Here is an 84,341-nt window from a genome sequence, read left to right as displayed (position 1 = left end):
CCGGCGCGTACCGCGGGCACGGTCGTCAAGGACGAGGGCGAGGGCGGCAAGCAGCTCGCCACCTTCCTCGCCGACCAGAAGTTCATCTGAGCCCCCGCCCGTCAGCGCATCCAACGATCGATCAGGAGCAACGAATCATGGCTGAGATCCTGGTTCTGGTGGACCACGCCGAGGGCGTGGTCCGCAAGCCGGCCCTCGAACTGCTGACCCTGGCCCGCCGGATCGGCGAGCCGTCCGCGGTGGTCCTGGGCGCCGGCGCCGCGGCCGCCGACATCGCCGCCAAGGCCGCCGAGTTCGGCGCCGCCAAGGTGTACGTCGCGGACGGCGCCGAGTTCGCCGACCAGCTGGTCGTCCCCAAGGTGGACGCCCTGGCCCAGATCGCCAAGGCGAACGACGTGGCCGCCGTCCTGGTGACCTCCTCCGGCGAGGGCAAGGAGGTCGCCGCCCGCGTCGCGCTGCGCCTCGGCTCCGGCATCATCACCGACGCCGTCGACCTGGAGGCCGGCGACGGCGGTCCGGTCGCCACCCAGTCGGTGTTCGCCGCGTCCTTCCAGGTGAAGTCCAAGGTCACCAAGGGCGCGCCGGTCATCACGGTCAAGCCGAACGCCGTCGCCCCGGAGGCCGCCGCGGCCGCCGGCGCGGTGGAGAACGTGTCGGTGGAGTTCACCGGCAATGCCGCCAAGGTCACCTCGCGCACCCCGCGCGTCTCGACCGGCCGTCCCGAGCTGACCGAGGCCGCGATCGTGGTCTCCGGCGGCCGCGGTGTCGGTGCCGCCGAGGGCTTCGGCGTGGTCGAGGAGCTCGCCGACGCGCTGGGCGCGGCCGTCGGTGCCTCGCGTGCCGCCGTCGACGCCGGCTGGTACCCGCACAGCTCGCAGGTCGGCCAGACCGGCAAGCAGGTCTCCCCGCAGCTCTACATCGCGGCGGGCATCTCCGGTGCCATCCAGCACCGGGCCGGCATGCAGACCTCGAAGACCATCGTGGCCGTCAACAAGGACCCCGAGGCCCCGATCTTCGAACTGGTCGACTACGGCGTGGTCGGCGACCTCTTCGCGGTGCTGCCGCAGCTCACCACCGAGGTGAAGGCCCGCAAGGGCTGATCCCGCGGGTAGGGCCCGTCGAGGACGGGCTCCGAGACTGGAGGGCGTGGTACCGGGTGCTCGGTGCCGCGCCCTCCATCGCGTCGTGCCCCGGGCGGCGGGGAGCGGCGCGCCGGCCCGTAGAGTCGGCCGGACGGTGCCCGGGCGCGGGAGCCCGCGGCGCGACCGGTGCGAGGACGAGGGCGAGGACGGAAGCATGGCACTGCTGACGGCACTTCAGGGTGGCCACGGCGACGCGGCGGACGCGCTGCGGATCGACGGCCGGGCGCTCTCCCGGGAGGAGCTGCTGGGCGCGGCGACCGCGGTGGCCGACCGGGTGGCCGGGGCCCCCGCGCTCGCGGTGCTCGCCCGGCCCACCGTGGAGACGGTGGTCGCCGTGGTCGGCGGGCTGCTGGCGGGCGTCCCGGTGGTGCCGCTGCCGCCCGACTCGGGCCCCAAGGAGCGCGAGCACATCCTGCGCGACTCGGGCGCGGCGCTGCTGGCGCACGCCGCCGGGGAGGCCGCGCCCGACGGCGCGTCGGTGGCGGCCCTGCCCGTGGACACCGCCGAGCGCTCGGCGACCGGGTACGCCGAGCCGGCCGCCGGCGCGACCGGCTTCGTGCTCTACACCTCGGGCACCACCGGCGCGCCTAAGGGCGCGGTGATCCGGCGGGAGGCGATCGCCGCCGACCTGGACGCCCTCGCCGCCGCCTGGCAGTGGACGGCCGAGGACACCCTCGTCCACGGCCTGCCGCTGTTCCACGTGCACGGGCTGCTGCTCGGCGTGCTGGGCGCCCTGCGCACCGGCAGCCGGCTGGTGCACACCGGCCGGCCCACCCCGGAGGGGTACGCGGCGGCGGGCGGGAGCTTGTACTTCGGCGTGCCCACCGTGTGGTCCCGGCTGGCGGCGGACCGCGAGGCCGCCGGGCGGCTGGCCTCCGCCCGGCTGCTGGTCTCCGGCAGCGCGCCGCTGCCGGTGCCGGTGTTCGAGCGGTTGGCGGCGCTCACCGGGCACGCCCCGATCGAGCGCTACGGGATGACCGAGTCGCTGATCACGGTCAGCACCCGGGCCGACGGCGAGCGGCGGCCCGGCAGCGTCGGGCTGCCGGTGGAGGGGGTGCGCACCCGGCTGGTCGGCGAGGACGGCGAGCCGGTCCGGTACGACGGGGAGAGCGTCGGTGAGCTGCAGGTCGCCGGACCCACCCTGTTCAGCGGCTACCTCAACCGGCCGGACGCCGACGCCGAGGCCTGGACGGCGGACGGCTGGTTCCGCACCGGGGACGTCGCGGTGATCGGGGCGGACGGCTTCCACCGGATCGTCGGCCGCGCCTCGGTGGACCTGATCAAGAGCGGCGGCTACCGGATCGGCGCCGGCGAGGTGGAGGCCGCGCTGCGCGACCACCCGGCGGTCGCCGACGCGGCGGTGGTCGGCGCGCCGGACGAGGACCTCGGACAGGCGATCGTCGCCTACGTCGTCCCGGACGGCGCCGTGACGGGGGAACAGCTGACGGCCTTCGTGGCGGAGCGGCTCTCGGTGCACAAGCGGCCGCGCCAGGTCGTCCTGGTGCCCGAACTGCCCAGGAACGCACTGGGGAAGGTGCTCAAGAAGCAGCTGCTGGCGGAGGCCGAAGGGCGCTGACGAGGGGGTGTCGACACGCCGGGCGGTGACGGGGGTTCACTCTGATGCGCCGTCGGCAGCCGCCCTGCGGAAACCTTCCTTTGGCGCACTCCACTGCGCGCCGTGAGCGGACGCGTGCCTAACGTGACACGCAGGCAGAACTGAATCCCGGGCGAGGCGCCGAGGCTCCCGGTCGTACGACCGGAGGCCGCGGCTCATCGGACGGGAGTCTGCCGAGGGTACGTACCGGCCCCGCCGGGGCGTACCCGCGTGTCCGCAGCAGTTTCCGCAGCCGACCGTTCGGCGGCCGTACGCCGCAGTACGCCGCAGTGCGTTCGCAGCAGTGAAGGAAGTCAGCAGGATGACCACCGTCAACACCGGCGCGCCGGATGCCGCCGACGAACCGACCGGGCCGCACGCCCCCGCCACCCCCGCCCGCTCCGACGGATCCGCCCGTCCCTCGCGGGCCGCGCGGATCCGTCGGGGGATAGGCATGGCGGCCGTGATCGCGGTCGGCGCGGGGACCATCGGCCTCGGCACCGGCGTGAGCCCCGCCGCGGCCGAGCGGGCGCCGGCGCACGCCGGGTGGGACGGCTCGCGGTACTGGTTCAAGAACAGCCAGGGGCAGTGGCGCTGGACCACCCACTACAACGTGTACCTGGCGCGGACCGGCGGGGCGAAGTCCTCGTTGAAGTCGTCGAAGTCGTCGTCCCCGGCGAAGTCCTCGAAGTCCTCGAACGGCGGGATCAAGCAGGGCTGGGACGGCTCCCGCTACTGGTTCAAGAACAGCAAGGGGGAGTGGCGCTGGACCTCCCACTACGACGTCTACCTGCAGCGGACCGGCGGCTCCTCCTCGTCCGGCTCCTCCTCGTCCGGCTCCTCCTCGTCCGGCTCTTCGGGCGGCTCCCAACAGGTGGCCGAGGACCGGGACGTCGAGACCGCGGTGGAGTACGCGCTCGCCCAGCTGGGCAAGCCGTTCCGGACCGCGGGCAACGGGCCGGACGGCTACGACTGCTCGGGTCTGGTGCAGCAGGCCTTCCGGCGCGGCGGGATCAGCCTGCCGCGGGTCGCCAACGACCAGTACGCGGCGACCACGCCGATCAAGGCGAGCCAGCTGCGCCGCGGTGACCTGCTGTTCTGGTCCCCGAACGGGACCGCGCGGGGCATCCAGCACGTGGCGATCTACCTGGGCAACAACCAGTACGTGGAGGCCGCGCGGCCGGGGACGCAGATCCGGATCTCGGGGATCAGCAGCGGGTACTACCCGGCGTTCATGGGCCGGCCGTAACGCACCTGCGCGGGGCGCCCGGGCCGACCGGTCCGGGCGCCCCGCCGCGCGGTCAGGGGCGGTTCGACCAGGCGCCGGGGGTTCGGGGGTCGGGAGTCCGGGGGCGGGGGTGGGCGGGGGAGCGGAAGGGCGCAGGGGCGGCGCGAGCGGCGTACGGGTGGGGCGCGCACGGAAAGTCGGCCGGTCCGACTTCCTGTGCGCAGGCGATGGCGGCAGGGTGCGGCTTTGATGGCGGCCGGTCCCCATATATCCGTACCGGGCCCGTGGCCTGGGCACATGCCGCTGTCAAGGGGCGGGTCGGGGCGCGCGGGCGGGCGCGGCGAGCAGTTTTGGGGAGCGGCGTACCGCGGGTACCACCACGGGTGGCGCTGGTTCGGCCGACGGGGGCGCTGCCCGGTGCGAACGGCATCGGGGCAAGTCGAGGGCAGGGGACGTTGTGATCGTCTGGGTCAATGGCACATTCGGGGCGGGCAAGACGAGTGCCTGCCGCGAGCTGGTGGAACTGCTGCCCGGGAGCGTGCTCTTCGATCCCGAGCTGGTGGGCTTCGGATTGCGCCGGATGCTCCCGGCCGACCGGCTGGCCACGGTGTCCGACTTCCAGGACCTCGCGGCCTGGCGCCGGCTGGTGCCGGAGACGGCGGCCGCGTTGCTCGGTGAGGTCGGCGGACCGTTGGTGGTGCCGATGACCCTGCTCAGAGAGGACTACCGGGACGAGATCTTCGGCGACCTCGCCGCGCACGGGATCCCGGTGCACCACTTCGTGCTGGACCCAGAAGAAACGATCCTGCGTGACCGTATCGCGCACCGCGAGGAATGCCCCGGCGACCCCGAGGGCAGCGAGCGGGTCCGCACCTGGTGCCTGGAGCACCTGCCCCGCTACCGGGCCGCCCGCCGCTGGCTGGTCGGCGACGCCCGGATGATCGACAGCAGCGCGCTCACCCCGCGCGAGACCGCGCACCGGATCGCCGAGCTGGTCCGGGTCGGCGCCGCGCGCTGCCCGATCGTCCAGGCCCAGGACCCGACCGGGGACACCGTGGCCTCGGCCGTGCTGTTCTTCGACGAGCAGGACCGGGTGCTGCTCGTCGACCCGGTCTACAAGCCCGACTGGGACTTCCCCGGCGGCGTGGTCGAACGCGGAGAGGCCCCCACCGACGCCGCCCTGCGGGAGACCGCCGAGGAACTCGGGCTGCGGCTCGACCCCTCCGTGCTGCGCCTGCTCGCCGTCGACTGGGAACCCCGCACCGGCCCGCGCCGCGGTGGCCTCCGGCTGATGTACGACGGCGGGCTGCTGGACGACGCGGGCCGGCGGAACCTGCTGCTGCAGCAGGAGGAACTGCGCGGCTGCCGGTTCGTCACCCTGGAGGAGGCGGCCGACCTGCTGCCGCCGAGCCGCTTGCGGCGCCTCGCCGCCGCGCTGGACGCCCGGCGCAGCGGGGAGCTGCGGTACCTGGAGGCGGGGAGCCGGGTGGCGCTGGGCCTGGCCAGTACGGCGGAGGCAGTTTAGGGCCTGTCCGGCGGATCTTGCCGGGTGCGCGGGGCGGGCGGCCCCGGTTGGTGGGGCGGGCGGTGCGGGCGTCAGGATGGGGGCATGCCGTTCACGCTGAGCCACCCCGCCGCCGTCCTGCCCCTGCTGCGCGCCGCCGGGCGGCGCGGGCCGTTGGTGGCCTCGGCGTTGGTGGCCGGGTCGATGGCGCCGGATGTGCCGTTCTTCGCCGAGTCGCTGCTGCCCGGGGTGTACGGGCACGGCGGGCTGACCCACGCCTGGTGGGCGGTGCCGACGCTGGACGTGGCGATCGCCGGTGCGCTGGTGGCGGGGTGGCACGGGCTGCTGCGGGCGCCGCTGGTGGGGCTGCTGCCCGAGCGGTGGGCGGGCGGCGCGGAGGCGCTGACGGTCCGGCGGGGCTCGGGTGCCGGGGGCGTGGACGCGGCGTGGTTCGTGGCCTCGGCGGCGGTCGGTGCGTTCACCCATGTCGGCTGGGACGCGTTCACCCACGGCGGCCGGCTGGGGGTTCGGCTGTTGCCGGTACTGGATCGGAAGGTGGCCGGTGTCCCGGTCTACGAGGCGCTGCAGTACGGGAGTTCGGCGCTCGCGCTGGCCGCGCTGGGCGGTTGGGCGGCGCGCGCGGTGCGGGCCGTCGAGCCGGTGCGGCCGGCCGTGCGGCTCGCGCCGCGGACCCGGCGGGCGGGCGTCGCGGCGCTGGGGGTGGCGACCGCGGTCGGGGTGCTGCACCGGCTGAGCCCGCTGCGTCGCAACCTCGTTCCGGAGGTGTGCTTCGGGGCCGGGGCCGGGCTCGCGGTGGGGGCGGTCGGGTATGCGGCGGTGGTCGCGGCTGCCCGCCGGTGGGGTGGCGGGCGGCCCGGGGGCGGGTCCGGCGGACGGACCGGGGCCGGTGCGAACTCCCCTGAGAGGGTGCGCAGTTCGGTGTAGCGGTGGGCACGGCGGCGGTCGGGGCCGCCCGCCGGGTGGGGTGGCGGGCGGCCCCGACCGGGTCGAACTGCCGTCAGACGGTGCGCAGTTCGGCGTAGCGGCGGAGGAACAGGGCCTCGCTGAGGGCCATCCGCTCCAGCTCCCGCGGGTCGACGCTCTCGTTGACGGCGTGGATCTGGGTGGTCGGGTCCTCGACGCCGATCAGCACGATCTCGGCCTGCGGGTAGAGCGAGCGCAGGGTGTTGCAGAGCGGGATCGAGCCGCCCTCGCCGGCCGCGACCATCGCGGTGCCGAAGGCCTCGGCCATCGCCTCGCCCATCGCCTCGTAGGCCGGGCCGTCGGTGTCGGCGCGGAACGGCGCGCCGTTGCCCTGGCGCCGGACCGTCAGGTGGGCACCGAGCGGGACCTGCGCCTCCAGGTGGGCGACCAGGGCGTCCTGGGCGTCGTCCGAGCTCATGCTCGGCGGGACGCGCAGGCTGATCAGGGCCTTGGCGGCGGACTGCACGGAGGAGGTGGCGCCGATCACCGGCGGGGCGTCGATGCCCAGGACGGTGACGGCCGGGCGGGCCCACAGGCGGTCGGCGACGGTGCCGGTGCCGGTCAGCGCGACGCCGTCGAGCACCTTGGCGTCGGCGCGGAACTGCTCCTCCGGGTACTGCACACCCTCCCAGGTCTGGTCCGAGGCCAGCCCGGCGACCGCGACGTCGCCCTTGTCGTCGTGCAGCGAGGCGAGCACCCTGACCAGCGACTGCAGCGCGTCCGGGGCGGCACCGCCGAAGGCACCGGAGTGCAGGTTGCCGGCCAGCGTGGTGATCGAGGCCTCGACCACCGTCATGCCGCGCAGCGAGGCCGTCACGGTGGGCAGGCCGGGGGCGAAGTTGCCGGTGTCGCCGATCACGATGGCGTCGGCGGCGAGCAACTCGGGGTGGGCCTCGGCGTAGCGCTCCAGGCCGCCGGTGCCCTGCTCCTCCGAGCCCTCCACGATGATCTTCAGGCTGACCGGGTAGCCGTCCCCGTACACCTGGCGCAGCGCCCGCAGGGCGGTCAGGTGCATCAGGATGTTGCCCTTGCAGTCGGCGGCGCCGCGGCCGTACCAGCGGCCGTCGCGCTCGGTCAGCTCGAACGCCGGGCTGAGCCAGTCGTCCTCGGCCAGCGGCGGCTGGACGTCGTAGTGGGAGTAGAGCAGGACGGTCGGTGCGCCCTCCGGGCCGGGCAGTTCGCCGTAGACGGACTGGGTGCCGTCCGGGGTGTCCAGCAGCCGGATTCCGGTCAGGCCCTCGGCGGCGAAGGCCTCGGCGACCCACTGCGCGGCCTTCTGGCACTCCTCGACCGGGAACTGGCGCGGGTCGGCGACCGACGGGAAGGCGACCAGCTCGGCGAGGTCGGTGCGGGCACGGTCCATCAGGGACCGGACGGCGTCGGCCAGGGGCTGTGACATCGGGGCTCCGGAAGGGACGGTCCGCCCGGGGGGTGGTACGGGCGGAGGCGGTCGGTTGGGGTACCGCCGATCATAGGCGGAGCCCCTCGGGAGCTTCCGGGGAGCTTCGGGGCCGGCGGGCGGTGCGGCGTCCGCGCCGGTGATCGGACGCATAGGATTGGTCGACGTGACTGACTCCGGAAGCCCTGATTCCCGTAGCCCGCTCAACAGCCCGCTCGACGAGGCGACGGTGCCGCCCGACGGCGTCTGGGACGTCGTGGTGGTCGGCGCCGGACCGGCCGGATCCTCGGCCGCGTACGCCGCCGCCGCGCAGGGCCGCCGGGTGCTGCTGCTCGACAAGGCCGAGCACCCCCGGTACAAGACCTGCGGCGGCGGCATCATCGGCCCGTCCCGGGACAGCCTGCCGCCGGACTTCGAACTGCCGCTGCAGGACCGGGTGTCCGCCGTCACCTTCGCCTACGACGGCCGGTACACCCGGACCCGCCGGTCCGGGCGGATGCTGTTCGGGCTGGTCAACCGGGACGAGTTCGACCTGCGCCTGGTGCAGTCGGCCAAGCAGGCCGGGGCGGTGCTGGTCACCGGCGTGACCGTCACCGGGGTCGAGCAGCGCGGCGGCGAGCACCGGACGGCCGTCGTGACGGCCGCCGACGGGCGCACCTTCGAGGCCCGCGCGGTGGTCGGCGCGGACGGCAGCGCCAGTCGGATCGCCCGGCACGTCGGCGTCACCTTCGACCAGATCGACCTCGGCCTGGAGGCGGAGATCCCGGTGCCGCCGCAGGTCGCCGCCGACTGGTCGGGCCGGATCCACCTCGACTGGGGCCCGCTGCCCGGCAGTTACGGCTGGGTGTTCCCGAAGACCGAGACCAGCAGCCTGACCGTGGGCGTCATCTCGGCGCGCGGCGACGGCGAGCGGACCAAGCAGTACCTCGCCGACTACATCCGGCGGTTGGGCCTGTCCGGCTTCACCCCGCGGGTCGAGTCCGGGCACCTGACCCGCTGTCGGGCCGAGGACTCGCCGCTCGCCCGCGGTCGGGTGCTGGTCGCCGGGGACGCGGCCGGGCTGCTGGAGCCGTGGACCCGCGAGGGCATCTCGTACGCGCTGCGCTCGGGCCGGCTGGCCGGCGAGTGGGCGGTGCGGGTCGCGGAGGCGGGTGACGCGACCTCGGTGCGGCGCGAGGCGCTGAACTACGCGTTCGCGATCAAGGCCGGGCTGGGCGTGGAGATGCGCGCGGGCAAGCAGCTGCTCGGCGCCTTCGAGCGGCGGCCGTACCTGTTCCACGTGGCGGTGACCTCGGTGCCGGCGGCGTGGCGGGCCTTCGCCCGGACCACCCAGGGGCACACCACCTTCGCCCAGCTGCTGCGGCAGAACCCGGCGGCGCGCAAGCTGATGGCGATGGCCTCGCGGTAGCGGCGCGGGCCGTACGGCGGGGGGCGTACGGCGGGGCGGGGCCGTACGGCGTGTTGGGCCGGCGCTCCTCCGGTGCGGAGGGGCGCCGGCCCTGTCCGGGGCTAGGGCTGGGGCCGGGCGCTGGTGGCCCGGCCGGTCGGGTTACCGGAGTCCGGTGTCGAGGGCCGTCATGAGGGTGCCGGACGGGGTGTCGCCGGACATCTCCCAGATCATCCCGCCGAGCAGGTTCTTCGACTTGAGGTAGGCCGTCTTCTGGGCGATCGACCAGGCGTCGTCGAAGGTCCACCACTGGCCGTTGGCGCCCGTGTAGCCGTACGTGGCAACGGACTTGGGATCGTGGTAGACGGTGAGGCCGGGCACGCCGGTGATGAGGTCGTGGTATCCGCGGGTGCCGGCCTCCTCGGCGAACTGGCCGGGCGCCGCGCCGTTCGCGGACTGCCAGGCGCCGTTGGCACCGCCGTCCGCCACGCCCTGCCAGCCGCGTCCGTAGAACGGGAAGCCGATGGTCAGCTTGCGCGGGTTGACCCCGGCGCCGAGGTAGGTCTGGACGGCCGTGTCCACGCTGAAGTGGAAGTTGTAGGGGTCGTTCGGATCCGGGTAGAGGTTGGACGCCTGACCGGTGCGGTTGGGCTCCCAGGAGTTGTCGCTGCCCGAGCCGTGGAAGTCGTAGCCCTGGACGTTGGCGATGTCGAGCGAGTCGAAGACCTTGGTGAGGTCCCAGCCGGCCGCGACCTTCGCCGGGTCGGCCGGGGTGAAGGCGGTGAGCAGCTTGTGCGGGCCGCCCAACGCGTCGAGCTGCTTGCGGAATTCGGCCGCCAGCAGGGTCAGGTCGGCCTTGTCGTTCGCGCTCCAGTGGTTGCCCGGGTGGCCGTCGCCGGAGCCGGGCCACTCCCAGTCGAGGTCGATGCCGTCGAAGATCCCGGCCGCCGTGCCGTCCCCGCCGGCGCCGTTGTAGGCGGGCAGGTTGCCCTTGATCCAGGTGTCCACGCAGGACTTGACGAACTTCTGCCGGGAGGCGTCGGTGGCGGCGACGTCGGAGAAGTACTTGGAGTACGTCCAGCCGCCGAGCGAGACGACCACCTTCAGGTTCGGGTACTTGGCCTTCAGCTTCTTCAACTGGTTGAAGTTGCCGCGGAGTTTGCCCCAGCCGTCGTCGGCCACGCCGTCCACCGACTGGTCGGCACTCATCGGGCGGGCGTAGTCGGCGTCGGCGTCACCGGCGCCGGTGCCCTGGTCGGGGTCCTCCGGGTTGGCGGTGGTGCCCTTGGTGACGCCCGCGAGGCAGGTCAGGTTGACCGGATCGATGTTCTCGAAGGCGTAGTTGATGATGTCGAGCTTGGCGGCGCTGCCCGAGGTGTCGAGGTTCTTGACGAAGTACTGGCGGCCGTAGATGCCCCACTGGACGAAGTAGCCGACCCGGGCGTACTTTCCGGCGCCGACGATGTCCGCGGTGGTCACGTCGAGCGGGGCGGAGGCGGGCGAGGCGTTGTCGGCGGGGTCGCGGGCCTTCACCGTGAAGGTGTAGGCGGTGGAGGGCGAGAGGCCGCCGACGGCCGCGGTCAGGGTGGTACCGCCGACCGTCGTGACCAGGGTGGTGCCCCGGTAGACGTCGTACGCGGCGACCCGGACGTTGTCGGTGGCGGCGTCCCAGGCGAGCGTCACGTCCGAGGAACCGACCGCCGTGGCACGGAGGTCGGCCGGTGCGGTCGGCGGAACGGTGTCGGTCGACGGGTCGAAGGTGGCGGCGGTGACGGGCGCGCTGGGTGCGCCGAGGTTGCCGCGGCTGTCCTTGGCCCGGACGGTCAGGGTGTACGAGGTGGCCGGGGTGAGGCCGGTGACCAGGGCGTTGGCGGTGGGGCTGGAGGCGAGCACGGTGCTGCCGCTCAGCACGTCGTAGGAGGCGACCGGGAAGTCCCCGCCGGTGGCGGCCGGCCAGCTCAGGGCGAGGGTGTGCGCGGTGGACCCGGTGACGGTGGGGGTGCCCGGCGCGGACGGCGGGACGTCCGGGGTGCCGTCGCACTTGTCGCCGTTGATACGGCAGTTGAGCGGGGTGGAGACCGGGCCGTTGCCGACGAACCAGAAGCTGTACGGCTCGGTGGTGCTGTGGGCGTTGACGGTCGCGTTGTAGTAGGCGGCGGTGGCGGTGACGTGCTGCCCGTTGACGGTCGCGGTGCCGTTGCTGCTGCTGCCCAGGGTGACGCCGGCCGGGAGGTCGAAGTCCAGGGTCCAGCCGGTGACGGCGGTCGCGTTGTCGTTGTGGACGATGTAAGTGCCCTGCCACCAGGAGCCGTTGTCGGCGGTGGTGAGGGTGGCGGTGAGCTTGCCGGCGGCGCTCGCGGGGGCGGCGAGCGCGGTGAGAGCGGCGAGCGGGAGGAGCAGGACGGACAGCAGTGTCAGCAGTCTGCTGCGCACGCGTGGGCGTCCCGCCCGGGATCGAGCGGACATGGTTCTCCCTGTGGCTGTGGGGGTTGGACAGGGTGACGTAGAACCGTGGAACCGTGGAACCGTGGAACCGGGGGTGATCCGGGTGCGATCGATGCCCGCGCCGTGGGGATGCGGGGCATGGGCACTGTAGGAGGACTGGACCAATGCGTCAACAGGTCTGTACCACTGGGGAGTTGGGGGGGCTGGAGAGCTGGAGAGCTGGAGAGTTGGGGAGTTGGGGAGTTGGGGAGGCTGGGGAGACCGGGGGTCGGCTCGTCAGCTCGTCAGCTCGTCAGCTCGTCTCCGAGTGTGCTCCGCCGGTACAGCACCGAGCGGCCGTGCCGGGCCCGGGTGACCAGACCGGTGGCCGCCAGGACGGAGAGGTGCTGGCTGACCGCGCTCGGGGTGACGCCGAGGCGGTAGGCGAGGTCGGTGGTGGAGGCCGGCTCGGCGAGCAGTGTGAGCAGCCGGGCCTTCGGCGCGCCGACCAGCGCCGCCAGGGCGTGCGGCGGCGCCGGGGAGCCCCCGCCGGCCATCCCGGCCTGCCCGCGTGCTGGGTAACTGATCTGCGGCGCAAGGGAGTTGTCGATGGTGGTGATCGCACCCCGGACGAAGAAGGTCGGGCAGAGGACCAGTCCGCGACCGTCCACGGCGGTCTCCACGTCCCCGTCCGTCCAGTGCCGGTTGATCGACAGCACGCCGTCCGCCCAGTTCAGCCGGTGGTCGAGGTCGGTGAACAGTGCCGCCGCGCCCTGCTGGGCGAGCACCCGGGCCCGGTACACCAGGTCGGCCTCCAGCGCCGCGCGGGCCTGCGGCCACCAGGTGGGCGCGAGGCAGGCCTCCCAGTACTCCGCCAGGGCGTCACAGATCCTGGCCAACAGCCGTTCTGGGTCGCCCAGTTCGGCTTCGAGCAGGGCGGGCAGCGGCTGCCCGTGCGGCAGGAAGGTCCGCTCCAGTTCGGTGCGCAGCAGCTCGGGCGGCAGCGCTCGGACGGTGGCGAGCTCGGTGCGGAACTCGGGTGTCGGGGAGGACGGCCGGGGCGTCAGGAAGTCGGGCACCCAGCGGTTCTGGGCGACCAGGGAGAGCAGCAGTCGGGAATCCAGTCGCTCGAACGAGGGCCTGAGCTGCTCGAAGGCCCGGCTCTGCAGCCCGTAGTGGCCGGGGTGGGTCCACATCCGCAGGCTGAGCACGGCCTCATGGATCGGGGAGTACGCGAACCAGGTGGTGGCGAGGTCGGCCAGTCGAAGGGTGAAGCGGTGCACGGGAGCTCTCCTGCCGACTGCCCGGCGCCCCACGGCCGGGTTCCAGCCGGAGAGCCTAGTTTTAGCCAGAGCCTAAAGGAATATCCGGTCCGGCCCGCCCTACGGTGGAATCGGCGGCATGACCACCACACCGGCGGAGCCTCCCGCACCCTCCCTGGCCGTGCCCGCGGCCGGCCGGACCGGCCGCCTGCCCGAGACCGTCCGGCGCCGGCTGCACCCCGACCCGACGGTCCGCCGGCTGGCCGGGATCACCCTGGTCAACACGGTGGGGAACGGCCTCTCGCTGTCCGTCTCGGTGCTGTTCTTCACCCGGGTGCTCGGCCTCAGCGCCACCCAGCTGGGGTTCGGAATGACCGCCGCCGGCCTGTGCGGGGTCCTCGCCAGCGTGCCGGCCGGCCGGGCCGCCGACCGCTGGGGCGCCCGTCCGGTCCTGCTGGTGCTGGTCTCGGTGGAGGCCGTGGGCACCGCCGGGTACGCGCTGGTGCACAGCTACCCGGCCTTCGTCGCCCTGGCCTGTGGCGTCTCCGCCGTCGACCGGGGCGCGGCCGCCGTACGGAACGCGCTCTACGCCGAGGTGCTGCCCGCCGACCGCCGGGTGGCCGGACGGGCCTACCTGCGGGTGGTGACCAACATCGGCATCTGCGTGGGTACGGGCTTCGGCGCGCTCGCGCTCCAGCTCGACACCCGGCCGGTCTACCTGACGGCGATCCTGGCCGACTCCGTCTCCTACGTGGCCGTCGCGCTGATGCTGTACCGGCTGCCCGCGGTGCTGGGGGCGCGGCCGGCCGCGCCCTCGGCCAGGGCCGGGACGGTCACGGCTGACCCCTCGGTCACGGTCGACCCCCCGGTCAGTGCCAATCCCTCGGTCACGGCCGACCCCTCGGCCGGGACCGGGACGGCCGATCCCTCGGACCCCGGCGGCGAGGGTGCCAAGCAGGGCCGGCGGCGCAACCCGGCGCTGCGCGACGGCCCGTTCCTGGCCGTCACCGCGCTGTGCTCCGTCCTCGGCCTGCAGTTCGCCGTCCTGGAGGTGGGCGTCCCGCTGTGGATCGTCCAGCAGACCGACGCACCGCGGATCACCGTCGCCGGCGCCTACATCGTCAACACCCTGATGGTGATCGCCCTCCAGGTGCGGGCCACCCGGGGCACCGGGGAACGGTCGGCCGCCGCCCGGGCCTGCCGCCGCGCCGGGCTGGTGCTGGCCGCCTCCTGCCTGGTCATCGCCCTCGCGCACGGGCTGCCCGGGATCCTGGCCGCCGTCGTCGCGCTCGCCGGGATCGGACTGCAGTCGCTCGCCGAGGTGTTGGGCCAGGCGGGCGGCTGGGCGCTGAGCTACGACCTCGCGGGCGAGCGCGACCACGGCGCCTACCAGGGGGTCTTCAACGCGGGCTCGGCGGCCGCGATGATGGCCGGCCCGGCGGTGGTCAGCACGGCCGTGATCGGCTACGGGTTGCTCGGGTGGGCCGCCCTGGGTGCGGTGGTGGCGGCGGCGGGACTGGCGATGGGCCCCGCCGTCCGGTGGGCCGGACGGCGGGACGCGCTGCTCCGGCCGGCGTGAGGGGGCGCTACCCCGGGACGATCGCCATCGCCTCGATCTCGATCAGGACGTCCGGCCGGAACAGCGCCGCGACCTGCATCGCGGAGGCGGCCGGCAGCGGCAGGCCGGCCAGGTACTCGTCGCGGGCCTCGCGGATCGCCGCGAGATGGGCGATGTCCGTCATGAAGAAGGTGAACTTGACGACGTCGGAGAAGTCCGCGCCGGCCGCGGCCAGGCAGCGGCGCAGGTTCTCGAAGACCTGACGGGCCTGGGCCTTCGGGTCGCCCTCGCCGACCAGGTTCCGGTGCTCGTCGAAGGCGACCTGCCCGGAGACCTGGACCAGCCGGCCGCTGCCGGTGACGACGTGGGTGTAGCCCGTCCCGGGGGCGACTCCGGGCGGCTCGGCGATGTGGGTGAGGTGCGTGGTGGTCATGGTGCATGATCGTGCGCCATCGGCAGCCGGTGCCGCAAGCGCGGGCGCTGTCCGGGCGGTCTCCGCAGGGTGCCAACCCGCCTGGTCAGCGGACCACTTCGGGCAGCTCGCGGCGGAACGGACGGTCGGCGCGGGGGAGTTGCGTGGCCGGGCCGGAGGAGCGCAGCACCACGTCCAGGACGCCGTCCGGCTCGGCGGCGTAACCGCCGCTGGCCCAGGCCGCGTTGGCCTCGACCACCGCCCAGCCGTGGTCCGTCCGTCCGACGTCCACCACCACCGCGCTCGGCAGCGGGGCCTGCTCGGCGGCGGCCGCCAGCACCTCGCGGGCGAAGGCCGTCACCTCGGAGTCGCCCCGCCCGTCCTGTAGGTCCTGCTCGTCCTGCGCGTCCCGCGTGTCCTGCCCGTCCCGCGTGTCCTGCCCGTCCTGCCCGTCCTGCGCGTCCCGCCCGAGCGGCGCGACGGACAGCTCGCCGTCCACCGCGTAGCGCGAGCCGGCTCGCACCACGCCGTCCAGTACGAACAGCCGGTACTCCGTGCGGAACCGCACCACCTCGCTCACCAGCACCGGAGTGTCACCGTCCAGCAGTTCGGGACCGGGCAGCGCGCCGCCGTCGGGGTAGACCCGGGCGGCGAACAGCTTGTCGGCCAGCGGCTTCACGAAGGCCGGGCCGGTCAGCGTACGGGCCTCGGCCAGCGTGGTCGCGGACACCCGGCGGCCGGTCAGCGCGAGCGGCAGCCGGGCCAGCCAGTCCGCGGCCGGCTCCAGCAGGGCCAGGCCCAGCTCCCGGCCGACCGCGTCGCCGAACAGCGGCCCGCCGTACACGTGCACCGGTGCGCCGAGCAGTTCGCGCGGCGCCTGCCAGGAGGCCGCGGTGAACGCCCGCAGGCCGCGCAGACCGGCGGCGGTGCGTAGCTGGAGGCCGGTGTCGTTGATCCGCGGGGCGAGCAGCAGGACCGGGGAGTCGGTGGTCATGGCGCCCATGCTGGCGGGTGGGCGGTGGCTGTCACCAGCGGTTTTCCGTGCGGCCGACGGACGGTCCGGTCCGCCGGGCGGCGGTTGGCTCTGGCCGAGGGGCGGGTGGGCGTGCCAGAGTCGTGCGGGCGCCGTCCGGGCACCCCTGGACCGCGCCCGCGGCCCGGACACCCCGGACCGCGCCCGCTGCCCGACCCACCCTCAGCCGGAAGGCAGGCCCACGCCGATGACCAGCGCAGAGCCCCTCGTCCGCGTCAGCACCGCCGACGCCGTCACCACGCTCACCCTCGACTCGCCGCACAACCGCAACGCGCTCTCCACCCGCCTGATGTCCGAGCTGCACGCCGGACTGGCGGTGGCCGCGGCGAACCGGGACGTCCGCGCGGTGGTGCTCACCCACACCGGCAAGGTGTTCTGCGCGGGCGCGGACCTCTCCGAGGCGACCGGCGCGGACCCGACGGTGGGCCCGCGCGGCCTCGTCGAGCTGCAGAAGGCGATCGTGGACTGCACCAAGCCGGTGATCGCCGTGGTCGACGGGCACGCCCGGGCCGGCGGCCTCGGCCTGATCGGTGCGGCGGACCTCGCCGTCGCCGGACCGGCCGCGACCTTCGCCTTCACCGAGGTCCGCCTCGGCCTCGCGCCCGCCGTCATCTCGCTGCCGCTGCGCCCCAAGCTGGAGCCGCGCGCCGCCTCCCGCTACTACCTCACCGGCGAGGTCTTCGACGCCGCCGAGGCCGCCCGGATCGGCCTGATCACCCGGGCGGCCGACTCCACCGAGGACGCCGGAGTGGTGCTGAAGGGTCTGCTGGACGCGCTGCGCCAGGGCTCGCCGCAGGGGCTGGCCGAGTCGAAGCGGCTGGCCAACGCCGAGGTCGCGCGATCCTTCCAGCGGGACGCGGACGAGCTGGTGCAGCTGTCGGCGCGGCTGTTCGGGTCGGCGGAGGCGCAGGAGGGGATGCGGGCCTTCCTGGAGAAGCGGCCGGCGGCCTGGGTGCGCTGAGCCGCTCCCGGACGGCCGACCGGGCTGAGCCGTGTCCAGACGGCCGGCCGACGGCCCGGGTGCGCCGAGTCGCTCCCGGGCCCGGCCGGCGGCCCGGGATCAGCGGATCGCGGCGTTGTCCCGCCAGAGGTCGAGCAGGCTCCGGTCGCCGCTGAGTTCGACCTGCTCGGTCTGTCCGGCCCCGCCGGCCTGCCCGGTCTGCCCGGCCGGTCCGGCCCCGCCGGCCTGGGCCGACCGCTCGGTCTGTTCGACCGTCAACCGGTTCCAGAGCAGCAGGTAGAGCTCGCGGGCCGGGCCGGTGACGGTCAGGTCGGCGGGCTCGGGGCGCTCCTCCGTGGTGACGGCGAGCGGCTCGTGGGAGAGCGTCAGGTGCCAAGTGCCCGGGCCGTCGGTGGTCCGGATCGAGACGGTGCGCAGGCCGTCGGTGTGCACCTTCGCCCGGCCGCGGCGCATGAAGCCGCGCAGCAGCTCGTCGATGCCGTCCAGGGCGAGTTCGGGCGCCACGGCCGGGCCCGGGGAGCCGGCCGCCGCGTCGGCGTCGAAGCGGTGGACGGCGGTCTCGTGCGCCTGGCGCCGGGCCCAGAAGGCCAGTGGGGTGGGCGCGGGCAGGAAGGTCCAGCACTCGAGGTCGGCGGGGGCCGCGGAGAGCACGGTCAGCAGGGCGGCGTGGCCCTCGCGGTACCAGTCGAGCAGCTCGGCGTCCGAGGGGTCCGGGCCGATGACGGCCTGTTGGCCGGGCTCGTCCAGAGGTGCCCGGAGGCCCTTCGCCGGGAAGGCGGCGGCCCAGCGGTGGACCTGGCCGATGTGCCGCACCAGGTCACCCATCCGCCAGTCCGGGCAGGTGGGGACGGGGGCGGTGAGGTCGGCGCGGGCGGCTGCGTCGGCGAGCAGGGCGCCCTCGTGGCGCAGTGCCTCGATGTGCTCGGAGATCTCCATGGCACGGAGTCTCCCACCGGGGGCCGACAGTGGTGGCGGAATTCGGACGGCCCCGGGGCCGGGCGCGGGGGCGGCGCCGCGAGGGCCGGTAGGCCGGTGGGCCGCGCCAGAAGTGGTGGTGGGCCGGGGCGGACGGGGCCGCTGGGCCCGGTGTGATGTCGGCCTCCCACCGGATGGGCGGACGCTACGGGCCGGTAACGTGAGCGCATGCCGATAACCCGTTCCCTCCTCTCCACCGTCCGGGCCGGTGGCCGCCGGGCCGCCGGGCGCCTCGTCCACCGGGGCTGGCGCTGGGTGCAGCGGACCGGCGCGGTCACCAACCGGACCCCGGGCCCGTACCGGTTCGGCGAGCTGGGTGACGGTACGACCCTGGCCTTTCCGCTCGGGGCGGTGTTCAACGAGCAGTGGATCACCATCGGGCCGTTCTCGATCATCGGCGAGCGGGTCACCATCAGCGCGGGCTTCCTGCCGGGGCTCGACCTCGGGCCGGAGCCGATCGTGCGGATCGGCGGCGGCTGCGTGATCGGCCGGGACAGCCACATCGTCGGCCACCAGTCGATCGTCATCGGCGACGACGTGTGGACCGGCCCCGGCGTGTACGTGAGCGACCAGGCGCACGAGTACCGGGACACCGAGCTGCCGATCGGCAAGCAGTGGCCGCGCAACGAGCCGGTGGAGATCGGCGCGGGCAGCTGGATCGGCACCGGCGCGGTGATCATGCCGGGGGCGCGGATCGGCCGCAACGTGGTGGTCGCGGCGGGTGCGGTGGTGCGCGGCGAGGTGCCCGACCACAGCGTGGTCGCCGGCGCCCCGGCCAAGGTGGTCCGCCGGTGGAGCGAGGCGGAGGGCTGGCAGCCGCCGCTGCGCCACGAGCCGCCCCGACCGGTGCCGGACGGGGTGACGGCGGAGCAGCTGCGCGCTCTGGTGGGGTGGGACCTGCGGTTGCCCGGCGAGCGGGACTGACGGCCGTACCGGCCTGATCGTTTGTCACTCCTTTAGCTGATCCCTCCTTTTTCCTGACGGTTCGTCCGCTAGCGTGCCGTTCGTTCGACTGTCGTCGTGACGTCGAACGAACCATCGAACGGGGAACCTCCTATGCGCAATCGTCTCGTCGGCGGGCTCGCCACCGTCGGAATCGTGCTCGCGACCGGGCTCGCGGCCACACCCACCGCCTCGGCCCAGGAGTCGCGGTTCTGCGGCTACACCAGCGCCGAGCCCACGCTGCGCTCGCCCGCCACGGGTGACGCGGTGAAGCAGCTCCAGTGCGAGCTCAACCACGTCCCGTTCTCGTTCGGGAGCCCGCACCTGGACACGGACGGCGTCTGGGGACCGCTCACCGACTCGGCCGTCTGGACCTTCCAGCGCTGCGCCGGCATCGGGCAGGACGGCGTGGTCGGGCCCCAGACCTGGTCCGCCCTGGACAGCTGGGTGGGGGCCCACACCAGCCTGAACTGCTGAGTGCGCGTCCCTTCGCCACCGTCGCGCCCGCGCCCGCGCCCGCGCCCGCGCCCGCGCCCGCGCCCGCACCACCGTCTCCGGTGGTGCGGGCGCGGTCCGTTCCAACCGGTCTGCCGGGGCCCGCCGGGGCCTGCCGGGCCTGGTAGGGCGCCTGTTAGGGCGTGGGGGTTCTCCGCTCGGCCGTCCGGGCGGCGATCGCGGCGGTGATCCGCAGGACGTCGGCGGGGCGTGCCGGGTCCAGGCCGGTGAGGACGGCGATCCGGCGCAGCCGGTAGTCGACGGTGTTCGGATGCAGGTGCAGGGCGCTCGCGGTGTGGCGGCGGTTCAGGCCCCCGGCCAGGTGGGTGCGCAGGGTGGTGAGCAACTCGCCGCCGTCGGCGAGCGGTTCGAGTAGCGCGGCGAGTCGGGAACGGGCCTGGCTGGGCCGGGTCAGCTGGTACTCCAGCAGGACGTCGTCCAACCGGTGCAGCCCCGGTGGACGGCCGAACGCCCTTGCCACGTCCAGGACTTCGTACGCCAGCGCGGCGGCGCCGGGCACCTCGGCGGGCACCGCGGCGGCGGCCCCGGCCAGCACCGGGACGCCAGCGGCCCGGGCCCCGGCGGCGAGGGTGGCCGCGAGCTGGGGCCAGAGCGACTCCTCGGCGGTTCCGTCGGACGGCTCGGTGGCGCGCTCCGGCGGTGTCTGCAGCGGGACGAGCACCAGGCCGCCCGAGGGGGTGAGCGCGGTGAGCGCCGACTGCCGGGTGCGGTGGTCGAGTTCGGCGCCGAAGCGGCGGAGCTTGCGGCGGGCCGCGATGCCCGGGTCGATGCCCGGTGAGTGCTCGTCCGGATGGTCGGCGAGGGACAGGCAGAGCACGGCGTAGCCGGCCGGCAGCTCAGTGCCGGCCCGGGCGGCCGCCTCCTCGGCGGGGGTGCCGGCGAGCAGCGCGGCGAGCAGGGACTGCCGGGCGGTGGAGCTGCGGTCGCCGGCCGAGCGCTGCCCGTCCAGATAGCCGGCGCCGGCGGCGGTGGCGGCCCGGCGGAGCTGGTCGAGCAGGAGACGGTTGAGCAGCAGCAGGTCGGCGGCGTCGCCGGCGTGGGCGTCCCGGGTGAGGAACTCCCAGCAGACCTCCAGTCCGAGGTGGTGGGCGAGCAGGACGGCGTCCAGCGGCAGGCCCTCCTCGGCGCGGCGCGCGGCGGCCTCCCGTACGGCGGTGAACTCCTCGGCGGGGGCGGGGAGTCCGGTGCGGACGGCGTGGGCGAGGGCGCGGATGCGGCGCTCGGTGTCGCGGGTGAGTTCGCCGGTGAGCTGTTCGCGCGGGAGGCGGCGGTAGACCGGCACGCGGGCCAGCAGGGCGGCCACCACGGCTGCGGCCACGTCGGGGGCGCCGCCGAGGAGTCGCTGGTCGGCGGGGAGGCCGCCGATCACCGGGACGCGCCAGGGGGAGGGGGCGTCGGCGGCCGCAGGGGTTTCGGCGGGGCGGCCGGTGGGAGGTTCGGCGGGGCGGCCGGTGGGAGGTTCGGCGGGGCGGCCGGCGGGGGTGCAGTGGGGTGCGTTGTGACCGGTCACAGAGAACACCGTCCAGGTCTGGGGAACGCCCAAGGGCCGGGCCGGAGGGGCGACCGCATCATTGAGCCACTCGGGTTACCTGTTGGTAACAAACTTCTGCTGTGGAGGCAACAGTTGAGAACCCCACTTCTCCGCTTCTCCGCAACTCCGGTGCGCCGTCGGCTCGGTGGATCCCTCGGTGGAGCCCTCGGTGCGGCCGTACTGGCCGGTGCGCTGCTGGTCGGCGCGGCCGCGGCCCCCGCGTCGGCGACGCCTGCCGCGGCCCACGCCGTCTCCGCTCAGGCCGTCACCGCCGCCGAACTGCCGCCCGACGGCGACTCGGTGGCCTCGCCGCCCGGTGCCAACGACTGGAGCTGCCGACCGTCCGCCGCCCACCCCGACCCGGTGGTGCTGGTGCACGGCACCTTCGCCAACCGCTACGAGAACTGGCTGGCGCTCTCCCCGCTGCTCAAGGGCCTCGGGTACTGCGTCTTCGCCCTCGACTACGGCAGCATCCCCGGCATCACCTCCACCGGCAGCGGCCTGGTGCTGCCGATCGGCGGCCTCGGAGCGGTGCCCGCCTCGGCGGCCCAACTCGCCCACTTCGTCGACCTGGTGCGCGGTGCGACCGGCGCGGCCAAGGTCGACATCGTCGGGCACTCGCAGGGCGGGATGCTGCCGAACTACTACCTGAAGTTCCTCGGCGGGGCCTCGAAGGTCGACAAGCTGGTCGGCCTGGCGCCGTCCAACCACGGCACGACGCTCGACGGGATCACCAAGCTGGCGCCGTACTTCCCGGGCGTGGCCGACCTGATCTACACCGTCTGCCAGGCCTGCCGTGACCAGGCGGTGGGCTCCGACTTCAACACCACCATGGCCTCCCAGCCGGACACCGTGCCGGGGGTGCACTACACGGTGATCTCGACCGTGTACGACGAGGTCGTCACCCCGTGGCGGACCCAGTTCCTGAACGGGCCGGACGTGGACAACGAGGTGCTGCAGGACCACTGCCCGGTCACACTCGCCGAGCACGTCGCGATCGCGTTCTCGCCGACGGCGCTGCACCTGGTGACCAACGCCCTGGACCCGGCGCACGCCACGCCGGTGTTCTGCGGCTGACGGCTCGCCGGTGCTGTTGCCCGTACCCCCGGTTCCTTCCGGGGGTACGGGCAACAGCGCTGCTCAGCGGGTGGTGCCGGCGTGCGTGTCAGCGGGTGGTGCCGTGTCAGCGAGTGGTGCTGCGGAAGGTGATCACGGCGGTGACCCCGTCGGGCCGCAGTTCATGGGTGCCGGGTGTGTCGAGCAACGCGGCGTCGTAGCGGGTCAGTTCGGCGGCCCCGACGGTGGCCGAACCCGCCAGGCACACCAGCAGGACGGTCGCCGACGGCGGGACGTGGACGGTGCCGGGCCCGGTCGGCAGGTCCACGGTGGCCTCGACCCGGCCGCGGCGGGTCATCACGTTGAAGTCCACCACCGGGCCGCCGAGCAGTCGGCAGTCGGTCGTGGCGTCGCCGGGGAAGGCGAAGGGGCGGAACGGGGCGTCCACCAGCTGTCGGACGCCGTCCACGGTGAGGGCCATGCCCGCGCCCTCGACCAGGGTGATCACCCGGTCGATCCCGGGGAACGGGGAGAAGGGTCCGGCCGAGGCGACGTCGGCGAGGCTCACCCGCCAGTCGAACTCGCCCAGTCCGGCCCCGGCGGGGAACCCGGCGACCTCCCTGGTCACCCCGCCCCCGTTGAGCCACGGGGTGGCCGGGCGCTCGCTCGCCCGCAGTACCTGGATGCCTCCGGTGGTGGTCATGGGGTCGCATCCTGCCAGTTGTGGGGTGGGTTCGTCAGTGATGGGGGCGGGGAACGGCGAACAGGCGGCAGCGAACAGGTGACAGCAAACGGATAACAGATGTTGAAATCTGTTATCCGTTTGCTGTCAGTTGTCACCCGCTACCCGCTACCCGCTACCCGCCACCTGCCCCCGCCCACCGTCAGCGCCGCCCGACCGCCAGCGGCAGCAGGGCCGCCGTCGTGGCGGCCACCGCGACCGTGGTCAGCGCCAGTGGCAGCCCGGCGGCGTCGGCGAGGAAGCCGATCACCACCGGTCCGATCAGCATTCCGCCGTACCCGAGCGTCGAGGCGAGCGCGACGCCCTGCGGCCCGCCCGCCGCACCGGCGCGCGCGATCGCCAGAGGGAACAGGTTGGCCAGTCCGAGGCCGGCCAGGACGAACCCGCCGATGACCAGCGGCACCGACGGCGCCAGGGCGGCGACCAGCATGCCGACCGCCGCGGTCAGTCCGCCGAGCAGCATCAGCCGGTTCTGGCCGAGTCGGATGGAGAGCCAGGTGCCGCTCACCCTCCCGCTGGTCATGGCGAAGGCGTACGCCGCGTACCCGGCGGCGGCCGTTCCCGCGCTGGCGTGGACGTCGTCGGTGAGGTGGAGGGTGGTCCAGTCGGCGATCGCGCCCTCGCCGTACGCCGTGCACAGCGCCGTGAGTCCGAGCAGCAGCACCAGCAGCCGGAGGTGGCTCCCCGCCGGGCGGCCGGCGGAGTGCCCGCCGACGCTCGCTCTGGAGCCCGGGGTGCCCTCCGCGGTGCCCTTCGAGGCGATCTCCGGGGTGGCACCCGGAGCGGCCTCCGGAGCGACCTCCCGGGTGGCACCCGCACCCGCACCCGCACCCGCGGCCGCGGCCGGCACCGGCGTCGGCGTCGGCGCGACCATCGGCGCCGCCGGGCTGCGCAGCAGGACGACGCCCGCGCCGACGGTGACGGCCAGCCCGAGCAGGCCGCCGAGGGCGAGCGCCCACGCGGTGGTCAGCCGGTCGGCGAGCAGCCCGCCGAAGCCCGCGCCGAGCAGTCCGCCCAGGCTGTACCCGGCGTGGAAGCTGGGCATGACGGGCCGTCGCAGCTGGGCGACCAGGTCGACGGCGGCGCTGTTCATGGCGACGTTGGCCCCGCCGTACCCGGCGCCGAACAGCAGCAGCACCGCGCCGAGCGAGAGCACCGAGTGGGCGTGCGCGGGCAGCGGTACGGCGAGGCTGAGCAGGGCGAGCGAGCCGACGGTGACCGGCCGCGAGCCGTAGCGGAGGCAGAGCCGGCCGACCAGGGGCATGGTGACGACGGCACCGACGGACAGGCAGAGCAGGGCGAGTCCGAGGGCGCTGTGCGAGGCGCTGACCTGGCTGCGGACGTCCGGGATGCGGACGACCCAGGCGGCGAAGAGGAAGCCGTCGACGGCGAAGAAGGCGGTGAGCGCGAGCCGTGCGGCCCCCCAGGGGCTGTCGGCCACCGGGGGTGTGCTGCGAGACTGTGTGGGGGAGCGGTCGGCGGGGCGGCGGGAACGGATTTTGTTTCGAAGCGACACAAAGTCACAATAGGGTCGTGCAGCTCTCACCATCAAGCCCGCGGCCCCGCTCCGGGACCGACCCCGACGCGCAGCGCGACGCCCACCGCCGCGCGGCCCCCGACCGGGGTCGGACGCTGCTCGGCCCGGCGCTGTCGCTCATCCACACCGGCCAGACACCCACCCGTTCCGCGCTCACCCGCGCGCTGGACGTCACCCGGGCCACCGCCGGCGCGGTCACGGCCGAGCTGGAGGCGCTCGGCCTGATCACCGTCGACTCGCGCCCGGCCGGCGGCGGCCGCGGCCGCCCCTCGCACCGGCTGGCGATCAACCCGCAGGGCCCGGTCGTGGTCGCCGGCCAGATCCACGCCGACGGGCTGAGCGTCACCCTGGCCTGCCTCGGCGGCCTGCTCGACCCGCCCGTCCACCTGCCGCTGCCCGCCGCCACCGACCCGGTCCGGATGCTGCGCGCCGTCGCCCAGGCCGGCGCCGAACTGGCCCGCGCGACCGACCGCCGCTGCCTGAGCGCGGCACTCGCACTGCCCAATCCGGTCACCGAGCCGGACGGCACGGCGCTCGCCGCGCTGCACTTCGCCTGGCCCAGCGGCACGCCGGTCGCCGACCTGTACGACGTCGAGGTCGGCCGGGCCGACCACGGCCCGAACGCGGTGCGCCCGCTGCCCACCGCCATCGCCAACGACGCCAACCTCGCCGCGCTCGCCGAGTACCGGCACGGTGCCGGTCGCGGCGCCCGGCACCTGCTCTTCGTCACCTCCGGCCACCGTGGCGTCGGCGGCGCGCTGGTGATCGACGGCCACCTGCACACCGGCAGCGCCGGGCTCGCCCTGGAGGTCGGCCACCTGGCCGTCGACCCGCAGGGCCGTCCCTGCGTGTGCGGCAACCGGGGCTGCCTGAACTCCGAGACCGACCCCGACGCGCTGTTCGCCGCCGCCGGCCTCACCCCGGAGCCGGGGCGCCCGCTGCTAGACCAGGCGCGCGAGCTGTGCTGGGCGGCCGCGACGGACGAACGGGCGCGGGCGGCGGTGGAGCACGTGATCGACCGGCTCGGACTCGGACTGGCCGGGGTCGTCAACATCCTCAACCCGGACCGGGTGGTGCTCAGCGGCCTCCACCTCGACCTCCTGGAGGCCGCCCCCGACCGGCTGCGCGCGGTGGTCGCCGACCGCAGCCTGTGGGGCCGCAGCGGACGGGTGCCGATCGTCGGCGCGGAACTGGCGCACGGCGCGCTCGCCGGCGCGGCCGAACTCGGCTGGGGCCCGTACCTGGCGGACCCGCAGTCCGTCCCGGCGTAGCGGTGCGGTCGGCGCCGGTGCGGTCAGCGTCGGTGCGGTCGGCGTTGAGGCGATTGAGGCGGTTGGGGTGGTTGGGGCGGTCGGCACCGGGGCGGTCGGCTTCGCCGGACGGGGAAGGCTCGATAAGCGGAAGCTGGGCCACTGAAAACGGTCACTTATCGTGACCCTCGTACACTCGTAGTGAGCAGCGGGGGGCCGCAACGAGGGAGTAGTGACCATGAGCACCCAGTCCGGCCTGAGCCTCGGCATCGAGCCGACCGTCGACGTCAACCGCTCCGACGCGCAGTACCGCACCTGGCTGAAGGAAGCGGTGCGCAAGGTCCAGGCCGACGCCAACCGCTCCGCCGACACCCACCTGCTGCGCTTCCCGCTGCCGGCCGAGTGGGGGATCGACCTCTACCTCAAGGACGAGTCCACCCACCCGACCGGCTCGCTCAAGCACCGCCTCGCCCGCTCGCTCTTCCTCTACGGGCTCTGCAACGGCTGGATCCGCCCCGGCAAGCCGGTGATCGAGGCCTCCAGCGGCTCGACCGCCGTCTCCGAGGCGTACTTCGCCCAGCTGATCGGGGTCCCGTTCATCGCCGTCATGGCCAAGAGCACCAGCCAGGCCAAGATCGACCTGATCGAGTTCCACGGCGGCGAGTGCCACCTGGTCGAGCGCTCGGACGAGGTGTACGACGCCTCCGCGCGGCTCGCCGAAGAGACCGGCGGGCACTACATGGACCAGTTCACCTACGCCGAGCGGGCCACCGACTGGCGTGGCAACAACAACATCGCCGAGTCGGTCTTCGCCCAGCTGCGCCTGGAGCCGCACCCCGAACCGGCCTGGATCGTCGCCACCGCCGGGACGGGCGGCACCTCGGCCACCATCGCCCGCTACGTGCACTACATGCAGTACGACACCCGGATCTGCGTCGCGGACCCGGAGAACTCCTGCTTCTTCGACGGCTGGGTCAACCACGATCCGGACGCCGTCTGCGGCAGCGGCTCCCGGATCGAGGGCATCGGGCGGCCCCGGATGGAGCCGAGCTTCGTGCCGGGGGCGGTCGACCGGATGATGAAGGTGCCGGACGCCGCCTCGATCGCCGCGGTCCGGGTGCTGGAGCAGGTGCTCGGGAAGAAGGCGGGGGCCTCCACCGGGACGGGCCTGTGGAGCGCGCTGCGGATCGTCGCCGAGATGCGGACGGCCGGCCGGACGGGCAGCGTGGTCGGCCTGATCTGCGACCCGGGGGACCGCTACCTGGACAAGTACTACTCGGACGACTGGCTGGCCGGCGAGCGGATCGACATCGCGCCGTACCGGGCCGCGCTGGAGTCCTTCCTCGCGGGCGGCGCCTGGACGGGCTGACGGTCAACGGCCGACGCACGACGGCGGGCGGGTGACAACTGACAGATAACAGCTGACAGGTAACAGATAACAGATTTCAGACTCTGTCAGCTGTCATTCGTCAGTCATCACCCGCCTCCCGTCACCGTCACCGTCACCCGCCACCCCGCCGCCGGCATCACCGCCCGCCCGCCCGCCCGCGAGGTCGATCCCCGTGCGCTTCGGCGCCCCGTCGTGCTCATCGTCCCGCAGCACCAGCTCGATCCGCCGCTGCTCCAACTGCACCCGCTTGCCCGGATAGAGCAGCGCGTGCAAACTCCTCCGTCGCGGTCGCCCCCGCACCGCGGTCACCCGGCGCGGCGGTTCGGGTGCGCAGCCTCCGTACCGGCAGCTCCCCCTACCGCCCGGCGGTCCCCGGCGCCGCCCTACGGCAGTGGGACGGTCGGCAGGTCCGCCGGGACCAGCAGCTGCAGCTCCTCCGTGGACGGGTCGGCCAACGCCGCGACCCGTACCGCGTGGCGCTCGACCATGGTCTCGAACACCTGCCGCGCGGTGCGCCCGTTGCCGAAGTTGGGCCCGCGCTCCAGCCCGCCGAAGTGGTCCAGCAGCGCGTCCGCGGTCGCCTCGGCGAGCGCGTACTCGTGCTCCGCGCACTGCGCCCGGGCGATCTCCAGCAGCTCGTCCGCCGTGTAGTCGGGAAAGGTGATGGTCCGTGAGAAACGTGACGAGACACCGGGGTTGGCGGAGAGGAAGCGCTCCATCTCGGCGGTGTAGCCCGCCACGATGACGACCACCTCGTCCCGGTGGTCCTCCATCAGCTTGACCAGGGTGTCGATCGCCTCGCGCCCGAAGTCCCGGGCCCCGTCCTCGGGTGCGAGCGCGTACGCCTCGTCGATGAACAGCACCCCGCCGCGCGCCCGGTCGAAGGCGGCGGCGGTGCGGATCGCGGTGGAGCCGATGTGTTCGCCGACCAGGTCGACCCGGGCCACCTCCACCAGGTGTCCGCGCTGGAGGACGCCGAGCGAGGCGAGGATCTCGCCGTACAGTCGGGCGACGGTGGTCTTGCCGGTGCCGGGTGCGCCGGTGAAGACCAGGTGCCGGCGCAGCGAGGGTGCCTTGAGCCCGGCCTGGCGGCGGCGCCGGCCGACCGAGATCAGGTCGATCAGGGTGCGCACCTCCTGCTTCACCGTGGCCAGTCCGACCAGTGAGTCCAGTTCGGCGAGCGCCTCGTCGGCCGGCCGGCAGTCCGGGATCGGCCCGATCGCGGCGGTCGCGGCCGAGGCGGCCGAGGTCGGGGACACCGCCGAGACCATCGGTGCGGCGGTCAACACGGGTGCGGCGGAGGCGGGTTGGGCCGATCTGGGGGTCGGCAACTCCGGCAGTCCGGAGACCGTCGGGCCGGCCGGGGCGGTCCGCGCCACGTCGTCGGAGGTGCATCCTTCGGCGATCGGTCCCGGCTCGGAGAACTCGAATCCGGCCCGCTCGTTCTGTTCCGCCCGGCACCGGGTGAGCTGGGTGCGGCAGCCGTCGATGATGTGGAAGCCGAAGCCCTTGCCGTGCGAGACCCGGCAGTCCTCGAAGGTGCCGCGGCCCTGCGCCGAGACGTACACCCCGGCGTCCGTACTGGCCCGTACGGTGCACTCGCGCAGCACCGGGTCGGCGCCCTTGGTGACGATCACCCCGGTGGCGACGTCGGAGATCTCGCAGTCGGTGAGGAGTCCGCCGCTGCCGTGGTCGCGGAACCAGAGCCCGGTCCCGGCCTCCTGCACCCGGCAGGACGCCAGCGAGACGGTGGCCCCGCCGCTGACCGAGACCGCCGAGCTGCGGATCCGGCTGAACGAGCAGCCCTGGGCGACGGCGGCGGAGTCCCGGTCGAGGACGAACAGCGCGTCCGGCAGGTCGTGCAGCGAGCAGTCGGTGAGGGTGAGCCGGGCGCCGTCGCTGACCCACAGCGCCGGGTACTCGCCGCTGGAGCCGTGGATCTGGCAGGACTCGGCGACGGCCTCGGTGCCCTGGTCCCAGACCGACAGTGCCCCGCGCCCGAAGTCCCGCACGGTGGTGTTGGTGAGGCTGAGCCGGGCGCGTCCGCGCAGGTCGGCGCCGTTCTCCGGCAGGTCGTGCACCCGGCAGCCGGTGAGTACCAGTTCGGCCTCGCCGTCCAGGGTCAGGCCGTTGCCGGTGACCCGGTGGATGTCGCAGTCGACCAGCCGCCCGCCGGCCTGCGCCTCGGCCTGGACGCCGCTGCCGCGGATCTCGTAGATCTCGCAGCCGGTGAGCTCGGCCGCGCTGCCCGGGTCGGAGAGCAACACCCCGGCGCCGGAGGCGTGGTGGACCCGGCAGCGGTCCAGGGCGGCGGTCGCCCCGCCGAGGACGGCGATTCCGGCCTGGCCGGCCGCGGCGACCTCGCAGTCCTCGAAGGCGGCGGCGGTTCCCTCGCCGCGCAGCCGCAGCCCGAGCCCACCGGGGTTGGCGACGACGCAGCCGCGCAGGGTCGGCCGGGCGCCGCCGCCGATCTCGATCCCGGTGGCGGAGCGGGTCTCGATCCGGCAGCCACTGAACGAGGGCGTCGCCTGGACTCCGGTGACCAGGACGGCCGGGGAGGAGCTGTCGCCGCCCTCGACCACCAGGTCGCGCACGGTCGCGGCGGCGGTGACGGTGATCGCCACCCCGGAGGCCGGTTCGATCCGGACGGTGCCCGGGCCCTGGGCCGGGACGATCGTCACCGGCTTGTCCAGCAGCAGGTTCTCCCGGAAGGTGCCCGGCCGGACGGTCACGGTGTCGCCCGGCTCGGCGGCCGCCAGGGCTTCGGCGAGCGTGTCGTAGTCGCCCGCGCGGCGACGCCAGCGGGATGCGCTGTCCTGGGTGACCCGGACCCTGTGCTCAGCCATGACGGTCTGTCGTCCCCACCTTCGTCGTGCCGGCGATCAACGGGCCGTGGGCGCGGGGGTGCGCGGGCCGTCCGCCCACCGTAGCGCGCCCGGACGGGTGGTCCGTCCGCCCTTTCCGACCGGTCGGGACGGGTGGCCCGGCCGCCCGTCGCCGCGTGTGCACCGGGGGCGCCCACCGCGGTCACAGGTTCCGACCACTTGTTTCAACGAGCGCGCACAGCCGGAGTTCCGTACGGGCGGGTCGCGTGCCGGACTCCGGCCGGGAGCCAGCAGGCGGGCCCCAGGGTGCGGCGCCGGTTCAGCGCCCGTCGGCGGGCCAGTGCGCCCCGTCTTCCAGGACCTCGACGTCGTCGCCGAGCCGCAGCGTGCCCAGCACCTCGCCCTCGACGCCGGCCGGCCGCTCGGGGATCAGGTTCTGTCCGAACGCGGCCTTGCGCAGCAGCTTGTGGTGCCGGGCCAGGGTGCGCAGCGGTTCGGGGCCGCGCCGCTCGCCGCTCTCCTGGTCGGTGGTGGTGATCACGCAGCGGCCGCAGGGCTTGACCACCTGGAAGGTGATCGCGCCGATCCGGATCCGGCGCCAGCCGTCCTCGGCCCAGGGCTCGGAGCCGCCGACCACCACGTTGGGGCGGAAGCGCTCCATCGGCAGGGTCTCGTGGCCGTCCGGGTTCTCGGCGGCGATCAGCTCGTTGAGCCGGTCCAGCGAGGCGGTGGTGGTGAGCAGCAGCGGGAACCCGTCGGCCATCGAGACGGTGTCGCCGGGCCGGCCGTACTCGGGGTCGACGGGCCGGGCGCGCGGGTCGTCCAGGTGCACCAGCCGGTAGTCGCCCAGGTGTTCGGCGATCCAACGGTGGGCTTCCTCGGCGGCCTCGACGGCGCTGAAGCGGGTGCCCCAGACCTCGACCTCGGCGATCGGGTCGCCGCCGGCGGGGGTGGGGGCGGTGACCTCGATCCGGGAGCCGTCGGGGGCGGTCAGCGCCAGCGCGCCGTCGGGCAGCAGGCTGGGCCGGATCTGTCCGAGGGCGGCGTTCTCGCGCTGGCTGACGAAGCGTCCGGTGGGGTCGGCGAGCATCCAGCGGCGGTCTCCGGCCAGACCCCAGGGGTGGAGCGCGGCGGTGTCCGGGCTCAGGCGGTACATGGACTTGACGGGGTAGACGTGGAGTCCGGTGAGGTGCATTCCCCCATCCTGCCAGCAGCGCTCCGGCCGGACGCACGCCCCCTGCTGCGCCCCCGCGGGCCTGACTCGCACGCCTCGCCCGCACGTCGTCGTTCGGCGCCCGTTCGCCCCCCGCACGTCGCCGTACGCCCCCGTACGCGCACGGACCGCCCGGTACGCCGTGGGGGGCGTTCCGGGCGGTCCGTGGATGACCCGTTTCTCCGTTCGCCCGGCGTTCGGGGGCCGCCGGGTGGTGCTCAGGTGGTGCGGGTGCGGGCCGGTGGGGGCGGCCCCGTGGTGTCAGTGGCTCAGTAGCCCTGGCCCTGCTGCTGGTAGCCGCCCTGCTGGTAGCCGCCGGGCTCGCCGTACGGGCCCGGGCGCTGCGGCTGCATCGGGCGGACCGGCGCCATGGCCGGGCGCAACTGGCCGCCGCCGAAGCCCTGGTCGCCGCCCTGGCCCTGGAAGCCGGGGCCGGCCGGGTTCGGGCCGCCGAAGGACTGCTGTCCGCCGAAGCTCTGCGGACCGCCCTGCGGGAGGCCGCCGGGCTGGCCCTGGCCGAAACCGGCCGGTCCGCCGGTCGGCTGGGCGCCGAAGGTCTGCTGGCCGCCCTGGCCGATGAAGGTGTTCTGGCCGCCGAAGCTCTGGCCGCCGGTGGGCTGGTAGCCACCGCTTGCGGTCTGGGCGAACGTGGGGGCGGCGGGCTGCTGTCGCTGGTACGGCTGGGGGGCGCCGTAACCGGGGACGGGCGGCTGGGGGGCGGCGGCGTACGCCGGCGCGGGCTGCGCCGGGATGTACGCCGTGGCGGGTCCGGCCGAGGGGCCGCTGCTCGGGCCGGGGCCCAGGGCGAGGCGGGCGGGCGGCAGCGCGGGGAGGTTGCTGCCGGCACTTTCGTACCCGTTGGCGTACCGGTTCTCGTAGGACTGGCCGAGGCCGGATCCGTAACCGGAGGACAGCGCCGGCGGCAGGGCGGCCGGCACGTTGATGGGTGCGATCTGGGGGACGCCGCGCTCAGCCACGAGGCTGTCGTAGATCGGCGTGCCGGAGGAGAAGGACGGAGAGGGGTAGCCGACTCCGTCGTAGGAGCGGGGCGAGGTCATGGGGCATACGGTAAGCCCACAATGCGCCTGCTGAGGAGAGCGGGAGGGCGAGCAGTTCGAGTGTTTACACAGTCTTCGCTCGCACAAAGGTTTCGAAAGTAGGAAGAACGGACATACCGGCGTTCAGTTCCGGACAACCCTGGCGCCCCGTCAGTGATCGAACGGCACCCGGACACGGCCTCGGGAAGGCCTTGCGATGACCGGCCGGTGGACGCCCGGGGACGTCATGGAGAAACTTTTGCGGACCGGGCGTGCGCCGGCGCATTCGAGCCCCCGCCGACGGTGCGACGGAGGCTCGTGAATGTTTGGGGAATAAAATCCCCGTCAGGGCCCACACGGGGCGAACCGGGCACGGTCCGGGCCTGTTCCGGGCCTGTTCCGGGCCCGGACCGCAGGAGCTCCGGACGCCGCCTTCGGGGCGTCAGTGCGACTGCAGCGCCTGGGACTGCGCGGGCAGGCCGGGCCGGGCGGTCACCTCGGTGGTGCAGAAGGAGCAGCGGGTCGCGGCGGCCGGGATCGAGCTCAGGCACTCCGGGCAGTCCACCTTGGCGGCCGGCGCCGGCTTGGCCCGCTCGAAGCGCTCCTGCAGCTTGCCGACCGGCACCACCACGGCGAAGTAGATCAGTGCGCTGACCAGCACGAATCCGATCAGCGCGTTGACGAAGAGGCCGTACGGGAACTTGGTGCCGCCCACCTCGAAGGTCTTCTGGGTGAAGTCGCCGACCGCGCCGGTGGCGACCCCGATCAGCGGGGTGAGGAAGGCGCTGACGAACCCGGTGACGACGGCGGTGAAGGCCGCGCCGATCACGATGCCGACCGCGAGGTCCACCACGTTGCCGCGCAGCAGGAAGCTGCGGAATCCCTTGAACACCGGGTGACTCCAAATCCGAATGGGGAAGGGGGAGATGGGGCAGAACGCCGGGCGCCCCGGCCGGACATCCTGCCGACCGGCCCGGGTCGAGGTCCAACCGCGTTCACCCGATCCGCGTAACCGGCCGACGGCCCGCCCCCGGCCCGCCGGGCGGCGCGCGGGCCGTCCGCGTACCGGCCGATCGGCCTTTCCGCGGCCCACGGTTGATCCGACGGCGTGAGCCGGTGCCCGACGCGGCGTGCGGGGGGAGCGAACGGGCGGCGCGACGGAGCGGGGGCGGCCCGATGGAGCGGGGGCGGCCCCACGGGGCGGAGGGGCGGCCCCGCGGAGCGGCGGGGGCGAGCCGGGGCGCACGGCGGTCGCAACCGGCGCACGACGGCGGCCCCTCAGCGCACATCGGGTGTACGGGCGCGGGCGCACGGGCCACCACCAGGTTGCGCGAAGGGGCTGTACCGGGCGGAGCGCTGTGCCAAGGTCGGTCCATGCCCGACCCTACGGCGGCCGATTCGGCCGGAGCCCGCCCGCGTGTCCTGCACCTGATCAGCGACGAACGCCGGGGCGGCGCCCAGAACTTCGCCCGTGACCTCCACCGGGAACTGCGCCGCCGGGGCCAGGCCTCCGCGCTGTGCGCGCTCGCCCCGCACCCCGCCCTGCCCGCCGCCCGGCCGGGTGCGGTCGCGCCCGGGGTCTGCACCGCGGGGACGGCCGTGCCGGGGACCTGCGGCGAGGGGTGCCCCGACACCGCCCGACTGCGCGCCGCCGTCCTCGGCCCCGGCCGGCTGCGCCCGAGCACCCTGCGGGCGCTGCGCTCCGCCGCTCGCGCCGCCGACGTGGTGCTCGCCCACGGCTCCGACACCCTGGCCGCCTGCGCCCTCGCGCTGGCCGGCACCCCCACCCCCTTCGTCTACGTCTCGGTCGGCCACCCCCGCTACTGGACCGCCAACCGGCTGCGCAGACTCCGCGGCGGCACCCTGATGCACCGCGCCGCCGCCGTCACCACGCTCACCGACGAGGCGCGCGAGGTGCTGGAGGAGCAGTTCGCACTGCCCGGCGGCAAGGTCCGGGTGATCCCCAACTCCCGTGCGGCGGAGAGCTATCCGCCCGCCGACGGCCGGGCCGACCGGCGCGCCGCCCGGCATGCCCTGGGCCTGCCCGCGGACGTCCTGCTGGTCGCCTGGATCGGTGCGATAGCCCCCGAGAAGCGGCTCGACCTCGCCCTCGACGTGCTCGACCGGCTGCCCGACGTCCGGCTGGCCGTCGCCGGGGAGGGCCCGCTGCTGGAGGCGCTGGCCCGCCACCCGGCCGCCGCCCGCGCCCACTTCCTCGGCCCGCTGCCCGACCCGGCCCCGCTCTACCGGGCGGCCGACGCGCTGCTGCTCACCAGCGACAGCGAGGGGGTGCCCGGTGCGCTGATCGAGGCGGCGCTGGCCGGGGTGCCCGCCGTCGCCACCGACGTGGGCTGGGTGCGCGAGGTGGTCCGGGACGGCGCCACCGGAGCACTGGTCGCCCCGGGGGACCCGCTCGCCCTGGCCGAGGCGCTGGCCAAGGTGCTGGCCTGCAACCGCGCGGGGCTGGGTGCGGCCGCCCGGGCGCACGCGCTGGAGCACTTCGAGCTGGGCGCGGTGGTGGACGACTGGCAGCGGCTGGTCGCCGAGGTGTGGACCGGCACCCCGGCCGGCTGAGCTCCGCCGCGCGATGGCGGGCACGGGTGCCCGTAGACGCCGGGCCGGCTACGCCGTTCGGGCGAATCCGGGCCCGCCGCCCCGTACCGACTCGCCGGTAACGGGACGTCACCACCACACTGCCCGGTGTGAACTCGAAGTCGCTGCTGCGGTCCACCGTCCTGCTCGCCGTCGCCGCCGGGATCGCCGCATCCCCCGTCCAGGCCGGTGCGGTGGCTCACCAACCACCGTCCGAGGGCGTCCAGTTCGTCAAGCTGGAGCGCCCACAGCCGGTGCGCGAGAGCGCCCGTACCGAGGCCGTCGAGTTCTTCTGGTACGACTGCGGCCACTCCCAGGCGCTGGAGCAGCCGCTGCAGGCCTGGGCCGAGCGGCACCGCGACGACGTCGCGCTGCGCCGGGTCCCGGCGATCTGGCAGGGCGGCCCGGACGAGGGCGTGCAGCGTGCCCACGCGCGCCTGTACTACGCGCTGGAGCGCCTCGGTCTGGTCGAGCGGCTGCAGATCAGTGCCTTCCGTTCGATCCACACCGACCACGCCGACCTCGCCACCGAGGCCGCCGCCACCGACTGGGCCGTCCGCCACGGCGTCGACGCCCAGCAGTTCCGCACGGCCTACCGCTCCGCCGAGGTGCGGCGGTCGGTGGACGACGCGGCCGCCCAGTTCGTCCGCTACGGCATCAACGAGCTGCCGACGGTGGTGGTCCAGGGCGAGTACCGGACCTCCCCGACCAAGGCGGGCGGGGTCGAGGGGATGCCCGAGGTGCTTGACTACCTGGTGCAGCAGGAGCAGCTGAAGACGCACTGATCCCCGGGTGGCCGAAAACAGACGGTGGTTGACGGTGCTTCAGTTCGTCCGGTCCATGTTCGCAGCACACCTTGCCTAACCGTTTAGATGGTGTTTAATGGTTAGCATGAGCGAGCTGACGATCCCCCACATCCACCACCGCCACGTCGACCTCGACGGCCTGCGCGTCTTCTACCGCGAAACCGGTCCGGCCGACGCCCCCGTCCTCCTGCTGCTGCACGGCTTCCCCTCCGCCTCGCACCAGTACGCCCGACTGTTCGACGCCCTCGGCACCCGCCACCGTCTGATAGCCCCCGACTACCCCGGCTTCGGCTACAGCGACAGCCCCGCGCCCGACGCCTTCCCGTACCGCTTCGACACCCTCGCCGACGTGATCGAGCGCTTCTGCCTCGCCCTCGGCCTGGACCGCTTCGCGCTCTACGCCTTCGACTTCGGCGCACCCGTCGGTCTGCGCCTGGCCACCCGCCGGCCGGAGTGGATCGCCGGCCTGGTGGTGCAGAACGGCAATGCCTACGAGGAGGGGCTCTCCGACCAGGCACGGGGATTCATCGCCCAGCGGCGCGGCGTCCCCGGCGCCGAGGAGGCCGCCCGGTCGATCCTCACCCTGGACGTCACCCGCAGCCAGTACGAGGGCGGCACCGGCGACCCGAGCCTGGTCGCCCCCGACGGCTGGACCCTCGACCAGCACTTCCTCGACCTGCCCGGTCGCAAGGACATCCAGGTCGAATTGGCCCTCGACTACTTCTCCAACGTCGAGCTGTACCCGCAGTGGCAGGCCTGGCTGCGCGCCAACCAGCCGCCCACGCTGGTGCTCTGGGGGCGCAACGACCCGTTCTTCACCGAGGCCGGCGCCCGCGCCTACCTGTGCGACCTGCCCGCGGCCGAACTGCACGTCTTCGACACCGGGCACTTCGCCCTGGAGGAGAAGCTGCCCGAAATCGCCCCGCTGATCGACGACTTCCTCACCCGGACGCAGAAATAGCCGCATACACCGGGGAGTTCAGTCGCGGCGCAGCAGATAGGTGACGAAACCGAGCGTCCCCCGGTAGCCGTGCAGCCACCCGGTGCGGTGGTGGTCCGCGGCCTCGCGGGCGGCCGCCGCGTCCGGGTGCTCCGGGTGGTCCAGCGCCCACTCGGCCAGCGAACCCGTCCAGGCGAACTCGTAGTCGTCCCACTCCCGCGCCGTGCTGACGTGCCCGTCCACCGGCGTCCAGCCCTCCGCGAGCACCCGGTCGGTGGTGGTCGCGAGATCCGCGAAGTCCTCCGGGGCGGCGCCCAGCCCGTCCAGCGCGGCCGGGGACGGCGTACGCTCCCAGAACCCCTCGCCGACCAGCAACCGGCCACCGGGCGCCAGGAGTTCACCGGCGGCGGCGAGGGTGGGCAGCAGTCCGTCGAAGGCGTGGGTGGCGCCCACGCAGAGCACCAGGTCGAAGCGCTCCCGATCGGTGAACTCCCGCGCGTCCCGGTGGTGCAGGCCGATCCGGCGCACCACACCGAGCGCCGCCGCCGACTCCCGGGCCCGGGTCAGCGCCGCCGCGTCCACGTCCACGCCCACCGCCCGCCAGCCCGGCCGCGCGGCCAGCGCCCGCAGCAGCCAGGCGCCCTCGCCGCAGCCGAGGTCCAGCACCCGGCCGGACTCCTGCCCGCCGAGCGCCCGCTCCAGCAGTCGGGCCACCGACCCGTCCGCCAGCGGCGCCGCGATCGGGTGGTGGGCATGGGCGAGCCGGGAGATCTGCTGACGGTCCATCCGAGCAGTATGGGCCCGACGAGCCCGCCGCGCCCGGGGTTTCCCGCCCCGGGCCGCTCAAGCCCCGGAGTAGGTCCGGCCCTTCCAGGCCGCACCCCGGCCCCGCCAGTGCTGCACCGCCGAGTCCACCGTCATCAGCAGGTACAGCGAGGCCGTGAACGGCAGCAGCAGCACGGCCGCGGCCGGCTGCCGGTAGTACCGGACCATCGGCAGGTACGTCCCCGCCATCAGCGCCCAGGCCGCCCCGCCCACCACCGCCACCGGCACCACCCCCGCCACCAGCCCGGCCACGGTCGCCACCGGCGGCACCAGGTACACCAGCGCCAGCCCCAGCACCGTCCCCAGCAGCAACAGCGGCGAGTGCCGCAACTGGGCGTACGCGCTGCGCGACACCATCCGCCACAGCTGCTCCAGCCGCGGGTACGGGCGGACGCTGTCCACCTCCCCGGCCAGGCCCAGCCAGGTCCGCCCGCCCGAGGACTTCACCGCCCGGGCCAGCGACACGTCGTCGATCACCGCCCCCCGGATCGCCGCCACCCCGCCCGCCCGCTCCAGCGCCTCCCGCCGCACCAGCGAGCAGCCGCCCGCCGCGGCCGCCGTCCGGGACCCGGGGCGGTTGCTCCGGCGGAACGGGTACAGCTGGGCGAAGAAGTAGACGAAGGCCGGGACGACCAGCCGCTCCCAGCCGGTCTCCACCCGCAGCCGGGCCATCTGCGACACCAGGTCCAGCCCGCCGGACTCGGCGGCGGACACCAGCTCGGCCAGCGAGTCCGGGCCGTGCGCGATGTCCGCGTCCGTCAGCAGCAGGTACTCGACGTCCGGGCCGGCCAGCTCCACCCCGTGCCGCAGCGCCCACAGCTTGCCCGTCCAGCCCTCGGGCAGCGGGGGAGGGGTGGTCACGGTCAGCTCCAGCCCGTCCATCGTCCGCAGCTCCGCCGCCACCGCACCGGTGCTGTCCGAACTGTGGTCGTCCACCAGGATCACCCGAGCCCGCCCCGGGTACTTCTGCGCCAGCAGCGTCGGCAGGGACGACGGCAGCACCGCCGCCTCGTCCCGGGCCGGCACCACGATCGCCGCCTGCGGCCAGCGCACCGGCGGACGGCGCGGCGGCAGACGGACGTCGGTGTGCCAGAACGAGCCGTGGCAGCACGTCAGCCAGAGCCAGACCAGCAGGGAGAACGCGGCGATCCACAGCAGGACGGTCACCCCGGCAGTCTGCCGCAGATCGGGCCGCCACCGGTGGATCGACTAGAGTCTTGCCCCGTGAAGATTGCCCTGATGGACTCCGGAATCGGCCTGCTGGCCGCCGCCGCCGCCGTTCGGAAGCTGCGCCCCGACGTCGACCTGGTGCTCTCCTCCAACCCCGCCTCGATGCCGTGGGGACCGCTCACCCCCGCCGAGGTCACCGAGCTGGCCCTCGGCTGCTGCCGCGCCGCCGCCGCCCTCGAACCCGACGCCCTGGTGATCGCCTGCAACACGGCCTCGGTCCACGCGCTGGACACCCTGCGCGCCGAACTCGAGCCCGGCCTGCCCGTCATCGGCACCGTCCCGGCGATCAAACCCGCCGCCGCGGCCGGCGGCCGGGTCGCCATCTGGGCCACCCCGGCCACCACCGGCAGCGCCTACCAGCGCGGGCTGATCCGCGACTTCGGCGGCACCGCCGACATCACCGAGGTCGCCTGCCCCGGCCTCGCGGACGCCGTCGAGCACGGCGACGACGACGCCATCACCGCCGCCATCGCCGACGCCGCCGCCCGTACGCCCGAGGGCACCGACACCATCGTGCTCGGCTGCACCCACTACGAGCTGGTCGAGGACCGGATCCGGGCCGCCGTCGCCCCCACCGCCTCCCCGGCCCTCACCTTCCACGGCTCCGCCGACGCCGTCGCCGCCCAGGCCCTCCGCCGCGTCGCCGACCCCACCCGCACCGGCACCGGCACCCTCACCGTCCTCCACGCGGGCGCCCCCGCCACCCTCCCCGGCGCCGTCACCCTCTACCCCCAGGGCCTCACCCTCACCCCCGCCATCGCCTGACCCCCGAACCCGCCGGGCCCCCGGCCCGCCGTAGGGCCGCGCGCGCGGCGGCCCGGACCCCGCCCCGCCGGGACCCTTCGGTCCGCCGCACTCGCACCCCTCAACCGGCCTCACCCCACAACCCGGGGCACCTCGGCCCGGCGAGCCCACCGCCCTCGGCCCCGAGACCCCCGTCCCGCGCCTGCCGTCGGTTGCCCTTCGACCCGGCCACCGGGCCAGGTCGGCCCCGGAAGCGGGCCGGGCAAGCGGGCGACTTCCGGGTCCGGAGCAGGGCTCCACCAGCCGTTCCTGCCCAGTCCTCCCGGCGCGGAGCCAAGTCGCCCGGCCACTTCTCGGCCCGCCCGACCTGCTCCCTCCCGACCGCTGGGTACAGGAAGTCGGCCCGCCGGACTTCTGGCGCGGCGCAGCCCGGCCGGCCGCTCGGGCAGTGGTGGGCGCCGAAGTAGCCGGGCCCCCACGCCCTGATGGGCCTCGCCCCGTTCGGCACCAGATCCACGCAGCGGGGCAGGGGCATTCGACCCCGCTACCGAACTGCGCCCCGCCGCCAATGGCACAGAAAGTCGATCCGGCCGACTTCTGGTGCCGCGCGGCCCGGCCCAACAGGCGTCGGCCGGCCTCGTCCCCGCATCCCGCCGGGCCACGAAGTGGCCGGAAAGGGCGCTGCGCAGGAAGTCGGCCGGATCGACTTCCTGCGCAGCGGCGCTACCGGGTCAGGCCACCTCGTGGCGGCGCCATCGGCGGTAGGCGGGTTCGAGGCCGGAGAGGATGGTGTCGAAGCGGCGGATGCTGGTGCTGGAGTCGACCTGGAGGCGGCTGATCTGGAGGGGGTGGGTGGGGAGGCGGGGGCCGAGGCGGTGGTCGGAGAGGAAGCCGAGGCGGTAGCCGAGTTCCTGCAGGACGGTTTCGGCACGCGCGTCGTGGCCGCCGTCGGGGTAGGCGAAGGCGATCGGGGGTTCGCCGAGCCAGCGGGTGAGGGCTTCGTGGGCGCCGGTGATCTCGGAGCGGACGGTGACGTCGTCGCAGCGGCCGAGGCAGGGGTGCCCCTGGGTGTGGTTGCCGATGGCGACCCCGCCGTCCCGGAGGGCGAGGAGGTCGGCGGGGGTGAGCTGTTCCTGGCGGGGCGGCCGGCGGTCGGCGCTGACCCGCAGTTCGTGCAGGCTGCGGCGCCGGTCCGGGTCGGGCATGGCCTTGAGCCGGGGGAGCAGCTGGGAGGGGTGGCCGCAGTCGAGTGAGCGGGCGCGGCCGCCGTGGCGGGCGAGGAAGTCGGCCTCGTGCCACCAGAAGGGGCGCTCGGTGCCGATGAGTTCGGAGATGACGAAGGCGGTGGCGGGGATGCCGCGCGCGTCGAGGGCGGGCAGGGCGTGGGTGAGGACGCTCCGGTCGGCGTCGTCGAAGGTGACCAGGACGCTGCGCGGCGGCAGCGGCCGCCGCTCGCTGACGGCCTGGAGGACGGCCTCCAGCGAGACCGGGGTGGCGAGCCTTCGCAGCCGGTCGAGCTGGGCGCCGAAGGAGCGGTGGTCGGTGACCCCGTGGTAGGCGAGGACGGCGAGTCGCTGGGCGGCCCGGGCCCGGAACAGCGGTTGTACGGGGGCGAACCGCAGCCATTCGCCCCGTGCGTCCTGCTGTTCCGTCTCGGTGTGCGCCGCGTCGACGTGCTCGGCCTCGATACCGACGGGCCCGACACCGACGGGCCCGCCCCCGACCGTGGCGGGCCGGACACCGACGGGCCCGACCCCGACCGCCGCGATGTCGAACGCCTCGGCACCGGCCACCTCGGCACCGACCAGCTCGACGTGCTTGGTCTCGAGGCGCTTGGTGTCGAGTCGTCTGGTCGGTTCGAGGCGCTTCGCCTCGATGGTGGGTCGGGGTCGGCCGGCGCCGTGGTGGTCGGACGCGAAGCCGGTGGGCGGCGGCAGTGCCCGGACGCCGGGTAGGGGCCTGGCGCGGGCGGTGGAGGTCGACGGGGTGGACTGGGTCTGCGGCAACGGTTCCCCCTTGGTCGCCGAGCGGCGTGGCGGTACCGCCGGAGGACGGAGCCCGGCCTCCGACTCCAGGGGGCGGCGGCTCCGCTCCCTGGGTATTCCGGTTCTCGGTGGGGGGTCTCACCCTCCCGTGAACGGCTCCTGGATCACTCGATGCCATTGAGACCCCCGCACCAGGCGGATGGTTGTACCGGGGGGACGAGGATTTTTCGTGGACTGATTGTGGAGCCCGTACACGCGTCCGCAGGCCCTGAGCACCCCCGGACGGGCGGTCGCGCAGGGTGCGCGGGGCCTCACTCCCTGCGGGCTGCTTCGGGGACGTGCCCGGGGTACCTTGGGCTCATGGCAGATGCGGACCGTGATCCCTTCCACCTGCACGGTGCGACCCGATGGACGCGCGCGTGCAGCGGTGGAGCCCTGGTCACCCACCGGATTCCGCTGGCGGTGGCGGGTGTGGCCTGTCTGGTGCTGGGCATCGTCGTGGCCGTGATCGTTCCGGACAGTGACGGTCCGGCCTGGGCGATGGCGGTGGCCGGCTGCCTGGCGACGGGCGTCCTGCTGCTCGGCCGGATCGTGTTCGGAGTGGTCCGTCGGCGGGGTGCCGCGCTCTGACCGTGGCGCCGGCGCTCACTCCGTCGGGTGCTTCGCCGGGGGTCGGGTGCGATTGATCAACAGATCGATCGAAATTGGTCAGAACGACCGAATTTCATCTCTTCTGACAATCACCCGCGCTTGTGTTTGTCCATTCCCGGACAACGGCTTCCTCCCCCTCTACTGTGAATGCGCTCCCGTGGCTCGGAAGGCCTTGGAGAACGCCCTGAAGGGGGAGCGATGCGCGGGTCGACCGGACATCGCCGTGTCCGCCTCATGAAACGCGGTGGCGACCTCGCCGTCGCCTCCCTGACCGCCGTCGTCGCACTCCCGCTCGCCCTGCTGATCGCCGCCCTGCTCCGCTGCACCGCCGTCGGACCGGGCCGAACTCGACCTCTGGTACGTGGAGCACCGCTCGCTCCGGCTGGACCTGCGCATCCTCGGCCTCACCGTCCTCGCCGCGCTCCGGCCCTACGGCTCCCGGGCATAGGGCCGCTCGGTAGGCTGCGCCGCATGGCCATTCCCCCCTTCCTCCTCGAACTCCGCTCCGTCGTGGGCACCCGTCCGCTCTGGCTGAGCGCCGTCGCCGCCGTGGTGCTGGACGACCAGGACCGGGTGCTGCTCGCCCGCCGGGCCGACGACGGGCGGTGGGCGTCGGTCGGCGGCATCCTCGACCCGGGCGAGCAGCCCGCCGACGGCGTGGTGCGCGAGTGCCTGGAGGAGACCGGGGTGGAGGTCGTGCCCGAGCTGCTCGCCGCCGTCACCGTCACGCCACCGATCACCTACCCGAGCGGCGACGTGACGCAGTACCTGGAGCTGATCTTCCGCTGCCGGGCGGTCGGCGGCGAGGCCCGGGTGAACGACGACGAGTCGCTGGAGGTCGGCTGGTTCGCGCTGGACGAGCTGCCGCCGATGATCGACTCCGAGCACTTCCGGATCCGCCACGCGCTCGAGTGCCGGGGCCCGGCGGTGTTCGCCCTGGACGGCCGGGAGCACCCCCGGGAACGGCTCGGCTAGGAAGGGCTCAGCCCTTCTGCTGCCGGTAGGCCTCCTCCGCCGCGTCCAGCACCGCGGCGAGGTCCCCGCCCGCGGTGGCGGTCGCGGTGGCGGCGACCGCGCCCTCCACGAACGGCGCGTTCGCGAACCGGACCGGGAACGGCAGCCCGTGCTCGTCGGCCTCCGACAGCAGCGCCCGGACGGTGCTGACGGCGCCGCCCAGGTCCGCGAGCACCACCACACCGTGGCCCTGGTCGACCCGCCGGGTGGCGGCGGCCACCAGCACCGCGCTGATGCCCGGCCCGTCGGCCGGGTCGCCGCCGGTCGAGGCGACCGGCGCGGGGGAGTCGGATCCGGTCAGCGTGAGCGCCAGCGAGCGTACGGCGGTGGCCAGTTCCTGGCTGTGCGAGACCAGGACGACCCCGACCCGGCCGTGCGCCGCGGGCCGCGCCGGGGTCGGCCGGGGCAGCGGGGTGGCCGAGGGCGGGGTGCGGGGAGCCGGCGGGTGGGCCGAGGGGGCGTCGGAGATGGGGATGACGTCGGCGCGGGTGCCGTCCCGGCGGCTCATCGGCTGCTCCCTGGGGCGAGTTCATGGGCGGGGTGTCGGGCAGGGTGTCGGGCGGGGTGTCGGGCGGGCAGTGCGGCGGATCCTGGGCGGACCGCGAGCGGACCGCCGAAGTCGTGGGCGGCGTACGGGCTTTGCCCGGGCTTCCCGCGGCGGATCCGCGGGCCGCTCGCGGCGGGTGTACGGGCTTCCTGCGGGGTGTCCGGGCCCGTCCGGCCCACCGGGCACCCAGCCCGCCCGGCGGCCCGGTCCGCACGCGTCCTGGCAGCACTCTGGCAGCTGCCCGCCGCCCCGCCGGTCGGGACACGCCCCACCGCGCCCCGAGCGCTTCTGCGGCGGCCGTCCTCCCGGTCGGGGGAGTCCTGGTCAACCCGCTGACCGGGCCGGGGAGGTGTGGCTAGGCTGGCCGTCGAAACCCGTCGGGAGGAGATCGGTCAGTGGCAGTCAACAGCGGGACGGACACCGGGGCGGACGCCGGGACGGTCGGCGTCGAGCCGGAGTTCGCGCGGAACGGGAAGCCGAAGGTGGACTTCACCGGGGCCGAGTGGTTGTGCAGCAGCCAGGGCGTCGGGGACGTCCAGATCGCGTTCGTGGACGGGTACATCGGGATGCGGGACGGCCGTCAGGAGGACGGGCCGGTCCTGGTCTTCACCCCGGCCGAGTGGCGGGCCTTCGTGCTCGGCGCCCGGGACGGCGAGTTCGACCTCACCTGAGCGACCCGCGCGCCGTCCGGAAGCACCTGCGGAGCGGCCCGAGCTGCGGCGAGCCGGCAGCGTCGGGACCGCTCCGCAGGTGCTTCCGGGGGCGGAGCCGACGCCGATTCCGGCACCGAACATCACAACTGATGATCTATTGAGCGTGCCACGTCAGAATTTCTGTTGACTGTTAGACAAACGCAGCTCAGAGTATGAGCACAGGCAGACGCCGTGCCCACCGCCCCCACGCGGCCAGACACGGCGCCTGCTGTGCGGCCCGGCGTTTGCCAGGCCTACCTCCCAGTCATCCCCTGCGCACCGGGGTGCGTCGGCCGGTCCCGGCCCACGAGGGGCCGGCAGTCGCCGGGAGGCTGGCGCCGACGCCGAGAGCGACTCGGACGACGGCACCGTTTGCTCGGGACCCGCACGCCCCCACGCGGCGGTGTCCCGAGCAGATCCACGGGAGCGACGGGCCGGGGCCCCGCGGATCTGGCTCTTGTTGCACGGAACTGCAATGGAACTGTTGGCTTGTGTGTTGTGCTGTGCGCGACGACGAAGCTGGGTGCTCGGCAGTTCGGCACGACAAGTGCACGGTGAGGGAAACGCGTGTAGGGCCGCGTTGCGACATGCCGTCCCCCCGGAGGGTGAAACCCAGAACGGCTGTCGTGCTGAACCGAACGTAGCCCGGACGGTTGCTCAGAGTCAACATTGGTCTCTGAGCGTCGACCTCCCGCCCGTCCCCCGTCGGTGTCCCACCCGCCTCGCGAGTGTGGTGTGCCGGACACGTACGATGTTCCCATGTCTTTTCTCCGCCGTCGCTCCGGACAGCCCGCCGGCCCGGACTTCGACGTGCTCGCGATGGACCCGGGCGACTGGCCCGGCGACTTCGGTGCGGCCATGATGACCGGCCCGGACGGCTCCTGCCAGGGGATTTTCCTGCGCTACGACCTGTTCGGCGGCAGAGGCCCGGCGATGTTCATCGGCAACCTCCCCGAGGGCTCGCCCGCCCGGGAGACCGGTGACGACGTGCCCTTCGAGGTGCGGCAGCTGCTCGCGGCGCTGGAGAACGACGAGCCGGTCGAGTTCGTCTCGGCCGAGGACTTCCCGGTCATGCTCGGGGACGACCTGCTCATCGTGAAGAAGGTCAAGACCAGCGAGGAACGCGTGTTCTGCGCCCAGTTCGGCCGCAGCGACGGCGTCCTGGTCACCATCGCGTCCTGGGACCGACCGATTTCGGACGACCTGTATCAGCTGCTGAAGCCGCTTCCGGCCGACATGTTCCAGCAGGGCTGACCGAGCCCACCCGGGGCGCGGACACTGCTTGACGGTATCGATCACCGGTTCGTACAGTCGCGAACATGCCGTGCCGTCTCCCGCTGTTGACCCGTCGCAGGCATCTGGACCTGTGCCGGACCGCCAGCGCGGTGTGTCCGGGCCACTGAGGGGGGATCTCGCCCCCGTGGCGGCGGGCGGCCGACCGGACCGGGTCGGCGCCGAATCCGGGGGAGGGTCGTGGGCCGGCCTCCGGGGCCGCCGGCCGGTTCCGCGCGCCCCCGCGGCGCGCCGTCCACACCCGCTGAGCCCATGCTGCCGCCCGGAGGCACCAGCACCATGACGACCATCGCCGCAAACGATCGTTCACCGAATGATCGTCCTCGAACCGAAGCGACGGATTCCGGCCATCCCGCGCCGCCCGCGCCGCCCGCGCGCCCGGCGACCCCCGTACGGCCCGCGCGGCCCGCGGCGCCCACCCCTCCCGCGGCGCCGGTGACGCCCGTGCCGCCCCTGCCCGAACGCCCGGCGGTCGAGGCCGCCCTGGCCGGTCTGCCCCGGGTGGTCGACCTGCTCGCCGCCCGCGCCGAGGAGCACGACCGCGACGCGACCTTCCCGTACCAGGGCATCGAGGCCGTCCACGAGGCCGGGCTGCTCACCCTGACCGTCTCCCAGCGCTACGGCGGACCGGGCGGCACCCTCGCCGACACCGTCCGGGTGCTGGCCCAACTCGGCCGCGGGGACGCCTCGGTGGCCGTGGTCACCGCCTTCACCCTGCTCCAGCACGCCGAACAGGCCCGCCGCGCCGGCTGGCCGACGGCCGGCTACCGCCGGCTGCTCACCGAGTCCCGGCGCGGACCGGCGCTGGTCAACACGCTGCGGGCGGAGCCCGGTGGCCGACCGGACGACCTGCCCGGGACGGTGGCCCGGCGGGACGACGAGGGCTGGCTGCTCACCGGCCGGAAGACGTACTGCACCGGCGCCGAGGCGCTGGCCTGGATGGCCGTCACCGCGCGGACCGACGAACCCGAGCCCCGGATCGGGACGTTCCTGGTCCGCGGCGAGAGCGAGGGCCTGGAGATCGACCCGACCTGGGACCAGCTCGGCCTGCGGGCCAGCGCCAGCCACGACGTCGTGCTCGACGCGGTGCGGGTCCCGCTCGAACTCGGGCTCGGTCTCCGCACGCCCGGCCAAGCCGACGCCGCGGAGACCGAACTCGCCCGCGCCTGGCAGGACCTGGCCCTCGCCGCGGTGGCGGTCGGGGTCGCCCGGGCCGCCGAGGCCTGGCTGGTCCGCTTCCTGAAGCAGCGAACTCCGGCCAATCTGACCGAGCCGCTCGGCACCCTGCCGCGCTACCGCTGCGCCCTCGGCGAGATCGACGCCCAACTGATCGGCGCCGAGGAACTGCTGCACGGCCTGGCGCCCCGGGTGGACCGGGGCGAGCCGGACGCCGTGGCCCGGACCGGGCCGGCCCACGTGCTGGCCACCCGGGCCGCCACCGCGGCCGTCCAGCAGGCCGTCGCGCTCACCGGCAACCCGGGGCTGAGCCGGCGTCACCCGCTGGAGCGCTACCTGCGGGACGTGCTCAGCAGCCGGGTGCACCTGGCGCCCGAGGAGGGCGTCCTGGACGCCGCCGGCCGGGCCGCCCTGGAGCGCGGCGCCCGGCCGTGAGCCGGTGGGCCGGGAGGCCCGGGGCGGGTCAGCGGGTGCCGACCGCGGCCCGGACCGCCCGGCGGGCCAGCGCGGCGTCGTCGTAGAGCCGGCGGATCATGATCCGCTGCTCCTCGCCGGCGCCCGGCACGTCGTACAGCCGGATCTCCCGCATCAGCACCAGCACCAGGTTCACCAGGAACGCGTCCCGGGCCAGCGTGCCGCCGCTCTGGGCGAGTTGGCTGATCTGGCGGCGGGCGGCGGTGTCGCCGGAGAGCACGCTCCACAGCACCGCCAGGTCGTAGCCCGGCAGGTACCAGCCGGCCTGCTCCCAGTCCACCAGCACCGGGCCGGAGGGCGCCAGCAGCATGTTGCTGAGCAGGGCGTCGCCGTGGCACAGCTGCAGCGGGGTGGTGCCCAGGCCGTGCAGCAGGCCGCGCAGGTCGCCGGCGTCCCGGTCGGTGAGCTGGCCCACCGAGTGGTAGCGGGCGATCTCCAACTGGTAGTCCAGGCGCGGCTGGAAGACGTCGCTCGGCGGCCGCCAGAGGTTCAGCGTCCGGACGGCGTTGAGCAGCGCCCGCACTTCGCCCGGGGTGGGCGCGTTGACCGGGTGGCGCTCCCGGGCGGCCGGGCGGCCGGGGACGCGCTCCATGACGAGCACGCAGCGGTCGTGGTCGGCCGCGACCAGCCGGGGCAGCCGCACCGGCGGGCGGTGCCGGACGAACGCCCGGTAGACCGAGACCTCGTGGTGGAAGTCGCCCACCAGCTGCTCGAAGTACTCACTCCGCACCGCCTGCGGCGCCAGGCACTTGGCGACCACCGGTGCCCGCCCGATGGTGCCCGCCACCAGGATGTGGCGGCTGCCCTCGCGCAGGACCTGGCGCGGGGTGAACGCCGGACATATCCGCGCGACGCTCCCGAGCGCGGCCCGTACCGCCGGGGTCTGCAGCGCCGACGGGTCGATCCGCTCCGGCCCGACCGGCTGGCCGGGCCGCCGGGCGCGCAGCACCTGCCCGTCGGCCTGCCGGGCCAGCGGGAGGCGGTGGCCGGCCGGCGGGAGGGCCGGCGGGGCGGCCTCGGGGGCGCGCAGCCCCAGCGCCGTGCGGCCGGACGGCACCCGGGCGTCGGCGGACCGGCCCTCGGTGCCGCGCGGAGCCACCGGCCGGCTCGCCGGGGGCAGCTGCTTGGGCCCCGGACGGCCGGCGGCCGCGTTGGGGGGGCGCAGCGCGGTCCGGTTCGCGGTCGGCGTGGGGGTCGTCGCTGAGGAGTACATGGGCTGAGGGGGGTCCCTTCCGGTCCGTCTGCGGGTTCGCCCCGCGGGGGCGGGGAGGGCTGGTGCCGTGTGCTTCCTGGCGTGACGGCGGCCCTGGTTCGGTCGGTGGGTGGTGCGCGGGCGCCGGGCACGGACGCGGGGCCGGAACCCCTGTTCGGCGGTGCTCCGGCCGTCCGCACCCTGGGGAATGCGGTCGGCCGGACTGCCGTGGCCGTGCCCGGCGCCCCCGCGCCACCCGGCCGCGCCACCCCCTCGGGTGAAGACCGGGAGCGCCCCGTGCCACGGTCGGGGGAGTGCCCCGACGCTGGTGGGACGCCGCCCGACCCGAGGGGCGAGGTGGCGCATCCCTACAACACACCCGTCGGGCACTGGCTTAGTAGTCTGGCGGGCCCTGGCGAACGGTGGCGAATGCTCGCCTGGCACTTGCCCGAGCCTCTAGCCTCGGAGGTGCCGAGGAACCTGGGGGCTTCATTTGAGCAGGGAACCCAACACCCGACTCGCCGATCTGTTCGTCCTGACCGGATGGTCCAAGGGCGAACTGGCCCGGCTGGTCAACCGTCGGGGTGCCGCGCTGGGGCAGCAGCAGCTGTCCACCGACACGTCGAGGGTACGGCGGTGGATCGAGCAGGGGGAGATCCCGCGCGATCCGGTGCCGAGGGTGCTGGCAGCCGTGTTCACGGAGCGGCTCGGACGTGTCGTCACCACTGAGGACCTCGGTCTGGAACGACACCGGCCCACCAGGTCCGGAGCGGAGCCGTCCGCAGCAGTCCCGTGGTCGCCGGATCGAACAGCCGCGGTCCTCACCGAGTTCACGGGAATGGACCTCATGCTGAACCGACGTGGATTGGTGGGCGCCGGAGCCGCGCTCACGGCCGGGGCGGTCGTCGCCGACTCGCTGAAGGGCTGGTTGGGCGGGGACGCGGTCGCGTACGCGGCCTCGGTGCCCGGACCGCGCCAGCTGGTCACCGGGAGCGCCGCGCGCCCGGTGGTCGACGTGTACGACGCGGGCCCGGTGGGGCTCGACGAGGTGGAGTCGCTGGAGCGCTCGGTGCAGGTGTTCCGGGCCTGGGACGCGGCCCGCGGTGGCGGGCTGCAGCGCAAGGCGGTGGTCGGCCAACTCAACGAGGTCGGCGGACTGTTGACGCACCGCCACGCGCCGGCGGTGGAGCAGCGGCTGTGGCTGGTCGCGGCCAACCTGTCGGTGCTGGCCGGCTGGATGTCGCACGACGTGGGCCTGGAGCCCACCGCCCAGAAGTACTTCATGATGGCGGCCGAGGCGGCCAAGGAGGCCGGCGACCGCCCGCGGGCCGGGGAGGCGATCTCCCGGGCCGCCCGGCAGATGGTGCACCTGGGCCGGGCCGACGAGGCGATCGAGCTGATGTCGGCGGCCAAGGCGGGCGGCGGCCTGCTGATGCCCAGAACGCGGGCGATGTTCAACACCGTGGAGGCCTGGGCGCGCGCCTCGATCGGGCACTCCCAGGACACCTACCGGCTGCTCGGCGAGGCGGAGGAACTGTTCACCGAGGACGCGCCGGAGCCGCCGCCGTCCTGGATGCAGGTGTTCGACGAGGCCGAACTGCGCGGCATGCAGGCCCTGGTGCTGCGCACCCTGGCCGAGCACGACCCGGCGGCGGCCCCGCAGGCGCGGCGGCACGCGGAGCGGGTGATCGCCCTCCGGGAGGGGACCGGGCAGCTGCGCTCGGCGCTGTTCGACCGGATCACCCTGGCCTCGGTGCACTGGATCACCGGCGAGCCGGACGCGGCGGAGTTCCAGGCCAAGATGGTGATGAACCTGATCGGCCAGAACTCCTCGCACCGGACCTGGGACCGGCTGCGCGAGATGTACCGGCTGACCGCCCGCTACCGGGGGCTGCCGGTGGTGGACGAGCTGCGGGCGGAGCTCGGCCGGGAGCTGCGGGCGGCGGACGCCAAGAACCGGCCGCGGCGGTCGTGAGACGGGTGGCCGGTCGGGAGTCGGCCGGTCGGGAGTCGGCCGGTCGGGAGACGGTCGGGCCGAGATGGTCGGGCCAGAGTCGGCCGGGAAGTGGCCGGCCGGGCGGTTCTCGGCCGGTGGTACGCGGATGGGGATCCGGATTCAGGCCCGCCGGAGCAGCATGCGCAGCGCGGTGACGGTCCCGTCCGTGCCGAGCACGGGTTCGCCCGCGCACTCGACGTCGTCGTGCCGTCCGCAGGGGCGGCGGATCCGCAGGGTGCCGGCGGCCGGGCGGCCGTGCACCAGGGCGTCGGTCATCATCCGGCGCAGCAGCGGCCGGTCCGCCTCGGGGAGGCGGTCGGGCAGCCGGTCGAGGCTGAGCGGGCCGTGGCCCGGGTCGCAGCCGAGGAGGAGGTAGGTCTCGGCGTCCCAGCGGACGCCGTCGGTCAGCAAGTCCCACTCGGCCGAGCCGACGAGTCCGTCGCCGGCCGTGCCGTCGGTGTCTCCGTTGCCGAGGTAGGGGCCGGACGGTTCCTGCGCCGTGCCGTCCACTCTGCCGTCCGTTCCGCGGTCGGAGCCGTCTGCGGCACCGTCGCCCGCTGCGCCGCGGGTGCGGTCCGCCCTGCCCGTGGGGCCGGCGGCGCGCTCCGTACCGGAGCCGTCCGCGCCCGCCGGGGCGCCGTCCACCGTGGCGGTGTCCGGCGGGCGGGCGGTGCCTAAGGGCATGTTCATGACGGGTCCATCGCTGAGTGTGGCCCGCCGTGTGCGGGGCGTCGGGGTGGTGAGAAGACTGTCGCACAGCGTTCTCACCGGTGTGGGCGATTTGGACAGAACGCAGGCAAAATTCCCCTGGCATATGCCACTGTGGCAGCCGCCTTCGTCGCCCTGTGTGCGGAAGCGGGTCCGAGGCGGTAACCTTCGGTGATTCCGGCGCCCGGGCGCCCACCGCAGTACCGACCAGAGACCCCGGCGACGGAAATCCCGTTGCCACTACGACCGCCGCAACGGATGCTGACCTCATGTTCGAGCCAGTGATAGCACCTAGTGCCAGCCTCCTAGGCCTCCTTCAGCGAGGCCGTGGTGACGGGCAGCTCCACGCGCTGGCCGCCGACCGTGCCGAGGCCATCGCCGCGCTGGAGGAATGCGTCACCAGGGATCCGCGGGCCGACTGGCAGGTCGAGAGCCGCTCCCTCTACTACGCCCGCCTCTACATGGAGCTGGAGGCCCCCCTCGACGGCATCGAGGACCACCTCCACTCCGCCGAGGACCTCGTCAGCGATGACGAGAGCCGCACCGGCCTCGCTCTCTCCGTCCTGGGACACCTCGCCGCGTACGGCCGGCGCGACGCGCTGCTGATGCTGCGCGAGTACGCCGCCACCGGCGCCAACTGGGCCTGGGCCCTGGACGAACTCGCCCTGCGCGACGACGACCGCGGCCTGCTGCTGCTCGGCACCGCCGTGCTGGACCGCTTCGCACCGGGCCCCGAGGGCGACGCCGAGCTGCGTGAGTTCATCCGCAACGCCTACGAGCCCCGGCCCTGGCGGCTCTGGGCGGCCTACCACCCGCGAGTGGCCGCGGCCAGCGAGCAGTCCCCCTTCGACCTGTGGCAGCGCCAGCTCAACCGCGGCGGCGTCACCCCCGGCTGGTCCACCGCCGACGTGCTGGCCTGGGCCGACCAGGGCAGTCTGGGCGACCTCGGCGCCGCCGCCTTCCTGGGCCGGCCCGAGCCGGTGCGCGCCGACGAGGACCGCTCGGGCCCCGACGCCGTGGACCGCCGCGCCGCCGCGGCCGCCCGCTGTCTGACCGCCGTGGTCCGGCCCGAGGACCGCCCCGTCCTGCTGGAGGCCGCCCGCGACGGCCTGCCCGGCGCCCGGCGGGCCGCCCTGCGCTACCTGGTGGACCAGCGCGACCCGGCCGCCATCGAGCTGATCGAGGCCGCCGCAGCTGACGTGGACGACCGGATCGTCCGGGCAGCTCTGGAGCTGCTCGGACGGATGCGCGGCCCCGAGGTGCTGGCGCAGGCCCGCCGCTGGGCCGACCCGGCCAGCGGGGGAGCCGACAGCGCGCTCGGCGAGACCGCGGTGCGGCTGCTCGCCGACGCCGGGGAGCCGGCCGACGCGCCGCTGGTGGTCGCCGGACTGCGCCGCTGGATCTCGGTGCGCGGGGTCAGCGGTACCGGGCTGGGATCGCTGGTCGACGGTGCGGGGCGGCTGGCCGCCGCCGACGCCGTCCCGGTCCTGCGCCACATCTACGGCGAGGCCGGCTCCTCCGAACTGCGCGGCCGCGCCGCCCGGGCGCTCGCCGCCACCGATGTGCACTTCCCCGAGGGGCCCGCCGTCGAGTGCCTCTGGGACTGCGAGGAGTCCACGCGCGAGCTCGCCGCGCGCCATGTCGCCACCACCGGCGACGCGCGTGTGCTGGAGCGGCTGCGAAGGCTCGCCGCGGACCCGGCCGAGGAGGCCGAGGTCCACGCCGCCGTACGCGGCCGACTGACCGCCGCCCGGGAGTTCGGGCGCTAGGTACGGGATCCGACCTTCGGTGGGCCGGGACACCTCGACGGTGTCCCGGCCCACTGCTTTTGCGTCGGTGCCCGCTGCTGTGCGTCGGTGCCCGCTGCTTTCGGTTTTCGGTCGAGGGCTTGGTGGAACGCGGTTCTACTTGACCGGGCCCGCGTCCGGGGCCAGCACGCCGCCTGCCACCAGACCGATGATCAGCACGCCGAGCAGCACCCGGTACACCACGAACGGGAGGAAACTGTTGTTCGAGATGTACTTGAGGAACCAGGCGATCGCCGCGTAGCCGACCGCGAAGGCGATCAGGGTGGCCAGGATCGTCGGCCCCCAGGCCGGGGCGGGGCCCTCGCCGATCTTGAACAGTTCCAGCGTCCCGGAGGCGAGCACCGCCGGGATCGCGAGCAGGAACGAGTACCGGGCCGCCGCCTCCCGGCTGTAGCCGAGCAGCAGGCCCGCGCTGATCGTGCCGCCGGAGCGGGAGACGCCCGGGATCAGCGCCAGCGCCTGGGCGAAGCCGTAGGCGGCCGCGTGCGGCAGGGTCAGGTCGGTGATCGGACGGGCGTGGCGGACGGCCCGGGTGCGGTCGGCGAGGGCCAGCACCAGACCGAAGACGATCAGCGTGGTGCCGATGATCCGCAGATCGCGCAGATGGGTCTCGATGGAGTCCTGGAACAGCTTGCCGAGGATGCCGATCGGCAGGGTGCCGATGATCACGAACCAGCCCATCCGGGCGTCCGGATGGGAGCGCAGCGCCGGGCGGAACAGCGACAGCACCCAGGTCCGGACGATCGAGGCGATGTCCCGGCGGAAGTAGATCAGCACCGCGGCCTCGGTGCCGAGCTGGGTGACGGCGGTGAACGCCGCCCCCGGGTCGTCCCATCCCAACAGGGCGGAGAACACCCGCAGATGGGCGCTGGAGGAGACGGGCAGGAACTCGGTGAGCCCCTGGATCAGGCCGAGAACGGCCCCGTGGAACCAGTCGATCACCGAACACCCGCCAGGGGTATCAGGCGGGTGTGGTGCTGGTGCGGCATGGGCGGGTCCTTGCGGGTCGGAGCGGGCGTGCGGACGACCGCGACCCGCGCGGCCCGCGGCCGCGCACGGGCCCGGCGCGCGGCCGATGGTACGGGGTGAAGGTGACAACTCTTTGTTCACCCTTTAGCCGTGCTTTGCGCACCTGGGCCGTCCCGTCCGCGCGGACCGGTTCTAGTCGGCCGGCCGGGCCCGGACCCAGGTGCGGTCCTCCGTGAGGTACTCCTCGACCCGCAGACTGGCCTCTGCCAGGGCCTGTTCGAAGGCCGCCGCGGTGAGCGGACGGGACAGGAAGGTCTGGGTCCAGACGCCGTCCGGGAAGACGTACTCGGCGTGGACCGAATTCACCCCGGTACCGACCGGTGTCGCGGACAGGATCCGGGCCACCCCCTCCGTCCCGGCGATCCGGCTCTCCCGCGGCACGTTGCGGTGCCAGTCCTCGCCCTCGCGCTGCACCAGCACGCAGCCGTCCTCGGCGACGTGGCGGCGGCAGGTCTCCAGCAGGCCCTGGCGGACCGCCGGGTCGCCGGCGTGAACCAGGAAGGAGGCGAGCATGACGACGTCGAAGCGCTCGCCGAGGTCCAGCCGCTCGATCGGGCTGCACACCGTGCGGACGTCCGACCGGACCCGGGCCAGCATCTCGGCGGACTCGTCCACGGCCGTCACGGCGAAGCCGCGTTCGACCAGCGGGTGGGTCATCCGGCCGACGCCGCAGCCCAGTTCGAGGATGCGGGCGCCCGGCGGCACCGCGGCCTCGATCACGTCCGGTGCGTCGCCCACCGGGAGGCGGGTCCACACCTCGACCGCGCAGCCGTCCGGGGTGATCGCGCCGGTGCCCGTGCCGTCGTAGCCCTCGCGTCGCTCGTCGCTCATGTGCGTGTCGTTGCCCATGGGCCTCATCGGAGCACGGGCCGGGCGGGGAGGGAAGGGAGAGTGGACGGCATTCGGTCAGCCGCCGGACGGTCCGTCAGCCGGCCTGCGGACCCTCCAGTTCGGCCAGGGCGGCGCGCAGCCAGGCGAGTTCGGCCTCGGTCGTGGCGCGGGCGGTCAGCAGCAGGCCGCGCCGGAACGGGTCGGTGAACTCCTCGGCGCTGCGCGGGCGGTCGTCCTCGTAGAAGAAGCTGGCGGGCTCGGTGAGGAAGTCCAGCCGGCGGCGGAGCACGGCGGCCTGGGCGGCTGGGTCGTCGAGGTGGCGCAGGAAGGAGACCACGGTGGTCCAGCGGTTGCCGTCGCTGATGTCCAGCGGCTCGGGCTCGCGCAGCCGGTCGAGCAGGGCGGTGCGGCCGGCCGCGGTGAGGTGCAGGGTGTGCCGGGGAGCGGCGGCACTGCCGGGCTCGGTCTCGCGGACCAGTAGGCCGTCGGCCTCCAGGCGCTTGATCGCGGGGTAGAGCGAGCCGTCGCTGATCGGGCGGATGTGGCCGGTGAGGGCGGCGAGGTGGCGGCGCAGCTCGTAGCCGTGCAGCGGCCGGTCGTACAGGAACCCGAGGATCGCGAGCTTCAGCATGGGGTCACTCTTCCAGCTCTTCCGGATCCGTGTCTCGGAGCATCGGTATATCGGTTCCGTTATACCTCGAAGTCGATGTATTGTCTGGCCTCGACAGCTTCCCACCGACACAGGAGCGTGTGCGCGTGCGCGAGACCCCCGTCACCCCGAACGGCGACCGGATCCGCTGGGTCGAGCTGCCCGGCGCCGGACCCGCCCGGCTCTACCTCCACGGGCTCGGCGCGAGCTCGCCCGTCTACTTCGCGGCCGCCGCCGCCCATCCACTGCTCAGCGGGCACCGCTCGCTGCTGCTCGACTTCCTCGGCTTCGGGATCAGCGACCGCCCCGCCGACTTCGGGTACACCCTGGAGGCGCACGCCGACACGGTCGCCGCCGCCGTCGCCGCGGCCGGCCTGGAGCGGGTCGAGGTGGTCGCCCACAGCATGGGCGGCGCGATCGCGATCGTCCTGGCGCACCGGCACCCCGGGCTGGTCGCGCGGCTGGTCCTGGTCGACGCCAACCTCGACCCCATCGCGCCCGACCGCGAGCGGATCGGCAGCGGCGGGATCGCGACCTACTCCGAGGCGGAGTTCCTGGCGGGTGGGCGGGCCGAGGTCGCCGAGCGGGTCGGCCCGTTCTGGTGGTCCACCATGCGGCTGGCCGGCCCGGAGGCCCTATACCGCAGCGCCGTGCACCTCGCCCGGGGGAGCGGGCCGACCATGCGCGAACTGCTGCTCGGGCTGGACCTGCCGCGCACCTTCCTCCACCCGGAGGCGGACGCGCCCGCCGGCACCGACGGGCTGCGCGCGGCGGGGGTGCGGGTGGTGGAGGTGCCGGACTGCGGGCACAACATCATGCTGGACAACCCGGACGGCTTCGCGGCGGCGGCCGCCGCGGCGCTGGGTGCGGGCTGAGGAACGGCTGAACGGCCCTCACCGCTTCCGCAACGGCGCGAACCGCTCCGGAGTCCCGGCCGCCCGGCGTTCGGGTGGACGGGTAGCCGGGTGGTCGGCCCGCGGCTACGCCCGTTCCGCGGTGAACCGCACCCGCGCCCCCGGCGCCAGCAGCGCCGCCGGTTCGCGGGCCGGGTCCCAGAGGGCCAGCGCCGTCCGCCCGATCAGCTGCCAGCCGCCGGGGGAGGGGCTCGGGTAGACGCCGGTGTACCGCCCGGCCAGGGCGACCGAGCCGGTCGGGACGGCGCTGCGCGGGGTGGCCCGGCGTGGCACCTCGTAGCGCGGCGGCAGCCCGGTGAGGTAGCCGAAGCCGGGTGCGAAGCCGCAGAAGGCGACCACGTACTCGGGCTCGGTGTGGATCCGTACGGCGGCCTCCGCGGAGACGCCCCAGAGCGCGGCGACCTCCGTCAGGTCGGCGCCGTCGTAGACGGTGGGGACCTCCAGCAGCGGCCCGCCCGCCGCGGTGGCCGCCGCCGGACGGGCGGTGCGCAGCAGCGCCGCCAGCGCGGGGACGTCCGTGACGCCGTCCAGCAGCACAGTGCGGGCGGCGGGGACGACCTCGTCGACCCCGCCCAGCTCCCCGGCGGCCTGCCGCTCGCGCAGCCACCCGTACAGCGCGGCGACCTCGGCCGTGCCCGGCAGCTCGACCAGCAGCGCCCGCTCGCCCACCCGCCGCACCCGGCCGGGGCCCCCGCCCGCCGTCATGTGAAGGCCTCGACCCGGACGCCGGCCGAGGCCAGGGCGCCGCGGATCCGCCAGGCGAGCTGGGCGGCGCCGGGGGTGTCGCCGTGGACGCAGAGTGAGCGGGCCTCGACGGCGATCCGGTCGCCGCCGACGGCCTCCACCGTGCCGTCCCGGGCGATGCCGACCGCGCGGGTGATCACCGACCCGGGGTCGTGCACCACCGCGTCGGGCTCTCGGCGCGGGACGAGGGTGCCGGCCCAGGTGTACGCGCGGTCGGCGAAGGCCTCGGTGACCACCGGCAGGCCGACGCCCTCGGCGACGGCGAGCAACCGGGATCCGGGCAGTCCGAGGACGGGCAGCGGGCCGTCGCAGACGGCGCCCGCCCGCAGCACGCCGGCCACCACGGCCTCGGCCTGCTCGGAGTCGGTGACCACCCGGTTGTAGAGGGCGCCGTGCGGCTTGACGTAGGAGACCCGGGAGCCGGCCGCGCGGGCGAAGACCTGGAGGGCGCCGATCTGGTAGGCGATCTCGTCGGCCAGTTCCTCCGGCGGGACGTCCATCGCGCGGCGGCCGAAGCCCGCCAGGTCGCGGTAGGAGACCTGGGCGCCGATCCGGACGCCGCGTTCGGCGGCCAGTGCGCAGACCCGGCGCATCGTCGAGGGGTCCCCGGCGTGGAAGCCACAGGCGACGTTCGCGCTGGTCACCACGGACAGCAGGGCCTCGTCGTCGGTCAAGGTCCACCGCCCGAACCCCTCACCGAGGTCCGCATTGAGATCGATCACCGCATCGGCCACGCCCGTCCGCCTCCCAGCAGCTGTTGAGCCAGATGGTAGGGCCTGGCGAGGAAGCCCGTCGGCCGTGACCCGGACGGCCGACGGGCCCACCGGCGCGGGTGCGAAGCCCACACGCCCCGGGGCGGCGCCCGGGAGCGCCGACTCAGTTCGCGGCAAGGCGTTCCTGGAAGGAACGTTCCAGCGGACGCAGCGCCCGCAGCACGATCAGCAGCGGAACGACGCCGAAGACACCGAACGACATGTCGATGAATCGCCAGGCCAGCGGGATCCCGCGCAGCGGCCCGCAGATCAGCGCCAGCGGGATCACCGCGCCGCAGGCGAGCACCGCCCAGCGGATCACCCAGATGTTGCGGACCGGGTCCTTGAGCGGTCCCCAGAAGGCGGCGCCGATCACCAGGTGGGCGAAGGCCAGCCAGTCGGTGCCGTAGGCCAGGAACGGGTAGTTCCGATTGGTCTCGGCGACGCCGGTGTGGACCCGCTCGAACCAGGCGGTGACGGCCGGGACGTGGCCGGTCAGCGGGGCGGCCGGGCCCGCGGCGAACTCGGCCAGCCAGCGGGTCTCGGTCTCCAGCGGGAAGGCGGTCAGGCCGCTCAGCACCAGGCAGACCAGGAAGAACCGGAGCCAGCGCCGGGTCTTCCGGAGGATGACCGCGGGGTCGCCGTCCATCTCGCACACCTCCAGCGCGCGCCGGGCGCGCGCATGTCGAATGTGCAGGCGGGCCTTGTCCCGTCTGCGCGAGAGCGACTCTAGACCCTGCATTTGAACGCGTTCAACATGGCCTCCGAGTCGGCCCCGGACACACCGGTGCCCGGGCACCTGAACGGCCCCGGGCATCGGTGGAACAGCGGCTGCTCGGTGGAACGGGCTGCTCGGTGGAACCGGCTACGCGGTGTACGTGTACGTCACCGGCGCGCTGGTGCCGCCCGCCGTGGTGACCGTGACGTTCACCGGTCCGGGCGCGGCGCCCGCCGGAGACGTGGCAGAGCAGAAGGACGGCCCGCAGGAGACGTGCGCGGCCGGCACCCCGCCGAAGGCGACCGAGCCGTAGGTCAGGCCGGTGCCCTGGAGGTACACCTGGGTCCCGCCGGCCACCGGCCCGCTCTTGGTGGTCAGGTTGCTCACCACCGGCGCGGGCGGCGCCGGCGGCGGGTCGCCGGTGTAGTCGAAGGCGGCCGGCGCCGCCGCTGTGCCGCCCGGGGTCACCACGCTGACCGGCGCGCTGCCGGAGCCGCCGGGCGTGGTCACGGTGCAGGCGGTGTCGGTGCAGGTGCCCGCGGCCGGGACGCCGCCGACCAGCACCATGCCGCTCGACAGGTTGCTGCCGCTGACGGTCACCGCGGTGCCGCCCGCGCCCGGTCCGGTGGTGGTGTCGAGGCCGGTGACGGCCGGTGCGGCCCGGACGGTCGCCGGCAGGTAGGACTGGCTGCCGAGGTCGTACCGCGAGATGTGCCCGGTGGGGTCGGTGTCGTTCGGGTTGGCGGCCGTCACCGTGATCACACCGGCGATCGGCACCCCGGCCGTGGTGCGGAGGTTGAGCTTCATGAACTCGCTCTTCCCGACCACCCGGGTGCCGGTGAGCACGGCCTCCAGGTGGCGGCCGTCGGGGGAGAGGGTCTCGGTGAAGGTGTAGTCGTACGGCGTGGAGTAGAACATCGCGCCGTCGGTGGTGACGCCCGGCGGCAGGTCGACGGTGAAGTGCGTCGGGCCGGTCAGGTCGGCGGTGCCGGCGGAGACCCAGCTCGCCGACATGGTGCCGGAGGTGAAGAAGCCGCCGGGGTAGTTCCCGCTCTGCGACACGGTGACGTGCTGGGCGGAGGTCGACGGCGGGCCGGCCGGCGCGGCCACGGCGGCGCCGGTGCTGAGGACGGTCACGGACAGGGCGGCGGCGAAGCCCGCTATGGCGGGTCGGGTGATCATGGGACGATCATCACCGGTCAGGCGCACCGCCCTCACGGTTTTCTCGAATGCCGGTTCGGGATTGGCGCGATCCCGTCGAAACCACGTTCTGAATCCGACCCCGACACGCCACCCGGCCTGCCGTCCGGCCCGTCCGCAAGGTCCGTTTCGGTCGATGTCGGTGCGAACCTCTAATCTTGTCCACCGTGACCGTCATCGCTGACCCGCCCACCGAGCCCGGCCTCCGCCCGGCCGCCGGCGCCGCCGTGCCCGCCCCGCGGCCCGCGCCCGGCCCCGCCGCCGACGAAGGCCTGGCCCGTCGGCTCAAGGCGTTGGCCTGCACCGCCCCGCTGCACGACCTGGACAACCGCAAGGTCAACCTGGCCGGCGAGTACGGCGGCTACGCGATGGCCGAGGTCGGCCTCGCCGCGATCGACCTGGTCACCCTGCACATGGACTTCGACACCGGGGCCGACCGCGACATAGTGCTCGCCCGGATGCTGCCCCGGGTCGCCGCCCAGGCCCCGCACCGGCACGCCCCCGAGCACGAGCGGGTCGCCCGCTGGGTGCTGGAGTCGCTGATCAACGTCGGCAGCGTGGACCGCGGCTTCCGCGCCGTCTACGGCACCTTCGGCGCCGACGGCGAGTACGTCCGCCGCGACTACGACTTCAAGCTGATCGAGGAGGTCCCCGGCCCCGACGGCGGCGTCTACCTGCGCACCACCGACGAGGCCGTCAACGTCCTGGTCGGCGCGCTGGACACCGATGTCACCTCGGCCCAGATCGCCGCCGAGGTCAAGCTGGAGGTGCTGATCCGCCGCGGCCGCCTGGCCGACGCCCAGCTCGCCGCCGAGCAGGCCCGCTACCGCACCGTCCAGTACGCCGAGACGCTGCGCCGCGCCCTCGACGCCACCCGCCGCAACGTCCGCGCGGTCGACTGGATGAAGGCCGTCCCGGATCTCATCGACGAGGCGCTGGACCACATCGCCGACCGGTACCGGCACGAGAACGCGATTCTCACCAACATCCGCAAGGCCCGCGACGAGGCCGAGGACCAGGAACACAAGCGCCGCGCCGCCGAACTGGTCGACATCGTCAAGGACTGCATCCGCCGCCACACCCAGCTGCAGACCCGGCTGCTGGAGGCCGGCCCGCTGTTCCGCGCCGAGCAGGACCGCCAGGCCTTCGCCACCCCCGGCACCCGCAGCGGCATCGACCTCTACGGGCAGTTGCTCGCCCCCGTGCTGAGGCTGCCGATAGAGCAGGCCGTCCGCCCCACCGGCGCCTTCTTCGCCCGCGGCGCCGGACTGCGCACGCCCGTCTCGGTCCGCGTCGCCGACCTGGTCGACCTGCTGCTCACCCCGCCGGTCGAGCGCGAGCACCTCGGCGCCGAACTCCCCGACCCGGACCTCGTCGCCACCCCGGACGACAGCCGCTTCTCCGAAGCCCAGCTGGAGGCCGCCCAGGAACTGCTCGACCTGCCCCCGGACGCCCCCCGCCGGCTCTCCGGCCTGCTCGCCGACGCCCGCCGGCAGGACCCGGAACTCCCGTACCTGGTCGCCCTGCTGGCCGTGCACGCGGCCAGCCCCCCGGTCGGCACCGCCTACCGCCAGGGCGAGGAGCGGCTGCTGTTCGCCGTGGACGACGGCACCCCGCTGCGCGACCGGGAGTTCGGCGGCGCCGACCTGATCGTCGGCAGCGCCCTGCTCGACGCGGTCGGCATGGCCGCCGACCGCAAGGACGCCGGCTGACCGGCCGGACACCCACGTTGACGCCCCACCAGACATCCCGTAGCAGCAACACCCCTGAGGAGCACCGCCCGTGACGACCCACCACGACACGTCCTGGGCGGCCGAGACCGAACCCGCGGCCCCCGCGCCGATCACCCCGGCCGACGTCGCCGACGCCGCGCGGCTGGTCTCCTTCGGCCTCCAGGCCAAGCTGCTGCCCGCCCGCGACGCCGAGTACGCCGAACTCGTCCGCCGCCACCGCGAGGACCCGCCGTTCGCCCGCCTCGCCGACGCCATCGCCACCGGCATGGGCCTGGTCGTCCTGGAGGTCTCGCCGCGGGCCGGCATGGCCGTCGCCGCCGCCGAGGAGTCGCTGTTCGCCGTCCGGATGGGCGACTACTCGCGCCGCGCCGCCTCCGAGAGCACCGACCGCTTCCTGCACGGACTGGCCCACCTCGCCGTCGCCGCGATGGCCTTCCCCCGCCCCGAGGACCTCGCCGACGACGGCTACCTCGGCCGGATCACCGTCAACGGCGTCGACTCCTTCGTCCGCCAGGCCTGCCGCCGGCTGGAGGAGCAGGCCGACGCCGAGGGCGCCAACACCGACCCGGCTTCGGACGCCCCCGGCCTGGAGGCGGCCTGGCGGGTCTGGGCCCGGCGCACCGCCACCGGCGCCACCAAGGACGCCCGCCGGCTCTCCGGTTCCACCATCGGCATCGTGGCCAAGGCCGTGATGTTCCTGGTGGACTCCGGCTTCCTGCAGAAGGTCTCCGACGACTCCGGCGGCACCTACCGCACCACCGCCCGCTACCAGCTCCAGGTCCGCGACCTGGCCGGCAGCGCCGCGATGGCCGAACTGCTCGACCTCGGCATCGTCCCGGTCTCCGACGGCACCGCCAGCCTGCTGCCGCCGGACACCGGCGACGAGCTGGTCGCCGACGCCGGCCTGCCGTTCCACTCGCTCTGACCGCTCTGACCGCTCTGACCGCTCTGACTGATCGCCCTGATCGCTCCGATCTGATCGCTCTGACAACCCCATAAGACGCACGGAGAACCGCCGCACATGTACGAGCTCAACCGGGTCCGCCTCTACTCGATCGGACCGGCCGGCGCCCGCTACGCCGACACGGTGCTCGACCTGCGCGGCGTCGGCGAGCCCGTCGCCGATCCGGCCCCGCAGCAGATCGGCCTGTTCGGCGAGGACGCCGACGGCCCGGTCCGCCGCCCCGCCCCGGCCGGCGTGCTCTTCCTGGAGAACGGCGGCGGCAAGTCCGTCCTGCTCAAGCTGATCTTCTCGGTGATGCTCCCCGGCCACCGCAACACCCTCGGCGGCGCCAGCTCCGGCGTGCTGCGCAAGTTCCTGCTCGCCGACGACTGCGGCCACGTCGCCCTGGAGTGGCAGCACACCGTCACCGGCGAACTCATCGTGGTCGGCAAGGTCAGCGAGTGGCGCGGCCGCCAGGTCTCCTCCGACCCGCGCAAGTTCGCCGAGACCTGGTACTCCTTCCGCCCCGGCCCCGGCCTCACCCTCGACTCGCTGCCGGTCGCCGAACGGATCAGCCTGGCCGGCGACCAGAAGGCCCGCGGCCGCCGCCGCACCATGAAGGGCTTCCGCGACGCCCTCACCGAGGCCGGCAAGGCCCACCCCCACCTCGACCTGGTCTTCGAGGACGGCCACGACCGCTGGACCGAACACCTCGGCGAACTCGGCCTCGACCCCGAACTCTTCCGCTACCAGCGCGAGATGAACGCCGACGAGGGCGAGGCGGCCGGCCTCTTCGCGGTCAAGCAGGACAAGGACTTCACCGACCTGCTGCTGCGCGCCGTCACCGACACCCGGGACACCGACGGCCTGGCCGACCTCGTCCACGGCTTCGCCGCCAAGCTCGGCCTGCGCGCCGAACTCACCGCCGAACGCGACTTCACCGCCGGCTCGCTCGACCTGCTGGAACGCATCGTCGAGGCCACCGCCGCCCGCGAGACCGTCCGCGAGGCCCACCGCACCGCCGAGCGCCGCGCCCGCCGGCTCGCCCACGCCCTCACCTCCCGCGCCGCCGCCGAGCGCGACCGCGCCCAGGACCTCGCCATCGAGGTCGCCGCCGCCGCGAGCGCCGTCACCGCCGCCGAGGCCGACCGCACCCGGCACAGCCTGATCGCCGACGAACTCACCCACCGGCACGCCACCCTGAGCCTCGCCGCGGCCACCGCCGAGGCCGCCGCGCTGCGCCGCGAACTCACCGACGCCCGCACCCTGCACTCCGCCTGGCAGGCCGCCGAGGCCGTGCTGCGCCAGCGCGCCGCCGCCGACCGGGTCGCCCGGGTCGCCGTCGCCATCCGCGAGGCCGAACTCGACGCCGCCCCCGCGCTCGCCGCCCGCGCCCTCGCCGCCACCGCGCTCGCCCGCGCCCTGGAAGCCGCCGCCACGGCCGCCGAGACCCGCGCCGACACCGAGGAGCAGCGCGCGAGCGAGCTCCAGGAGGACGGCGGCAAGGCGCAGTCCGCCGCCACCGAGGCCGCCACCGCCGCCCAGAAGGCCCGCAGCGAGGCCGAACACCTGCGCCAGCGCCTCGCCGAGGTCGAGCAGGAGACCGAGGCCGCCGTCGAGGCCGGCTTCATCGACTCCGACGGCGACGTGGACCCGGCCCGCGCCGCCCTGCACGCCGCCGACGTCGAGCAGGCCGCCGCCGCGGCCCTCACCCAGGCCCGGACCACCGCCGAGGCCTGCGCCGCCCGGCTGCGCGAGGCCGCCGCCGCCACCTCCCGCGCCGAACTCGCCGCCGAACGGGCCGGCGACGCCCGCAAGGACGCCGCCCGCGCGCTCGCCGCCGAGCAGCGCACCGCCGCCCTGCTGGCCACCGAGCAGCGGCTCGCCGACCTGCTGTCCCTGACCCCCTACCAAGAGGGTGCCGAGGAGGACGCCGGCTTCCTCACCCCCGCCGTGCTCGACCGCAACGCCGAGTACCTGCGCGAACTCCTGGACGAGGCGATCGCCACCGCCGAGCGCACCCTGTTCGACCTCCGGACCGCCGCGGCCGACGACTCCCGGATCCTCGCCGCACTCGGTGACGGCGGCCTGCTGCCACCCGGCCCCGATGTGCTGGCCACCGTCGAGTACCTCGCCGAGCACGGCATCCCCGCCCTGCCCGGCTGGCGCTACCTCGCCCAGTCCGTCGACCCGGCCGACCACGAGGCGATCCTCGCCGCCCGCCCCGAACTGGTCGACGGCGTGGTCGTCACCGACCCGGCCTCGCTGGAGCGCGCCCGCGAGGCCCTCCAGGCCGCCGCCCTGCTGCCGCGCTCCACCGTCGCGGTCGGTGCCGCCGCCTCGCTGGTCGCCCCGATCACCGACCAGCCCGCCTTCTTCCTGGTGCCGCCGAACCCGGCCATGCACGACGAGTCCGCCGCCGACGGCGAGCGCCGCGAACTGCGCGCCCGCGCCGCCGCCCGCGAGGAGCACATCCGCGAACTCGCCGGCCGCCTCGGCGCCGACCGCGCCCTCGCCGCCCGCCTCGCCTCCTGGCACGCCAGCTGCCCGCCCGGCACCCTGGCCGAACTCGCCGCCGCCGCCGAGGCCGCCCGCGAGCACGCCGAGCAGGCCGCCGCCGCCCTGGCCACCCTGCGCGCCGACCACGACGAGGCCGAGACCGACCACGCCGCCGCGGCCTCCGCCCACGAGGAGCACCGGGAGACCGCCCAGCGCGCCCGGCGCCGCGCCGACGCCCTCTCCGGCCTCGCCTTCCGGCTGCGCGAGCGCGCCACCTGGGCCCGCCGCCAGCGCGAACTGGCCGAGGACGCCGCCGAGTGCGACCGCCGCCAGGCCGTCTGCGCCGAACGCGCCCGCACCTGCGACGAAGACCGCCGCGCCGCCCAGCGCGCCGCCGACGACGCCCGCCGCACCGTCCGCGCGCTGCGCGCCGAACGCGCCGAGATCCCCGCCGCCGAGCAGGCCGACGAGCCCGCCGAGCAGAGTGCCCCCGCCGCGCTGCCCGCCCTGCGCGAGGCCTACCGGGCCGCCTCCCAGCTGTACGAGAAGGTCGGCGTCGGCGCCGACCTGCGCGCCGAACAGGCCCGCGCCGAGGGCGACGAGGCCGCCGCCGCCACCGAACTCGACCGCCTCACCAACAAGGTCCGCACCCGCGCCGAGGAACTCCTCGGCAGCCCCGACGGCGCCGACGGCCCGGCCCGCCAGGCCGCCGCCGCCCGCGCCGAGGAACTGGTCGCCACCATCGAGGCCCGCTCGGCCGCCGCCAGCGAGCAGCTCGGCCGGCTGCGCGGCGACGCCGAGCGCTCGGCCCCCGCTGACGGCGAGGCGCACACCGAGCTGCCCGAGGAGCTGGTGCCCACCGACCCCGAGCACGCCCAGGCCCTGCTGCGCACCGCCACCAGCCGGCTCGCCGAGTGCCGCGAGGCCGTGGACGCCGCCCGCACCGCCCACGCCGACCTCCAGCGCACCTTCGACGCCGCCCAGTCCGCCGCCGCCGACTTCGACGACCTGGCCGGCCAGCTGCGCGACGGCCTGCGCGAGGCGCAGGAGGAGGACGCCCAGCCGGTCGAGCCCTACCTCGGCTCGCTGCCCGAGGCCCGCAACGCCTCCACCGACGCCCGCCGCGGCCTGCGGACGGCCGTCGGCGAGCTGTCCTCGGCCGAACTCGCCGTCCGCGACGCCTCCGACGCACTGGTCCGGCACGCCAACGCCGCCCGCTACGAGGCCGTCCGCACCCCCGCGCGCCAGCAGATCCGCGAACTGCCCGCCTCCGCGCTGCCCGAGCACGCCGCCGCCTGGGCCGCCGCCTTCGCCCCCCGACTGCGGGTGCTCACCGACGAGCTGACCCAGTTGGAGAAGAACCGCGGTTCGATCGTGGACCGGCTGCGCGGACTGGTCGAGTCCTCGCTCACCACCCTGCGCGCCGCCCAGCGGCTGTCCCGGCTGCCCGAGGGCCTGGGGGAGTGGTCCGGCCAGGAGTTCCTGCGGATCCGCTTCGAGGACCCGGACCACGCCACCTTGGTGGAACGCCTCGGCGAGGTCATCGACGAGGCCACCCGCGCCGCCGTCCGGAAGAACAGCGACCTGCGCCGCGACGGCATGTCCCTGCTGCTGCGCGGTGTCGCCGCCGCGATCGGCCCCAAGGGCGTCAGCGTCGAGATCCTCAAGCCCGACGCGGTGCTGCGCGCCGAGCGGGTGAGCGTCGGCCAGATGTCCGACGTCTTCTCCGGCGGCCAGCTGCTCACCGCCGCCATCGCGCTCTACTGCACGATGGCCGCGCTGCGCGCCAACGACCGCGGCCAGTCCCAACTGCGGCACGCCGGCACGCTGTTCCTCGACAACCCGATCGGCCGCGCCAACGCCACCTATCTGCTGGAGCTCCAGCGGGCCGTGGCCGACGCGCTCGGCGTCCAGCTGATCTACACCACCGGCCTGTTCGACACCACCGCGCTCGCCGAGTTCCCGCTGGTGATCCGGCTGCGCAACGACGCCGACCTGCGGGCCGGCCTCAAGTACATCTCGGTGGAGGAGCACCTGCGCCCCGGCCTGCCCGCCCCGCAGGACCCGGACGGCCCGACCATCCACGGCGAGATCACCGCCACCCGGATGTTCAAGCGCCCCCCGGAGGTTCCCGCCCAGCAGTGAAGTCACTAGCGTGATCGTCATGTTGACGATCGCACACCTCAGTGACATCCACCTCGGCCAGGTCCACCATCGGGACGCCGGCAAGCGGGCCCGGCGGCGGGCCGAGCAGGTGATGGCGTACCTCGATGCCCTGCCCGGCCCGCTGGACGCGGTGCTGGTCACCGGCGACCTCGCCGACCACGGCCTGCCCGAGGAGTACCGGCAGGTCGTCGAAGTGCTGGACTCGCGGCACCCGGTGCTCACCTGCCCCGGCAACCACGACGTCCGGGCGCCGTACCGCCAGGTGCTGCTCGGCGAGGAGCCGTCGACGGATCCGGTCAACCGGCTGCACCGGCTGCCCGGTGTCGACGTGCTGATGCTCGACTCCTCGATACCCGAGCAGGACGACGGCCTGCTGGCCGACGACACCCTCGACTGGCTGGACGCCCGACTCTCCTCAGGCCGCCAGGAGTTGCCCGCGCTGGTGGCCTTCCACCACCCGCCGGTCGAGCTCTACATCCCGAGCATCGACCGGATCCGCCAGTTCGGCGAGGCCCGCCTGGCGCAGGTGCTGCGCCGCCACCCCCGGGTGGCCGCGCTGCTCTGCGGACACTCCCACACCCCCGCCGCGACCACCTTCGCCGGCCTGCCGGTGCTGGTCGCGCCCGGGGTGGTCTCCACCGTCACGCTGCCCTGCGAGGGCGGGCGCGGCATCAGCTTCGACCACCCGCCGATGCTCGCCTTCCACGTCCTGGACGACGCGGGCCGGCTCACCACCCACTACCGGGTCGTCCCCTAGCGGCCGACACCCCGCGCTGGTAAGGCTGTTGGGGCTGCTGCTGCGGGTACTGCTGTGGATACTGCGGCGCCGCCCCACCGGCCCGGGGGAACGGCCGGGCGGCCAGCGGCTCGGGTGCGACCCGGCTGCCCGCCATCGGGGAGGCGGAGTTCGGCCCGCGCAGCCGCTGGGCGGCGACCTGGCGGGAGATCAGGATCTCCAGCAGGCACCACATCGTGCCGAACACCCCGAGCCCCATCGCCAGCAGCGCGGGCGTCATCAGCCAACTGCCCGCGTACGAGGCCAGCGTCGCGACCACCACGCCCACCAGCGTGAAGGCCAGGCAGAGCACCGCCCGGACCGCGGCGGAGCGCACCTCGTCGGGCAGGCGGCGACGGCGGCGTGGCACGGACATCGGGCGACCCCCAGGCGCGAATCCGGTGGCGTACGAGAAGCGGGCGCACGGGAAACGCGCCCCCTTGCCTCACTCTGCCCCGCGAAACCCGGACCATGCGTCCGAATCCATTGAATTGCCGCCAAATCGTGTCATCCGGACAGGCGGTGGCGCCGGCTCACCCCAACTGGAGGTTGAGCTCCTCCAGGGCCCCCGTGACGATGGTCCGCATCGCCTGCTCGGCGTGGACGGCGTCGCCCGCGCAGATCGCGTCGGCGACCTCCCGGTGCAGCCGGATCGCGTACGGTTCCGGCTGATGGGGCATCAGATGGTACTCGGTCCGTCCGGTGAGCACCGCTCCCACGGTGTCCCCGAGGTGGGCGAACATCTCGTTCCCGGAGGCGCGCAGCACCAGGGCGTGGAAGGCGATGTCGTGCCGGAGGAAGGTGGTGAGGTCGGCCTCCCGCGCGGAGACCGTCAACTCCACTGCCAGCGAGCTGAGTTCGCGCCGGTCGTCATCGGTCGCGTGGGTCGCGGCGAGGGCGGCGGCGGCCGGTTCGACGGCCATCCGGAGCGAGCCGAGCGAGCGCAGTTGGGCGGGCCGGTCGGCACCGGCCAGGCGCCAGCGGATCACCATCGGGTCGAAGACGTCCCAGAGCGACTTCGGCTGGACGGTGATCCCGACCCGCCGCCGGGACGCCACCAGGCGCATCCCCTCCAGGACGCGCACCGCCTCCCGGACGACCGTCCGGGACACCCCGAACCGCTCCTCCAGGTCCTCCGCGCGCAGCACCGCGCCCTCGGGGATCTCCCCGGACGCGATCGCCGGCCCGAGCTCGTCAAGCACCCGACCGGGCAGCCCCTGGATCTCCATCCGCCCAGCCTAGACGCCCCGGCCCGAGGTCTCCCGGCCGCCTCCTCCGCCACCGGGCGCACTGCGACCGAGCCCACACGGTAAAAGTATGACGATTTGGTTTCCGCCACTTGAATACGTCATATCTTTGAGGCGATAGTGGCGGCCTGCAACGAAGGAGCACCACCCCATGGCTCTCAACGTCGAGAACCGAGCCGTCCCGGACGCCCCCCTCACCGTCGTGGTGATGGGCGTCTCCGGTGTCGGCAAGACCACGCTGGCCCGCCTCCTGGCCGACCGCCTCGATCTCCCCTTCGCCGAGGCGGACGAGTTCCACCCGCCGGCCAACATCGCCAAGATGTCCGCCGGCACCCCGCTGGACGACCAGGACCGCGAACCCTGGCTGCGCGCCATCGGCGCCTGGCTCAGGGAGCGCACCGAGGCCGGCACCGGCGGCGTGGTCACCTGCTCGGCGCTGAAGCACGGCTACCGCGACATCCTGCGCGCGGACGCCCCGGACGCCTTCTTCCTGCACCTCAGCGGCGGTCACCAGCTGGTCGAGGACCGGCTCTCCCACCGCTCCGGCCACTTCATGCCGACGTCGCTGCTCGGATCCCAGTACGCCACCTTGGAGGCCCTGGGCGCGGACGAGCGCGGCGCGGTCCTGGACGTGGGCCCGTCCCCCGAAGAACTCGTCGAGATGGCCGTGGCGCTGCTGCGGCCCGTCAATGGAGACCTCGCGTGAGTAGCCTGTCCCCCACCCTCCTGGCAGCCGCCCCACCGGCCCTGCCGCACACCGGCAGCAACTCCCAGCTGCTGATCGCGGTGCTGCTCAGCATCGGCGTGATCGTCCTGCTGATCACCAAGCTGAAGCTGCACCCGTTCCTCGCCCTCACACTCGGCTCCGGCCTGCTGGCCGCCGTCGCGGGCGCCCCCTTCGACAAGCTGCTGAGCAGCTTCTCCACGGGCTTCGGCTCCACCGTGGCCAGCGTCGGCCTGCTGATCGGCCTGGGCGCGATGCTCGGCAAGCTGCTCGCGGACTCCGGCGGCGCCAACATCATCGCGGACACCGTGCTGTCCCGGACCGGCCACAAGGCACTGCCGTGGGCGATGGCGCTGATCGCCGCCGTACTCGGCCTGCCGCTGTTCTTCGAGGTCGGCGTCGTCCTGCTGATCCCGATCGTGCTGCTGGTCGCCCGCCGCGGCAACGTGCCGCTGATGCGGGTCGGCATCCCGGCGCTGGCCGGCCTGTCGGTGCTGCACGGCCTGGTGCCCCCGCACCCGGGGCCGCTGGTCGCCATCGACGCCCTGAAGGCCGACCTCGGCATCACCCTGGCGCTCGGCCTGCTGATCGCCGTCCCGACCCTGATCGTGGCCGGCCCGCTGTTCGCCCGGGTCGCCGAGCGCTGGGTCGGCCCGCTGGAGATCCCGGCCGCCGTCACCCCCGAGGAGAAGGCCGAGCGGGAGCACACCCCGTCCTTCGGCGCGGTCATGGCGACCATCCTGCTGCCGGTCGTGCTGATGCTCGGCAAGGCCCTGGCCGACGTGGTGATCGACGACCCGAAGGCGGTCGGCCAGCGGGTGTTCGACTTCATCGGCTCCCCGCTGATCGCCCTGCTCGCCGCGACCCTGCTCGGCATGCTGACCCTCGGCAAGGCGGCCGGCTTCGACCGGGCGCGGATCTCCGACACCGTCGGCAAGGCGCTGGGCCCGATCGCCGGCATCGTGTTCATCGTCGGCGCGGGCGGCGGCTTCAAGCAGACCCTGATCGACGTGGGCGTCGGCGACATGGTCAGCCACTGGTCCGCGGAGTGGCACATCTCCGCGCTGCTGCTGGGCTGGCTGATCGCGGTGCTGATCCGCCTGGCCACCGGCTCGGCGACGGTCGCCACCATCACCGCGGCCGGCATCGTCTCCCCGCTCGCCGCGAACATGTCCTCGACCCACGCGGCCCTGCTGGTGCTCGCGATCGGCGCCGGCTCGCTGTTCCTCTCGCACGTCAACGACGCCGGCTTCTGGCTGGTCAAGGAGTACTTCGGGATGAGCGTCGGGCAGACGCTGAAGTCCTGGTCGGTGATGGAGACGATCATCTCGGTGGTCGCGATAGCGCTGATCCTGCCGCTGAGCATGCTCATCTAGCGCACCAGCGCACCCCACCGCCGAGGGGCGGCACCCGTACCGTACGGGTGCCGCCCCTCGGCGTTCCCGTGGGCACTGGAGAGCCCGGCCGGCGCCCGGTCGGCACTCGGTCGGCACTCGGTCGGCGCCGGATCAGGGCCCGAGCAGCCCGGACAGCACCGCCGCCGTCGCCTGCCCGGCATCGGCCCCCGGGGGCACCAGCTCGGGCACCCTCGCCCCGGGCGCCCACGCCGACCTGCCGGTCGTCGACGGCGACCCGCTAACCGACCCCACCGTGCTGACCCGCCCGGAACGGCACCTCAGGCACGTGGTCAAGGCCGGCGCCGTCATCTGGCGAAACGACGGGCGGGCGCCCGGGGAAACCCCGAACGCCCGCCCGTCGTACCGCAAGTTGCCTACCGGCAAAGGTGCTTACTTGCTCCCACGCTTCGCGAGGCTGTGCCTTACTTGCTCCCACGCTTCGCGAGGAAGGCCTCGACCTCGTCGCGGATCTCCGGCGTGTCCAGCCCGCGCACCGTCATGGTGGTGCGGCGGCGCAGGACGTCGTCCGTGGTGTACGCCCACTCGTTCTCGGCCGCGTAGGCGACCTGCGCCCAGACGTCCGGACCGTCCTCGTGGATCGGCCGGCCCAGCTCCGGGTTCTCGTCGATCATGCGGGCGATCTCGAAGGAGAGGGTGCCGTAGTGGCTGGCCAGGTGCTTGGCGACCAGCGGCTCCATCCGCGAGCCCGGCTCCCGGTCGATCAGCAGGCGGTGCGCCACGGCGTTCGGCGCGCCGACGCCCGGCAGCGGGACGGTCGGGGCGATCGGGGACATGTCCTCGCCGAGGCTGGTGCCGGGCACGTGGGCCAGCTTCTCCAGCACGGCGCGGCCGATGTGGCGGTAGGTGGTCCACTTGCCGCCGGAGACCGACAGCATGCCGCCGCGGCCCTCGGTGACGACGGTCTCGCGCTTGGCGGCGGCGGTGTCACCCGGGCCGCCGGGCAGCACGCGCAGGCCGGCGAAGGAGTAGGTGATCAGGTCGCGGTCGAGGTGCTCGTCGCGGATCGCGTGCGCGGCCTCGCCCATGATCTGGTCGATGTCCGCGTCGGTGGCCCGGACGTCCTTCGGGTCGCCGGTGTACTCCTCGTCGGTGGTACCGAGGAGGACGTGGTCCTCCCACGGGATGGCGAAGGAGACGCGGTACTTGTCGATCGGGATGGTCAGCGCGGCGCGCCACGGCGAGCGGCGCTTGACCACGACGTGGGCGCCCTTGGAGAGGCGGATCGACGGCGCGGCGCCGGCGTCCTCCATCGTGCGCAGGTGGTCGACCCACGGGCCGGTGGCGTTGAGCACCAGGCGGGCGTTGACGCCGAACTCGGTGCCGTCCAGGCGGTCGCGCAGCTCGGCGCCGGTGACCCGGCCGCCGGTGAAGCGCAGGCCGGTGACCTCGGCGTGGTTGAGCACCACGGCGCCGGCGTCGACGGCGGCGCGCACGGTCATCACCGCGACGCGCGAGTCGTTCATCTGGTGGTCGCCGTAGACGGCCACCGAGCGCAGGCCCTCGGTGCGCAGCGCGGGCACCTGCTGGGCGGCGTGGGCGGCGGTGGAGACCCGGCCCATGCCGTCGCGGAAGGCGGACAGCGCCGAGTACAGGAACACGCCGGCGCCGAGCTTGGCCGCGCCGTGCGGGCCGCCCTTGTAGACCGGCACGAAGAAGGTCAGCGGGTTGACCAGGTGCGGGGCCACGTCGGTGGAGAGCGCGCGGCGCTCCTTGTGGTTCTCCGCGACCAGCTTGACCGCGCCGGTCTGCAGGTAGCGCAGGCCGCCGTGGACGAGCTTGGAGGAGGCGCTGGAGGTGGCGCCGGCGAAGTCGCCGGCGTCGACCATGGCGACCTTCAGGCCGGCCTGGGACGCGGTCCAGGCGACGGCCGTGCCGAGGATGCCGCCCCCGATCACCAGCAGGTCGTAGGTGGCCTTGCCGAGCAGCTCACGGGTCTCGGCGCGGGAGGCGGTGCGGCCGGCGGTGCGCTCGGCGCCCAGGGTCGGGATGGTTGCCATGGTGGTTGTGTACGGCGCGCTGGTCGGGCGGCGCCGTTACTCCTCTCGTGTGCGGTGCGGCCCCTGCGAGAGAGGCCGGTCGGCCCGGTGCGGCGGGCCGGTGAAACGCGGTGACGCCCGTTGCCTGAACAGCGGGCGGCCGGTCGGGGCCCGGGGCCCCGACCGGCTGGTCGGTCAGTTGTTCTCTTCTTCCTCCACCCAGCCCATGGTGCGCTCCACGGCCTTGAGCCACTTCTTGTACTCACGCTCCCGGGTGGCCTCGTCCATGCGGGGGGTCCACTCGGCGGCGCGGTGCCAGTTGGCCCGCAGGGTGTCGAGGTCGTTCCAGAAGCCGACGGCGAGTCCGGCCGCGTAGGCCGCGCCGAGGGCGGTGGTCTCGGCCACGTACGGGCGCTCGACCGGGGCGTCCAGGACGTCGGCGATGTTCTGCATGAGCAGGTTGTTGCTGGTCATGCCGCCGTCGACCTTCAGGGCGGTGAGCTCGACCCCGGAGTCCTTCTGCATGGCGTCGACGACCTCGCGGGTCTGCCAGGCGGTGGCCTCCAGGACGGCCCGGGCCAGGTGGCCCTTGGTGACGTACCGGGTCAGACCGGCGATCACACCGCGGGCGTCGGAGCGCCAGTACGGGGCGAACAGGCCGGAGAAGGCCGGGACGAAGTAGGCGCCGCCGTTGTCCTCGACCGTGTTGGCGAGGGTCTCGATCTCGGCGGCGGTGGAGATGATGCCGAGCTGGTCGCGCAGCCACTGGACGAGCGAGCCGGTGACGGCGATCGAGCCCTCCAGCGCGTACACCGGGGCCTGGTCGCCGATCCGGTAGCCGACGGTGGTCAGCAGGCCGTGGTACGAGTTGACGATCTTCTCGCCGGTGTTCAGCAGCAGGAAGGTGCCGGTCCCGTAGGTGGACTTGGCCTCGCCCTCGTTGAAACAGGTCTGGCCGAACAGCGCGGCCTGCTGGTCGCCGAGCGCGGAGGCGACCGGGACGCCGGCCAGGTCGCCGACGGCCTCGCCGTACACCTCGGCGGAGGAGCGGATCTCCGGCAGGACGGCCATCGGCACGCCCATCGACTCGGCGATGTCCTCGTCCCAGGCCAGGGTCTTGAGGTTCATCAGCATGGTGCGGCTGGCGTTGGTCACGTCGGTGACGTGCTTGCCGCCGTCGACACCACCGGTGAGGTTCCAGATCACCCAGGTGTCCATGGTGCCGAACAGGATGTCGCCGGCCTCGGCGCGCTCGCGCAGGCCCTCGACGTTGTCCAGCAGCCAGCGGATCTTCGGGCCGGCGAAGTAGCTGGCCAGCGGGAGGCCGGTCTCGCGGCGGAAGCGGTCCTGGCCCACGTTGCGGCCCAGCTCGCGGCAGAGCGCCTCGGTGCGGGTGTCCTGCCACACCAGCGCGTTGTGGACCGGCTCACCGGTGTTCTTGTCCCACAGGACGGTGGTCTCGCGCTGGTTGGTGATGCCGATCGCGCGGATGTCGTCCTTGGTCAGCCCGGCCTTCTCCAGCGCACCGCGGACGACCGACTGCACCCGGGTCCAGATCTCGGCGGCGTCGTGCTCGACGTAGCCGGGCTGGGGGAAGATCTGCCGGTGCTCCTGCTGGTCGACGGAGACGATCCGGCCGTCGGCGCCGAAGATGATGCAGCGGCTGGAGGTGGTGCCCTGGTCGATCGCGGCGATGTAGTTGCCAGTGGAGGTCATGTGGAGGGTCCTCGGCTCAAGTTCGGGGGTTACGGGGTGGGTGGGCCTGACACGGACGTCCGGTCAGTCCCCGTGCTCGGTGGGTTCGAACCCGGCGGTTTCTAGAAGATGGCGTTGTACAGGCCACCGGCCGCCAGGCCGCCCAGGATCGGGCCGACGACCGGGATCCAGGCGTACGACCAGTCGGAGCTGCCCTTGTTGGGGATCGGCAGAAGGGCGTGGGCGATGCGCGGGCCGAGGTCACGGGCCGGGTTGATGGCGTAGCCGGTCGGACCACCGAGGGAGAGGCCGATGCCGACGACGGTGAAGGCGACCATCAGGGTGCTGGTGCCGGACTGCGAGAGGCCGGAGTTGGTACCGATGGTGAGGATCGCGAAGCAGAGCACGAAGGTGCCGATGACCTCGGTGATCACGTTCTGGATCGGGTTCCGGATCTCGGGCCCGGTCGAGAAGATGCCGAGGGTGGGCTCCTCGTTGGCCTGGAACTGGCCGAGGTAGGTGAGCCAGACCAGCGTGGCGCCGATGATCGCGCCGAGCAGCTGGGAGCCGAGGTAGAGCGGCACCTGGCTCCACTCGCCGCTCTTGACCGCGAGTGCGATGGTGACGGCCGGGTTGAGGTGCGCGCCGGACTTCGGAGCCGACATGTAGGCGGCGATGAGGACCGCGAAGCCCCAGCCGAAGGTGATCGCCAGCCATCCGGCGTTGACGGCCTTCGACTTCTTGAGGGTCACGGCGGCGCAGACGCCACCGCCGAGGAGTATCAGGGCGGCGGTGCCGAGGGTTTCGCCGACGAAGACGTCGCCGTTGGAGAACGCGGACACAAAGACTCCCTTGTCATGGCCCGGAGGTGCGGGTGGGGGTGGGCCGGTCGATCGCTGTGCGGGTGAGCGCATTGTGGGAGTGATCTTCCCGGCCGCCGTTCGACAATGTCGACCGTCATGCGGAAGCTTCCTCCCCGGGTCGGCCCCGCGTCAAGGCGGGGTTACGCAGCTGTGACCCTTCCCTCGGCGGGTCCCCCGAAGTTACCCAGCGGAGCGTCCCGAATCGGGGCAAAACGCCAAGGCGCGGACAGGCTCACCGCCCGTCCGCGCCTCAGCGTGACGAAGAGACCGCTCCGGTCAGAACCGCCCGGCGCCCAGGTCGCGGGAGATCGCCCGCGCCGCGCTGCGCACCGAGGCCACCAGCGAGGGCTTCACGAAGCCGTCCTCGCAGACCCGCTCCACCGGCCCGTTGATGCAGACCGCGCCCACCGGGTTGCGCCGCCGGTCCTGGATCAGCGCGGCGATCGAGGCCACGCCCTCCCAGGTCTCCTCGATCGAGTCCGCCCAGCCGCGCTCGCGGATCAGCGCGCACTCGGCGTCCAGGTCGGTCGCCTCGGTCAACGTCCGCACGGTGTACGACTCGTACGGGCCGTCGCCCAGCTCCCCGCGCGCGACCGGGTCGTAGGCCACCAGCACCTTGCCGATCGCGGTGCTGTGCAGCGGCTGCATCGAGCCCACCTCCAGCACTTGCCGGGTGTCGTCGGGCCGGAACACGTGGTGCACGATCAGCACGCCCTGGTGGTGCAGCACCCCCAGGTAGACGGTCTCGCCGGCCGCCCGGGCCAGGTCGTCCGCCCACACCAGCGCCCGCGCCCGCAGCTCGTGCACGTCCAGGTAGCTCTGCCCCAGCCGCAGCAGCTCGGCGCCCAGCTGGTACTTGCCGCTCTCCGGATCCTGCTCGACGAACCCCTCCTGCTGCAGCGTGCGCAGGATGCCGTGCGCGGTGCCCTTGGCCAGATCCAGCGCCGTCGCGACCTCGGAAAGTCCCAGGCGGCGCTCACCGCCGGCCAGCAGGCGCATGATCGCGGCGGCCCGGGAGAGCGACTGGATCGGGCCGGGCATGGATACCTCCGGGCTGACAGGCGGTCGACATTGTCGACCGCAGTGGTGACGGGGACGAGTCTGCCAGGCGTCCGGACGTCCGTGCACCTTCCCCCTCGGTAACCCGCGCTCGGCCTGGTGTTAACCTTCCGCGCCGCCGCGCCGGAGCCGCCCCGCGACCCCCCCGCTCCGCGACCCCTACTCGGCGACCCCCGCTCCGCCGCCACCCGGGCCCGGTTGCTCAGGCGCCCGCGCCACCGGGCCGGGCCGGGGAGGCCGCCCACGCGGGCCCCCGGCCGCGCCCCGCCGCACTGCCGCCGCGCTCCGCCGCGACCCCGCGCCGCACGGTCACCTCGGCCGCCAGCGCGGCGATCCCGTCCGTGCCGACCCGGCAGCAGCCGCCGACCAGCCGGGCGCCGTCCGCCAGCCAGCCGCCCACCCGCGCCGAACGGAAGGTCGGCTCCCCGCGCCAGTCCCGGCGCTCCGGATCCCACCGCTCCCCGCTGTTCGGGTACACCACCACCGGCTTCCCGGTCACCTCGGCGGCCACCGCCACCGCCTGGTCCGCGTCCTGCGGCGTGCAGCAGTTGACGCCCACCGCCAGCACCTCGTCCACCTCCGCCGCCAGCGCGAACGCCTCCGCCAGCGGCTGCCCGGCCCTGGTCCGGCCACCCGCCACGCTGTACGACAGCCAGGCCGGCACCCCCAGCCCGCGCACCAGCTCCAGCAGCGCCCGCGCCTCGTCCACGTCCGGCACCGTCTCCAGCGCCAGCACGTCCGGCCGGGCCGCCGCCAGCACCTCCAGCCGCGGCCGGTGGAAGGCCACCAGCTCCGCGTGGCTCAGCCCGTACCGACCGCGGTACTCCGAACCGTCCGCCAGTACCGCCCCGTACGGGCCGACCGAGGCCGCCACCCAGCGCCGCCGCCCGCCCGGTTCGGCCCGCGCCGCCTCCCGGGCCAGCTCCACGCTGCTCGCCAGCAGCCGGGCCGCCGCCGCGTGGCCCACCCCGCGCCGGGCGAAGCCCTCGAAGCTCGCCTGGTAGCTCGCCGTGATGGCGACCTCGGCCCCGGCCGCGAAGTACGCCCGGTGCGCGGCCACCACGGCACCGGGGTCGTCCGCGAGCAGCCGGGCCGACCACAGCGCGTCCGACAGGTCGTGCCCGGCGGAGGCCAACTGGTTCGACATCCCGCCGTCCAGGACCAGCGGGCCGGCCGCCAGTGCCGTGGCGAAGTCCGGCGGGGGAGCAGTGCGCATCTGGGCCTCCTCGGGCACGGTCGTTCCTGGTCACAGCCTAGAAGCCGGAGACCGCCGGCGGCCGGGAAAACCGTTTGCCGCCGGGGAACGAAGTCGTTACGTTGTGCTCATCCCGAGAACGACAGCACCAGGTGCCCCAGGGGCGCGGAGAGGAGCCGGCGATGGCAGCGGACGACACGTCCCCCCAGCCCGCCGCCGGGCCCACGGCCGAGCAGGAGTGGCTCGCCGCGTACGACCCGCGCGCCTACACCCCGGTCGCCGTCACCGTCGACGTGGTGGCCCTGACGCTACGGGCGGGCCGACTGCACGTGCTGCTGGTCGAGCGCGGCGCCCCGCCCTACCAGGGCTGCTGGGCGCTGCCCGGCGGCTTCCTGAAGGCGGGGGAGGAGAGCCTCGACGAGGCCGCCGCCCGCGAACTCGCCGAGGAGACGGGCCTGTTGGGCGCCGCCGAGGCCGCGCTCTGCCGGCTCCACCTCGAACAGCTCGGCACCTACGGCGCCCCCGAGCGGGACCCGCGGATGCACGTCGTCTCGGTCGCCTACCTGGCCTTCGCCCCGGACCTGCCCGACCCGCAGGCCGGCACGGACGCCGCGGCCGCCGCCTGGCACCCGGTCGCCGACCTCGACCCGGCCCCGCGGTCCGCCGACCGCGCCCAAGCCGCCGGTGTGCCCGCCGACACCCACGGGGGTGGCGTCGACGGGCACACCGGCCCCCAGCCGGTCCCACCGGGCCCGATCCGGCTGGCCTTCGACCACGCCCGCATCCTGGCCGACGGCCTCGACCGGGTGCGCGCCAAGCTGGAGTACAGCCCGCTCGCCACCGCCTTCCTGCCGTACGACTTCACCATCCCCGACCTCCGCGCCGTCTACGAGGCCGTCTGGGACGAGAAGCTCCACCCCGGCAACTTCCACCGCAAGGTCCTCTCCGTCCCGGGCTTCGTGGAGAGCACCGGCTCCACCACCGAGCGCGGCGGCGCCCGCGGCGGCCCCCGGGCCCGCACGTACCACGCCGGCAGCGCCCGGCTGCTCCACCCCGCCCTGCTCCGCCCCGCCCGCGAGGACCAGCCCGACTGCGAGGGGCCGGCCACCGAAGGCCCGCCGCCGATCGGGCCCGCCGAGCCCCCGGCTACCATCCGCCCATGACCACCGACGAAGCGCCGCGGACCGCCCACCGGCCGTTCTCCCACTGCCACTTCTGCGGCACGCCGTACCCGGTCGGCACCGACACCTGGCCCCGCACCTGCCCCGGCTGCGCCGAGATCAGCTACCGCAACCCGCTGCCCGTCGTTGTCACCGTCCTGCCGGTCACCCGGCCCGGCGCCGACCCGGCCCTGGTCGTCATCCGCCGCACCATCGAACCCGGCTACGGCGAACTCGCCTTCCCCGGCGGCTACCTGGACTACGGCGAGAGCTGGCAGCAGGCGTGCGTGCGCGAGCTCGGCGAGGAGACCGGCATCCCGGCCGACGCCGCCGACGTCCGGCTGATCCACACCGCCTCCGACCCCAACGGGCGCTTCGTGATGCTCTGCGGGCTCCTCCCCGCCCGGCCACTCGCCGAACTCCCGCCCTCGCGCCCCACCGACGAGACCGAGGGCTGGCTGCTCGCCACCGCCGACACCCCGCTCGTCTGGGACTTCCACAACGGCGTCCTGCGCCGCTGGTTCGACGGCGAGTTCGCCCCCCGCTGACCCGCCGGCCGACCCTGGCGCAGCGGGCGCTCACATGGCATGGTCTGCACCGACAGCCCAATCGGACGGGTTGGCCACGAGCTCACCCGTCCCCACCACCGGCCGGGAGACCACCACCGTGAGCACCCCTTCCCAGGACCAGCCGCTCTGGCGCCCCAACCCCGCTCGCGCCGCCGCCACCAGCCTGGTCGCCTTCCAGGCCTGGGCCGCCGAGCACCACGGCGCCCCGGCCGCCCCGCTCGCCCCGGCCGCCGACGACCAGCAGGCCGCCCGGCGCTACGCGGACCTGCACGCCTGGTCCACCGGTGACCTCGACCGCTTCTGGACGGCCGTCACCCAGTGGTTCGACGTCCGCTTCACCGAGGCCCCCGAGGCCGTCCTCGCCGACCCGGCCATGCCCGGCGCCCGCTGGTTCCCCGGCGCCCGCCTCAACTACGCCGAGCACGCCCTGCGTGCCGCCGAGACCGGCCCCGACCGCCCGGCGATCCTCCACCTGGACGAGACCACCGAGCAGCCGGCCGTGCTCACCTGGTCCGAGCTGCGCCGCCAGGTCGGCTCGCTGGCCGCGGCCCTGCGCGCCCGCGGCGTCCGCCCCGGCGACCGGGTCGGCGCCTATCTGCCCAACATCCCGCAGGCCGCCGTCGCCCTCCTCGCCACCGCCGCCGTCGGCGCCGTCTGGACCAGCTGCGCCCCCGACTTCGGCGCCCGCAGCGTCCTGGACCGCCTCCAGCAGATCGAACCCGCCGTCCTCTTCGCCGTCGACGGCTACCACTACGGCGGCAAGGACCACGACCGCACCGAGGTGGTCGCCGAGCTGCGCCGCGAACTCCCCAGCCTGCACACCGTGGTGCACGTCCCGCTGCTCGGCGCCCCGGCGCCCGAGGGCGCCCTCCAGTGGGAGGACCTGGTCGCCGAGGACGTCGAGCCGGTCTTCGAGCCCGTCCCTTTCGAGCACCCGCTCTGGGTCCTCTACTCCTCCGGCACCACCGGCCTGCCCAAGGCCATCGTCCAGAGCCAGGGCGGCATCCTGCTGGAGCACCTCAAGCAGGCCGGCCTCCACCTCGACCTCGGCCCCCAGGACCGCTTCCTCTGGTACACCTCCACCGGCTGGATGATGTGGAACTTCCTGCTGGCCGGCCTCCTGGTCGGGGCCACGATCGTCACCTACGACGGCAGCCCCGGCCACCCCGACACCGGCGCCCTGTGGTCCGTCGCCGCCCGCACCGGCGCCACCGTCCTCGGCACCTCCGCCGCGTACGTCATCGCCAGCCGCAAGGCCGAGCTGCACCCCGGCCGCGACCTCGACCTCTCCGCCGTCCGCTGCATCGGCACCACCGGTTCCCCGCTCCCGCCCGACGGCTTCCGCTGGATCTACGACGAGGTCAAGCAGGACGTCTGGCTCGCCTCGGTCAGCGGCGGCACCGACGTCTGCTCCTGCTTCGTCGGCGGCGTCCCCACCCTGCCGGTGTACCTCGGTGAGATCCAGGCCCCCTGCCTCGGCGCCGCCGTCGAGTCCTGGGACGTCCAGGGCCACCCGCACACCGACACCGTCGGCGAACTCGTCGTCACCAGGCCCATCCCGTCGATGCCCACCGGCTTCTGGAACGACCCGGAGGGCACCCGCTACCACGACAGCTACTTCGACACCTACCCCGGCGTCTGGCGGCACGGCGACTGGATCACCGTCACCTCCCGGGGCACCGTCGTGATCCACGGCCGCTCCGACTCCACCCTCAACCGCCAGGGCGTCCGGATGGGCTCCTCGGACATCTACGAGGTGGTCGAGCGCCTCCCCGAGATCGCCGAATCCCTGGTCATCGGCCTGGAGGAGCCCGACGGCGGCTACTGGATGCCGCTCTTCGTGGTCATGGCCCCCGGCGCCGAACTGGACGAGGACGTCATCGGCCGCATCCGCACCTCGCTGCGCACCGAGCTTTCCCCGCGCCACGTCCCGGACGAGGTGATCGCCGTCCGCGGCCTGCCGCACACCCTCACCGGCAAGCGCATCGAGGTCCCGGTCAAGCGCATCCTCTCCGGCACCCCGCTGGAGCAGGCCGTCAACCCCGGCTCCGTCGACAACATCGACCACCTGCGCTTCTTCGAGCAGCTGCGGGCCGACCGCCAGGCCTGACCCAGCCCTCGGGAACGCCGAAGGGGCGCCCCCACCGGTGCGGTGGGGGCGCCCCTTCTCCTGCTCTTACCGTCTCACTCGCCCGACAGCACCTGCTGGGCGGCGGCCCGCGCCTCCTCGGCGCTGTCCGCGGCCCGGGCCGCCTCGGCCGCCCGGCGGCACTGCGCCAGGGTGTACTTGGCCAGCGTGGTCCGCACGTAGGGGATCGAGGCCGAGCCCATGGACAGGCTGGTGACGCCCAGACCGGTCAGCACCACGGCCAGCAGCGGGTCCGAGGCGGCCTCACCGCAGACGCCACAGCTCTTGCCGGTCACCCGCGCCGCGTCGGCGGCCGCGGCGACCAGGTCCAGCAGGGCCGGCTGCCACGGGTCCTGCAGCCGAGCCAGCGCACCGACCTGACGGTCGGCGGCGAAGGTGTACTGAGCGAGGTCGTTGGTTCCCAGCGACAGGAACTCGACCTCCTGCAGGATCGCCCGGGCCCGCAGCGCGGCCGAGGGGATCTCCACCATCGCGCCGAACTTGGCGTCCAGCCCGGCCTGGCGGCAGGCCGCCGCGAAGTCCGCGGCGTCCTTGCGGTCGGCCACCATCGGGGCCATCACCTCGAGGTGCACCGGCAGGCCCTCGGCCGCCTTGGCCAGCGCCCGCAGCTGGGTGGCCAGCACCTCGGGGTGCTCCAGCAGGGTGCGCAGACCGCGCACGCCCAGCGCCGGGTTCGGCTCGTCGGCGGGGGTCAGGAAGTCCAGCGGCTTGTCCGCGCCCGCGTCCAGCGCCCGGACCACGACCCGGCCCTCCGGGAAGGCCTCCAGCACCTTGCGGTACGCCTCGACCTGCTTCTCCTCGCTGGGAGCCTTCGCCGAGTCGTCCAGGAACAGGAACTCGGTACGGAACAGGCCGACGCCCTCCGCCCCGTTCTCCAGCGCGGCCGGCACGTCCGCCGGGCCACCCACGTTGGCCAGCAGCGGCACCCGGTGCCCGTCCGAGGTCTGCCCCGGGCCGGAGGAGGCGGCCAGCACGGCCTTGCGCTCGGCGGCGATCGCCCGCAGCTCGTCCTGCTTCTCCTGCGACGGCTCCAGCAGCACGTCGCCCGAGCTGCCGTCCACCGCGACGACGGTGCCCTCGGCGACGTCCGACGCCCCCGGCAGCGCGACCACGGCCGGCACGCCCATCGCCCGCGCCAGGATGGCGCTGTGGCTGGTCGGCCCGCCCTCCTCGGTCACGAAGCCGAGCACCAGCGTCGGGTCCAGCAGCGCGGTGTCGGCCGGGGCCAAGTCCCGCGCGAACAGCACGTACGGCTCGTCGCTGTCCGGCACGCCCGGCATCGGCACGCCCAACAGCCGCGCCACGATGCGGTTGCGCACGTCGTCCAGGTCGGCGACCCGTCCGGCCAGGTACTCCCCGGCGGAGGCCAGCAGCGCCCGGTAGGCGGCGAAGGCGTCGTACACACCGCGCTCGGCACTGCTGCCGACGGCGATCCGGCGCGACACATCGGCCATCAGCTCCGGGTCCTGCGCCATCAGCGCCTGGGCCTCCAGCACGGCCTGCGCCTCACCGCCCGCCAGATTGCCGCGGGCGATCAGGTCCGCGGCGACCGCCTCGACGGCCGCCTGGGCGCGCGCCTGCTCACGCGGGGCGTCCTCGGTCGGGATCTGGGTGGCCGGGGGCTCCAGGACCGCCGTGCCCATGTGCCGCACCTGGCCGATCGCGACCCCGTGGCTGACACCCACGCCGTGCAGTGTCTTCTCCATGTACCTGTATCTCCGCTGAGAGGAGCGGCCCCGCCGGGAACCGCTGAGTGCCGGGTCGCCCCGTCAACTCCTGCGGGGCGGGTGTGTGTCGGTGATAGAGGGGTCAGCTCCAGCTGAACAGCTGGTCGCCCGCCTTGGCCTCGCCGGTCTCGCGCAGGTCGGTCAGCGAGTCGGGAGCGGCTTCCAGCGCCACGATCGGCGAGATCGGCGACTTGCCCGCAGCCTCGACGGCGGCCGGGTCCCACCGGATCACGGCCTGACCACGGGTCACCGTGTCGCCCTTCTTGACCAGCAGCTCGAAGCCCTCGCCGTTCAGCTGCACGGTGTCGATCCCGAGGTGGGTCAGCACACCGTGCCCGTCCGCGTCCACCACGACGAAGGCGTGCGGGTGCATCGAGACGACGACACCGTCCACCGGAGCGACCGCCTCGGTGGGCTGACGGACCGGGTCGATCGCGGTGCCGGGGCCGACCATCGCACCCGAGAACACCGGGTCCGGCACGCCGGCGAGCCCGACAACCTTGCCGGTCAGCGGCGACGTCACAGTGGTCATGGTGGTGCCTCCCAAGTGCGCAATACAGCGAGCGGCCGCGAGGTGCGGCACACGATCAGCTGAAGCCTAAATCATGTCAACTTCGGACAACTGTCGACGTTCCCGGGCGAAGAACCACGCCCCCGCCCGTCTACCGACCGGCGTCACATCGACTCATGACTGGTCTAGTCCTCTTGGTCGATGCGCCGCACTCTACAGGCATCTTGGCGAATCAGGACCATTGCTGTATATGCTCGCGAGAGCAACAAATCATGCCGCCACCCGGGTGACCCCGGACGCGCCTCGATTCGCACTCCGGTCATCGACCCGCTATGGTTGGTCGAGTCGCCGCGACTTGGCGGTTAACACCAGATTTCGGATGCGAAAAGCCCCGGTAAACGGAGCGAAAAACATCTGCTAAGCTGGAAACACGAAAGAACGAAGCGCCCGGAGGGCCCGCTGGAAGGCGGTCCGAAGGAAGCGTCCGTTCCTTGAGAACTCAACAGCGTGCCAAAAGTCA

At 74.2% G+C, this 84,341-nt stretch carries 71 protein-coding genes and 1 pseudogene; 36 read left to right on the top strand and 36 right to left on the bottom strand.

Features of this window, described 5'->3' with window-relative positions; all coding sequences use genetic code 11:
* The 6 genes and pseudogenes from ACZ47G_RS36380 to ACZ47G_RS36355 all read left to right on the top strand — a co-directional run.
* Positions 1-90: pseudogene (locus ACZ47G_RS36380) on the top strand (electron transfer flavoprotein subunit beta); the annotation flags it as partial.
* A gap of 47 nt (positions 91-137) precedes the next feature.
* A complete protein-coding gene (locus ACZ47G_RS36375) occupies positions 138-1,100 on the top strand; it encodes an electron transfer flavoprotein subunit alpha/FixB family protein (protein WP_465750240.1) in 963 nt (320 codons plus the stop codon).
* 196 nt (positions 1,101-1,296) lie between these two features.
* Entirely contained in the window at positions 1,297-2,718 is a 1,422-nt protein-coding gene (locus ACZ47G_RS36370; RefSeq protein ID WP_465750238.1) for an acyl-CoA synthetase, read from the top strand.
* Positions 2,719-3,058: 340 nt separating this feature from the next.
* The gene (locus ACZ47G_RS36365; RefSeq protein WP_465750236.1) at positions 3,059-3,985 is read left to right on the top strand and encodes a C40 family peptidase; all 927 of its coding nucleotides are present in this window, start codon (positions 3,059-3,061) and stop codon (positions 3,983-3,985) included.
* 436 nt (positions 3,986-4,421) lie between these two features.
* Complete coding sequence (locus tag ACZ47G_RS36360) at positions 4,422-5,489, top strand: NUDIX hydrolase (RefSeq protein WP_465750234.1); 1,068 nt, start codon at positions 4,422-4,424, stop codon at positions 5,487-5,489.
* 84 nt (positions 5,490-5,573) lie between these two features.
* On the top strand, positions 5,574-6,413 hold the full coding sequence (locus ACZ47G_RS36355) for a DUF4184 family protein (protein ID WP_465750232.1): 840 nt from the start codon (positions 5,574-5,576) through the stop codon (positions 6,411-6,413).
* Positions 6,414-6,486: 73 nt separating this feature from the next.
* Here the strand turns inward: ACZ47G_RS36355 and ACZ47G_RS36350 are convergent, their stop codons facing one another.
* Positions 6,487-7,851, bottom strand: a complete 1,365-nt coding sequence (locus ACZ47G_RS36350; protein ID WP_465750229.1) for a M20/M25/M40 family metallo-hydrolase — start codon at positions 7,849-7,851, stop codon at positions 6,487-6,489.
* A 229-nt stretch (positions 7,852-8,080) separates the two neighbouring features.
* Here ACZ47G_RS36350 and ACZ47G_RS36345 point away from each other — a divergent pair, with 229 nt between their 5' ends.
* The gene (locus ACZ47G_RS36345) at positions 8,081-9,259 is read left to right on the top strand and encodes a geranylgeranyl reductase family protein (RefSeq protein ID WP_465750250.1); all 1,179 of its coding nucleotides are present in this window, start codon (positions 8,081-8,083) and stop codon (positions 9,257-9,259) included.
* 141 nt (positions 9,260-9,400) lie between these two features.
* On the opposite strand, the gene ACZ47G_RS36340 is transcribed toward ACZ47G_RS36345, so the two are convergent.
* Entirely contained in the window at positions 9,401-11,704 is a 2,304-nt protein-coding gene (locus ACZ47G_RS36340; protein ID WP_465750227.1) for a glycosyl hydrolase family 18 protein, read from the bottom strand.
* A 263-nt stretch (positions 11,705-11,967) separates the two neighbouring features.
* Positions 11,968-12,945: an ArsR/SmtB family transcription factor gene (locus tag ACZ47G_RS36335; protein ID WP_465750225.1), complete on the bottom strand. Its 978-nt coding sequence runs from the start codon at positions 12,943-12,945 to the stop codon at positions 11,968-11,970.
* 118 nt (positions 12,946-13,063) lie between these two features.
* On the opposite strand from ACZ47G_RS36335, the gene ACZ47G_RS36330 reads away from it, so the two are divergent.
* Positions 13,064-14,503 (top strand): MFS transporter, encoded by a 1,440-nt coding sequence (locus ACZ47G_RS36330; RefSeq protein WP_465750223.1) that lies wholly within the window; start codon positions 13,064-13,066, stop codon positions 14,501-14,503.
* 7 nt (positions 14,504-14,510) lie between these two features.
* Here ACZ47G_RS36330 and ACZ47G_RS36325 read toward each other — a convergent pair whose 3' ends face one another.
* On the bottom strand, positions 14,511-14,915 hold the full coding sequence (locus ACZ47G_RS36325) for a RidA family protein (protein WP_465750221.1): 405 nt from the start codon (positions 14,913-14,915) through the stop codon (positions 14,511-14,513).
* 85 nt (positions 14,916-15,000) lie between these two features.
* Positions 15,001-15,888, bottom strand: coding sequence for an ATP-grasp domain-containing protein (locus ACZ47G_RS36320; protein WP_465750219.1), 888 nt, complete (start codon positions 15,886-15,888; stop codon positions 15,001-15,003).
* Positions 15,889-16,114: 226 nt separating this feature from the next.
* Between ACZ47G_RS36320 and ACZ47G_RS36315 the strand changes: the two genes are divergently transcribed.
* Positions 16,115-16,888: an enoyl-CoA hydratase family protein gene (locus ACZ47G_RS36315; RefSeq protein ID WP_465750217.1), complete on the top strand. Its 774-nt coding sequence runs from the start codon at positions 16,115-16,117 to the stop codon at positions 16,886-16,888.
* Positions 16,889-16,987: 99 nt separating this feature from the next.
* On the opposite strand, the gene ACZ47G_RS36310 is transcribed toward ACZ47G_RS36315, so the two are convergent.
* Positions 16,988-17,824 carry a maleylpyruvate isomerase family mycothiol-dependent enzyme gene (locus ACZ47G_RS36310; protein ID WP_465750215.1) on the bottom strand — a complete coding sequence of 279 codons (837 nt, stop codon included), beginning with the start codon at positions 17,822-17,824 and terminating at the stop codon, positions 16,988-16,990.
* A 207-nt stretch (positions 17,825-18,031) separates the two neighbouring features.
* Here ACZ47G_RS36310 and ACZ47G_RS36305 point away from each other — a divergent pair, with 207 nt between their 5' ends.
* Both ACZ47G_RS36305 and ACZ47G_RS36300 read left to right on the top strand, forming a co-directional pair.
* Positions 18,032-18,787 (top strand): acyltransferase, encoded by a 756-nt coding sequence (locus ACZ47G_RS36305; RefSeq protein WP_380456788.1) that lies wholly within the window; start codon positions 18,032-18,034, stop codon positions 18,785-18,787.
* A gap of 132 nt (positions 18,788-18,919) precedes the next feature.
* Positions 18,920-19,282 (top strand): peptidoglycan-binding domain-containing protein, encoded by a 363-nt coding sequence (locus ACZ47G_RS36300; protein ID WP_465750213.1) that lies wholly within the window; start codon positions 18,920-18,922, stop codon positions 19,280-19,282.
* Between the two features lie 154 nt (positions 19,283-19,436).
* On the opposite strand, the gene ACZ47G_RS36295 is transcribed toward ACZ47G_RS36300, so the two are convergent.
* On the bottom strand, positions 19,437-20,831 hold the full coding sequence (locus tag ACZ47G_RS36295; RefSeq protein WP_465750211.1) for an RsbRD N-terminal domain-containing protein: 1,395 nt from the start codon (positions 20,829-20,831) through the stop codon (positions 19,437-19,439).
* Positions 20,832-20,945: 114 nt separating this feature from the next.
* Between ACZ47G_RS36295 and ACZ47G_RS36290 the strand changes: the two genes are divergently transcribed.
* Complete coding sequence (locus ACZ47G_RS36290) at positions 20,946-21,929, top strand: esterase/lipase family protein (RefSeq protein ID WP_465750209.1); 984 nt, start codon at positions 20,946-20,948, stop codon at positions 21,927-21,929.
* A gap of 106 nt (positions 21,930-22,035) precedes the next feature.
* Here ACZ47G_RS36290 and ACZ47G_RS36285 read toward each other — a convergent pair whose 3' ends face one another.
* A complete protein-coding gene (locus tag ACZ47G_RS36285; RefSeq protein WP_465750207.1) occupies positions 22,036-22,611 on the bottom strand; it encodes a HutD/Ves family protein in 576 nt (191 codons plus the stop codon).
* 181 nt (positions 22,612-22,792) lie between these two features.
* On the bottom strand, positions 22,793-24,091 hold the full coding sequence (locus ACZ47G_RS36280; RefSeq protein ID WP_465750205.1) for an MFS transporter: 1,299 nt from the start codon (positions 24,089-24,091) through the stop codon (positions 22,793-22,795).
* Positions 24,092-24,183: 92 nt separating this feature from the next.
* On the opposite strand from ACZ47G_RS36280, the gene ACZ47G_RS36275 reads away from it, so the two are divergent.
* Both ACZ47G_RS36275 and ACZ47G_RS36270 read left to right on the top strand, forming a co-directional pair.
* Positions 24,184-25,458, top strand: a complete 1,275-nt coding sequence (locus ACZ47G_RS36275; protein WP_380456780.1) for an ROK family protein — start codon at positions 24,184-24,186, stop codon at positions 25,456-25,458.
* A gap of 217 nt (positions 25,459-25,675) precedes the next feature.
* The gene (locus ACZ47G_RS36270; protein WP_465750202.1) at positions 25,676-26,806 is read left to right on the top strand and encodes a PLP-dependent cysteine synthase family protein; all 1,131 of its coding nucleotides are present in this window, start codon (positions 25,676-25,678) and stop codon (positions 26,804-26,806) included.
* Positions 26,807-26,899: 93 nt separating this feature from the next.
* On the opposite strand, the gene ACZ47G_RS36265 is transcribed toward ACZ47G_RS36270, so the two are convergent.
* The 5 genes from ACZ47G_RS36265 to mscL form a co-directional block, all read right to left on the bottom strand.
* A complete protein-coding gene (locus tag ACZ47G_RS36265; RefSeq protein ID WP_465750200.1) occupies positions 26,900-27,100 on the bottom strand; it encodes a DUF6191 domain-containing protein in 201 nt (66 codons plus the stop codon).
* Between the two features lie 110 nt (positions 27,101-27,210).
* Positions 27,211-29,673 carry a right-handed parallel beta-helix repeat-containing protein gene (locus ACZ47G_RS36260; protein WP_465750198.1) on the bottom strand — a complete coding sequence of 821 codons (2,463 nt, stop codon included), beginning with the start codon at positions 29,671-29,673 and terminating at the stop codon, positions 27,211-27,213.
* 298 nt (positions 29,674-29,971) lie between these two features.
* The gene (locus ACZ47G_RS36255; RefSeq protein WP_465750196.1) at positions 29,972-30,847 is read right to left on the bottom strand and encodes an MOSC domain-containing protein; all 876 of its coding nucleotides are present in this window, start codon (positions 30,845-30,847) and stop codon (positions 29,972-29,974) included.
* Between the two features lie 287 nt (positions 30,848-31,134).
* Positions 31,135-31,923, bottom strand: a complete 789-nt coding sequence (locus ACZ47G_RS36250) for a DUF6643 family protein (RefSeq protein ID WP_465750194.1) — start codon at positions 31,921-31,923, stop codon at positions 31,135-31,137.
* A gap of 421 nt (positions 31,924-32,344) precedes the next feature.
* Positions 32,345-32,794, bottom strand: coding sequence for a large conductance mechanosensitive channel protein MscL (gene mscL / locus ACZ47G_RS36245; protein ID WP_380456768.1), 450 nt, complete (start codon positions 32,792-32,794; stop codon positions 32,345-32,347).
* A gap of 482 nt (positions 32,795-33,276) precedes the next feature.
* On the opposite strand from mscL, the gene ACZ47G_RS36240 reads away from it, so the two are divergent.
* The 3 genes from ACZ47G_RS36240 to ACZ47G_RS36230 all read left to right on the top strand — a co-directional run bounded on the left by ACZ47G_RS36240 (position 33,277) and on the right by ACZ47G_RS36230 (position 36,261).
* The gene (locus tag ACZ47G_RS36240; RefSeq protein WP_465750191.1) at positions 33,277-34,476 is read left to right on the top strand and encodes a glycosyltransferase family 4 protein; all 1,200 of its coding nucleotides are present in this window, start codon (positions 33,277-33,279) and stop codon (positions 34,474-34,476) included.
* Positions 34,477-34,604: 128 nt separating this feature from the next.
* Positions 34,605-35,279 (top strand): thiol:disulfide interchange protein DsbA/DsbL, encoded by a 675-nt coding sequence (locus ACZ47G_RS36235; protein WP_465750189.1) that lies wholly within the window; start codon positions 34,605-34,607, stop codon positions 35,277-35,279.
* A gap of 106 nt (positions 35,280-35,385) precedes the next feature.
* Positions 35,386-36,261: an alpha/beta fold hydrolase gene (locus ACZ47G_RS36230; protein ID WP_465750187.1), complete on the top strand. Its 876-nt coding sequence runs from the start codon at positions 35,386-35,388 to the stop codon at positions 36,259-36,261.
* A gap of 18 nt (positions 36,262-36,279) precedes the next feature.
* Here the strand turns inward: ACZ47G_RS36230 and ACZ47G_RS36225 are convergent, their stop codons facing one another.
* Complete coding sequence (locus tag ACZ47G_RS36225; protein ID WP_465750185.1) at positions 36,280-37,026, bottom strand: SAM-dependent methyltransferase; 747 nt, start codon at positions 37,024-37,026, stop codon at positions 36,280-36,282.
* Between the two features lie 57 nt (positions 37,027-37,083).
* Positions 37,084-38,223, bottom strand: a complete 1,140-nt coding sequence (locus tag ACZ47G_RS36220) for a glycosyltransferase (RefSeq protein WP_465750248.1) — start codon at positions 38,221-38,223, stop codon at positions 37,084-37,086.
* A 66-nt stretch (positions 38,224-38,289) separates the two neighbouring features.
* Here ACZ47G_RS36220 and ACZ47G_RS36215 point away from each other — a divergent pair, with 66 nt between their 5' ends.
* Entirely contained in the window at positions 38,290-39,060 is a 771-nt protein-coding gene (locus ACZ47G_RS36215) for a glutamate racemase (protein WP_465750180.1), read from the top strand.
* A 710-nt stretch (positions 39,061-39,770) separates the two neighbouring features.
* Here ACZ47G_RS36215 and ACZ47G_RS36210 read toward each other — a convergent pair.
* On the bottom strand, positions 39,771-41,045 hold the full coding sequence (locus ACZ47G_RS36210) for a polysaccharide deacetylase family protein (protein WP_465750178.1): 1,275 nt from the start codon (positions 41,043-41,045) through the stop codon (positions 39,771-39,773).
* Between the two features lie 339 nt (positions 41,046-41,384).
* Between ACZ47G_RS36210 and ACZ47G_RS36205 the strand changes: the two genes are divergently transcribed.
* Positions 41,385-41,654, top strand: coding sequence for a hypothetical protein (locus ACZ47G_RS36205; protein WP_188303958.1), 270 nt, complete (start codon positions 41,385-41,387; stop codon positions 41,652-41,654).
* A 492-nt stretch (positions 41,655-42,146) separates the two neighbouring features.
* Positions 42,147-42,650, top strand: coding sequence for an NUDIX hydrolase (locus ACZ47G_RS36200; protein ID WP_465750176.1), 504 nt, complete (start codon positions 42,147-42,149; stop codon positions 42,648-42,650).
* A gap of 7 nt (positions 42,651-42,657) precedes the next feature.
* Here ACZ47G_RS36200 and ACZ47G_RS36195 read toward each other — a convergent pair whose 3' ends face one another.
* Positions 42,658-43,197, bottom strand: a complete 540-nt coding sequence (locus ACZ47G_RS36195) for a PTS-dependent dihydroxyacetone kinase phosphotransferase subunit DhaM (protein ID WP_465750174.1) — start codon at positions 43,195-43,197, stop codon at positions 42,658-42,660.
* Between the two features lie 521 nt (positions 43,198-43,718).
* Between ACZ47G_RS36195 and ACZ47G_RS36190 the strand changes: the two genes are divergently transcribed.
* The 4 genes from ACZ47G_RS36190 to ACZ47G_RS36175 all read left to right on the top strand — a co-directional run bounded on the left by ACZ47G_RS36190 (position 43,719) and on the right by ACZ47G_RS36175 (position 46,832).
* Entirely contained in the window at positions 43,719-43,907 is a 189-nt protein-coding gene (locus ACZ47G_RS36190) for a DUF397 domain-containing protein (RefSeq protein ID WP_360243590.1), read from the top strand.
* A 780-nt stretch (positions 43,908-44,687) separates the two neighbouring features.
* Entirely contained in the window at positions 44,688-45,182 is a 495-nt protein-coding gene (locus ACZ47G_RS36185; RefSeq protein WP_188303961.1) for a hypothetical protein, read from the top strand.
* A 65-nt stretch (positions 45,183-45,247) separates the two neighbouring features.
* Entirely contained in the window at positions 45,248-45,331 is an 84-nt protein-coding gene (locus ACZ47G_RS36180) for a putative leader peptide (protein ID WP_363440578.1), read from the top strand.
* A 334-nt stretch (positions 45,332-45,665) separates the two neighbouring features.
* Positions 45,666-46,832: an acyl-CoA dehydrogenase family protein gene (locus ACZ47G_RS36175; RefSeq protein WP_465750172.1), complete on the top strand. Its 1,167-nt coding sequence runs from the start codon at positions 45,666-45,668 to the stop codon at positions 46,830-46,832.
* A 28-nt stretch (positions 46,833-46,860) separates the two neighbouring features.
* On the opposite strand, the gene ACZ47G_RS36170 is transcribed toward ACZ47G_RS36175, so the two are convergent.
* The gene (locus ACZ47G_RS36170) at positions 46,861-48,084 is read right to left on the bottom strand and encodes an aminoglycoside phosphotransferase family protein (RefSeq protein ID WP_465750170.1); all 1,224 of its coding nucleotides are present in this window, start codon (positions 48,082-48,084) and stop codon (positions 46,861-46,863) included.
* A gap of 472 nt (positions 48,085-48,556) precedes the next feature.
* Here ACZ47G_RS36170 and ACZ47G_RS36165 point away from each other — a divergent pair, with 472 nt between their 5' ends.
* On the top strand, positions 48,557-50,038 hold the full coding sequence (locus ACZ47G_RS36165; protein ID WP_465750168.1) for a DNA-binding protein NsdB: 1,482 nt from the start codon (positions 48,557-48,559) through the stop codon (positions 50,036-50,038).
* A gap of 141 nt (positions 50,039-50,179) precedes the next feature.
* Here the strand turns inward: ACZ47G_RS36165 and ACZ47G_RS36160 are convergent, their stop codons facing one another.
* Positions 50,180-50,749, bottom strand: a complete 570-nt coding sequence (locus ACZ47G_RS36160) for a hypothetical protein (protein ID WP_465750166.1) — start codon at positions 50,747-50,749, stop codon at positions 50,180-50,182.
* A 287-nt stretch (positions 50,750-51,036) separates the two neighbouring features.
* Between ACZ47G_RS36160 and ACZ47G_RS36155 the strand changes: the two genes are divergently transcribed.
* The gene (locus ACZ47G_RS36155; protein ID WP_465750164.1) at positions 51,037-52,536 is read left to right on the top strand and encodes a HEAT repeat domain-containing protein; all 1,500 of its coding nucleotides are present in this window, start codon (positions 51,037-51,039) and stop codon (positions 52,534-52,536) included.
* Positions 52,537-52,671: 135 nt separating this feature from the next.
* On the opposite strand, the gene ACZ47G_RS36150 is transcribed toward ACZ47G_RS36155, so the two are convergent.
* The 3 genes from ACZ47G_RS36150 to ACZ47G_RS36140 form a co-directional block, all read right to left on the bottom strand.
* The gene (locus tag ACZ47G_RS36150) at positions 52,672-53,514 is read right to left on the bottom strand and encodes an undecaprenyl-diphosphate phosphatase (protein WP_465750245.1); all 843 of its coding nucleotides are present in this window, start codon (positions 53,512-53,514) and stop codon (positions 52,672-52,674) included.
* A gap of 222 nt (positions 53,515-53,736) precedes the next feature.
* Positions 53,737-54,435 carry a class I SAM-dependent methyltransferase gene (locus ACZ47G_RS36145; RefSeq protein WP_465750243.1) on the bottom strand — a complete coding sequence of 233 codons (699 nt, stop codon included), beginning with the start codon at positions 54,433-54,435 and terminating at the stop codon, positions 53,737-53,739.
* A 94-nt stretch (positions 54,436-54,529) separates the two neighbouring features.
* Positions 54,530-55,066 (bottom strand): PadR family transcriptional regulator, encoded by a 537-nt coding sequence (locus ACZ47G_RS36140; protein ID WP_465750162.1) that lies wholly within the window; start codon positions 55,064-55,066, stop codon positions 54,530-54,532.
* Positions 55,067-55,191: 125 nt separating this feature from the next.
* On the opposite strand from ACZ47G_RS36140, the gene ACZ47G_RS36135 reads away from it, so the two are divergent.
* Complete coding sequence (locus ACZ47G_RS36135; RefSeq protein ID WP_465750160.1) at positions 55,192-55,959, top strand: alpha/beta fold hydrolase; 768 nt, start codon at positions 55,192-55,194, stop codon at positions 55,957-55,959.
* Between the two features lie 105 nt (positions 55,960-56,064).
* On the opposite strand, the gene pxpB is transcribed toward ACZ47G_RS36135, so the two are convergent.
* The 4 genes from pxpB to ACZ47G_RS36115 form a co-directional block, all read right to left on the bottom strand.
* Positions 56,065-56,703, bottom strand: coding sequence for a 5-oxoprolinase subunit PxpB (gene pxpB, locus ACZ47G_RS36130; RefSeq protein ID WP_465750158.1), 639 nt, complete (start codon positions 56,701-56,703; stop codon positions 56,065-56,067).
* Complete coding sequence (locus tag ACZ47G_RS36125; RefSeq protein ID WP_465750156.1) at positions 56,700-57,476, bottom strand: LamB/YcsF family protein; 777 nt, start codon at positions 57,474-57,476, stop codon at positions 56,700-56,702. The genes pxpB and ACZ47G_RS36125 overlap by 4 nt, the downstream gene beginning before the upstream one ends.
* A 142-nt stretch (positions 57,477-57,618) precedes the next feature.
* Entirely contained in the window at positions 57,619-58,143 is a 525-nt protein-coding gene (locus tag ACZ47G_RS36120; RefSeq protein WP_465750154.1) for a hypothetical protein, read from the bottom strand.
* Between the two features lie 216 nt (positions 58,144-58,359).
* On the bottom strand, positions 58,360-59,394 hold the full coding sequence (locus ACZ47G_RS36115; RefSeq protein ID WP_465750152.1) for an IPT/TIG domain-containing protein: 1,035 nt from the start codon (positions 59,392-59,394) through the stop codon (positions 58,360-58,362).
* 245 nt (positions 59,395-59,639) lie between these two features.
* Between ACZ47G_RS36115 and ACZ47G_RS36110 the strand changes: the two genes are divergently transcribed.
* From ACZ47G_RS36110 to ACZ47G_RS36095, 4 genes are all read left to right on the top strand, one after another.
* A complete protein-coding gene (locus ACZ47G_RS36110; RefSeq protein WP_465750241.1) occupies positions 59,640-61,124 on the top strand; it encodes a hypothetical protein in 1,485 nt (494 codons plus the stop codon).
* A gap of 70 nt (positions 61,125-61,194) precedes the next feature.
* Positions 61,195-62,070 (top strand): hypothetical protein, encoded by an 876-nt coding sequence (locus ACZ47G_RS36105; RefSeq protein ID WP_465750150.1) that lies wholly within the window; start codon positions 61,195-61,197, stop codon positions 62,068-62,070.
* A gap of 96 nt (positions 62,071-62,166) precedes the next feature.
* Complete coding sequence (locus ACZ47G_RS36100; protein WP_465750148.1) at positions 62,167-66,732, top strand: hypothetical protein; 4,566 nt, start codon at positions 62,167-62,169, stop codon at positions 66,730-66,732.
* A 19-nt stretch (positions 66,733-66,751) separates the two neighbouring features.
* Positions 66,752-67,510, top strand: a complete 759-nt coding sequence (locus ACZ47G_RS36095; RefSeq protein WP_465750146.1) for a metallophosphoesterase — start codon at positions 66,752-66,754, stop codon at positions 67,508-67,510.
* Here ACZ47G_RS36095 and ACZ47G_RS36090 read toward each other — a convergent pair.
* Both ACZ47G_RS36090 and ACZ47G_RS36085 read right to left on the bottom strand, forming a co-directional pair.
* Complete coding sequence (locus ACZ47G_RS36090) at positions 67,482-67,904, bottom strand: hypothetical protein (protein WP_465750144.1); 423 nt, start codon at positions 67,902-67,904, stop codon at positions 67,482-67,484. The two genes, ACZ47G_RS36095 and ACZ47G_RS36090, sit on opposite strands and share 29 nt — an antisense overlap.
* Positions 67,905-68,061: 157 nt before the next feature.
* Positions 68,062-68,757 (bottom strand): FadR/GntR family transcriptional regulator, encoded by a 696-nt coding sequence (locus tag ACZ47G_RS36085; RefSeq protein WP_465750142.1) that lies wholly within the window; start codon positions 68,755-68,757, stop codon positions 68,062-68,064.
* A gap of 169 nt (positions 68,758-68,926) precedes the next feature.
* Here ACZ47G_RS36085 and ACZ47G_RS36080 point away from each other — a divergent pair, with 169 nt between their 5' ends.
* Positions 68,927-69,481: a gluconokinase gene (locus tag ACZ47G_RS36080; RefSeq protein ID WP_465750140.1), complete on the top strand. Its 555-nt coding sequence runs from the start codon at positions 68,927-68,929 to the stop codon at positions 69,479-69,481.
* Complete coding sequence (locus ACZ47G_RS36075; RefSeq protein WP_465750138.1) at positions 69,478-70,875, top strand: GntP family permease; 1,398 nt, start codon at positions 69,478-69,480, stop codon at positions 70,873-70,875. Before ACZ47G_RS36080 ends, ACZ47G_RS36075 begins: the two co-directional genes overlap by 4 nt.
* Before the next feature lie 443 nt (positions 70,876-71,318).
* On the opposite strand, the gene ACZ47G_RS36070 is transcribed toward ACZ47G_RS36075, so the two are convergent.
* The 5 genes from ACZ47G_RS36070 to mmuM all read right to left on the bottom strand — a co-directional run bounded on the left by ACZ47G_RS36070 (position 71,319) and on the right by mmuM (position 77,726).
* Positions 71,319-72,914, bottom strand: a complete 1,596-nt coding sequence (locus ACZ47G_RS36070; RefSeq protein ID WP_380463281.1) for a glycerol-3-phosphate dehydrogenase/oxidase — start codon at positions 72,912-72,914, stop codon at positions 71,319-71,321.
* Between the two features lie 174 nt (positions 72,915-73,088).
* Entirely contained in the window at positions 73,089-74,609 is a 1,521-nt protein-coding gene (glpK, locus tag ACZ47G_RS36065; RefSeq protein ID WP_380463283.1) for a glycerol kinase GlpK, read from the bottom strand.
* Between the two features lie 101 nt (positions 74,610-74,710).
* Positions 74,711-75,430: an MIP/aquaporin family protein gene (locus ACZ47G_RS36060; protein ID WP_465750135.1), complete on the bottom strand. Its 720-nt coding sequence runs from the start codon at positions 75,428-75,430 to the stop codon at positions 74,711-74,713.
* Positions 75,431-75,727: 297 nt separating this feature from the next.
* Complete coding sequence (locus ACZ47G_RS36055; RefSeq protein WP_380463287.1) at positions 75,728-76,492, bottom strand: IclR family transcriptional regulator; 765 nt, start codon at positions 76,490-76,492, stop codon at positions 75,728-75,730.
* 220 nt (positions 76,493-76,712) lie between these two features.
* A complete protein-coding gene (gene mmuM / locus ACZ47G_RS36050) occupies positions 76,713-77,726 on the bottom strand; it encodes a homocysteine S-methyltransferase (RefSeq protein ID WP_465750133.1) in 1,014 nt (337 codons plus the stop codon).
* A 161-nt stretch (positions 77,727-77,887) separates the two neighbouring features.
* On the opposite strand from mmuM, the gene ACZ47G_RS36045 reads away from it, so the two are divergent.
* The 3 genes from ACZ47G_RS36045 to ACZ47G_RS36035 are packed head-to-tail and all read left to right on the top strand — an operon-like array spanning position 77,888 to position 81,544.
* Positions 77,888-78,868, top strand: coding sequence for an NUDIX hydrolase (locus tag ACZ47G_RS36045; RefSeq protein ID WP_465750130.1), 981 nt, complete (start codon positions 77,888-77,890; stop codon positions 78,866-78,868).
* Positions 78,865-79,413, top strand: coding sequence for an NUDIX domain-containing protein (locus tag ACZ47G_RS36040; RefSeq protein WP_465750128.1), 549 nt, complete (start codon positions 78,865-78,867; stop codon positions 79,411-79,413). The genes ACZ47G_RS36045 and ACZ47G_RS36040 overlap by 4 nt, the downstream gene beginning before the upstream one ends.
* 34 nt (positions 79,414-79,447) lie before the next feature.
* Positions 79,448-81,544, top strand: coding sequence for an acetoacetate--CoA ligase (locus ACZ47G_RS36035; RefSeq protein ID WP_465750127.1), 2,097 nt, complete (start codon positions 79,448-79,450; stop codon positions 81,542-81,544).
* Between the two features lie 74 nt (positions 81,545-81,618).
* On the opposite strand, the gene ptsP is transcribed toward ACZ47G_RS36035, so the two are convergent.
* Both ptsP and ACZ47G_RS36025 read right to left on the bottom strand, forming a co-directional pair.
* A complete protein-coding gene (gene ptsP / locus ACZ47G_RS36030; RefSeq protein WP_465750125.1) occupies positions 81,619-83,289 on the bottom strand; it encodes a phosphoenolpyruvate--protein phosphotransferase in 1,671 nt (556 codons plus the stop codon).
* A gap of 103 nt (positions 83,290-83,392) precedes the next feature.
* On the bottom strand, positions 83,393-83,842 hold the full coding sequence (locus tag ACZ47G_RS36025) for a PTS sugar transporter subunit IIA (RefSeq protein ID WP_465750123.1): 450 nt from the start codon (positions 83,840-83,842) through the stop codon (positions 83,393-83,395).
* Positions 83,843-84,341 lie beyond the last annotated feature (499 nt).

This window comes from Kitasatospora sp. NPDC030952 (assembly GCF_055571335.1).
This window is presented reverse-complemented; position numbering and strand designations above follow the sequence as displayed.

Coding starts and splice junctions, on each gene's coding strand:
- ACZ47G_RS36375 (WP_465750240.1), top strand. CDS start 138: ATGGCTGAGATCCTGGTTCTGGTGGACCACGCCGAGGGCGTGGTCCGC.
- ACZ47G_RS36370 (WP_465750238.1), top strand. CDS start 1,297: ATGGCACTGCTGACGGCACTTCAGGGTGGCCACGGCGACGCGGCGGAC.
- ACZ47G_RS36365 (WP_465750236.1), top strand. CDS start 3,059: ATGACCACCGTCAACACCGGCGCGCCGGATGCCGCCGACGAACCGACC.
- ACZ47G_RS36355 (WP_465750232.1), top strand. CDS start 5,574: ATGCCGTTCACGCTGAGCCACCCCGCCGCCGTCCTGCCCCTGCTGCGC.
- ACZ47G_RS36350 (WP_465750229.1), bottom strand. CDS start 7,851: ATGTCACAGCCCCTGGCCGACGCCGTCCGGTCCCTGATGGACCGTGCC.
- ACZ47G_RS36340 (WP_465750227.1), bottom strand. CDS start 11,704: ATGTCCGCTCGATCCCGGGCGGGACGCCCACGCGTGCGCAGCAGACTG.
- ACZ47G_RS36330 (WP_465750223.1), top strand. CDS start 13,064: ATGACCACCACACCGGCGGAGCCTCCCGCACCCTCCCTGGCCGTGCCC.
- ACZ47G_RS36325 (WP_465750221.1), bottom strand. CDS start 14,915: ATGACCACCACGCACCTCACCCACATCGCCGAGCCGCCCGGAGTCGCC.
- ACZ47G_RS36320 (WP_465750219.1), bottom strand. CDS start 15,888: ATGACCACCGACTCCCCGGTCCTGCTGCTCGCCCCGCGGATCAACGAC.
- ACZ47G_RS36315 (WP_465750217.1), top strand. CDS start 16,115: ATGACCAGCGCAGAGCCCCTCGTCCGCGTCAGCACCGCCGACGCCGTC.
- ACZ47G_RS36310 (WP_465750215.1), bottom strand. CDS start 17,824: ATGGAGATCTCCGAGCACATCGAGGCACTGCGCCACGAGGGCGCCCTG.
- ACZ47G_RS36305 (WP_380456788.1), top strand. CDS start 18,032: ATGCCGATAACCCGTTCCCTCCTCTCCACCGTCCGGGCCGGTGGCCGC.
- ACZ47G_RS36300 (WP_465750213.1), top strand. CDS start 18,920: ATGCGCAATCGTCTCGTCGGCGGGCTCGCCACCGTCGGAATCGTGCTC.
- ACZ47G_RS36285 (WP_465750207.1), bottom strand. CDS start 22,611: ATGACCACCACCGGAGGCATCCAGGTACTGCGGGCGAGCGAGCGCCCG.
- ACZ47G_RS36270 (WP_465750202.1), top strand. CDS start 25,676: ATGAGCACCCAGTCCGGCCTGAGCCTCGGCATCGAGCCGACCGTCGAC.
- ACZ47G_RS36260 (WP_465750198.1), bottom strand. CDS start 29,673: ATGGCTGAGCACAGGGTCCGGGTCACCCAGGACAGCGCATCCCGCTGG.
- ACZ47G_RS36255 (WP_465750196.1), bottom strand. CDS start 30,847: ATGCACCTCACCGGACTCCACGTCTACCCCGTCAAGTCCATGTACCGC.
- ACZ47G_RS36250 (WP_465750194.1), bottom strand. CDS start 31,923: ATGACCTCGCCCCGCTCCTACGACGGAGTCGGCTACCCCTCTCCGTCC.
- ACZ47G_RS36240 (WP_465750191.1), top strand. CDS start 33,277: ATGCCCGACCCTACGGCGGCCGATTCGGCCGGAGCCCGCCCGCGTGTC.
- ACZ47G_RS36230 (WP_465750187.1), top strand. CDS start 35,386: ATGAGCGAGCTGACGATCCCCCACATCCACCACCGCCACGTCGACCTC.
- ACZ47G_RS36225 (WP_465750185.1), bottom strand. CDS start 37,026: ATGGACCGTCAGCAGATCTCCCGGCTCGCCCATGCCCACCACCCGATC.
- ACZ47G_RS36205 (WP_188303958.1), top strand. CDS start 41,385: ATGGCAGATGCGGACCGTGATCCCTTCCACCTGCACGGTGCGACCCGA.
- ACZ47G_RS36200 (WP_465750176.1), top strand. CDS start 42,147: ATGGCCATTCCCCCCTTCCTCCTCGAACTCCGCTCCGTCGTGGGCACC.
- ACZ47G_RS36195 (WP_465750174.1), bottom strand. CDS start 43,197: ATGAGCCGCCGGGACGGCACCCGCGCCGACGTCATCCCCATCTCCGAC.
- ACZ47G_RS36185 (WP_188303961.1), top strand. CDS start 44,688: ATGTCTTTTCTCCGCCGTCGCTCCGGACAGCCCGCCGGCCCGGACTTC.
- ACZ47G_RS36180 (WP_363440578.1), top strand. CDS start 45,248: ATGCCGTGCCGTCTCCCGCTGTTGACCCGTCGCAGGCATCTGGACCTG.
- ACZ47G_RS36170 (WP_465750170.1), bottom strand. CDS start 48,084: ATGTACTCCTCAGCGACGACCCCCACGCCGACCGCGAACCGGACCGCG.
- ACZ47G_RS36160 (WP_465750166.1), bottom strand. CDS start 50,749: ATGAACATGCCCTTAGGCACCGCCCGCCCGCCGGACACCGCCACGGTG.
- ACZ47G_RS36155 (WP_465750164.1), top strand. CDS start 51,037: ATGTTCGAGCCAGTGATAGCACCTAGTGCCAGCCTCCTAGGCCTCCTT.
- ACZ47G_RS36145 (WP_465750243.1), bottom strand. CDS start 54,435: ATGAGCGACGAGCGACGCGAGGGCTACGACGGCACGGGCACCGGCGCG.
- ACZ47G_RS36140 (WP_465750162.1), bottom strand. CDS start 55,066: ATGCTGAAGCTCGCGATCCTCGGGTTCCTGTACGACCGGCCGCTGCAC.
- pxpB (WP_465750158.1), bottom strand. CDS start 56,703: ATGACGGCGGGCGGGGGCCCCGGCCGGGTGCGGCGGGTGGGCGAGCGG.
- ACZ47G_RS36120 (WP_465750154.1), bottom strand. CDS start 58,143: ATGGACGGCGACCCCGCGGTCATCCTCCGGAAGACCCGGCGCTGGCTC.
- ACZ47G_RS36115 (WP_465750152.1), bottom strand. CDS start 59,394: ATGATCACCCGACCCGCCATAGCGGGCTTCGCCGCCGCCCTGTCCGTG.
- ACZ47G_RS36100 (WP_465750148.1), top strand. CDS start 62,167: ATGTACGAGCTCAACCGGGTCCGCCTCTACTCGATCGGACCGGCCGGC.
- ACZ47G_RS36095 (WP_465750146.1), top strand. CDS start 66,752: ATGTTGACGATCGCACACCTCAGTGACATCCACCTCGGCCAGGTCCAC.
- ACZ47G_RS36090 (WP_465750144.1), bottom strand. CDS start 67,904: ATGTCCGTGCCACGCCGCCGTCGCCGCCTGCCCGACGAGGTGCGCTCC.
- ACZ47G_RS36085 (WP_465750142.1), bottom strand. CDS start 68,757: ATGGAGATCCAGGGGCTGCCCGGTCGGGTGCTTGACGAGCTCGGGCCG.
- ACZ47G_RS36080 (WP_465750140.1), top strand. CDS start 68,927: ATGGCTCTCAACGTCGAGAACCGAGCCGTCCCGGACGCCCCCCTCACC.
- ACZ47G_RS36070 (WP_380463281.1), bottom strand. CDS start 72,914: ATGGCAACCATCCCGACCCTGGGCGCCGAGCGCACCGCCGGCCGCACC.
- glpK (WP_380463283.1), bottom strand. CDS start 74,609: ATGACCTCCACTGGCAACTACATCGCCGCGATCGACCAGGGCACCACC.
- ACZ47G_RS36055 (WP_380463287.1), bottom strand. CDS start 76,492: ATGCCCGGCCCGATCCAGTCGCTCTCCCGGGCCGCCGCGATCATGCGC.
- mmuM (WP_465750133.1), bottom strand. CDS start 77,726: ATGCGCACTGCTCCCCCGCCGGACTTCGCCACGGCACTGGCGGCCGGC.
- ACZ47G_RS36045 (WP_465750130.1), top strand. CDS start 77,888: ATGGCAGCGGACGACACGTCCCCCCAGCCCGCCGCCGGGCCCACGGCC.
- ACZ47G_RS36040 (WP_465750128.1), top strand. CDS start 78,865: ATGACCACCGACGAAGCGCCGCGGACCGCCCACCGGCCGTTCTCCCAC.
- ACZ47G_RS36035 (WP_465750127.1), top strand. CDS start 79,448: ATGGCATGGTCTGCACCGACAGCCCAATCGGACGGGTTGGCCACGAGC.
- ptsP (WP_465750125.1), bottom strand. CDS start 83,289: ATGGAGAAGACACTGCACGGCGTGGGTGTCAGCCACGGGGTCGCGATC.
- ACZ47G_RS36025 (WP_465750123.1), bottom strand. CDS start 83,842: ATGACCACTGTGACGTCGCCGCTGACCGGCAAGGTTGTCGGGCTCGCC.